Origin of the sequence: Mariniflexile sp. TRM1-10 (assembly GCF_003425985.1) — a bacterium.
Taxonomy (GTDB): Bacteria; Bacteroidota; Bacteroidia; order Flavobacteriales; family Flavobacteriaceae; genus Mariniflexile.
This window is the reverse complement of record NZ_CP022985.1, coordinates 2,517,371-2,632,713: the sequence shown is the minus strand read 5'-3', so window position 1 is coordinate 2,632,713 and position 115,343 is coordinate 2,517,371. Positions and strand designations below refer to the sequence as shown.

At 34.0% G+C, this 115,343-nt stretch carries 94 protein-coding genes, 1 tRNA gene and 1 pseudogene (1 of these 96 cut by a window edge); 42 read left to right on the top strand and 54 right to left on the bottom strand.

The annotated features are described in order from the left end of the window. Nucleotides 1–467: 467 nt before the first annotated feature. The 6 genes and pseudogenes from CJ739_RS11140 to CJ739_RS20625 all read right to left on the bottom strand — a co-directional run. Nucleotides 468–2,288, bottom strand: a complete 1,821-nt coding sequence (locus tag CJ739_RS11140) for a T9SS type A sorting domain-containing protein (RefSeq protein WP_162880193.1) — start codon at nucleotides 2,286–2,288, stop codon at nucleotides 468–470. A 412-nt stretch (nucleotides 2,289–2,700) separates the two neighbouring features. Then, the gene (locus CJ739_RS11135) at nucleotides 2,701–6,783 is read right to left on the bottom strand and encodes a pectinesterase family protein (RefSeq protein WP_117175299.1); all 4,083 of its coding nucleotides are present in this window, start codon (nucleotides 6,781–6,783) and stop codon (nucleotides 2,701–2,703) included. A gap of 423 nt (nucleotides 6,784–7,206) precedes the next feature. Next, entirely contained in the window at nucleotides 7,207–9,144 is a 1,938-nt protein-coding gene (locus CJ739_RS20345; RefSeq protein ID WP_162880192.1) for a GDSL-type esterase/lipase family protein, read from the bottom strand. A gap of 91 nt (nucleotides 9,145–9,235) precedes the next feature. After that, nucleotides 9,236–11,959 (bottom strand): pectinesterase family protein, encoded by a 2,724-nt coding sequence (locus tag CJ739_RS11125; RefSeq protein ID WP_117175297.1) that lies wholly within the window; start codon nucleotides 11,957–11,959, stop codon nucleotides 9,236–9,238. A gap of 387 nt (nucleotides 11,960–12,346) precedes the next feature. Then, nucleotides 12,347–12,772, bottom strand: coding sequence for a hypothetical protein (locus tag CJ739_RS11120; protein ID WP_117175295.1), 426 nt, complete (start codon nucleotides 12,770–12,772; stop codon nucleotides 12,347–12,349). Nucleotides 12,773–12,838: 66 nt separating this feature from the next. Next, nucleotides 12,839–12,936: pseudogene (locus tag CJ739_RS20625) on the bottom strand (IS1595 family transposase); the annotation flags it as partial. A gap of 352 nt (nucleotides 12,937–13,288) precedes the next feature. Here CJ739_RS20625 and CJ739_RS11110 point away from each other — a divergent pair. Continuing rightward, nucleotides 13,289–17,665 (top strand): hybrid sensor histidine kinase/response regulator transcription factor, encoded by a 4,377-nt coding sequence (locus tag CJ739_RS11110; RefSeq protein ID WP_117175293.1) that lies wholly within the window; start codon nucleotides 13,289–13,291, stop codon nucleotides 17,663–17,665. A 122-nt stretch (nucleotides 17,666–17,787) separates the two neighbouring features. Here CJ739_RS11110 and lipB read toward each other — a convergent pair whose 3' ends face one another. Genes lipB through CJ739_RS11095 form a run of 3 tightly spaced genes read right to left on the bottom strand, consistent with a single transcriptional unit; the run spans nucleotide 17,788 to nucleotide 19,436 of the window. Then, nucleotides 17,788–18,486, bottom strand: a complete 699-nt coding sequence (lipB, locus tag CJ739_RS11105; RefSeq protein ID WP_117175291.1) for a lipoyl(octanoyl) transferase LipB — start codon at nucleotides 18,484–18,486, stop codon at nucleotides 17,788–17,790. A 3-nt stretch (nucleotides 18,487–18,489) separates the two neighbouring features. After that, nucleotides 18,490–19,239, bottom strand: a complete 750-nt coding sequence (locus tag CJ739_RS11100) for a hypothetical protein (RefSeq protein WP_117175289.1) — start codon at nucleotides 19,237–19,239, stop codon at nucleotides 18,490–18,492. Between the two features lie 38 nt (nucleotides 19,240–19,277). Next, nucleotides 19,278–19,436: a YqaE/Pmp3 family membrane protein gene (locus CJ739_RS11095; RefSeq protein WP_117175287.1), complete on the bottom strand. Its 159-nt coding sequence runs from the start codon at nucleotides 19,434–19,436 to the stop codon at nucleotides 19,278–19,280. A 165-nt stretch (nucleotides 19,437–19,601) separates the two neighbouring features. Between CJ739_RS11095 and lysS the strand changes: the two genes are divergently transcribed. From lysS to CJ739_RS11075, 4 genes are all read left to right on the top strand, one after another. Beyond that, nucleotides 19,602–21,296 (top strand): lysine--tRNA ligase, encoded by a 1,695-nt coding sequence (lysS, locus tag CJ739_RS11090; protein WP_117175285.1) that lies wholly within the window; start codon nucleotides 19,602–19,604, stop codon nucleotides 21,294–21,296. 245 nt (nucleotides 21,297–21,541) lie between these two features. Beyond that, nucleotides 21,542–23,596 carry an ATP-binding protein gene (locus tag CJ739_RS11085; protein ID WP_117175283.1) on the top strand — a complete coding sequence of 685 codons (2,055 nt, stop codon included), beginning with the start codon at nucleotides 21,542–21,544 and terminating at the stop codon, nucleotides 23,594–23,596. Nucleotides 23,597–23,952: 356 nt separating this feature from the next. Next, nucleotides 23,953–25,158 (top strand): hypothetical protein, encoded by a 1,206-nt coding sequence (locus CJ739_RS11080; RefSeq protein ID WP_162880191.1) that lies wholly within the window; start codon nucleotides 23,953–23,955, stop codon nucleotides 25,156–25,158. A 205-nt stretch (nucleotides 25,159–25,363) separates the two neighbouring features. Next, complete coding sequence (locus CJ739_RS11075; RefSeq protein ID WP_117175279.1) at nucleotides 25,364–25,843, top strand: DUF4890 domain-containing protein; 480 nt, start codon at nucleotides 25,364–25,366, stop codon at nucleotides 25,841–25,843. 83 nt (nucleotides 25,844–25,926) lie between these two features. Here CJ739_RS11075 and hemL read toward each other — a convergent pair whose 3' ends face one another. Genes hemL through CJ739_RS11055 form a run of 4 tightly spaced genes read right to left on the bottom strand, consistent with a single transcriptional unit; the run spans nucleotide 25,927 to nucleotide 29,475 of the window. Then, nucleotides 25,927–27,213, bottom strand: a complete 1,287-nt coding sequence (gene hemL, locus CJ739_RS11070) for a glutamate-1-semialdehyde 2,1-aminomutase (RefSeq protein WP_117175277.1) — start codon at nucleotides 27,211–27,213, stop codon at nucleotides 25,927–25,929. Nucleotides 27,214–27,220: 7 nt separating this feature from the next. Continuing rightward, nucleotides 27,221–28,231 carry a glycoside hydrolase family 73 protein gene (locus CJ739_RS11065; protein WP_335645404.1) on the bottom strand — a complete coding sequence of 337 codons (1,011 nt, stop codon included), beginning with the start codon at nucleotides 28,229–28,231 and terminating at the stop codon, nucleotides 27,221–27,223. A gap of 4 nt (nucleotides 28,232–28,235) precedes the next feature. Beyond that, entirely contained in the window at nucleotides 28,236–29,147 is a 912-nt protein-coding gene (locus CJ739_RS11060; protein ID WP_117175275.1) for a 1-aminocyclopropane-1-carboxylate deaminase/D-cysteine desulfhydrase, read from the bottom strand. After that, the gene (locus CJ739_RS11055) at nucleotides 29,125–29,475 is read right to left on the bottom strand and encodes a hypothetical protein (RefSeq protein ID WP_117175273.1); all 351 of its coding nucleotides are present in this window, start codon (nucleotides 29,473–29,475) and stop codon (nucleotides 29,125–29,127) included. The genes CJ739_RS11060 and CJ739_RS11055 overlap by 23 nt, the downstream gene beginning before the upstream one ends. A gap of 163 nt (nucleotides 29,476–29,638) precedes the next feature. Between CJ739_RS11055 and CJ739_RS20340 the strand changes: the two genes are divergently transcribed. From CJ739_RS20340 to CJ739_RS11045, 3 genes are all read left to right on the top strand, one after another. Further along, nucleotides 29,639–29,809 (top strand): C1orf53 family protein, encoded by a 171-nt coding sequence (locus CJ739_RS20340; protein WP_162880190.1) that lies wholly within the window; start codon nucleotides 29,639–29,641, stop codon nucleotides 29,807–29,809. A 91-nt stretch (nucleotides 29,810–29,900) separates the two neighbouring features. Next, nucleotides 29,901–30,470, top strand: coding sequence for a DUF4136 domain-containing protein (locus CJ739_RS11050; protein WP_117175271.1), 570 nt, complete (start codon nucleotides 29,901–29,903; stop codon nucleotides 30,468–30,470). A gap of 112 nt (nucleotides 30,471–30,582) precedes the next feature. After that, nucleotides 30,583–32,343: an aromatic amino acid hydroxylase gene (locus CJ739_RS11045; protein ID WP_117175269.1), complete on the top strand. Its 1,761-nt coding sequence runs from the start codon at nucleotides 30,583–30,585 to the stop codon at nucleotides 32,341–32,343. A gap of 21 nt (nucleotides 32,344–32,364) precedes the next feature. Here the strand turns inward: CJ739_RS11045 and CJ739_RS11040 are convergent, their stop codons facing one another. The 10 genes from CJ739_RS11040 to CJ739_RS10995 all read right to left on the bottom strand — a co-directional run bounded on the left by CJ739_RS11040 (nucleotide 32,365) and on the right by CJ739_RS10995 (nucleotide 47,206). Beyond that, a complete protein-coding gene (locus CJ739_RS11040) occupies nucleotides 32,365–33,117 on the bottom strand; it encodes an enoyl-CoA hydratase/isomerase family protein (protein ID WP_117175267.1) in 753 nt (250 codons plus the stop codon). 177 nt (nucleotides 33,118–33,294) lie between these two features. Beyond that, complete coding sequence (locus CJ739_RS11035; protein ID WP_117175265.1) at nucleotides 33,295–33,945, bottom strand: response regulator; 651 nt, start codon at nucleotides 33,943–33,945, stop codon at nucleotides 33,295–33,297. 16 nt (nucleotides 33,946–33,961) lie between these two features. After that, nucleotides 33,962–35,911, bottom strand: coding sequence for a tetratricopeptide repeat-containing sensor histidine kinase (locus CJ739_RS11030; RefSeq protein WP_117175263.1), 1,950 nt, complete (start codon nucleotides 35,909–35,911; stop codon nucleotides 33,962–33,964). A gap of 4 nt (nucleotides 35,912–35,915) precedes the next feature. Then, nucleotides 35,916–36,203 carry a hypothetical protein gene (locus tag CJ739_RS11025; protein ID WP_117175261.1) on the bottom strand — a complete coding sequence of 96 codons (288 nt, stop codon included), beginning with the start codon at nucleotides 36,201–36,203 and terminating at the stop codon, nucleotides 35,916–35,918. 243 nt (nucleotides 36,204–36,446) lie between these two features. Further along, entirely contained in the window at nucleotides 36,447–38,357 is a 1,911-nt protein-coding gene (locus CJ739_RS11020) for an outer membrane protein assembly factor BamB family protein (protein ID WP_117175259.1), read from the bottom strand. 33 nt (nucleotides 38,358–38,390) lie between these two features. Then, a complete protein-coding gene (locus CJ739_RS11015) occupies nucleotides 38,391–38,903 on the bottom strand; it encodes a DUF6252 domain-containing protein (RefSeq protein ID WP_117175257.1) in 513 nt (170 codons plus the stop codon). Between the two features lie 774 nt (nucleotides 38,904–39,677). Then, nucleotides 39,678–41,708 (bottom strand): hypothetical protein, encoded by a 2,031-nt coding sequence (locus CJ739_RS11010; RefSeq protein ID WP_117175255.1) that lies wholly within the window; start codon nucleotides 41,706–41,708, stop codon nucleotides 39,678–39,680. A 38-nt stretch (nucleotides 41,709–41,746) separates the two neighbouring features. Then, nucleotides 41,747–45,952, bottom strand: coding sequence for a beta strand repeat-containing protein (locus CJ739_RS11005; protein WP_117175253.1), 4,206 nt, complete (start codon nucleotides 45,950–45,952; stop codon nucleotides 41,747–41,749). 70 nt (nucleotides 45,953–46,022) lie between these two features. Then, nucleotides 46,023–46,670, bottom strand: coding sequence for a hypothetical protein (locus CJ739_RS11000; protein WP_117175251.1), 648 nt, complete (start codon nucleotides 46,668–46,670; stop codon nucleotides 46,023–46,025). Between the two features lie 32 nt (nucleotides 46,671–46,702). Next, nucleotides 46,703–47,206: a T9SS type A sorting domain-containing protein gene (locus tag CJ739_RS10995; RefSeq protein WP_117175249.1), complete on the bottom strand. Its 504-nt coding sequence runs from the start codon at nucleotides 47,204–47,206 to the stop codon at nucleotides 46,703–46,705. A 500-nt stretch (nucleotides 47,207–47,706) separates the two neighbouring features. Here CJ739_RS10995 and CJ739_RS10990 point away from each other — a divergent pair, with 500 nt between their 5' ends. After that, nucleotides 47,707–48,825: a helix-turn-helix domain-containing protein gene (locus CJ739_RS10990; protein ID WP_236951489.1), complete on the top strand. Its 1,119-nt coding sequence runs from the start codon at nucleotides 47,707–47,709 to the stop codon at nucleotides 48,823–48,825. A 227-nt stretch (nucleotides 48,826–49,052) separates the two neighbouring features. Here CJ739_RS10990 and CJ739_RS10985 read toward each other — a convergent pair whose 3' ends face one another. From CJ739_RS10985 to alaS, 3 genes are all read right to left on the bottom strand, one after another. After that, nucleotides 49,053–50,003, bottom strand: coding sequence for a GSCFA domain-containing protein (locus CJ739_RS10985; protein WP_117175245.1), 951 nt, complete (start codon nucleotides 50,001–50,003; stop codon nucleotides 49,053–49,055). 161 nt (nucleotides 50,004–50,164) lie between these two features. Then, nucleotides 50,165–50,683 (bottom strand): hypothetical protein, encoded by a 519-nt coding sequence (locus tag CJ739_RS10980; RefSeq protein ID WP_117175243.1) that lies wholly within the window; start codon nucleotides 50,681–50,683, stop codon nucleotides 50,165–50,167. A 16-nt stretch (nucleotides 50,684–50,699) separates the two neighbouring features. Further along, a complete protein-coding gene (gene alaS / locus CJ739_RS10975; RefSeq protein WP_117175241.1) occupies nucleotides 50,700–53,339 on the bottom strand; it encodes an alanine--tRNA ligase in 2,640 nt (879 codons plus the stop codon). A gap of 306 nt (nucleotides 53,340–53,645) precedes the next feature. On the opposite strand from alaS, the gene CJ739_RS10970 reads away from it, so the two are divergent. From CJ739_RS10970 to CJ739_RS10945, 6 genes are all read left to right on the top strand, one after another. Further along, nucleotides 53,646–54,617, top strand: a complete 972-nt coding sequence (locus CJ739_RS10970; RefSeq protein WP_117175239.1) for a M23 family metallopeptidase — start codon at nucleotides 53,646–53,648, stop codon at nucleotides 54,615–54,617. Next, a complete protein-coding gene (locus tag CJ739_RS10965) occupies nucleotides 54,617–54,946 on the top strand; it encodes a MerR family transcriptional regulator (protein WP_117175237.1) in 330 nt (109 codons plus the stop codon). Before CJ739_RS10970 ends, CJ739_RS10965 begins: the two co-directional genes overlap by 1 nt. Before the next feature lie 73 nt (nucleotides 54,947–55,019). Then, nucleotides 55,020–55,619 (top strand): LemA family protein, encoded by a 600-nt coding sequence (locus CJ739_RS10960; RefSeq protein WP_117175235.1) that lies wholly within the window; start codon nucleotides 55,020–55,022, stop codon nucleotides 55,617–55,619. A gap of 21 nt (nucleotides 55,620–55,640) precedes the next feature. Further along, nucleotides 55,641–56,081, top strand: a complete 441-nt coding sequence (locus CJ739_RS10955; RefSeq protein ID WP_117175233.1) for a TPM domain-containing protein — start codon at nucleotides 55,641–55,643, stop codon at nucleotides 56,079–56,081. Further along, nucleotides 56,081–56,887: a TPM domain-containing protein gene (locus CJ739_RS10950; protein WP_117175231.1), complete on the top strand. Its 807-nt coding sequence runs from the start codon at nucleotides 56,081–56,083 to the stop codon at nucleotides 56,885–56,887. The genes CJ739_RS10955 and CJ739_RS10950 overlap by 1 nt, the downstream gene beginning before the upstream one ends. A gap of 51 nt (nucleotides 56,888–56,938) precedes the next feature. Then, nucleotides 56,939–58,078 (top strand): T9SS type A sorting domain-containing protein, encoded by a 1,140-nt coding sequence (locus CJ739_RS10945; RefSeq protein WP_117175229.1) that lies wholly within the window; start codon nucleotides 56,939–56,941, stop codon nucleotides 58,076–58,078. Between the two features lie 56 nt (nucleotides 58,079–58,134). Here the strand turns inward: CJ739_RS10945 and der are convergent, their stop codons facing one another. Beyond that, nucleotides 58,135–59,439, bottom strand: coding sequence for a ribosome biogenesis GTPase Der (gene der, locus CJ739_RS10940; RefSeq protein ID WP_117175227.1), 1,305 nt, complete (start codon nucleotides 59,437–59,439; stop codon nucleotides 58,135–58,137). Nucleotides 59,440–59,616: 177 nt separating this feature from the next. Between der and CJ739_RS10935 the strand changes: the two genes are divergently transcribed. Next, nucleotides 59,617–60,123, top strand: coding sequence for a GTP-binding protein (locus CJ739_RS10935; protein ID WP_117175225.1), 507 nt, complete (start codon nucleotides 59,617–59,619; stop codon nucleotides 60,121–60,123). 121 nt (nucleotides 60,124–60,244) lie between these two features. Here CJ739_RS10935 and era read toward each other — a convergent pair whose 3' ends face one another. From era to CJ739_RS10890, 9 genes are all read right to left on the bottom strand, one after another. Then, a complete protein-coding gene (gene era / locus CJ739_RS10930; RefSeq protein ID WP_117175223.1) occupies nucleotides 60,245–61,126 on the bottom strand; it encodes a GTPase Era in 882 nt (293 codons plus the stop codon). Between the two features lie 133 nt (nucleotides 61,127–61,259). Next, the gene (gene bamJ / locus CJ739_RS10925; RefSeq protein WP_117175221.1) at nucleotides 61,260–61,961 is read right to left on the bottom strand and encodes a BamJ family beta-barrel-assembly machinery protein; all 702 of its coding nucleotides are present in this window, start codon (nucleotides 61,959–61,961) and stop codon (nucleotides 61,260–61,262) included. A 178-nt stretch (nucleotides 61,962–62,139) separates the two neighbouring features. Then, nucleotides 62,140–64,272: a protein-disulfide reductase DsbD family protein gene (locus tag CJ739_RS10920; protein WP_117175219.1), complete on the bottom strand. Its 2,133-nt coding sequence runs from the start codon at nucleotides 64,270–64,272 to the stop codon at nucleotides 62,140–62,142. A 181-nt stretch (nucleotides 64,273–64,453) separates the two neighbouring features. After that, the gene (locus tag CJ739_RS10915) at nucleotides 64,454–66,880 is read right to left on the bottom strand and encodes a DUF4982 domain-containing protein (RefSeq protein ID WP_117175217.1); all 2,427 of its coding nucleotides are present in this window, start codon (nucleotides 66,878–66,880) and stop codon (nucleotides 64,454–64,456) included. 217 nt (nucleotides 66,881–67,097) lie between these two features. After that, nucleotides 67,098–68,186: a formylglycine-generating enzyme family protein gene (locus CJ739_RS10910; protein ID WP_117175215.1), complete on the bottom strand. Its 1,089-nt coding sequence runs from the start codon at nucleotides 68,184–68,186 to the stop codon at nucleotides 67,098–67,100. A gap of 205 nt (nucleotides 68,187–68,391) precedes the next feature. After that, a tRNA-Met gene (locus CJ739_RS10905) sits at nucleotides 68,392–68,464 on the bottom strand. Nucleotides 68,465–68,585: 121 nt separating this feature from the next. Then, nucleotides 68,586–68,768 (bottom strand): CPXCG motif-containing cysteine-rich protein, encoded by a 183-nt coding sequence (locus CJ739_RS10900; protein WP_117175213.1) that lies wholly within the window; start codon nucleotides 68,766–68,768, stop codon nucleotides 68,586–68,588. A gap of 72 nt (nucleotides 68,769–68,840) precedes the next feature. After that, nucleotides 68,841–69,665 (bottom strand): leucine-rich repeat domain-containing protein, encoded by an 825-nt coding sequence (locus CJ739_RS10895; RefSeq protein ID WP_117175211.1) that lies wholly within the window; start codon nucleotides 69,663–69,665, stop codon nucleotides 68,841–68,843. 97 nt (nucleotides 69,666–69,762) lie between these two features. Next, nucleotides 69,763–71,673, bottom strand: coding sequence for an ABC-F family ATP-binding cassette domain-containing protein (locus tag CJ739_RS10890; protein WP_117175209.1), 1,911 nt, complete (start codon nucleotides 71,671–71,673; stop codon nucleotides 69,763–69,765). An 85-nt stretch (nucleotides 71,674–71,758) separates the two neighbouring features. On the opposite strand from CJ739_RS10890, the gene CJ739_RS10885 reads away from it, so the two are divergent. Then, entirely contained in the window at nucleotides 71,759–72,145 is a 387-nt protein-coding gene (locus CJ739_RS10885) for a DUF983 domain-containing protein (protein ID WP_117175207.1), read from the top strand. 113 nt (nucleotides 72,146–72,258) lie between these two features. Here CJ739_RS10885 and CJ739_RS10880 read toward each other — a convergent pair whose 3' ends face one another. The 8 genes from CJ739_RS10880 to CJ739_RS10845 all read right to left on the bottom strand — a co-directional run bounded on the left by CJ739_RS10880 (nucleotide 72,259) and on the right by CJ739_RS10845 (nucleotide 83,525). Further along, nucleotides 72,259–73,296: an NAD(P)/FAD-dependent oxidoreductase gene (locus CJ739_RS10880; protein ID WP_117175205.1), complete on the bottom strand. Its 1,038-nt coding sequence runs from the start codon at nucleotides 73,294–73,296 to the stop codon at nucleotides 72,259–72,261. Nucleotides 73,297–73,729: 433 nt separating this feature from the next. Next, a complete protein-coding gene (gene porN, locus CJ739_RS10875; protein WP_117175203.1) occupies nucleotides 73,730–74,620 on the bottom strand; it encodes a type IX secretion system ring subunit PorN/GldN in 891 nt (296 codons plus the stop codon). Between the two features lie 147 nt (nucleotides 74,621–74,767). After that, nucleotides 74,768–76,327: a type IX secretion system motor protein PorM/GldM gene (gene porM, locus CJ739_RS10870; RefSeq protein ID WP_117175201.1), complete on the bottom strand. Its 1,560-nt coding sequence runs from the start codon at nucleotides 76,325–76,327 to the stop codon at nucleotides 74,768–74,770. A gap of 49 nt (nucleotides 76,328–76,376) precedes the next feature. Beyond that, on the bottom strand, nucleotides 76,377–77,015 hold the full coding sequence (gene porL / locus CJ739_RS10865; protein WP_117175199.1) for a type IX secretion system motor protein PorL/GldL: 639 nt from the start codon (nucleotides 77,013–77,015) through the stop codon (nucleotides 76,377–76,379). 88 nt (nucleotides 77,016–77,103) lie between these two features. Continuing rightward, nucleotides 77,104–78,465 carry a T9SS ring complex lipoprotein PorK/GldK gene (porK, locus tag CJ739_RS10860; protein ID WP_162880292.1) on the bottom strand — a complete coding sequence of 454 codons (1,362 nt, stop codon included), beginning with the start codon at nucleotides 78,463–78,465 and terminating at the stop codon, nucleotides 77,104–77,106. Between the two features lie 161 nt (nucleotides 78,466–78,626). Beyond that, nucleotides 78,627–79,793: a formimidoylglutamase gene (locus CJ739_RS10855; RefSeq protein WP_117175195.1), complete on the bottom strand. Its 1,167-nt coding sequence runs from the start codon at nucleotides 79,791–79,793 to the stop codon at nucleotides 78,627–78,629. Nucleotides 79,794–80,121: 328 nt separating this feature from the next. Beyond that, nucleotides 80,122–82,611 (bottom strand): type I DNA topoisomerase, encoded by a 2,490-nt coding sequence (gene topA / locus CJ739_RS10850; protein WP_117175193.1) that lies wholly within the window; start codon nucleotides 82,609–82,611, stop codon nucleotides 80,122–80,124. 137 nt (nucleotides 82,612–82,748) lie between these two features. Then, nucleotides 82,749–83,525 (bottom strand): hypothetical protein, encoded by a 777-nt coding sequence (locus tag CJ739_RS10845; protein WP_117175191.1) that lies wholly within the window; start codon nucleotides 83,523–83,525, stop codon nucleotides 82,749–82,751. A gap of 150 nt (nucleotides 83,526–83,675) precedes the next feature. Between CJ739_RS10845 and miaB the strand changes: the two genes are divergently transcribed. The 7 genes from miaB (at nucleotide 83,676) to groL (ending at nucleotide 90,883) form a co-directional block, all read left to right on the top strand. Further along, nucleotides 83,676–85,124: a tRNA (N6-isopentenyl adenosine(37)-C2)-methylthiotransferase MiaB gene (gene miaB / locus CJ739_RS10840; RefSeq protein ID WP_117175189.1), complete on the top strand. Its 1,449-nt coding sequence runs from the start codon at nucleotides 83,676–83,678 to the stop codon at nucleotides 85,122–85,124. Nucleotides 85,125–85,206: 82 nt separating this feature from the next. Next, complete coding sequence (locus CJ739_RS10835) at nucleotides 85,207–86,472, top strand: sigma-54 interaction domain-containing protein (protein ID WP_117175187.1); 1,266 nt, start codon at nucleotides 85,207–85,209, stop codon at nucleotides 86,470–86,472. A 122-nt stretch (nucleotides 86,473–86,594) separates the two neighbouring features. After that, entirely contained in the window at nucleotides 86,595–87,104 is a 510-nt protein-coding gene (locus CJ739_RS10830; RefSeq protein ID WP_117175185.1) for an LptE family protein, read from the top strand. A gap of 250 nt (nucleotides 87,105–87,354) precedes the next feature. Beyond that, a complete protein-coding gene (locus CJ739_RS10825) occupies nucleotides 87,355–88,302 on the top strand; it encodes a DUF8458 domain-containing protein (RefSeq protein ID WP_117175183.1) in 948 nt (315 codons plus the stop codon). Beyond that, the gene (gene secG, locus CJ739_RS10820) at nucleotides 88,302–88,640 is read left to right on the top strand and encodes a preprotein translocase subunit SecG (RefSeq protein WP_117175181.1); all 339 of its coding nucleotides are present in this window, start codon (nucleotides 88,302–88,304) and stop codon (nucleotides 88,638–88,640) included. Before CJ739_RS10825 ends, secG begins: the two co-directional genes overlap by 1 nt. A 148-nt stretch (nucleotides 88,641–88,788) precedes the next feature. Beyond that, complete coding sequence (locus tag CJ739_RS10815; RefSeq protein WP_117175179.1) at nucleotides 88,789–89,064, top strand: co-chaperone GroES; 276 nt, start codon at nucleotides 88,789–88,791, stop codon at nucleotides 89,062–89,064. A gap of 187 nt (nucleotides 89,065–89,251) precedes the next feature. Next, nucleotides 89,252–90,883 carry a chaperonin GroEL gene (gene groL / locus CJ739_RS10810; protein ID WP_117175177.1) on the top strand — a complete coding sequence of 544 codons (1,632 nt, stop codon included), beginning with the start codon at nucleotides 89,252–89,254 and terminating at the stop codon, nucleotides 90,881–90,883. 109 nt (nucleotides 90,884–90,992) lie between these two features. Here the strand turns inward: groL and CJ739_RS10805 are convergent, their stop codons facing one another. The 6 genes from CJ739_RS10805 to CJ739_RS10780 all read right to left on the bottom strand — a co-directional run bounded on the left by CJ739_RS10805 (nucleotide 90,993) and on the right by CJ739_RS10780 (nucleotide 96,648). Further along, nucleotides 90,993–91,748: a hypothetical protein gene (locus tag CJ739_RS10805; RefSeq protein ID WP_117175175.1), complete on the bottom strand. Its 756-nt coding sequence runs from the start codon at nucleotides 91,746–91,748 to the stop codon at nucleotides 90,993–90,995. Next, a complete protein-coding gene (locus CJ739_RS10800; RefSeq protein ID WP_117175173.1) occupies nucleotides 91,735–92,436 on the bottom strand; it encodes a hypothetical protein in 702 nt (233 codons plus the stop codon). The genes CJ739_RS10805 and CJ739_RS10800 overlap by 14 nt, the downstream gene beginning before the upstream one ends. Before the next feature lie 169 nt (nucleotides 92,437–92,605). Continuing rightward, nucleotides 92,606–94,831: a S9 family peptidase gene (locus CJ739_RS10795; protein ID WP_117175171.1), complete on the bottom strand. Its 2,226-nt coding sequence runs from the start codon at nucleotides 94,829–94,831 to the stop codon at nucleotides 92,606–92,608. 129 nt (nucleotides 94,832–94,960) lie between these two features. Beyond that, entirely contained in the window at nucleotides 94,961–95,389 is a 429-nt protein-coding gene (locus CJ739_RS10790) for an exosortase F system-associated membrane protein (RefSeq protein WP_117175169.1), read from the bottom strand. Beyond that, nucleotides 95,382–95,933 carry an exosortase family protein XrtF gene (gene xrtF / locus CJ739_RS10785; protein WP_117175167.1) on the bottom strand — a complete coding sequence of 184 codons (552 nt, stop codon included), beginning with the start codon at nucleotides 95,931–95,933 and terminating at the stop codon, nucleotides 95,382–95,384. Before xrtF ends, CJ739_RS10790 begins: the two co-directional genes overlap by 8 nt. 130 nt (nucleotides 95,934–96,063) lie before the next feature. Continuing rightward, entirely contained in the window at nucleotides 96,064–96,648 is a 585-nt protein-coding gene (locus CJ739_RS10780) for a helix-turn-helix domain-containing protein (RefSeq protein ID WP_117175165.1), read from the bottom strand. A 186-nt stretch (nucleotides 96,649–96,834) separates the two neighbouring features. Here CJ739_RS10780 and CJ739_RS10775 point away from each other — a divergent pair, with 186 nt between their 5' ends. The 8 genes from CJ739_RS10775 (at nucleotide 96,835) to def (ending at nucleotide 105,351) form a co-directional block, all read left to right on the top strand. After that, the gene (locus tag CJ739_RS10775) at nucleotides 96,835–97,293 is read left to right on the top strand and encodes an XrtF-associated fRMsr-like GAF protein (protein WP_117175163.1); all 459 of its coding nucleotides are present in this window, start codon (nucleotides 96,835–96,837) and stop codon (nucleotides 97,291–97,293) included. A 130-nt stretch (nucleotides 97,294–97,423) separates the two neighbouring features. Then, a complete protein-coding gene (gene purH / locus CJ739_RS10770; protein ID WP_117175161.1) occupies nucleotides 97,424–98,956 on the top strand; it encodes a bifunctional phosphoribosylaminoimidazolecarboxamide formyltransferase/IMP cyclohydrolase in 1,533 nt (510 codons plus the stop codon). A gap of 75 nt (nucleotides 98,957–99,031) precedes the next feature. Continuing rightward, nucleotides 99,032–100,060: a rod shape-determining protein gene (locus tag CJ739_RS10765; protein WP_117175159.1), complete on the top strand. Its 1,029-nt coding sequence runs from the start codon at nucleotides 99,032–99,034 to the stop codon at nucleotides 100,058–100,060. 11 nt (nucleotides 100,061–100,071) lie between these two features. Beyond that, the gene (gene mreC / locus CJ739_RS10760; RefSeq protein WP_117175157.1) at nucleotides 100,072–100,896 is read left to right on the top strand and encodes a rod shape-determining protein MreC; all 825 of its coding nucleotides are present in this window, start codon (nucleotides 100,072–100,074) and stop codon (nucleotides 100,894–100,896) included. Then, nucleotides 100,889–101,395, top strand: coding sequence for a rod shape-determining protein MreD (locus CJ739_RS10755; RefSeq protein ID WP_117175155.1), 507 nt, complete (start codon nucleotides 100,889–100,891; stop codon nucleotides 101,393–101,395). Before mreC ends, CJ739_RS10755 begins: the two co-directional genes overlap by 8 nt. Then, nucleotides 101,392–103,368: a peptidoglycan D,D-transpeptidase FtsI family protein gene (locus CJ739_RS10750; RefSeq protein ID WP_117175153.1), complete on the top strand. Its 1,977-nt coding sequence runs from the start codon at nucleotides 101,392–101,394 to the stop codon at nucleotides 103,366–103,368. The genes CJ739_RS10755 and CJ739_RS10750 overlap by 4 nt, the downstream gene beginning before the upstream one ends. A 37-nt stretch (nucleotides 103,369–103,405) precedes the next feature. Next, complete coding sequence (gene rodA, locus CJ739_RS10745; RefSeq protein ID WP_117175151.1) at nucleotides 103,406–104,683, top strand: rod shape-determining protein RodA; 1,278 nt, start codon at nucleotides 103,406–103,408, stop codon at nucleotides 104,681–104,683. A 101-nt stretch (nucleotides 104,684–104,784) separates the two neighbouring features. Then, nucleotides 104,785–105,351, top strand: a complete 567-nt coding sequence (gene def / locus CJ739_RS10740) for a peptide deformylase (RefSeq protein WP_236951488.1) — start codon at nucleotides 104,785–104,787, stop codon at nucleotides 105,349–105,351. 24 nt (nucleotides 105,352–105,375) lie between these two features. Here the strand turns inward: def and gldC are convergent, their stop codons facing one another. After that, a complete protein-coding gene (gene gldC / locus CJ739_RS10735; protein ID WP_117175147.1) occupies nucleotides 105,376–105,708 on the bottom strand; it encodes a gliding motility protein GldC in 333 nt (110 codons plus the stop codon). After that, nucleotides 105,708–106,670 (bottom strand): gliding motility lipoprotein GldB, encoded by a 963-nt coding sequence (gldB, locus tag CJ739_RS10730; RefSeq protein ID WP_117175146.1) that lies wholly within the window; start codon nucleotides 106,668–106,670, stop codon nucleotides 105,708–105,710. The genes gldC and gldB overlap by 1 nt, the downstream gene beginning before the upstream one ends. Nucleotides 106,671–106,762: 92 nt before the next feature. Here gldB and nadE point away from each other — a divergent pair, with 92 nt between their 5' ends. Further along, nucleotides 106,763–107,551 (top strand): NAD(+) synthase, encoded by a 789-nt coding sequence (gene nadE / locus CJ739_RS10725; protein ID WP_117175144.1) that lies wholly within the window; start codon nucleotides 106,763–106,765, stop codon nucleotides 107,549–107,551. A gap of 104 nt (nucleotides 107,552–107,655) precedes the next feature. After that, nucleotides 107,656–108,291, top strand: a complete 636-nt coding sequence (locus CJ739_RS10720) for a response regulator transcription factor (RefSeq protein WP_117175142.1) — start codon at nucleotides 107,656–107,658, stop codon at nucleotides 108,289–108,291. Here the strand turns inward: CJ739_RS10720 and dnaG are convergent. Further along, nucleotides 108,286–110,244, bottom strand: coding sequence for a DNA primase (dnaG, locus tag CJ739_RS10715; protein ID WP_117175140.1), 1,959 nt, complete (start codon nucleotides 110,242–110,244; stop codon nucleotides 108,286–108,288). The genes CJ739_RS10720 and dnaG overlap by 6 nt on opposite strands. A 176-nt stretch (nucleotides 110,245–110,420) precedes the next feature. Between dnaG and CJ739_RS10710 the strand changes: the two genes are divergently transcribed. From CJ739_RS10710 to CJ739_RS10680, 6 genes are all read left to right on the top strand, one after another. Next, a complete protein-coding gene (locus tag CJ739_RS10710; RefSeq protein WP_117175139.1) occupies nucleotides 110,421–110,975 on the top strand; it encodes an NADPH-dependent FMN reductase in 555 nt (184 codons plus the stop codon). A 224-nt stretch (nucleotides 110,976–111,199) separates the two neighbouring features. Next, nucleotides 111,200–111,907, top strand: a complete 708-nt coding sequence (locus CJ739_RS10705; protein WP_117175138.1) for a hypothetical protein — start codon at nucleotides 111,200–111,202, stop codon at nucleotides 111,905–111,907. A gap of 184 nt (nucleotides 111,908–112,091) precedes the next feature. Continuing rightward, nucleotides 112,092–112,364, top strand: a complete 273-nt coding sequence (locus CJ739_RS10700; RefSeq protein ID WP_162880189.1) for a hypothetical protein — start codon at nucleotides 112,092–112,094, stop codon at nucleotides 112,362–112,364. Beyond that, nucleotides 112,342–113,103 (top strand): hypothetical protein, encoded by a 762-nt coding sequence (locus CJ739_RS10695; RefSeq protein ID WP_117175136.1) that lies wholly within the window; start codon nucleotides 112,342–112,344, stop codon nucleotides 113,101–113,103. Before CJ739_RS10700 ends, CJ739_RS10695 begins: the two co-directional genes overlap by 23 nt. Before the next feature lie 156 nt (nucleotides 113,104–113,259). Next, nucleotides 113,260–114,069, top strand: a complete 810-nt coding sequence (locus tag CJ739_RS10685; protein ID WP_162880188.1) for a hypothetical protein — start codon at nucleotides 113,260–113,262, stop codon at nucleotides 114,067–114,069. A 19-nt stretch (nucleotides 114,070–114,088) separates the two neighbouring features. Then, entirely contained in the window at nucleotides 114,089–114,508 is a 420-nt protein-coding gene (locus CJ739_RS10680; RefSeq protein ID WP_117175133.1) for a hypothetical protein, read from the top strand. A 194-nt stretch (nucleotides 114,509–114,702) separates the two neighbouring features. On the opposite strand, the gene CJ739_RS10675 is transcribed toward CJ739_RS10680, so the two are convergent. Then, a complete protein-coding gene (locus CJ739_RS10675) occupies nucleotides 114,703–114,918 on the bottom strand; it encodes a helix-turn-helix domain-containing protein (protein WP_117175132.1) in 216 nt (71 codons plus the stop codon). Nucleotides 114,919–115,016: 98 nt separating this feature from the next. On the opposite strand from CJ739_RS10675, the gene CJ739_RS10670 reads away from it, so the two are divergent. Both CJ739_RS10670 and CJ739_RS10665 read left to right on the top strand, forming a co-directional pair. Next, on the top strand, nucleotides 115,017–115,211 hold the full coding sequence (locus CJ739_RS10670) for a SymE family type I addiction module toxin (protein ID WP_117175130.1): 195 nt from the start codon (nucleotides 115,017–115,019) through the stop codon (nucleotides 115,209–115,211). A gap of 81 nt (nucleotides 115,212–115,292) precedes the next feature. Further along, on the top strand, nucleotides 115,293–115,343 hold the start of the coding sequence (locus tag CJ739_RS10665) for a superoxide dismutase (protein ID WP_117175128.1). The gene runs 675 nt beyond the window's last position; the window shows 51 of its 726 coding nt (coding positions 1–51); it begins with the start codon at nucleotides 115,293–115,295; the stop codon falls past the right edge of the window.

The following is a 115,343-nucleotide window of genomic DNA, read 5'->3' as shown; positions in this document are numbered from 1 at the left end:
AAGTCTTAACAATTCGCTAAAGATGTGCGAAGGGATAATGAATTCGTTTAATTAATATCAACAGATAAATAAAACAATACTATTGACAAAGATACTTTTTTAAAACCCATTATTAGGAATAATACCAAAGTAATGTCTTTTAACAAATAAACTTAAACAAAAAATCTGGAGAAATCCATTTATCGCAAACAATTGTTAATCAGCTTATGACAAAATTCACTTAAACTATTAACACACAAATACTCAAAATAAAAAAGATAGATATTAATTATAACAACCTAGGAAAACCATTGTTATGAAAGCGTCCCAACAGTATGGTTTATAAAATATAAAACAATTATAACCTGTAGCCATATTTTAGGAAGATACTATTTTCAAATAACCTTTAGAAACGTCAATAAAAAAACCCTATCAGAGAGTTTTTAATTTCTGATAGGGTTTAATTTATAAAACAATGATACTATTCCTTATTCTTTAACAATGGTCTTATTTATAACACCATTTTCTGTAATTATCTTAATTACAAACACACCGGTACCATCGTTAATAGTCACTTTTGTGGTTTTATTTGTGATTTCGTTGGCATTTATTAAACGGATTTGTTGTCCAAGCATATTGAATACCGAAATTTGCTTAACCTTTCCTGCCTTATCTAAATCTATATAAAAATCATTTTTAAATGGTATAGGGTATATTTTTATTACTGAACTATCAATGTTATTATTTTGTACTGATAAAGAATTTTCATTTTGACTACTTATTATTGAAGCCACAAGACTATTCAAATACACTTCCACATTCGTATAACCACCATCTAAAGAGGTCGATACTCCATCGGAAGCATTATTTTTATCAAGTCCATTTGTATCCTCCCATGCATCTGGCATACCATCACCATCAGTATCAGTAGGCGCTGTAGTTGAGTTGTATGCAGGCCATCCGCCAACATCACTTTGTGTATCAATAATACCATTGGTACTACCATTGGATCCAGTGTATGTAAAAGAACGGTTTTCTGTTTCAGAAACTATGCGTGAGTCAATTACATCACGTACAAATGAAGCGCCTCCATAAGCAAGTACTTTGTTATAAGCCTCTATTGCTGAATGTGTTGTTACATTATTTTGTACATCGAGAGGGGTATTTAACTTCATAGCTATTTTATCGGACTCTGAAACTGGAATTGTATATTCACATGGTATTGTATTCCCATTACTATCTTTACAAGTAACACCTGAGTAAGAAGAATATGAACTATGGAATTGATTATAAACACCATAGTTCCAATTATCATTTGTAGAGTTGGTATTGCCATCTACATAATTGCCATCAATATAAAACTTACCCCAAATATCATAGACTTCAGTACCTTTCACTTTATTTTTGTCTATTGATAAAATCCGTCCTTCTTTTGTAGTTCCATTATTAGCTAATGTTGCAGGACCTAGTTTATAATAATTATTAACCATGTTTACATTCATGGCTTCACCTCCATAGGTACTATTATTTCCCCAATTATAAATAACATTGTTTCTAATGTCCACTAAGTCGGTACGAGCAAAATCTGATCCAGCTTCTTCTCCTAATCTTGCATTACGACTATCGTGATGTGCTAATAAATTGTGATGAAAAGAAGCATTTTTACCTCCCCATATACCACCATAACCATGAGCTCCTTTTCCATGAACAGAATTACGAAGACTTTCTGAAATAATACACCATTGTACGGTTGAGTTTTGATTATTATAAAAAGACACACATTCATCTGTAGACCAACTCATAGAGCAATGGTCTATAATAATATTATTGTGAAATCTACCACCTAGTGCATCTCCTTCATGTTCTGCTTCATCTCCCATTCTAAATCTCATAAAACGGATAATAACATTATCTGCGTCAATAGTTACTGAATAATCCTTTAAGCATATACCATCACCAGGAGCAGACTGACCTGCTATGGTAATATTTCCATTTGTGATTTTTAAATCTTTGGTAAGCGTAATAATTCCAGAGACTTTAAACACAACTATTCTTGCGCCACTGGCTTCAACCGCCGCTCGCAAGCTTCCTGTACCAGAATCATTTAAATTGGTTACATACATAACTTGGCCTCCTCTACCTCCAGTAGCTAATTTTCCAAAGCCTTCAGCGCCAGGAAAAGCAGGTATATCTTCCAAAAAATAATAATTTTTTGATTGATTTTTGTCGACCGCTAAATCATTTGCTTTTTCTTTGTTTAAAAAAGCACAAAAAAACAGAGGAATGGTTAATAATAAAAGTTTTTTCATAAGTAGATAATTATTTGTTTTTTTAGGTTATTTGGAATTATTTATCTTCATTGGGGTTTACTTCACTAAACTTTATTTTCTTAAGTGTTCAGTTATTTAAAAATTATAAGTAAACTTCTTGTCCATAGCGATTTTCATAGCTGTAATTAAGCTTAAAATAATAATTAAAAGACACTACTATTTAGTGTTAGTACTTATACATAATATGCATAAGTCTATCGTATTTAAATTATTTTAGGAATAGTATATAAAGTTAAAAATTCTTTTTGAACATTCATATTTTTTGTCTATCAAATTTTGAGGCTTCTCTTTTACAGCTTCAAGTGGCTGGCTGTAATATAATTTTTAGAAATATCCTATTAAAAAACCCTCTCAGAAACTAGGTTTCTGAGAGGGCTTCATATAAAAAGACTTATTCTTTAACTATGGTTTTATTTATAACACCATTTTCTGTAATTATTTTAATTGCAAACATACCTGCACCAGTGTTAACAGTCACTTTTGCGATTTGATTTCTAATCTCGTTTCCGTTTATTAAATGGATTTGTTGTCCAAGCATATTGAATACCGAAATTTGCTTAACCTTCCCTGCCTTAGCTAAATCTATATAAAATTCATTTTTAAATGGCACTGGATATATTTTCACTTCAGCCTTAACATCATTAACAGTTAAGCCAAGGGTATTTTTAGATGAAGCTGCTTTACTAGCATTGGCTGGGTCGCTCACTAAAAGCCACTGTGCATTTACATGAGTAGTATTTGCATATTGTCCGACATTTGATCCGTTAGCAGTCCTTCCCATGCCATCTAAAAACAATCCTGTAGCACGGTTTTGAATTCTGTAATAATCCCCGCTATATTGTTGCACAGACCAATGTGAATTATTACTAGTTGTATTAGCCCACTGTCCACAATCAGATCCATTAGCAGTCCTTCCCATGCCATCAAGAATCATCCCTGTGCCACGATTTACAAACTGTACATAACCACTACCAACATCTACCATTTCCCAATATGAATTATCATGTGTCGTAGAATTGGCGTATTGACTACAGGCATCACCATTACCTGTTCTACCATAACCGTCCATCACTAAACCTGTTCCTCGATTTTGTATTTGATAATAGGTAGTAGCACTGGTAGCATTTACTGTAATTTTGCCAGAAAGAGAAGCATTCGTAGAACCTCCTACCGTGGTTACTGTAAAATTGAATGTGCCTGCTACTGTAGGAGTCCCACTTATGGAAATAGTCTGAGCTGTTTGATCCACTATTGCATTCACTCCTGTAGGTAAACCTGATGCCGTAGCAGAAGTGGCATTTGTCCAAGTATAATAGAAATCAGCGATGGCAGTATTCACATCCACTGTTTGGATGGACGACCCTGCACCACGTTTCCCAAGGGTAGCCGCACCACCATCAGGATCTGTATAGTTGGGAGCTCCATTTTGGTTCTGATTGCTGGTAATGGCAACTACTAAACTATTCAAATAGATTTCTACATTAGTATAAATCGAATTCAGGGTGTATGCTACACCATCAGCTGCATCGTTCATATTCAAACCATGGTCCAACTCCCACTGATTGGGCATGCCATCACCATCTGAATCGGATGGCGCTACGGTTGAGCTATATGTTGGCCATCCTCCTACATCACCCTGACTATCAATGATGCCGTTTGTACTTCCGTTTGATCCTGTATGGGTGTAAGTACCGTTTTGAGTTTCTGTTACAATTCGCGTATCGATTGCATCACGACTTAAACTTGCACCTGCATGTGCTAAAACCTGAGTGAATGCATCCGTTGCTGAATGTGTCGTAATATCCCCAAAAGTATAGACCGAGGTTGATTTCAATTCCTCTTTGTCTTTGGTTGAAGGATTTGGAAAAACCCCAGACCAGTTATCATTGGTTACAGTGGCACTTCCATTCATGTAGTTTCCATTAATGTAAAACATTCCCCATGTGCCTTCAGGCAATGCTGCTCCGGCAGCTTGTGGGTTTGGCGAAAAAATTCTTGTACTTACCCCTGATTTGGTAGCCGGCCCTGGTTTGTAATAATTATTGACAAGATTGAAACTGCCTCCTTCACCTCCATACGTGCTATTTGACCCCCAATTGTAAACCACATTATTCCTGTAATCAAGCAATACCGCTTCTGGTTCATTGGTAAACTTGGCTCCTAATAATCTAGGGTTTCTACTATCATGATGGGCAAGAAGGTTGTGGTGGAAACTAGCTTTTTGTCCTCCCCAAACGCCGCCATAGCCGTGGGCGCCTTTATCATGCACGGAGTTTTTTAAGCTCTCTGACACGATACACCACTGCATGGTAAAATTAGAATTGTCATAAAATGATCCGGTTTCATCAATAGACCAGCTCAAAGAGCAATGATCAAGAATAATATTGGATTGATTCCTTCCCCACATGGCATCGTTCTGGTTACCAGCCTCATCACCCATGCGCGAACGGATATACCTGATGATAACATTGCTTGCGCTTACATATAACGAATAATTCTTTAAACAAATTCCATCCCCTGGTGCTGTTTGACCAGCAATAGTAATGTCGCCGTTGGTAATCTTTAAATCGGATTGAAGTGCAATGACACCTGATACTTTGAACATCACAATTCTTGGGCCACTAGCGCTGACGGCCGCTCTCAAGCTTCCTGCACCAGAATCGTTCAAGTTGGTAACGTAAATAACCTGACCGCCTCTACCTCCTGTAGTGTAACGACCAAACCCTTCAGCTCCAGGGAATGCCGGAGCTGTGGCTGTGGCTGCATTTACTGTAAAAGTTCCTGATTTGGTAGCATTGGGTGATCCTCCAACGGTGGTAATACTATAATTAAAAGTACCGCTAACGGTAGGAGCACCACTAAAAGAGACAGCCTTGTTTGTATTATCGATGTTAACATTGATTCCAGAAGGAACTCCTGTCACATTTACCGTTGTGGCATTTGTCCAATTATAATAAAAATCAACAATATTTTCATTTATTCCTACTGTCTGGCTTGAAGAGCCAGCACCATGCTTGATGAGTGACGCAGCTGCGGCAGCTTCCGTGAAGCTAAAATAGTTCAGATTGAACAAATAACCGCTACCTCCTTCAAAAACAAGATATACGTCATGTATGCCTGATACACTACTTACACTGCTAGTGAAATTGGCATACGTTTGCCAGCCCCCAGTGTTCGTTATGGAGCAAGTTCCCACTTGAGTGCCAGATACACCGTCCAACATTATTTTGATGGTACCGGAAGCCGTCGTAGCCGCCCTAGCAGAAAAGCTTGCCGCTCCAATACTGCCAAAATCTACATTAGAAAAAGCTATCCAATCACCATTCTGAATAAAGCCTACATTTTCACCACCTTCTCCTGAAGGTTCTGTGGCTATGCCAGACTGGCTGGTATAGCTTTCTGCTTCTATGGTAGCGTATGCATTAATAGTAGTAGATACAGCTGTAGGATTCCAGTTATCAGATCCTGCCAATACTATTTCCGGCTCATATAAATCAGCTTCGGCTTGATTTGCCATGGCTCTTAAGCCAGCCCAATCAGCTCTACCGCTCATGTCTGCTCCTGGACCGGTATTCATCCACTCATACAAATGAAGTCTTGTATCTGTATCGGAATAAGCCATATTCCATTTATCTCCCCAACCTAAAGGATCAATTTCTGCTGGCATGGTACAGTATAACCAAGATACTTTAGGGTATTCGTGCCATGGACGTCCGAATTTTATCAACGCGCCATCATCTCCGCTTCTAGGGCTATTTGGTTGGTATGTTAAATCACACTTATAAAACACAAAGCCATAGTCTTGGGATTCTGTAGTTGCAGGCGCTGTTATCCATGCGCCACCATAACTTCTAATTTCGCATTCGTTAAAAAAGCCTACACCTCGTCCATAAATATAATCTGTACGGCCCAAAATCATACAGGAGTCAAAATAAGCTCGAGATGTTTCTGCCATCCAAAAGTATACGGTATCCTGATATCCTTTGATATCGCAATTAACAAACACATTGCGATCCGCCTGAAGCGTAATGGCCTGGGCTTGACCAACCGGGCCTGCAGTATTCTGAATTGTTATGTTTTCGGCCCTAAAATCATTCGCCTTAATTGTTAGTGTCGCAGCAGTCCTTACCAAATCGCTATTGCTGTCCCAAAGTGCCACTTTGTTATCTGGGCACATACCATCACCTCCATCGTTACAATTATAGATATCGTAAGAAATAATGGTTCCTGTCCTACTTTCCCCGATTAACGTAATATTCGTTTTATCAGCAGGGATAATTAACTTCTCTTGGTCATAAAGACCTTGTTTTACATAAATAGTCGTTGGAGTACCAGCTGGTACCGCATCAAAAGCTGCTTGAATAGACGTGTAGTTCCCGGATCCATCCTGAGCAACTACGATGTCGTAGGTTTGCGCTTTCAGTTGCATCGAAAAGAAAGCTAAAAAAGTTAATAGTAAAAATTTTTGTCTCATAGTTTGTGGTTTAGTTGTAATTAATAATTGTTTTTCTCATTTAACAAATAAACATTGTTAAATGAATAATATCATCAAATATATAAATTGCAATCGATTACGCAAAGTAAATTACTACTTTTATTGTTAAAATTTTAGTACAGTCTAATTATTTGCTTTTGAAAAGTCGTAATATTTATTAATGAAGTCAAAATATTACAGTTAATGACTTATAAGAACAACGTTAATAACTGGTACGTCTCCTGTTACATTAGCATAAGTAGCATTGCAAGTAACCACCAAAGGCTGGCAGTACTTTTTTCAAAACATGATCATCTTTTAAGAAATAAGATGACGTTAGAATTGAGTCATATTTACTAAAAAGCATCATTCTAAATAAATAATAAAAAAACCGGCATAAAATAGCCGGTTCATTATGATTTTTTAGGGCACAAAAAACTTTGTTGTTTGTACACCTTCTTGAGATTCTACTTTACCAATATAAATCCCTTTGGTAGTTGGTGATTTAATGATTAATAATTCTTCATCTCTATTATTCGATGATTTGTATATTAATCTTCCAGTTAAGTCATAGATCGCCACTATACTATTTACAGGTGCATTTTTTATTTTAATAATATCATTCTGCACTATCCATTTTAATCGATTCTCTAATGGCTTTTCTGTGGAAAGTGTAGGAGTAGCTACGCCATGTATTTTTACATCTGCAAGGCAAATGGTTTTTCCTGAAGCTTCTCCATTATACCAAGGATACACACGTAATTTTAAAGTCTCACCGTATGCAAGCTTAATGACAGGTTGTTTTGAAACAGCATACATGGTATTTGATACCATACTCGAAAATTCTTCTACTACAGAAGTGGTAGCAAAATCGTCTTTAGAATAAGAAATACGGCAACGCATACCACTGCCTCCTGAACCACCAACATATAGACTTATATCATCAATATTTAGTTCGGTCCCTTCGCTTGCTGAAATACCAAACTGAATATAGCGTGTAGATACCTCATCAATTTCTCCAGCAGGCCAAGTATCACCATCTATTAGGTTTCTTTGTGTTTTTCTGTCAACATATCCACTTTCAGCAGGCCATGTTGTAGTGCTGCTAGGTTGTGCATATCTGTTTACATACATATTACTATGAGATTCATCAAGAGGAATGGCAGGGCCTTCTAACACATAACTATCATCTGCTGATAGCTCCCAAAGAAGGTTCACTTCAGTCCCACCAGTTAATTCAATATAATTGGCTGTTAAAGGGATTTCTTTGGTAACTGTTCCATTGGTTACGGTAAGCGTTCCTGCTTTATTTCCTCCAACCGACTGAGATACTGAAATATAAAATTTCGAGAATTCAAGACTGCTATTTACATAATCCATAGTGATAGAAGAAGCAAAAGTATCTGCTTTATTTGCTGCAATTAAAAAACCATCACTTACAGAAAGGGTAAATGTTCCTGAGGCTGGCTCAAGGTCAAAACCTGTAATTGTAAGTTCTTTTGCAAGTGTTTGCCCTGCATATGCCTCACCAAAATCACAGTTACTCGGATTAATTAAAACATCTGTTGATGTGTTAATATAAGACGCTAAAATATTCTGATTGGTCATTTCCTGGGCACATAACCTAGCAACTAATGTGGCTCCCAAAGCATTAGGATGTGTGGAATCAGAAGAAACGAAAAGTTGGGCTGTACTTTCAGCATCGCCATAAGATTCTAACAACCCCTTTGTTAACGTAGTCAAGTCAATAAGTTGTACACTCTTTTCAGTAGCAACGTCTTGCATAGCATAGCTATAATCATAAGTATGGTTAGATTCAGGAACACCAAAGTTTTCCCCTAAATCATGACGTCCTTTGCGTGTAATTGTACCACCACTAAAATATTTTCTGCACATAGCAGTTGCTAAAATAGGTGTAGCACCTAACGCACGCGTCTCGTCAATATACTTTCTAAGATATTCCTTATAAGTTCCGTCAGCTGTCGTACCACGGTAATCTGTCCCATTTATTGGGTTATTGGGATCGGTTCCCCCATCTAAACCGTCATTTTTCTCATCGTTATGTGCAAATTGAATGATTACATAATCACCTGTTTCTATTTGTTGTTTTACTGTGGTCCAATAAGGTGCTTCCAAATAAAAACTTTTACTACTAGCCCCACCTTTAGCGCGGTTATTTACAACGACTTCAGAAGTGAAAAATTGCTGAAACATCATACCCCAACCTCTTTTATCTGTAGTATTTTCGTCGTAATCAGCCATGGTGGAATCACCAATAGTATGCAAGGTAATTTGTGCATTTGCAGAGATAATATTGCAAAAAGCAAAAACACCAATAAATAATTTTAATAATGACTTCATTTTTTTTTAGCTTTTAACATAGTGAATTAAGCATATGTTTCCATATGCTTAATTCACTTTATACATTCAAGGAAAAGTTAGATTTATAAACTTATTTTTTATAAACTTTAATGGATCCTTGCTTACCATCTACTTTATAAAGAATAATATAGATATCCGACTTTAACCATTTTAAATCTATTTCTTGAGCAGAATTAGTTTGGTGCATACGTTGCCCCATAAGGTTATAAATCTCAAGGTTTTCAAGTGTACCATTTACTCTTAACATACCATATTCTAAAAAGACTTTATCATCTACACTTAAACTAGAATTTACAGTAATTGAACCCGTTCCAGAAAGCAGACCAGGATGTGTTGAAGCATTATATGTACCATCTCCAAGTGTAGTTCCATTTAAAGTAAATTGTTGCACCGTAACAGCAACGTTTAATACCGCAGTAGCTGAACCTGTTATATTCATATTTAAAACATCACCGGCACATTTTGCATGATTAAAAACGGCTTTGTTATCGGCAGCCAAATTAATTACCCCGTTTCCAAAAGCATTTTCAACCAAACCATTAATAGCCGATATACCACCAGCTTTTGAAGCTGGAACAGTTAAATCCCATGTACCAGTAAACCCACTATTATCTCCACCTAAATTTGCTGTTGCGGTGTTAACCACATCAGTTCTTGTATTACGCACAATCACTTTATCACTCCCCGTAAAAGTTCCTGGTAACTCCATAACGCTACCAGCAACTTTGTCGCAATTCATAAATAATGAAATATCACCTTCTAATATAACATCAGCAACAAAGTGAAATCCAGTACCGCCTGTTGCATACGAAATATTAGTTCCTTGATACATGGTAACAGGTCCCAAGCATTTTGAATTAATAGTGTTGTTTCTTAGACGGATATTACCTCCATTTTGCACAAACATATTTCCAGAAAACAAATTACCTTGTGCTTCAATAGTTACCCCATCAACAATGACGTTTTCTCCTGCTTCAGGTAATAATGCGGGAGAATAATTATTAGCATTATCCCAAGCACCTCCAAGAAAAGCAAACTCACTTGGTCTTCCGATAATTATTTTACCAACACCACTGATGGTTGAAGCATGTGTAGTGGCATCATATTCTCCAATAGGTTGTATAACACCGTCAATATACCATTCACTAATGGTTATGTCTTGATTAAGCACCAATGATGCTGAACCTTCCGTATAAAGTGCCGTATTCACATCAATGGCATTACTAACATCAACAGTTAACTTGCCACTAGTTTTTACTGTTATTTTTCCAGAAACACCTAAAGCACTCCCTACTTTAGCTTGTAAATCTCCAGCATCAACAACCACATCTCCAGTAAAACCAGCATTAGTGTTGCTGAGTTGGCATATACCAGTACCTGTTTTAGTTATTTGATGCACACCACTAATGGTAGCTGAAACATCAAGATTACCGGAAGTATTAATAGTCACTACGCCTTTAGTTTTAATAGTCCCTGATAATGATACGCTAGCAGAAGATGAGATAGTTGATTGATTAAGTGTCAGCAAAGTCACAGAACTATTAGCTGAAACATCAATAGTGGCGCCATTTACTAAATTTAAATCGGCAGCAAAACTTCCACCATTAGCATCTAAAGTCACACTACCATCAACATTTGCAGCTTCCGAAACTGCTGGTACACCATTGGGATTCCAGTTATTAGCTTCCAACCATCCGTTTGTTCCTGCTCCACCATCCCAATCGTATACTGTTACTGTTGGTGCTATTGCTGTAGGATCCCAATTATCTGAACCTGCCAATACAATTTCCGGCTCATATAAATCGGCTTCAGCTTGATCTACCATGGCTCTTAGGCCTGCCCAATCAGCTCTACCACTCATGTCTGCTCCTGGACCCGTATTCATCCACTCATACAAATGAAGTCTTGTATCCGTATCGGAATAAGCCATATTCCATTTATCTCCCCAACCTAAAGGATCAATTTCTGCTGGCATGGTACAGTATAACCAAGATACTTTAGGGTATTCGTGCCATGGACGTCCGAATTTTATCAACGCGCCATCATCTCCGCTTCTAGGGCTATTAGGTTGGTATGTTAAATCACACTTATAAAACACAAAGCCATAGTCTTGGGCTTCTGTAGTTGAAGGCGCTGTTATCCATGCGCCACCATAACTTCTAATTTCGCATTCATTAAAAAATCCTACACCTCGTCCATAAATATAATCTGTACGGCCCAAAATCATACAGGAGTCAAAATAAGCTCGAGATGTTTCTGCCATCCAAAAGTATATGGTATCCTGATATCCTTTGATATCGCAATTAACAAACACATTGCGATCCGCCTGAAGTGTAATGGCCTGGGCTTGACCTACCGGACCAGCAGTATTTTCAATGGTTATATTTTCGGCTCTAAAATCATTCGCCATGATTGTTAGGGTAGCAGCGGTTCTTACCAAATCGCTGTTGCTGTCCCAAAGTGCTACTTTGTTATCTGGGCACATACCATCACCTCCATCGTTACAATTATATATATCGTAAGAAATAATCGTTTCTGTCCTACTTTCCCCGATTAACGTAATATTCGTTTTATTAGCAGGAATAATTAGCTTTTCCTGATCATAGAGACCTCGTTTTACATAAATTAGTGTGGGTGTGCCGGCAGGAGCCGCATCAAAAGCTGCTTGCAAAGAGGTAAAATCCCCTGTTCCATTAATATCTACTACAATGTCTGGACTAAAACTTTGAGCAAACGTTGCATGTGACAATAAAAGGCCAACAAAGAAGAGGCCAACTTTTTTTAGTAATTTCATAATAATAAGTAGTTTTGTTTAATATAATTTAGTTTTAGTTTAATAATAAATATTGTTTTTAATTTTCATCCTTCCATGAGAAGCACACTAATTAAAGGTACATACAAAAAAATAGTTTGCAATCGATTACAAAGTTAAAGTATTACTTGCGTATTAGTATGGTCAAAATACAATAAGAAAGGGGACAAATAACAAATGGATTGTTTTTCAGGTACAAATATCTTATTAAAAATATTCCGTCAGAACTCCCTGTATAATGCATCACGACTCGTGTAAATTCCTCTTTAGCTTTTTTTGTATCGTAACTTCTTCCTGTTTGCCTTCTTCTCTATGGTAAACTCTTCAACAGAAATTAATTCTTAGAAAGACTATTTTATCTTATTACTTTCAAGCATAAATATCCTTAAATTCCTTTAAGTTTCTCATCCATTCAATGGACTGATCTAATGTACGGCATCTTTTTGTACTAGAATGGGACAGGTGTTTTTCAATTGTGGCAATATCGAAATTTAAATCATCATAAAAAACAATGGCTGTCGCCACAATAAAATCATAATAGGCATTAAACTTGACCCATTGTCTAAGATCAATGGAAAATGAGGTTACTCTGTTTGAAATAAAACCAATTTTCAAGTTCTCACCATAATGGTCTACCAAAGCTATAGTTATGTCTTCGCATTCTTCTATACCAATATGTACACCTTCATTAAATTCGGCAATACAAAAAAAATCCAGTAAATAAAGGTCTCCTATAGCCAAGGTTACTTTTTTTGAGTCTGTTGTACTATAATAGCTTGAGTTTTCAAATTTCATAAGGCAAGTATGTTATTTGATTAAAAATATTTTGAGTTATGCGTTTAGCAGCTGTTTAATTTGCTCTTAATATATTGGTTTGCTATCCACCATTCTATGTATCACTTGTGAAAGCTACCGGTTTTAAATTGTGAACGAATAATTCTAAAACAAAATACATCAAAGTGTAAGTATATATTCTCAAGTAAAGATTGAATAAAAAGAATATATATATATTTGTTAATACACCATTAAAGTGCAATCGATTACAAAAATAAAGTATTCCTTGATTGATAGTATGGTCAAAACACAATATGAAAGGTGGTAAATAACAAATGGATTATTTTTAAGCGTGATACTAGATTTTAGTAAAAAAATACACGCAAACAATAAACTACCTAATGCTTAGACTTAATTTAAACAAAAAAAAATCGTAGCTTAGTCAATGGGAGTGAAATTTAAACTTATAACAAAACATTTAGACAATTATAATTGCCTAAATGTTTTGTTAGCACTTCCTTAAAAGAAACAATTTCTATGAAAATTCTTGGGAAAATTTGTTTGTTTATTCTAATGTTTTTTTTACTCCCCTATAACATCATAGGGCAACAAAATTTTTCACTTGAACATTTTTTAGTGGAAGATGGACTTCCACATAACACAATAACCCAAATTATTCAAGATAAGAAAGGATTTATTTGGTTAGCTACTTATAATGGTCTTAGCAAATATGACGGTTATACGTTTCAAAACTATAAAACACAACCATCTGATAAGGTTGTAATGAAGGATAACCGCATCGATAAAATTACGGAAGATACATATGGACGTATTTGGATAAGATCTAATGCATATGAAACATACACCTACTGTTTCGATCCTAAAACTGAAACCTTTTGGGGCACTGAACTAATTCCCAATATACCAAAAGAAGGATTCTCGTTAAGTAACGTAAAAGTAACTAAATCTGGATTCGTATGGCTACTTTCTGAAAGTGATGGATGCATACTGGTTTCTGACTCTTTATTTACAACCAAAATATACAATAAAAAACTCAAAACCCTCAATTCGTCTGCTGTTTATTCAGTTTATGAAGATGAACACAACAATTCATGGCTTTTAACAAATAATGGATTAACACTTGTTAAAGCAGGCAAACTAAATGAACCTATTAATTACTTTTCAAACCAAACAGGAAAAACTAATGCTTTCTTTACCACCGTTGAGCTTGATAATGAGATTTGGTTTGGAGGATCTAACGGCATAATAGCCAAATATTCTAAAAGCCAACAATCTTTTAGTACACAAAAATTAGAATTGGATGCTAACATTATTTGGATGAGCAAATTAAATGAACAGACAATTATTGCTTTAACAGACCAAAAAGGTTTCTGTACTATTAATATTTACACTGGAAACATTCAAGTTTATAATTCCAAAACCCAACCTGGACTTGTAACCAACAATATAATGCCTATTGCATTGACACAGAACAGTCAATTATGGTTTATAAGCAATCGGGAAACGGGCATCTATCAATTTGATTTTTCTACACAAAAATTTTATGATTACCCCTCTATTTCACAGGGATTAGCAAGACCGATCAGACCTACAAGACCTTATGTCATTACCGATTATAAAGGTGATATTTGGGTACAACCTTATGGTGGTGGCTTTTCAAAATTCAATCCAAGTAATCATGAACTCATTCCATTTCAATATAATGGCTATTTTCCTAAGGGTAATTATACAAATAATTTTTCCGCCGCATTTTTTGACAAGCAAGGAAACTTATGGTATAGCAGCGAATCAGCAGGTTTAGTGAAAGTGGTGTTTAGTGAAAACAATTTCAAAACATCTAGTGTAACCAATAAATTAATTCAGTCTTCCACTAGTGATGTAAGATCTATTTTTCAGGATAAAACCGGAAATATTTGGGTTGGTAACAGACAAAGTCAAATTGTTATTTTAGACAAAAATTTAAATAAAATTGGATGTCTTTCACCTTCAGGGCAATTAAAAGAAAACTCCAAATGGAATAAGGCCGCTTATTGTATCACGCAAGATAACCAATCTAACATTTGGATTGGAACTCGCGGAGACGGACTCTATAAATTAATCCCACAAGATAATCCGTTTACTTACAAAGTCATTAGTTTTAAAATGGATGAATCAGACCCTTATAGCATAACTAGCAATGATATTTATACCGTTTTTCAAGATAAAAGTAATCGCATTTGGATAGGAACTTTTTATGGCGGTGTCAATCTTATAGATACCAATGAACATGGCGAAACACGTTTTATCAACTACAACAATATATGGAAATCTTACCCTATAGATGATTTTAATAAAGTACGTTGCATAAAACAGACCTCTGAGGGACTTCTATGTGTTGGAACTACCAAAGGATTGCTTATGTTTAACCCCAATAATGTATTAAGTAATCCTTCTGCCATAAAAAAATATGAAGTCGGATTTGATGACACTCATTTGGGGTTAAATGGTAATGACATTATAGATATTTGTATAACCAAGAAAAAGGAAATTTTTATAGCTACTACCTCTGGAGGCATCAGCAAAGTAGTAAAAAAAGATTCTTTTGGTTTTCCAGTAGCATTTAAAAGTTTTACTAAAAAGGACGGTTTACCATCGGACAATATTCTTTCGCTATTAGAAGATGTTGATGGCAAAATATGGATCGCTACTGATTACACCTTATCTCGTTTTAATCCTGATCAAGAATTTTTTGAGGTTTTCCATGAAGTAAAGACCATTATATCCAATTACAATTTTTCTGAGGCTACCAGATTACAATTAAATTCCGGCGAATTGCTATTTGGATATTCAGAAGGTATTTTACATTTCTTTTCAGACCAAATAAAGACTAATAATTTCGCTCCGTATTTAGCATTATCCAATTTTCAACTTTTTAACCAAAAAGTTTCAATTAACGAAGACTCTCCATTAAACCTATCCATTGACAATTGTAAAGAATTGGTTTTATCACACGATCAAAACTTCTTTACTATTGAATTTGCGGCACTGGATTATAAAAACCCTGCAAATATTAATTACACGTACAAATTAGAAGGATTTGATAAAAATTGGAATTATAGCCAAACGCACGGTACAGCAACCTATACCAATGTACCCAAAGGGACCTATATTTTTAAAGTAAAATCAACCAATAGCCAAGGTATTTGGACAGATAACGAACGTCAACTACCAATAAGCATCAAACCTTCCATATGGAATACCAACTTAGCTTATTTTATATATGTGTTTGCTCTAATTGTCATCTTTCTACTTATTAACTATACTATAATTACCATATACCGTTTAAAAACCAATGTGAAATTAGAAAAAGAGATGTCTAACATGAAGCAAAAGTTTTTTATAGACATCTCTCATGAATTACGCACACCTATAACCCTAATTTCCTCTCCTATAGAACACTTAATAAAGGATGATAAAACTCCCGAAGCAATAAAAAAACAACTTTTATATATAGCCCATAGCTCGAATAGACTGCAAAGACTTGTTAATCAAATTTTGGATTTCCGTAAAATACAGCATACAGGAATTAAAGTTTCCGTAATAAATGTACCCAAGTTTGTAAAGGATATTTTTAACGATTTTGTAGAAGTTGCAAAAGAACAACATATCAACTTCACTTTTCATAACAATGCAAAAGATGCTAAAATTTGGGCAGATAGGGATGCCCTTGAAAAAATTGTTTTGAATCTTTTATCCAACGCCTTTAAATACACCCCAAAAGGAAAATCCATTAATGTCCAAATCACGAAAAACAAAAAACAAGTAGGTATTCATTTCATTGATGAGGGTATTGGAATTTCAAAAGACAAACAAAGTAAGTTATTTACTCGCTTCGTTTCTTTTAACGACAAGAGTAATAATCCTAGTACCGGAATTGGTTTGTCTATGGTAAAAGAACTTGCTGAAAAGCATCACGCCAAACTATATTTTGAGAGTGAACCAAATAAAGGTAGTTCATTTTCTATATATTTTAAGTTAGGTAAAGAACATTTTTCAAATGATGTGGAGTTTATTAAAGAGGAAAAAGAATCGGAATCTAATTTGGCTATACCTCCAAAATTCCCTGCAAGAGATCATCAAGAAAAAATTCGAATTTTGGTTGTTGAAGATGACCCTGAAATACGATCATTTATTAAAAGCATCCTTGAAGACACATATCATGTGATAGAGGCTGAAGATGGCGAGATCGGTTATAAATTAACTATTAAAGAAAATCCAGACTTTATTGTCAGTGATATTATGATGCCAAAACTAAATGGCGTTGATCTTCTAAAAAAAATCAGGAACAATATTGAAACCAGCCATATTCCTGTCATTCTTCTTACTGCAAAAGCTAATATAGAAAGTAAACTTGAAGGACTATCTTATGGTGCTGACGATTATATTACCAAACCATTTAGTGTCTCTTACTTTATAGCTCGAATAGAAAACCTGCTTAGTCAACGGAAACGATTGCAAACTATCTTTGGTTCTTTAGATAAAAGTGAATTTAAAGATTTTACCCCTAAGCCTTGTCTCATTACAGACCAAGATGAAGAAATAATGAAAAAGGTTATGCTTGCTATAGAAAAAAACATAGATAACAACAATTTTTCAGTAGAAGAATTAGGATCAAGTGTTGGCCTTAACCGAACCACATTTGGCAATAAAATTAAAAGTCTGACGGGATATACCCCTGTTGAATTCATAAGAGACGTCAGAATAAAGAGAGCCGCACAACTCATTGTGAGCAGCCAACTTTTAATAAAGGAAATTGCTTTCATGACAGGGTTTTCAGATATGAAATATTTCATCAAATCCTTCAAAAAAAAGTATGGTGTTACTCCTACAGAATATCGGAAACAAAATAAATAGGTATTCGCAATAAAATAAAATTATTAAGCCCCAACAAGTGACAGTCTAAACAAAATTCAGTAAGAAAGCATCTCTGCTAATAAATTATGAAATTGGTACTCAAAGTATTGGCAGTAAAAACATCAAACAAGCTCCGCTTCAAAAAGTACACTAAAATGTTTTAACAGTTTTTCTTTAACATCTGTTTCATCAACTTTATCAACACCAAGTTCTACATTTAAGGAAGTTACAGCTTTACCACGAATGCCACAGGGTATAATGTTATCAAAATATCCCAAATTGGCATTCACATTCAATGCAAAGCCATGCATAGTTACCCAACGGCTGGCACGCACACCCATAGCGCAAATTTTGCGTGCAAACGGGGTGCCTACATCTAGCCAAACACCTGTTTCACCATCGCTTCTTTCGGCTTTTAATCCATATTCGGCAAGCGTTAAAATAATCATTTCTTCTAAAAAACGCAGGTATTTATGAATATCAGTAAAAAAATTCTCTAAATCTAAAATAGGATAACCAACAATTTGCCCAGGACCGTGATAGGTAATATCACCACCACGGTTTATTTTATAAAAGGAAGCCCCTTTTTGCGTAAGTTGCTGTTCGTTTAAAAGCAGGTTAGACAAATCGCCACTTTTACCCAAAGTATACACGTGCGGATGCTCTACAAACAAAAAGTGATTTTTGGTTTCGATAGCCGTATTGTCACGCCTATTTTTAATTTTAGCGTCTACAATGCTTTTAAACAGTTGCTCTTGGTAGTCCCAAGTTTGTTTATAATCTTTAAGTCCTAAATCTTGTATTTCAATGGTTTTATTCAAAGCTTAATCCTCTAATACAACTTCTAAATTTAAGGCTTCGGGATTCGTTATATAGTCCATAAAATCAAACTCAACCGTAAAACTTTTTCTATCGTCGCTAAACATAGCTGTTTCATTAGAAACCGATTTTATAGGCTTAGGAAAATGGTAATTTAATTTATATGTTGAAGAACCAAACATCATAGCCATTTGCCCCAAACTATCGGTGACTTGTTTATAGGCTTCTTTATCAATTATTCTGGCGGTACGCTTAAATATTTTCCCATCATAATTATAATCCAGCTCGGTAGTGCCATCACCTCCAAAAGAAGAAAACGGATTGTTTTCTCCGCTCGCTTTCTCCTTCCCTTTTAAATCCCCAAAGCTTTTCATAGCCTTAAACATATCTTGAAGCTCACTTACTTTTTTAAAATCGGTAAACATATCAAAAGTCATTTTAGAGGTTTTTGGATCCATAACCATGTGCATATTAAATGGTTCCAAACTCTTTATTTTTTGCTGTTCTTCTTCCGATAGTTTAGAAATACTATCACGCATGGTATCAAATAATTCTTTAAAACTAAAGGTTGAATCAATGGCTTTTTCTTGGTTTTCACCTATTTTATCGCCTGCCATTTGCATAAGCTGGCTGCCATCAAACGAAAATTCCATTTTACCGGAACCGTCAGCGTTTATATAAATATTCTCAGAAAACTGGCAACTAACAAAAGTTGTTAAAATTACCAAGCAAAAAAGGGCAAAAAAAGGTCTCATAAATTATTATGTTTAAAATTCTACAAGCAAATATAAGTTTAATTTTTTGGATTATTAAGAATAACCAAGGCTGCAATAACACCAGGAACCCATCCACAAATCCATAATAGGAACACAATAAATATGGAACCGCAGCCTTTATCGATAACTGCTAAGGGCGGACAAATAATAGACAGTATAACTCTCCAGAAACTCATGTTTTGATTTTTTATGATTGATGATTACTTCTTTGACGTAAAAATAGATTATTTGTTACATTACCACGAAGCGCTTAAACCCTAAAATTCGTAAATCAAAAAATCGTAAATCGTAAATCAAATGTTTATCTTTGTGCCTTTAAAAAATACTCAGAAATTTAGAATATGTCGCATTTATCAGAGCAAGAGCTTGTACGAAGAGAAAAATTAGCAAAATTACGCGAATTAGGCATTAACCCCTATCCTGCCGATTTATACCCAGTATCCCATACTTCAAAACAAATTAAAGATCATTTTGAAGATGGTAAAAAGGTAGTTATTGCTGGCCGTTTGATGATGATTAAGGTACAAGGAAAAGCAAGTTTTGCCGATTTACAAGATGCCGACGGAAAGATACAAGTGTATTTTAACCGTGATGAAATTTGCCCTGGCGATGATAAAGAAAAATACAACGAAGTTTTTAAAAAACTTTTGGATTTTGGTGATTTCGTTGGTATTGAAGGTGAATTGTTCACAACTAAAGTTGGTGAAAAAAGTGTACGTGTAAAAGACTTTACCCTATTAAGTAAAGCCTTAAAACCGTTACCACTACCTAAAGAAAAAGACGGTGTAGTTTATGATGCTTTTACCGATCCCGAGCAACGTTACAGACAACGTTATGCCGATTTGGTGGTTAACCCACAGGTGAAAAACGTATTTGTAAAACGCACCAAATTATTCAATGCTATGCGTCAATTTTTTAATGATGCCGGGTATTTTGAAGTAGAAACTCCTGTTTTACAACCTATTCCAGGTGGTGCCGCAGCACGTCCGTTTGTAACACACCATAATGCTTTAGATATTCCGTTATATATGCGAATTGCTAACGAATTATACTTAAAACGCTTGATTGTTGGTGGTTTTGATGGTGTTTACGAGTTTTCTAAAAACTTTAGAAACGAAGGGATGGACCGAACCCACAACCCCGAGTTTACCGCTATGGAAATTTATGTAGCTTATAAAGATTACAACTGGATGATGGATTTTTGCGAACGCCTACTTGAGCATTGCGCTATCGCAGTAAATGGCACAACAAAAGCTACTTTTGGCAAACATGAAATAGATTTTAAAGCGCCTTATGCCCGAGTAACCATGGCAGATTCCATAAAACAGTTTACAGGCTTTGATATTACCGGAAAAACTGAAGACGATATCAGAACTGCCGCAAAAAGCATGGGTGTTGAAGTGGACGACACCATGGGTAAAGGCAAATTAATTGATGAAATTTTTGGGGAAAAATGCGAGGGCAACTACATACAGCCTACTTACATTATAGACTACCCAAAAGAGATGAGTCCGTTATGTAAAGAACATAGAGAAAATCCGGAATTAACTGAGCGTTTCGAACTAATGGTTTGTGGCAAAGAAATTGCCAATGCGTATTCCGAACTTAACGACCCCCTAGACCAACGCGAACGTTTCGAGCATCAATTAGAGCTTTCTAAAAAAGGTGACGACGAAGCTACAGGAACTATAGATTACGACTTTTTACGTGCTTTAGAATACGGTATGCCTCCAACATCGGGTATGGGCATTGGTATGGATAGACTCATTATGTTTTTAACAAACAACCAATCGATACAAGAGGTATTGTTCTTTCCGCAAATGCGTCCAGAAAAAAAGGCTGTGGAGCTAAGCGATGCTGAAAAAACCATATTTGGAATTTTAAAAAGCAAAAAAAGCATAGCGTTGATCGAATTAAAATCACAATCCGGTTTAAGCAACAAAGCATGGGACAAAGCCATTAAAGCTTTAACTAAACACCAATTAGCTAACGTTATTAAAACAGATGAAACATTAGTTGTTGAATATATTTCTTAATACAGAGTTCACTTAAATCATTGGTGGCCATTATTTTTATTGCTAATCTCATATCCATTGTCACATAGATAGCCTATCGAAATATATATTTTAAAATCTTCGACAAGACTCTGACTAACATTTATTCCTGATTGGCTTGAAATTTTAATCTAAAAATCATTCTTGATTAATTTTTGTCTAATTACACCCAATGGATTATATTTATAAAAACTTAACTACAGAATAAAAAATGGTAATAATTAATTATGGTTAAAAAACAATTAGATATTATAATTGCTATTACCACTTTTTTTATACTCGTATCTCTCATCTTATCCATTTACTCTGCTTCTATAAGTAAACATTACGCTGATATAGAAGAAGACTTGTATCATATTGGAAATTTAATTTCAAAGGAATTTAATAATATTGTACAAGCAGATGTTACTAAGCTAGAAGACATTAAAAGTAGATTAGAATTTACCAATGGTAATTACTTTGAAAACTGGGAACATGATGCTAATTTAATACTAAATCAAGATGACTCTTTTAGGTTTGTTGAATGGATAGACAGCTTGATGGTTATTAGAAAAATAAATCCTTTAAAAGGGAATGAACGTGCATTAAACCTAGATATTTCTAAACTTGATTACAGACAGAACGAATGGATTATCCATTCCAAAAGCGGCAAAACCAACATTACTTCCTGGATAAAATTAACACAATCCGGACATGCCTTTCTTGTAGATGTCCCTGTATATTTCAAAAACACGTTTCAAGGCACCATAAGTGCTGGCTTGGATTTTAACAATGATTTTGACAGGCTAGTTAATTACTTAGAAAACCAATATGCTATAGAACTTTATGACGACAAAAACACCCTTTTTTATCAAAAAAACAGTGATTTAAAACTTAAAACAAACCGCAACATCGTTTATACAAACACCTTACAAGTTGACGGGCAAGAAACACAAACATGGCGTTTGAACGTCTATCCTTCAGAAAAATTAATCCTTGCTGATGGTAAAATTATAATCAACATGGCCTTAATAATTGGCCTGTTTTTAGCCCTTATCGTTGCAATGCTTGTTTATTTTTATTTAAGGGCTAGAAAAGGTACTAAACAAGCCCTAGAATCTAATTTATCCTTAATAAAACTAAATGAACAATTAAACAAAGAAAAGAATAGAGCCAATAAAGCATCGCAGGCAAAAACCGATTTTCTGTCTAATATGAGCCATGAAATCAGAACCCCATTACACGCTATTATTGGCTTCATTGAAATTTTAAAAAGTGAAAAACTAAACAATACTCACAAGGAGTATGTGGATTTAATGGACAAATCTTCAAACAATCTTTTAAATCTGGTTAATGATATTTTAGAAATAGATAAAATAGAATCTGGAAAAACAGAATTAGATAAAGTTGAATTTAATCCAGTTAAGAAAATTAAAGAACTCGTTGAAGTTAATCAGTTTTTATTTTTAAAAAAGGATCTTTATTTAAAGACCAATTTTGAAAACGTTTTTGATCTAACAGTTATTGGCGACTTAAACAAGTTTACTCAAGTTGTATATAATTTATTAAAAAACGCCTTAAAATTTACTAAAGAAGGAGGTGTTACCATTACCTGTTCTGAAACTGTTATTGAAAACAAATTAAAATTAATTATTAGTATCGAAGATACGGGCATAGGTATTCCAAAAGACAAGCTGCACACTATTTTTAATAGGTTTACCCAAATTGATAACAGTGTCAAAAAACAACACGAAGGCAGTGGTCTTGGATTAGCGATTTGTGTAAATCTGGTAGCCATGATGGGTGGGGAAATTTCTGTTGAAAGTGAGTATCACGTAGGCTCTAAATTTACAGTATCATTCTTATTTGATATCACAGAAGAAGTCGTAAAGCATTCTGAAAACAAAAAAACAATTAAAACGACCGATATAAATGTGTTAATCGTTGATGATAACAATCTTAATATTATTGTTTTAAAAAAATTCCTTGAAGATATAGGCATAAAATCGGACACAGCAATAAACGGCAAAATGGCTTTAGACAAAGTCAAAGAGAAAAAATACCAACTTATTTTTATGGATATTCACATGCCAGAAATAGATGGTTGGGAAGCTACACGTATTATTAGACAAACAGACAAAGATGTTATTATTTTTGGACTTTCGGCAAATGTAACAACCGAAGCCATAAACAAAGCTATCGAAAACGGCATGAACAACTACCTCACCAAACCTTTTAAAAAAGAACATCTATACAAACTTTTAGAATTCCATTTTTATAATAGCGAAGAACAAACGCTTTAATACCGCTATTATTTAAACAAATAAAAAGCCCAGTGATTTTAAAATCACTGGGCTTTTACAAACTAACCAACTAAACTTAATTTATTACTAAACTAAATAACAACTATATGAGTATTATCTGTTTCCAATAAATAACTATACAAATTGACGCATTTTATTCCATCTATTAAAACTATTTAGAAATGTTTAACATAAGAAATTGAAAATTTAAAACTTCCTTAAGACAAATGGTATTGAATGTTAATTTTTTAAGAAAAAACAGCCGTTAGATAACATACAAAACAAACAATTTCAACCAAAAAACTCAACTTCATAAATTTTAAAAATTTCTATATTTTTACTAAATGCTAAAAAATATGATACTCATACTTACTTGTGGATTCTGCTCCATTTTGGTGGCGCAAAAACAAGATAGCATCTCATTTAAAAATGGTATTGAAAAACCTAATATCTTAAGCACCCATCATTTCGGAATTTTTAGCTCTAGAATTAATACCAATTTCAAAATAGCTTCACAAAAAAACACGACGATTACCTTTAGTTCCGCCAGTGGAAACAACTTTCACCCTTTTGTAGAAACCTATCTGCCAAAAGACCCCGAAGTAAGAAAAGAACAGAGCAAATTAATTTGGTATCATAGAAATTTTTATTTTAAAGATCAGGAAACGACACCGGCAGATTATATGAACATCGTTATTGATGCCGTAATTAAAGAGTTTAGACTGGGCATTAATATCCCTTTAAATAAAAAAAACGAACTAGACGTTACACTTCGCTCTTATTTAATTACCAAAGGGACACACCCTTTTTCGTTTTTTACGAGCGATGAGAACCTAGAGTGGTTCCACAGTAATGTCGCTGGAGGAGAAGACCCTTTTGGGAGGCGCTATTATGGATTGAATCAAGTAAATTTTAAATACACCGACAGAAACGGAAATACGCTCGAACTAAACAACAACGATTTCTTTTTAAGTGGCATAGAACTTAATTATTTTTACTATCCTACATTCACAAAAAGCAATTCTAAAAATATTTACATTAATTTCGGAAGCCATTTAGGTATTAACACCTCAAAATATAACCATTCTTTAGATTTCGGCTTATCTGCAAATGCCATTAAAAAAATTGAATTAAAAAACAACTACGAATTTAACGCAGGTGTTGCCATAAATGTATTGCGAAAAAACCTAATTAACTTTAAAGATGTTATCGATTTAGGTAACAACCCCTATTTAGCAACTATTGAAAGCCATCTTGAAATAGCAAAATTCACAAAACAAAAAAACTATAATGCCTTAAGCGTTAACTACCAAATTCAATCTAGATATAACCAACGAAAAGAAGCCGATTATTACCGATTAATTGGTAAGTGGCAAGAAATAAACGGCGGTTGGCAACACGGTTTTTCTACGTTATATACCGCCTTATCCTACTGGACCTTTATTTACACTTATGGCAGACCAAACCTAACACTGTCACTATATTTTAAAGAAGATTTTCGTGTAAATAATGCTGCCGATTTCCAAACAGGGATTAGTCTTAAAGTACCCGTTTTCAAATAATACTTTTTATTGGGCGTTATCATACCCTTCGGCTCCGTTCAGGAGAAGCGGTCGTACTTGATATTTATCTTGATTTCATAAAATAATAAGCATGAGTAAGCCCTAACGCAAATCCATAGCGTTAACTTTCTGTTAAAATCAACATACCGTTTAAACCTTTTTAAACTCTTAAAGTCCTAATAGCAAACAACATAAAATTTTAATAATGAAAAGACTTATAATAATTGCATTGGCTTTAGTATCTATTCAAGGCTTTGCTCAAGAAGAAAGAAAAGAACGCCCAAACCGCGAAGAAAGAGCTCAAAGAATGAGTAATTTAACGCCAGAAGAAACAGCAAACCTTCGAACAAAGAAAATGACCTTACATTTAGATTTAAATGAAGCGCAGCAAAAAGAAGTTTATGCCATAAATCTTGAAAACGCCACCAAGCGTAAAGAAATGATGGATACTTTTAAAGCAAAAAAAGAAAGTGGCAACATGGAAAAACCTTCGGAAGAACAACGTCTTGCTATGAAAAATGCTAAGCTTGACCATCAAATTGCTATGAAAGCCAAAATGAAAAAAATTTTAAACGAAGAGCAATTTGATAAATGGGAAAAATATCAAGCAAAAATGACACAAAAAGCTACTGGCATGAAAAAGCGTGATGGTAATAAAAGGGGCGATGGCCCAAAAAAACAATAAAAACCTGGTTTGGTTAGTTTAGTTTGTTAATGTAAAGCGTATTTCTTTTATTTAGAAATGCGCTTTCTTTTTTTATTGAACGGTCATAGTGTTTTTGCTACTTTCTTTACAGCTTCTATAGTAAAATCTAAATCGCTATAAGACAAAGCATCGGTGATAAACCAAGTTTCAAAAGCACTTGGCGCAATGTAAACACCTTCCTGAAGCAAACCATGAAAGAATTTTTTAAAGATGTCGTTATTTCCTTTAGCAGCTGTTTCAAAATCCACTACAGGTGTTGCCTCAAAATGCACAGAAATCATAGAACCGACTCTGTTTATCGTGTGAACAACCTTATTTTCATTTAAAACTTGTGCAATTCCTTTATGCAAATATTCTGTTTTTTCAGCTAAACGATTAAAAACATCTACATCGTTGTTCAATTCGGTTAACATAGCCAAACCTGCCGCCATGGCTAACGGATTTCCACTTAAAGTCCCCGCTTGATATACGGGTCCTACTGGAGCCAACTCATTCATAATTTTATTTCTAGCTGCAAAAGCACCGACTGGCAAACCGCCACCTATGACTTTCCCAAAGCAAACAATATCTGCGTTGATATCAAACAGTTCTTGCGCTCCACCTTTTGCCAAACGAAACCCCGTCATCACCTCATCAAAAATCAGTAATATATTATTGGCATCACACAAAGTTCTTAATGCTTTTAAAAAACCTTCTTTTGGTGGCACACAACCCATATTACCTGCTACAGGTTCTATAATGATACAGGCAATCTCATTTTTGTTAGCTTCTACTAACTGCTTCACATTTTCAATATCGTTATAACGTGCCAACAACGTATCTTTTGCAGTACCCTGTGTTACACCTGGACTGTTGGGGGTTCCAAAAGTACTCGCACCACTACCCGCTTGAATTAAAAACGAATCGCTATGCCCATGATAACATCCCGCAAACTTTATAATTTTATCTTTTTTAGAAAACCCTCTTGCCAAACGGACCGCACTCATACAAGCCTCGGTACCTGAATTTACAAAACGGATTTTATCAATATTTGGCACCATAGAAACTGCTAATTCAGCAATTTGCGTTTCAATTTCAGTAGGCATTCCAAACGATGTACCCTTTTTAGCTTTTTCAACAACCGCATCAACAACAGGTTGGTAGGCATGACCTAGAATCATAGGTCCCCACGAATTTATATAGTCAATTAACCGGTTTCCATCTTCGTCATATAAATAGGCACCTTTGGCTTCTTTTACAAAAACAGGTGTTCCTCCAACACCTTTAAAGGCTCTAACAGGTGAGTTTACACCTCCAGGAATCACCTTTTCGGCTTGTGCAAATAAAGCACTACTTCTTGTATAATTCATGTGTATTTTAATTTGCTGGTTTAACTTGAAGTTCTTGCCCAATATTTAAGGCGGTATTGTTTAAACCATTCATTTGTTGAAGTTCTGAAACAGTCATATTATATCGTTTTGAAATGGAATATAAGGTCTCCCCTTTTTCAACAATATGGGAACGATATGCTACCACTTCTTTCACTGCTGTTTTTTGATTTGAACCAACTGCTACAATATTATTTGAATTTTTATTTATTCTTAATTTCTGACCAATACTAAGTGTTGTAGTTGATAAATCATTCAACGCTTTAAGTTCATTTATAGAAATATGGAACTTTTTGGAAATGGAATACATCGAGTCTCCCTTTTCTACATAATATATTGAAAAATCGCCTATTTCCTCTTCATATTTGACATAAACATCACCCAAGACTTCTTCATCATATTTATACAAACTGTATCGGTTTATCAAGCTTATTATTTTATCTGGGTATTTTTTATCGGTCGCATATCCTGCTTTTTTCAATTCTCTTGCCCAACCTTTATAATCTTCTTTTTTAAGTTTGAACAACGCAGCATAGCGGGAACGCTGTTTTAGAAACAACGAGTGGTCCCTATATGAATATTTGGAATCGTTATATTTTCTGAAACATTCTTGTGAAGCATCATCATCATGATAAATCCTATCTCCGGTCCAGTCGTGGCATTTAATCCCAAAATGGTTATTAGCTTCAACAGCAAGTCGACCTTTCCCTGAATTCGACTCTAAAATACCCTGTGCCAAAGTAATACTTGCAGGTATGCCATATAATCGCATTTCTTCTTGAGCAATGGGTTTAAAAAGGGCTATATATTCATCTGTTGATGTTATTTTAACTTCTACACCATTAACGACTTCCTCTTTAACACCTTTTTGAGGTGTCGTTTTTATTACAACTTGTTCCGTTTTTGGTTTACTTGAAGTTTTCCTTTTAACCGCTACTTTTTTAGCACCACAACTTAAAACCAAACTTGCTAACAAGCAAAAAACTATTATCTTCTTCATTAAATTATACTATTAATGGTAAATTCTTCTTTTTCAAAACAGTATTCATTCCAGTAATACCTTGTAAACCACCTGTATGAATTGCCAATATTTTTGATTCTTTTGGAAAATACCCTCTTTCAATCAAATCGAAAATACCAAACATCATTTTTCCAGTATAAACGGGATCTAAAGGAATGCTATACTCTTTTTTAAACTGATTGATAAACGTTATTAACTTGTCGTTTATTTTCGCATAACCTCCAAAATGATAATCGGTTTTCAATTCCCAATTGGTTTTCAATGCAAATTTACTAATATCTTGTGTTAAAAAGTCGCCTTTTAACGCTGGAAATCCTAAAACTTGTTGACTAGGTTTTGAACAATTCATAAGTCCAGATATAGTGCCGCCAGTTCCAACGGCGCAACATATATAATCGAAACCCTTATCGTCTTCATTTAAAATTTCCTCACAACCTTTAATAGCCAAGGCATTGGTACCGCCTTCTGGAATTAAATAAAAATCACCAAAATTTGCTTTCAATTTTTTGATAAATAGGTCTGATGTTTTTTTCCTATAGGCTTCTCTAGAAACAAACTCAAATTGCATCCCACTTTGTTGTGCAAAATGTAAGGTTGTATTATCATTTATAGCACCTTTTAGCTCATCACCTCTAATAACCCCAATGGTTTTAAATCCCATGAGCTGTCCTGCTAAAGCTACCGCTGCAATATGATTTGAAAAAGCGCCACCAAAAGTTAGCAGTGTTTTATAGCCTAATTTTTCAGCTTCAAGAAGGTTATATTTAAGCTTTCGGTACTTGTTGCCAGACACAAAAGGATGAATGGCATCTTCTCTTTTAATATACAGCGTAACACCGCTATTATTAGGTATATTTATTTGCTGGTTGACACTATGTTCTAAATTGAAATTCATTGCTGCGAAGATACTTTAAAAAACTCCAAAATTTCCGCTGTTTTAAATAATCTAAATGTGTTTCGTTAGCATAAGCTTCACGTTCAAAAGAAATATTTCTATAAGCTATATGCCAATTTTTATATTGAATGAACCGTATTAAAAACTCAATAATATAAAGCAAATAGAAAAAAATCAATAGCATTTCAATCTGTTGCCTTAAATGAATGTTTTCATGATTAAGCAATACAAAATCAGATTTTAATTCCTTCGATTTTAAAAACACAAAAGGATAACAAACAAATCCTAAATACCCTTTAGGAACTAAATATTTCGAAATAATAATCATGTTTTTTATATATGAACTACCAATGATGTTTTTAAATTAGGACTTCGACAAGCCTGACAAACTAAACAGCATTTTATATTGTTTTTTTAGAATAAATAATGATACCTCATCTTAACTTTTTCTATTTCAAAAATCAGTCCAAAAAACATTATCTTTGTTATACATGAAAAAAATAATCCCCATTGAAGAAGGTGACTACTACCTAACCCCAGAAGGGTATCGCTGTTTTACCGAGCAATACTTATTAAAAAGAGGGTATTGTTGCGAAAGTGGCTGCAGGCATTGCCCCTATGGATTTGATAATAAAACAAATAGAATAAAACACTCAAGATAAGGACACCTTATTTTACACGCCCTTGGTATGATTATTGATGCTATTTAATAAAAAATATATTTATTTTTAAACTAATAAATTTTAAACAGCTATGAAAAAATTACTTAAAACATTACCATTTTTAGCTTTGCTAATTCTGGTAACATCATGCAGCTCGGTTAGGGTTGCAACCGATTATGATAAGAATGCTAATTTTTCAACATACAAAACCTTTGCCTTTTTTAAAACAGGCATAGACAAAGCTGAAATTAGCGATTTAGATAAACGTAGAATTCTTCGAGCCATTGAAGCTGAACTATTAGCTAAAGGTTTTACAAAATCTGAAAATCCCGATTTACTTATTAGCCTTTTCACCAAATCGAACCAACGTGTAGATGTCTATAACAACTACTGGGGCTACGGTGCTTGGGGCTGGGGAGGCTGGGGGCCATGGGGCGGAGGCTTCGGACCAGGTTGGGGCTGGGGTTGGAACCAACCTAGCGTTTCTACCAGAACAGAAGGCGTTTTGTTTATAGACTTAATTGATGCCAACAAGAAAGAATTGGTTTGGCAAGGAATGGGCACAGGCTACTTAACCCAAAACATGGAGAAAAAGGAAGAACGTATTAAAGAATTTGTTGCCGAAATTATGGCAAAATACCCTCCAGGATCACAACCATAAAACAGAATAAAAAAGCAGCTTTAACGGTTGCTTTTTTTTATTTAACAATACTTTTAAAAGCATTTTATATAGAATTTGTATTTTTACTAAAACACATTTAACACAACGTTTTATGCAAAGTTCCATAGAATCAAACCCTATATTAAATCGCCTACCTAAACATTTATTACAGTTTATTAAGCCACAAAACTATGCCAACTATTCGGCAATAGACCAAGCGGTTTGGCGCTATGTGATGCGTAAAAATGTCGATTTTCTTAAAAAAGTGGCACACAAATCATATATAGAAGGCTTAAAATTAACCGGAATTTCTATTGATAGCATTCCCAACATGTATGGCATGAACCGTATTTTAAAAGATATAGGTTGGGCGGCTGTGGCGGTTGATGGATTTATACCACCTAATGCATTTATGGAATTTCAAGCGTATAATGTACTAGTAATTGCGAGCGATATTAGACAATTAGAACATATTGAATACACGCCTGCTCCCGATATTATTCACGAAGGTGCAGGACATGCGCCTATTATTGCCAATCCCGAATATGCTGAATATTTACGCCGCTTTGGGGAAATAGGCTGTAAAGCTATTTCGTCAGCCAAAGATTACGAGCTATATGAAGCTGTTAGACATTTATCCATCATCAAAGAAGCACCAAACTCCAACGAAGCAGATATCGCTTCCGCAGAAAAAAAAGTAGAAGACCTACAGAATAATATGGGCGAACCTAGTGAAATGGCACTTATAAGAAATCTACATTGGTGGACGGTTGAGTATGGCTTAATTGGGACTTTAGAAAACCCGAAAATTTATGGTGCCGGTTTATTGTCGTCTATTGGCGAAAGCGCTTGGTGTATGACCGATGCCGTTAAAAAACTACCCTATACTATTGAAGCCACTTATAAAGATTTCGACATAACAAAACCACAACCCCAGCTTTTTGTTACACCAAATTTTGCCCATTTAAGTTTGGTATTGGAAGCGTTTGCCAATACCATGGCATTGCGGAAAGGAGGACTTTCTGGCGTCACCAAATTAATTCAATCGGAAGCTTTGGGAACCATTGAGTTGAGTACCGGCCTTCAAATTTCGGGGGTTTTCTCTCATGTTATTGAAGATAATGGCAACCCTATTTATATTCAAAGTACTGGCGAAACCGCTTTATCATATAGAGAAAAAGAACTGGTAGGTCATGGTATAAACACCCATAAAAAAGGATTTGGATCGCCTATTGGAAAATTAAAAGGCATTAATTTAGCGATTGAAGATATGAGTCCGCGCGATTTAAGTGCTTATAATATTTTCGAAGAAAACACGGTAACTTTAGAGTTTGAAGGTGGCATTACGGTTTCTGGAGATATTATAACAGGTAAAAGAAATCTACAAGGAAAAATAATTCTTATCAGTTTTAATAATTGTACGGTAAAACATGGTGACACTGTTTTATTTAAACCTGAATGGGGCATTTACGACATGGCGGTTGGTAAAAACATTGTTTCGGCTTTCTCTGGCCCTGCCGATTTGAACAGTTTCAATTTAATTACCCATATGCCTTCCTCTAAAACCATCCATGTTGAAAAATCCAACAAACAAATTAAATTAGAAGCGCTTTACCAACAAGTTAGAGACTATCGTGAAGGCAAAAACAAAACCATTTCCAGAACTAAAGTCTTAGAAGCACTTATTGAAAACCATCCTACCGATTGGTTATTACCTGTAGAATTGTACGAACTGGCTTTTGCAGGTAATGAAGCTAAACTATGTGAAGCTATCTTAAACCATTTAGAAACCATAAAACAAAACAAACCTGAAGTTGGACGATTGATTGATGATGGCCTGGGGATTGTGAAAAAGGAAGCAATAAGGCAGTAAAGTAGTTGGCAAATTTAACAGCTATCTAAACCGCTTCAGTGTGTTTTTAGTAAACTTACTTAACACCAAAGCACCGCTAATTTCGGCACGTTCGGTTAAAAGGGTCTCCCAATGCTGTGTGTCTTCCCAAAAAACCGACTTCATTTGTTTTAAAGCTTCAGGATTGTAAGTGCTTAATTTTTCGGCTAGCTCTTTAACAGCACCATCTAAAGTCTCGGTAGTTTCAAAAATATCGGCATATAAGCCTTTTTCTTTTGCCCATTCCGCAGAAAAAAACGTTTCAGCGTCTATCGTCATTTGCGACATGGCCGCTAATCCAATTTTTCTTGTTACGGCTGGCTCTATAACAAAAGGCCCAATACCTATACTTAATTCACTTAATCTTATTGAGGCATATTTGGTTGCTAAACAATAATCGGTTGCGGCGGCTAAACCTACACCTCCTCCAACGGTTTTTCCTTGTACACGCCCAATAATAAGCTTTGGACAAGTTCGCATAGCATTAATAACATTGGCAAAACCAGAGAAAAAAACCTTGCCATCTTCTGCTGTTTTAACCGCCATAACTTCATTAAAACTAGCACCGGCACAAAACGTTCTGTCACCACCACTTTGCAATACAATAACATTAATAATTTCGTTATTTCCCGCTTCTTCAATGGTTTCTTTTAACTTAATTAAAACATCACTGGGCATAGAATTTCTATTCGGGTGAAAAAACTCTATATAGCCAACGTTGTTTTTTATGTTTAATGTTACGTACGGTTCAGTCATTATTCAGCAATTTTACTAGTCTTTTTAAAGGTTGAATATACATAAAACTAAGACAAAAAAAAAACATTAGTTTGCTTCGACAGAGAAGCCCTAACTAATGTAAATTTAACTAATTCTAACGGGTACGAAATTAACGCAGAAATTTTTAATTGGTATTAACAAAAAGTTACCAATATGTTATATTAAATTATTCTTTTTAGCCTTTTCTACCGCTTCCAACTTATTGTGCACTTGTAGTTTTTTGTATATATTTTCGATATGTTTCCTTATGGTTCCTGATGACAAAATAAGGTTATCGGCAATAATATTATAACTAAGCCCTTTGCTTAATTGTTCTAACACTTGTATTTCCCTTTCCGATAGCTTGATATCATTTTCATTATTTTTGCAACTAAAATCTATTGGATTTCGAAGCAGTTTTAATGTTTTTAAAGCGATAGAAGGATTCATTGCGGCGCCACCATTTAAGGTTTCCACAATGCCATTGTGTAAATCCTTTGCATTGATTTCTTTAAGCAAATACCCATCGGCACCTGCTTTTATCGCATTAAAAATATTTTCATCATTGTCAAAAACCGTGAGCATTATAATTTTGATATGCGGGTATTTTCTCTTGATAATTTCGGTAGTTTCTATGCCGTTTAAAACAGGCATCTCAATGTCCATTAATATTAAATCGAGATTGTGGTTATCTTCGATTTTGCATAACAAATCGAAACCATTTGCAGCCGAAAACTTCACGCTTAAATCTTCAAAAAAAGACAACTTTTCTTTTACGGCGTTAATTAAAAATGTGTTATCATCTACAATGGCTATTTTAATTTGCATGGCATTGGTGTTTTTATTAAACCGTAAGTACTATTGCTGTTCCTTTATTTACTTCGCTAGAAATCTTTAAAGTTGCAGCTATTTCACTTGCTCGCTTTTTCATATTATTAAGTCCGTTACCATCTTCAACTTGCAGTATATCAAAACCCTTTCCATCATCAACAATAGAAACCATAAGGTGTTCATTTTCTTTAATGAATTGCACGTCAATGGTATTGGCATTAGCGTATTTAAGCGCATTATTGATGGCTTCCTGAATGATTCTATAAATATTCATGCCTTCAAAAGAAGTGAAGGTGAGGTTGTTTGGCAAACTACTATCGATAGTGAAATTGAATTGTGTTTGTTCAGTCGAAATATTGGCTTTTTCTATGAAGTTGGAAATACGTGCTTGTAAATCTTCCAAAGAAATTTCGCTTTTATTCATTGCCCAAATGGTATCACGCAATTCATAAATGGTTTCTTTGGTAAAGATACTTATACTAGAAAGCTTACTGGTGAGTTTTTCATTGGTAATTTTAAAACCATATTTCAAATTATCAATTGATGAAATAATAAAGGTTAGTTGTGCGCCAATGTTATCGTGTAAATCTCTTGAAATGGCAAGCCGTTGTTCTTGTAAATTATTCTGATTTTCAATTTTAATTAAAGCTTCTTTTAATTCGCTTTCTTTTTGAAGTTGGTGGTTTTTTAATTTTTGCTGATTATAAAACAAATACCCCAAAATGGCTACAACTATTGCTAAAATGCCTAAGCCTATTATTTGAGTGTTCTTTTGATTGATGTGAAGTTCCTTTTCGGCAATGTTGGCACGTTGTGATAGTATTTCTTTTTCTTTTTTTTCGGTTTCGTATTTAGTTTCCAATTCAGAAGTAATATTTTGCATAGTTTCTTGCGCATTTACTTCTTGGGTTTTAACATATAACTCGGTATAGTACGAAACACTATCTGGTTTAGATTCATATGCGTAAACAGGTATAAGTTGCAAGTAAGCCAATAAAAGCTTATCTGTAACGCTTTCTCTTTTAAATACTTTTATGTTCTCTAATAAAATAGGTTTGGATTTTTTAAATTCACCTAACTGATTATAAATACCTGCCAGGGTAAGTTTAGAACTTTCTAATTCGGTTTTCAAATTTCCTTTTTCTCTAATTTCAATAGATTTCAGTATGTATTTTTTTGCTTGTTGGTAGTCTTTTTTATCGTTAAAAATTGTTCCAAGATTATTATATGCCGTCCCAAGTGTTGGATATGAATTAACTTTTTCTGAGATTTCTATGCCTTTTTTTAAATCAGAAATTGCCTGTAAAGTATCCTTTTTATAGAGATAAATACTCGCTCTATTTACCAAAACATTCCCAAGCAACTCATATTCGTTGTTTTTTTCGAAAAAATCAATATTTTCATTAAAATAATCTAAGGCTTTGTCATAATTTTTCAACGCCATGTGAATAGTTCCTATATTGCTTTTTAGGGAGTTTACAATAACATCTGCTTTCTTTTTTTCATAAAAATTAAGTGCTTTTAAATAATAAACCATTGAGCTGTCTGACTGAGCTTTTTTGCCATAAATATTTCCAATCTTAAAATGTAATGAAGCAATTCCTGCCGAGTCTTTTTGTAAGGTTCTAATTTTCAAAGATTCTCTAAAAAGCTTTTCAGAAGTGGAATAATCACCCTTTAAATAATAAATAACGGCATTGTCACTAATAGTTTGTGCAAAAAAAACAGAATCCTTTATTTTTTTGGCAAGTGCCATTGCTTTTTTACCATAAAATAAGGCAGAATCTGTTGAAATTGAGCCATAGTACCAAGTTAAATCGCCATAAATTTTAGCTTTCAACTCATCTTTTGGTGATTTTGAAAGTTCAATTTTTAAACTATCGATAATTTTCTGTGGACTTTGGGCAAAACTGTAATAAAAACCGCAAATCGAGAAGATGACTGCAAAAAAGATTCTTTTCATAAAACTATTTGGTGTATGTTTCAAATATAAACTGTTGCATCAAAAGAATATCTTCTGTAATTTTAAAAAAACGCTTGAAAAGTGTATGGTGCAAATCTTCAACCAACAGCAATTTTTGTTTGGTTTTTTCTAGTTTGTTGCTCTCTTGAAATAAATTTTCCTGTAAGATTAGCTCGCTTTTAATTGCTGTTTTTTTTAAATACTTATTTTGAAATACAGCTTTAATAACAAACAACACCAAAACAAAAACCAATGCATATATTACCCAAATGAATAAATAATTAAATCCCATAATTAAGAGAATAAATAATTTCGCAAAAAGACCTTAAATAGGCTTACAAAAAAAAAACACCAATTATCAATCGCTTTGGTGATTGAACTAATTGATGTTTTTTATTTGAACTGATTAATAGCATATTAAATTTAACTTAATAACTTGAACCTCAATTAATTTTTCGATAAAATGTTATTAAAAAAGATTAAGCGCAATAATATAATTTATCACGCCTAATCGAACAAATCTCAACAACAAGATTTATTTTTGAAGATTATAAGCGTAAATTGTCTTGTCATTGGCTTTGTAATATAAAATTCCTGCAACCTCATCTACTTGGTATTCTGGCTTTTTATCTTTAAGCACAATTTCTTTATCTACTTTGCCTGTATCTTTATTAACTTTTACCAATCCAACACCCGCATCAAGTTTTGTTAAAATAAATTGGGCATTCTCGGTCGCTGCTGTTGCTTTAAAACGTTTTGACATCACATCAAACGCAGCATCTCCTATAGATGCAAACATATCGGAAGCCCTTTTGTTTTCTTTTCCGTAGTCGTTATAGTTGCCTAAATCATTAGAACTTCCATAACTATTGGTTCTATTCATACCTGCTTTAGCAGCATGAGCCATTGCTAATCCTGTTGAGGCTACGGCCAACGCTCCAGATAATACTTTTACAAAACCACTTTGAGAAGGCGATTTATAATATTCGTGATATACTTGGTTTCCATCACTATCTAGTAAGGCTACATTTTGAGAAGCGCTTAAAAAAATGTTACCATTTCTCATTTGCATAGTATTGGCAACTTCTTTTTCATCAAACTTCACTTTTGCAAATTCAGTGACATCTCCAGAGTTGGCATCAATGGCATAAACATCGCCATCGGCAGCAATTAGATATCTATTTTTTGCACTGTCGAAAGTTGAAGCTACTGCAGCCGAATTTTTATATTTCAATGGCTTGTTCCATACTTGGTCGCCTGTTTTTAAATCTACAATATTGGCATCTTCACCCGTAATATAAATTAACCCCTGTGGAGACTCTGCCATAACCATAATGTTTGCTCCCGTTTTTAAAGGCTTTTTGAATAATGTTTTTCCATCAAACGAAATTTTATTAATCCCTCCTTGTTGAATACCAAATAAAATACCATCATCCTGTACATAAAAATGCTGTACATAACCTTTTGTTTTTGGAGATTTTTGCCATAAATCTTCACCCGTAGAAGCACTTAAAAAAGCAATTTCAGATTCGTCACTTGTAGCAAACACACTAGAGCTGCCTCCAGAACTTTTATCGCTAACCACAGCTATTCCTTGTGGTAAAATTTGAAAATTAGATACATTTCCTTGTACTTTTCTGTCATCTTTCCATAGTTCGGCACCATTGCTTCCTATTTTATGAATTCGTGTGTTTTTTCCATTAACAGTAGTTTCAAAACCATAAATTTCTTTTTCGGTTTTGTCGGCAACCATCCAGTTAACACCTTTAATTTTACATTCCCATAAATCATCGCCATTGTGCTTTTTTGCAATTAATCCTTGAGCTGTTGGTATTATTAAAATTTCTTTTAACAATAAAGGCACACCTGTTACGCTAAAATCTTTGGCAAGACCTACTCTTCCCGGTTTATCTAAAAAGAAGCTATAGTCTAGTTTTTGTGTACTTAAATCGTACACGGCTACTTTGGGAGTCATTTTTTCAAACTTATCGCCTTCCTTTTGAATACCACTAATTATTAATTTGTTTTGTGGCAATACGATGTTACAGGTATAAATTTGATTCCAATTATCGGTTTCAGAATTAAAAATAGTCTTTCCTGTTATATAATTTATAACAGCTCGTTTTGTTTTTGTTAAGCCTGCAAACTTTGAATCAGCACCTTGAGAAACCACAATATATGGTGATGCAGGTATAAAATCTGTTTCCTCCGGTTTTAATTTTCCGAAATTATTAAAAGTAAATACAGGGGTGTTTTGTTTGGGGTCAATCCCCACCAACCCTTCGTTGGTTGCAGCAACCAATATGCCTCCAACGGTTAGTGTCATTTCATTAATACTTGATCCTAAATCGTAAGTTTGTTCTGGAGTTTCTGCTTTTTGGGCTGGTGCTACGTTTACCATTAGAATCCCTACTAATAGTAATACAAATTGATTTAATTTTCTCATTGTTGATTTTGTTTGGTTAATTAAGTTAAATGTTTACTTTTCAAGATTGAATGATCCATCCGTGATATTCTTTGTTGTTCCGTCATTTGAATTTTTACAGGTAAAACTGAACGTGCCTATAATGTTTGTATCTGTTTCTTCAGATATTTTAATCTCTCCAACAATCCCTGAATCTTGATATGGAGCAGACCAAATTTTAGAATCTAAAGGATTATTAATATTGGGCTCTGTATAAGAAGCAATAATAAACACGTTATTATCTGAAAGTTGATAAGTTCCAACACCATCATATCCATTAATAATCATGTTTATGGCTTGCGAAGATGTATTGCCCTGTAGTGTAATTGTTGTTTGTTCCCCTACGGTTACAACACTTGCTTGTGAGGTTATCTTTAAAGAAGTGAATTCTTTGCCATCAACTTTGGCTGTAATAGTTCCTGATGCTGCTGTACCATTTTTACCTCCATCATCGCTAGTTGAGCATGATAAAAATGTAATTAATGATACTGTTGTTAGTAATAATACTAATTGTTTTAGTTTTTTCATTTTAAATTATTTTATGATTAATAGCATCACAAAATTGCAGTTTTATTAAAATGAAATCAATACGACGAATTGCGTATTTTTTAAAAACTAGTATGTTAGAAAACAGAAAAGGCCGTCCTTAATTAAGACAGCCTTATCTACACGTATTAGAATCACTTCCTTAAAAAATTATTGCCCCCAATAATTGATTCTAATACAAAATATATAAACAAAAAATCCCTATAAATAGAGTAAGCTTTACTAATAGCTTTTACAATAATAGCAATGTAAATCTATACATAAAAACACATATAATTTGGCTAACCAATTGCATAAGGATGGGATTTAAATCAATCAATAAGAATTTAAGCAAATCAGTAAATGTAAAATTGAATTAATAAAATCATTTCAACTGGAAAAACCCTTGCTTTTCATACAAATGAAATAGCTTTCAAGAAAACCCATGTAAAAGAAAACGAAAAGGCTGCCCTTATTAGAACAACCTTTTCAACAACTTAAACTTAGAATTTCTTCTTTAAAAATCAAACCCTCAACTATTTAAATTCTATCATAATTTACAAAAACAAATTGAATTAGAACAAGAATAGTTTTTTTAAAAGGAAAGATGTCATTTTATTGAAAAAACATTTTTTATAAATCAATTTTCTATCTTATCCAAGTAGAAAACCATGCATCCCTTAGTTTTCTTGGTAATGATCCTTGCTATATATCCGATTCATATTTATTACTGCTGTACTGATAATTAATGAAGTGGTTTAAACTTTTTTCAATCTGTTATTCCCCCAAAAGTTTACCGTTTTTATTCACCCCATTTCCAGAACCTATCTCCCCTTTTTCATTTACTGCTTCGGAATATTCAATGGAAATCCCTCCATTTTTATTAATTATTGCATACAATACATTTGTTGACGTAGATGATGTTGCTTCAGATGCCGAACAATTATTGGAATTGGTATAATTGACTGTAATAGTTTTACTCCCATTTGTCAACCATTTTAAGACAACGGAATGATCTGTAATTGTACCTCCGGAAGTGATTGAATAATCGGTATTTAAAACGCCTGGAATTGTCCAAACATAATTTGATTGACCGGCTTCCGTTGTATAAGTCACATTCGAATTAATCGCTGTCGTTATTTCTGCTTGTGTGGTAAAAGTTGGTGCAGGGAGCGGATTTACGGTTACCAATTGTGAAGTACAAGCCGTATTGGCATACGGCCCTTTTCTTTTAACATAATAAGAGGTATCTGCGTTAGGAGTTACGGTAATTGTTGATCCTGTTCCCACAATGGGACTGGATCCTAATTCGATAAAATCAATATCTAAAGTTGCGCCACTAGCGGTTGCATAGTCAAATCGCCAACCTGTTATATTACTGTCCATCCAATTGGCATGTGCCGACATATCAAGGGTCGCAATATGCCAAGTATTATCGGATATCAACGTTGTGTTTAAATAATATCCACCATTAGGAGTGGTTATTGCTGAATTTAAAAAGAAAATCTGAGCTTCCCCAGCAGTTCCTGAGACCACCTTATACCTAATGTTTATATAACTATATACTGAAGGGTCGAAACTCCCTAGATTAAACATATTGATCATTGGATCTGTTGAAGTCGTAGTCACATTTAATATACCGTTGACTACGGAATTAACTGTAGTAGCCACTGTGTCATAAGACTGTGTGTCCCAACCTTGTGAAAAAGCTTCCCCGCCACATGTATCAGCATACCATACATCGACTACATTTATATCCGTACTACCTCCAGAAGATGTTAATATTGTACTGCTTCCATTGCAAATATCAGTAGCTCCTGAGATTGTAGTAGGCGCAGATACTGTTGGATAAATTGTATTATTAAATTCTATTGCAGGACTACCAGTCCAATTGGCACCATTACTTGCAAAAATATTATTAGATATAGTCGTTTTACTCTGTTCATTTGTGGTTCCCGTATTAATAACCGTACCTATATTTCCTGTAAAAGTATTACCATCAAATAAATGATGATTCGTGCCCAAAGTAGCTAAACCCCAACCTGATGAAATATTTGATGAAAATGAAAACAAAGTAGATCCTGTATTATTAGAAAATGTCGAATTTAATACTTGATATCTATTTAATCCTCTAAATTGTCCTATTTGACTTGTATTATTATTAAAAATACAATCGTCAATTTTAACAAATCTTTCTGTTCTAAAAATAGTTCCCGTATTAAAAGAAAATGTACATCCTGTAACAACTATTCTATTAGTATAATCCGTTTCTATATCAGACGTTGTACTTGGTGTGGAACCATGATCACTTCCAAATAATATTCCACTATTATTAGTAAATGTAGAATTTGTAATTGTTATGGTAGAAGGATTATTAGTATAAAACGCATAACTATTTGAATTTCCCGTTACATTTATTGAATCGGCAATTACCGAAGAATTAGTATTATCAGCTCTAAAAATTGAACCATTATTGCTTTTATTATTACTAAAAGTAATACCTGAAATAGTTAATTGAGCACCTCCAGAAACTTGAAACATATTATATAATCCCACACCTGAGATCGTCAAATTACTAACTCCATTACCAATTATTGTTAAATTTTGAGTAATGTTTGGCAAATCTGCTGTTAACGTAAGTGTTCCTCCATCAACACTTGAATCGAAAACAATTGTACCACCTACGGCAGTATTCAGAATAGCATGCCGAAGGGTTCCTGGGCTTCCATCATCACTCAAACTAGTAACAATAGTTTGTGAAAAACTACTTAGCGTTATAAAGAAAGTTATAATAATATATTTATTCATTGTAGAAAATTTTGTTCATCGTGGAAAATTCTATTGTTTTAATAATAATAGTCAAATTGAATTCTATCATTTAAAGACAGATTATATCCACCATTATTTGCCGGTATGTAAGTCAAAGTAGTTCCGCTTGTGCTATAAGCTGTATTGCTTATTCTTATACCATTAACATACATTTTAACCTTACTATTAACTGAAGGGGTTTGTGTTAAAGTAAAACCACTTTGAGATGCTGTCGCCGTAAATTCATCGGCTACTTCCCTAACTGGTGAAGCACCTGTAGAAACCGAACCGTCTGCCATTAAATATTCTGAAGAAGTACCTCCTACTTTAACTATGGAGGTTCCTGTAATACCACCTCCTGATGTTATAGCTCCACTAGTATTAACTAAAGTTACATTCGTATTTCCTAATTGAATAGTATTATTTGCAGCAGCAACAGCCTGAAAACCAATTGCCGTAGAATTTGTTTGATTATTTGTAGCAACATTAGCCTCTGTCCCTATAATAGTATTATTTGAACCTGTGGTTATAGTGCTTCCAGAACTTTTTCCAACACCAACATTATTGTTACCTGATGTATTAATTAAAGATTGATTTCCTATCGATGTATTTGAGGTACCAATTGACAAACCCATCATGGACTCTGCACCCACAGACGTGTTTCCACTCCCTGTGGTTAGGCCTGGCAAATTACTATACCCTACACTTGTATTGTTATCAAAACCAGTTCCAGAATAGCTTCTTAAGGCACCATTACCAAATGCAGAATTTCTTGAACCTGTACCGGTGCCTAACGCCCCATTACCAACGGCCGTATTCTCTCCATTATTACCATCACCTCGTCCAATTTTAACACCATTTACAGTGATATCACTACTAAAGGTTTTAATTCCTGCGATGGTTTGATTTGTGGTTAAGTCTACAAATTTCCCTGTTGTGGCAGTAGTTACAAATTCCGTTGTGGCTATCTGTGTAGTACTGGTTCCCGCTGTGGCAGTAGGTGCCAATGGCGTTCCCGTTAACGTTGGTGACGCTAAAGGCGCTTTTAAATCTAAGGACGTTTGGGTGTCAGTTGAAACTGGTTTATCGGCATCACTAGTATTGTCCACGTTTCCTAACCCCACCATCGTGGCACTTATCCCTGATACCGTACCCGTAAAGGTTGGGGAAGCTAATGGCGCATATGAAGTTGCATCAACCGACCCATCAGCTTTCAAGAATTGAGAAGCTGTTCCTCCAGACTTAATGAAGCCCGTAGTTGTTATTACACCCGAATAATTACTTGTTACAACATTTGAATCAATTGACAACGTTGTACCGGTCAAAGTAAGTCCTGTTCCCGCACTATAAGTTGTATCTGTATCTTCTCCCGGAATACCCAATCCTTCGATATCCGCTTTTGATATATTCAATTTAGAAAAAGCTATGGCTGCTGAAGAATTAATATCTGTATTTACAATGGTTCCATCTGCTATTTTTGCAGAAGTTACAGCATCATTAGCGATTGATGGCAAGGCGGCCGTTCCTGACAAATCGCCCGCTAATTGAATCTTCCCTTTTACCGTTGTACTTGCGTCCGGTGTGCTTGCAGTAGTGATAGCATCTGTTACAAATGCTGTTGTCGCTATCTGTGTAGTACTGGTTCCCGCTGTGGCAGTAGGTGCCAATGGCGTTCCGGTTAACGTTGGTGATGCTAAAGACGCTTTTAAATCCAATGCCGTTTGGGCCGCTGTTGAGACCGGCTTATTGGCATCGCTGGTATTGTCCACATTGCCCAAACCTACCATCGTTTTATCGATTCCCGAAACAGTACCCGTAAATGTTGGGGAAGCGATATCTGCCTTTAAAGCTAAATTTGTGTTTGTAGCATAGCTGCTCAAATCCTGGTCGCCTGTATTGGTTCCCGATTGATTGGAAAGTTTGGTGATTTCAGCGGCATTAATAAGACGTTCTCCACTAACTTTATCTACCTTTAAATCCAATGCCGTTTGGGTCGCCGTAGAAACCGGCTTATTGGCATCGCTGGTATTGTCCACATTGCCCAAACCTACCATCGTTTTATCGATTCCCGAAACAGTACCCGTAAATGTTGGGGAAGCGATATCTGCCTTTAAAGCCAAATTCGTGTTTGTAGCATAGCTGCTCAAATCCTGGTCGCCTGTATTGGTTCCCGATTGATTGGAAAGTTTGGTGATTTCAGCGGCATTAATAAGACGTTCTCCACTAACTTTATCTACCTTTAAATCCAATGCCGTTTGGGTCGCCGTAGAAACCGGTTTATTGGCATCGCTGGTATTGTCCACATTGCCCAAACCTACCATCGTTTTATCGATTCCCGAAACAGTACCCGTAAATGTTGGGGAGGCGATGTCAGCCTTTAAAGCCAAATTCGAGTTTGTAGCATAGCTGCTCAAATCCTGGTCGCCTGTATTGGTTCCCGATTGATTGGAAAGTTTGGTGATTTCAGCGGCATTAATAAGACGTTCTCCACTAACTTTATCTACCTTTAAATCCAATGCCGTTTGGGCCGCTGTTGAGACCGGTTTATTGGCATCACTTGTATTGTCCACATTGCCCAAGCCTACCATCGTTTTATCGATTCCCGAAACAGTACCCGTAAATGTTGGGGAGGCGATGTCAGCCTTTAAAGCCAAATTCGAGTTTGTAGCATAGCTGCTCAAATCCTGGTCGCCTGTATTGGTTCCCGATTGATTGGAAAGTTTGGTGATTTCAGCGGCATTAATAAGACGTTCTCCACTAACTTTATCCACCTTTAAATCCAATGCCGTTTGGGTCGCCGTAGAAACCGGTTTATTGGCATCGCTGGTATTGTCCACATTGCCCAAGCCTACCATCGTTTTATCGATTCCCGAAACAGTACCTGTAAATGTTGGGGAGGCGATGTCAGCCTTTAAAGCCAAATTCGAGTTTGTAGCATAGCTGCTCAAATCCTGGTCGCCTGTATTGGTTCCCGATTGATTGGAAAGTTTAATGATTTCAGCGGCATTAATAAGACGTTCTCCACTAACTTTATCTACCTTTAAATCCAATGCCGTTTGGGCCGCTGTTGAGACCGGTTTATTGGCATCACTTGTATTGTCCACATTGCCCAAACCTACCATCGTTTTATCGATTCCCGAAACAGTACCCGTAAATGTTGGGGAGGCGATATTCGCCTTTAAAGCCAAAGCATTATTAGTAGCAGTTTCATTAGCATCAACATCGGCCTGAACCGCATTGATATTCATTTGCAAAACCGTATCTGCTGCCAAGCTTGTGGCTTCATTGGCATCAACGTCAGTTTGAACTGCTGCAATGGCTGTGCTTGCAGCTGTTTCATTGGCATCCACATCGGTCTGAACCGCATTGATATTCGTTTGCAAAGTTGCGTCTGCGGCACTTGAAGCGGCCTCGTTTGCATTTACGTCAGCCTGAACCATATCGATATTTGTTTGTAAAAGTGTATCTGCGGCTAGACTTGCGGCTTCATTCGCATCTACGTCTAATTGAACTGCGGCAATGGCTGTGTTAACAGCTATTTTATTAGCATCTACATCGGACTGAACTACATCGATGTTGGTTTGTAAAGCGGCATTAGCAACTGTAAGATTACCAACTTCCGTAACCAACTTACTGTCTATAGCTGTTTCTGCATTAGTGGCTCTTATTACTTCTGAAGCTAAGGCATTAGAGTTTATAATAATGGCTGTTTCGGCACTTGTTTTGTTTTCATCTATTGATGCCTGTAAAAAAGACTCCGCTAAAATGGCTCTATTCTGTTCGGCTATGATATCTGCTGCATTGTTCAAGATTGCCTCTGTATCTTCTACAAGAGCTGGTTGTGGCATAAAGGTTAATTCCTGCTCACTTAATAGTGTGTAGGCATTACCTTTTCCCGAAAAATCAATGTCTACTTTCAACTTTTTTGAAAAACCGTTCCAAATAATATCATCAAAATTATTAGAACCTTTTTTTATACCATGTCCTATAAGTAGGTTTACCATGCCATAGATATCTGTGGTTGTTTGATGATATTCTTGATATTCTTGATTGTTAAAATCATCAATAATAGTAAACTGTACAAAAATTTTACTGTTGGCTAAAATATTGGTTTGAGCATTTGCTCCTGGAAGCTCTTTTGTATTTGGATTTAAAATCACAGCTTGGTAACTAATTCCAGCTGTTTGAGAAAAACCTTGAAACCCAACTAGGATCAACAAGAGTAATAGTAGTGTTTTTTTCATAAGATATAAGTTAATTTTTTTATGACTTGCAATCTAATTGAGTTGTATTATTATTGATTCATAATAAATTTCAAGATGTCGTATTCGTTCTGAATAGTTTAACTAACACTCCAAAACCCACACTATGACTTCTAATTTTTAAAGATTCATCATCTCCTCTATTCGTTTGGTCCAAACTCTTTCCGTAAAAATATTGCATATAGAAAGACATGTTGTTTGAAACGGGATATAAAATACCCATACCAGCCTTAAAGCTTACCATGATCTTATTAAAATCATCTGTTTTTTTAAGATTGATAGTTTTGTTGTTTAAATTTTGATATCCTTCAATTAAAAACCCATTGGCTATACCTCCTTTGGCATAGAATTCTGCTTTATTAATATGGAATAATTTATAATCTAGACCAAAGCTAAATTCCAGATAATTAGCATGCCATGCCATGATGCCCTCAACGGCATCATCACTTCCGATGGCACCATACCCAGTATATGCAACACCTAAAGCCGCATTTATTTTTTCATTAAAGACCTTAGTTCTATAACCCATCGCCATAAAGCCATTAGTTGTAGCGTGTAAGTTGTCTAACCTTGCACCTGAAGAATCTTTATAATCGAATGAGGAAGACATTTTTCCTGTTTCTAAATAGAGCTCTTGCGCCGATGCTATTGTTGTTACAATGAAAAGCAGTAATAGTTGAGTAGTTTTTTTAACATTCATTTTGATTAGGTTCGTTTGGTTATTGTTGGGTGTTATCTTTTTATAATTTTTTCTATAAATTGTTTTTTATTAGCAACAGCCTTGAGAATATATTCTCCCGAAGACAACATATTCAATCTTATATCAATTTGCTCTTTAGGTTTGTAGCTACTAACAAATACTTGTGCCCCAAGTATATTATAAACCGTTACCGTTATTTCACCTTTAATCACTTCTTTAAAAACCAATGAAATCTGCTCATTAAAAGGATTTGGATAAACATTTAATTGAAGATTTAAAGGTGTATGCTCATCTACAATTTTAGATAAAACATTGGGTTGGATAAATCCTTGTCGAATACTGTAACCCGCACTATTTGTATAAGTTCCAATAACACTTGGTTGACCAACACTTTGCTGAACAATATAAGCATCATTACCTTGTACAATAATATTGGAAGCTCCTGAAACGCCAGTTGTAGCCCTTATTAAATTTGATTGTGATAAAAGTTGTAGTTGACAAACACAACATAGACATATTAATAGAAATCGTTTCATAATAAAGGTTAAGTATTTGGGTAAAATATTAGCTTAAATTGAAAATGATATTCTTAATTATTGTTAAAAACAACCCTATGATTATCATTAACAACAATGTAAACATAATCATAAAAATGTATTTTATCTGAAAAATAAGTCTTTTTATCGATTTTTTTATTAAAATAATAACGATTTAAGCAAATCAGTAAGAAAAAAAATTTACAAAATCGCAAGATAACAGAGAAAACAATAATCAATTTTCCCAAAAAAGCCTAACAAACTATTTTATTTCATCCTTATTTATGAACTCATTTAAACTTTTTGGATTGCAGCGAAAATTATTCATTTTGTGTCCATTTGAAGTTTTTTTTGAGTTGCAATCCAAAAAGTTTAAATGAGTTCAACAATAAAAACACCTAGTAATTTGCTATCATTGCAAATAAATCTCCTCATATTAAGTGATAGAATCGTTTTTATTTTTATTCACTGGCATTATTGGCATAGTAACCATAGCCATAATGATAACTTCTTATAGGTCCAATCCGTTTTACAATGCATTTTTATTATTAGTCATTACTATAATTTCCATTCGTTTTTTAATTCATGGAAGTTATAGATTAGGCTTGCAAGACTATTTTACTCCCGATGAAGGTATCCATTCCATATACTATCTCATTGTTGTACCAAGTTTTTATTTGTATTACAAAAATTTAGTGTTACCAAACAAAACATATGATCTTAGAAGCTTAAAACACCTAATTTTTATTGGGTTTCTATATTTTATAAATACCAACCCCTACATTACTGAAAGTTCTATATTTCAATTTCTTCCAGTAATCAATTTTACTCTCGTAGGAATCTTTATACTTTTCTATTTAACACTAATCGTTAGGCTTTTAAGTAAAAACATTTGGTTTAAAAAAGACCTTCTTATAAATAATACACAGTTTAGGTTGGTAAAAAACTGGACCATTTATCTCTTTACCCACAACTTATTAGCTGCCATAACGTTATTGGCCTCCATTTATGCTGAAGTATGCTCAAAATCCAGTCTTTCTGGAAAATCTATGGCAGTATTACTACTCTTATATTGGTTATTTATCTATTTTAAAATTTTAACCGCTCCAGAAATTTTATATGGACTCCCTATTCTTAATAAAAAAATATTAAAGTTCAGTTCGCCCATTGAAGACAGCAAACATACGCCATTATTAAAAAGCGACCATTGGGTTTTAGAAATAGGCAACCAAAAAAACGAACAAGATTTAAAACTACAAGAAAAAATGATGTCTAACATTGTTAGCTACACGCAAGAAGTTGACAGGCTAAGTATTGAGGAACATATTTTTAGAAATCCAAAAGCATCCCCTACAGATGTTGCCAATAAGTTAGGTGTGCCCACAAGCCATATTGTTTATTTGTTTAAATACCACTCCAGCATCTCTTTTTCTGAATACCGCATGCATTCTAGAATAAAAGACAGTATCCATTTGATAGAGCAGGGTTATTTAAAAACCAACACTTTGGAGTCTTTAGCCTACAAAACAGGTTTTGCTTCATACAATCCCTTTTTTAGTGCTTTTAAAAAAGTAACGTCGTATTCACCACAAGATTATATAAAGTCTATAAAACCTTAATTTAGCTTACAAATGCGAGTTTGATATGACACAATCTGATATCCAGATGTTTAAACAGTTAAATCAAAAAAACATCTTTACAAAACCTTAGTTCAGGTTGTTAAACATACCCTGTGACTTTTAACTGTTGAATCGTTGAATTGTATATCACAAACTTCATCGGTACATCAAACTCTGAACTTTTTAACTTTGAACTTCTAATATTGTACTTTTAACATCTAACTTCGTTAAAATTTAATATGTGGGTATTCTTTTTTAAGTTGAAGTTGTTTTTCCTTAATTCCTAAAAGAAATTTTTGATGCGCTTCAGAATCTGGGTTGAAAGGTTTATGCTGAAGTCCTTTTTGAACCTCATCTACTAATTTCATGGTTTTTATTGCCTCTGAAGAAACCCAAACTTCTTGGAACTTTTCCCAAATGTAATTGATGGCTGTTTGATTGGGGTGCAACATATCTTCGACATAAAAACGATAATCGCGAAGCTCGTCCATCATAATTTCGTAGCTTGGAAAATAGTTGTTGGTTGTTGGTTGTTGGTTGTTGGAATGTATGCCTGTAATTAAATGTGCTTTACTTTGGGTGTTTTCAATAAAACCGTCTTTGATATGTCGTACAGGCGATACCGTAAAAATAATAGATGCTTTGCTATTAACACTCCTGATTAAATTTACAATTGTTTCTAATGATTTCGTAATCGCTTCGACCGATAACAATTCTTTAGCAAACTGTTTTTGTGGCACTTTATGGCAATTTGCTACAAGTTGATTGGATTCTAAAAGCCGATAAACCCAAGCAGTTCCTAATGTGATTATAATATGTGTTGATTTGTGGATTTGTTTATTTGTTGCCTTGATGGCTTCATTCAAATTATGTAACAACGTTTCTTTTGAAGGGTTACTCAGCTTTGAATGCGCGTCAAAACAGTGCCATTGTTCATTATAAAAAAATATGTCTTTTTCTGAATAGGACGTTTTATTTATAGCTTTTGTAATGAAGGTTTCAATAGCTTTTGGATGAAACAAGATACCAAATGGATTGATACTATTTTGAAACTTGAAATATGATAATTTTTCACCTATATTTTCCACAAAACAGGATCCTAATAGTAATATATTAGAATGATAGTCTATTAGATTTTCAGACTGTTTTTGTAATGGTACTTGGGTTAGAAATTTCATGTTTTAAATGAGTTGCAAAGCTTCAAAGTTACAAAGTCGCTAAGACGCTAAGGCGCTAAGGCGTAAAGTTGAAACGGTTAAATATTATAAACCATTTACTATTCTTGTTATTCCAGTTTTTATTAAAGGACTATTGAAATTTATTATGATTTATAAAAACATCATTCTTTCATTTTCTTTTTTTCTTCTTTCTCTAGTTTTTTCAACTCTTTTTCTTTCTTTTTTTCTTCTAATTTTATTTTAGTTTTATCAATATTACCTTTAAGATCTTCAATTATTTTATTTGAAACTTGTAGCTTTTCAGTATTTTTTTCAATAGCTTTATTTGTTTTATCTACCTTTTTATTCAAATTATCTTCCTGTTTTTGAAGCTCTTTATTAGGTTGGGTGTTTGTGTTTTTTGTTTTTGACAATTCATCATTTAATTTTAATAAAACATCATTTAAGCTCTTAATCTTTTCTTCAATCTTATTTTTTTTATTTTCCTCTCTAATTAATTTTTGTTCATCCGTTTGAATATTATTTTGCAACATTCGCATCATTTGCTGTTGTTGTTGCATCACTTGTTGTTGTTGCATCATTTGATTATTTATTTGACGCATAGGAGGACTTGGAAATTGTTGAGCTAAAAAAATAGTTGGAAAAAACAACATTAAAAAAATTATAATCTTTGCTTTCATAATTATCAATATTTAATTAAATAAATTGTTTCACTTTTTCTAATGCGTCCTTAACTCCAACAATATTTTTTCCTTTTCCTGATGCAAAGAACGGTTGTCCGCCTCCATTTCCATCTATATATTTTCCTAATTCCCTAATGATGTTTCCTGCATTTAATCCTTTTTCAGCAACTAATTCTTTTGAAATATAGCAATGAATATTTGGCGTATTATCTTCAACCGATGCTAAAAACACAAATGAATTTGGTTTTGAACTTCCTATAGCCTGCGCCAAATCTTTGGTTGAACTCATTGATAAATCAACTTGCTTTGCTAAAAAGTTAATGCCGTTTATTTCTTGAAATTCTGAAACCAAGTTGTTTTTTAAACCATCCACTTTCTCTTTTAATAATTGCTCAAGTTGTTTTTTCAACTTAGCATTATCGTCTTGCAAACTAGTAACCGATTTTAAAATATCTTGCGGATTTTTCAACGTTTCTTTAATTTCGGCCAACGTACTTTCCTGATTTTGGTAAAAACTCTTAACAGCATCGCCAGTAATTGCTTCTATACGACGAATTCCTGCTGCAACGGCTCCTTCAGAAATGATTTTAAAATGCCAAATATCTGCTGTGTTTTTTACATGAATACCTCCACAAAGTTCTTTGCTTTCTCCAAATTCAATCATACGAACATGGTCTCCATATTTTTCACCAAACAACGCCATGGCACCTTGCTCCATCGCTTGCTGAATGGGAATACTTCTGTGTTCTACCAACTGTAATTGTGCTTCAATTTGAGCATTCACACTTGCTTCTACTTGACGTAACTCTTCATCAGAAACTTTAGAAAAATGCGAAAAGTCAAAACGCAAATAATTTGGACTTACCAACGACCCTTTCTGTTCCACATGTGTTCCTAAAATGGTTCTCAAAGCTAAATGCATCAAATGCGTAGCCGAGTGGTTTTTAGAAGTTGATGTTCTTAAATCGGTGTTTACTTTTGCCACAAAATTCGCAGTAACATTCTCTGGTAATTGTTTAGCAAAATGTAGAATTAAATTATTTTCTTTTTTGGTGTCGATGATTTCAATGGTTTCGTTAGCAGAAACCAAAGTTCCTTTATCGCCGACTTGTCCACCGCCTTCTGGGTAAAAAGGGGTCTTATCTAAAACGATTTGATATAAAATGCCATCTTTTTTAGAATCAACTTTACGAATTCTAGTGATTTTTACATTATTTTCAGTTTGGTCATAACCTACAAACGTTTCTGCATTGCCTGGAATTAAAACCGACCAATCCTCCGTTGTAACTTCTGAAGCCGCACGCGAACGTGCTTTTTGTTTTTGCAATTCAACTTCAAAATCTTCTTCATTGTAAGCATAGCCTTTTTCTTTTAAAATCAAAGCTGTCAAATCCTTTGGAAACCCAAACGTATCGTACAATTCAAAAACTTTTGCTCCTGAAACTTCTTTTCCTGAGGTTTCTACGACAACCTTATCCAATAATTGTAATCCTTGTTCCAAGGTTCTTAAAAAAGACGCTTCTTCTTCACGAATCACATTAGTCACCAATTGTTGTTGCGATTTCATTTCTGGAAAAGCAGTTCCCATTTTTGCGCTTAACACATCAACCAATCTGTAAATAAAGGGCTCTTTTTTGTCTAGAAATGTAAATCCATAACGAATCGCACGACGCAAAATTCTCCGAATGACATAACCAGCTCCTGTATTACTTGGCAATTGTCCATCGGCTATTGAAAAAGCTACGGCACGCACGTGGTCACAAATAACACGAATGGCAATATTAGTTTTTTCTTGATTTTTATCAAGTACGGGCAGGTCGCGACCTGTCCGTACATATAAAAATCCTGTAATTTGCTCAATTTTTTCAATAAGTGGTGTAAACACATCGGTATCGTAATTGGATTGCACCCCTTGCAACACCATGCACAAACGCTCGAAGCCCATACCAGTATCGATATGTTTATCGGGCAAACTTTCCAAACTACCATTCGCTTTTCGGTTGTATTGCATGAATACCAAATTCCAAATCTCTACCACTTGCGGATGGTCTTGATTCACTAAATCTTTACCAGAAACTTTGGCTTTTTCTTCCGCAGAACGGATATCTACATGTATTTCACTACAGGGCCCACACGGACCTTGGTCGCCCATTTCCCAAAAGTTATCTTTTTTGTTTCCTTTTAAAATACGGTCCTCTGAAATGAATTGTTTCCATAAATCGTAAGCCTCTATATCCATGGGCAGTTTATCTTCTTCACTCCCTTCAAAAACCGTTACGTATAAAATATCTTTATCGATACCATAAACTTCAGTTAACAATTCCCAAGCCCAGGCAATGGCTTCTTTCTTAAAATAATCGCCAAAACTCCAGTTTCCCAACATTTCAAAAAGCGTATGGTGGTAGGTATCATAACCAACTTCTTCCAAATCGTTATGCTTCCCAGAAACGCGCAAGCATTTTTGAGTATCTGTAATACGGCTATTTTTTGGCACTGCATTCCCTAAAAAGTATTCTTTAAAAGGCGCCATTCCCGAATTTACAAACATTAAGGTAGGATCGTCTTTAAGAACCATAGGTGCAGATGGTACGATACTATGCTTTTTATCTTCAAAAAAACTTAAAAATTTAGAACGAATATCTTGTGATTTCATGTATAATATTTACTGTTTTTAAACGGTCGCATGCAGTTTGCTATGAATCATTTGGTATAGCGATAAACTTTTATACATGCGTGTTTCATTTATATAAAATGGTTACTATGTTGTTAAAATGGCATTAATTGCGAAACAATTTTTTATATTTACTCTTTTCAAAATATTTTAAACTTAATAAAAAACGATTTTAATCTTAATTATCAAACAACTAAGTGATACTATTTAGCAAATTTGGTCGTTAGTTATTAAAATTCAATAGATATATGGCATTTAATAAAGTGCAAAAATAGCATAAATTAGGAAATGAGTAAGGTAAAATATTATTACGATGCAGAATCGCTGTCTTACAAGAAAATACAGCGCAAAAAAAGAAACACTATTAAGTACGCCTCGGTGTTTATTTTAGGGTCTGCTTTATTTGGTTTTCTATTTGTTTTTATAGCGAGTCAATTTGTAGAATCGCCTAAAGAACGTGCTCTTAAACGCGAGCTGCAAAATGCGCAATTACAGTTTGAATTGTTGAACAAAAAAATGAAGGAAGCCGAAACTGTTTTAGCTGATGTAGCAGATCGGGACAACAACATTTACCGTGTTTATTTTGAAGCAAACCCCATACCCGACGAACAACGCAAAGCTGGTTTTGGAGGCGTTAACCGTTATAAAAACCTGGAAGGCTTTGATAATTCTAAATTAATTATTGAAAGCAACAAACGTTTAGACATACTTCAAAAACAAATAGTGGTGCAATCTAAATCGCTAGATGAAATCGCTAAACTCGCCGAAGAAAAAGAGAAATTACTAGCCGCAATACCTGCCATTCAACCCGTTAGAAATGAAGATCTTAAAAGGATGGCTTCAGGTTACGGAATGCGTTCGGATCCCTTTACCAAAGTTAGAAAAATGCATTATGGCATGGATTTTTCTGCACCCAGAGGTACACCTATTTACGCAACTGGTGATGGTGTTGTAGAACGTGCAGACAATAAGGCAACAGGTTATGGAAACCATATAAAAATAAACCATGGCTACGGATACGAAAGTTTATATGCCCATTTATATAAATACAATGTTAGAAAAAACCAAAAGGTCGTACGAGGCGACCTAATTGGATTTGTTGGTAGCACGGGGCGTTCTGAAGCACCACATTGCCATTATGAAGTTATTAAAGATGGTGAGCGCATCAACCCTATAAACTTTTACTACGGAAGTTTAACTGCCGAAGAATTTGATAAATTGTTAGAGCATGCTTCATTAGAAAACCAATCGCTAGATTAATGCATATAGAACTACCCGAAAAACGTTATTACAACATAGGCGAAGTAGCCAAAGCATTTGGCGTAAACACTTCTTTAATTCGCTTTTGGGAAAAAGAATTTGATGCCCTTAAGCCAAAAAAGAATGCTAAAGGCAACAGAAAATTCACTCCTGAAGATATCAAAAACCTCAAGTTTATTTACCATTTGGTTAAAGAACGTGGTTTCACGCTTGAAGGTGCCAAAATCCATTTAAAAGAAGAAAAAAAAGAAACCCTTTCTAATTTTGAAATAATCAGTAAATTAGAGGATGTAAAAAATCAGCTTATAAAAATTAAAAATCAGATGTAACATTTAATTGAAACTGCATACTAATACCCTGATTGTATTTTATAAATAACTTAACATTTAACGACTATTCAAAATGAAAAAATGGCTTATTCCTGTAATTATTATTGCTGTAATTGTATTCGGATTTTACTCTTGGGCAAAAGGGTTTAATAATACCGCTGTAAACTTAAAAGAAACTGCCACTAAAACTTGGGGCGACGTAGAAAGTAGTTACCAACGCAGAAACGACCTTATTGGAAATTTAGTAAAAACAGTACAAGGAGCAGCCGATTTTGAAAAAAGCACTTTAGAAGCCGTTATAAAGGCAAGAAGTGAAGCTACCAAAACAACCATTGATGCCAACAACTTAACACCAGAAAACATGGCACAGTTTCAACAAGCCCAACAAGGCTTAACCGGTGCTTTATCAAGATTATTGTTGGTTGTTGAAAGGTATCCAGAGCTTAAAGCAAATCAAAACTTTTTGGAATTACAATCGCAACTAGAGGGTACTGAAAACCGAATTAACGTAGCTAGAGATCGTTTTAACGAAGCCGTAGAACCATACAATAAGCATATTAAGATATTTCCGAATTCATTATTAGCAGGCATTTTTAACTTCGACCAAATGAATTATTATAAAGCAGACGCTGGAAGTGAAAAAGCGCCTGATGTAGATTTTAATTTTAAATAAAAACTACCGAAACACATCATTATGCCTAACCATGTTGAAGATTTTTTAACGCCCAGTGAAGAACAAGAGGTTATTGAAGCTATAAGAATAGCTGAACTAAACACATCTGGAGAAATACGAGTTCACATTGAAAAAACTTCCCAAGGTGACGCCACAAATCGTGCTTTAGAGCTTTTCCATGCACTAAAAATGGATAACACCAAACTACAAAATGCCGTATTAATTTATGTGGCTGTTGATGACAAAACCTTTGTCATTTATGGCGATAAGGGCATTAACGATGTCGTTTCAAGTAATTTTTGGGACAGCACTAAAGACATCATGCAATCGTATTTTAAAACTGGTAATTTTAAACAAGGGTTGGTTGAGGGCATTATAAAATCTGGGGAACAACTTAAAAAACATTTTCCTTATACAGATTTAGACACTAACGAACTCACTAACGAAATTTCTAAAGGCTAATGCTTAAATTTAAACACGTTTTTTTATTTACTTTTTTAAGTATCTGCTTTACCCAAATAGCGCTTGCTCAATTTAAAATTCCCGAAAAACCAGAATTCCAAACAAGTGTTTACGATTATATCAGTCTGTTATCGCCTACTGAAAAAAGTGCCTTAGAAGAAAAACTGATTAAATATTCCGATACCACTTCAACCCAAATTGTTATTGCCACCATAAATTCCACCGAAGGTGAAAATATTGATTATTTAGGCACAAAATGGGCACACGAATGGGGTATTGGACAAGCAAAAGAAGATAACGGCGTTTTTATTTTATTAGCAAAAGGTGATAGAAAAATAGCTATAAAAACAGGCTATGGTGTTGAACATTTGCTTACAGATGCCATGTCGAAGCGTATTATTGAGCTTGATATTATCCCCTATTTCAAACAAGATGACTATTACGGCGGTTTAAACAGAGGTGCCGATGCCATTTTTGAAGTTTTAACTGGTGAATATCAAGGTACCCGCAAAGCCTCAAATGAAAATAAATTTCCTGTAGAATTCATTATCATTCTTATTTTCATATTCATCATCATCCTGATCTCAATTTCAAAAAACAGGCGTGGTGGTAATGGTGGTAACCGAGGCAACAAATCGGGTGGTTTTAGTCTTTTAGATGCTATTATTTTAAGCAGTATGGGACGTTCTTCCGGAGGTGGCGGATTTGGTAGCGGAAGCTCTGGTGGTGGATTTGGAGGCGGTGGCTTTGGAGGCGGTTTCGGCGGCGGTGGATTTGGAGGCGGCGGTGCTTCTGGTGGTTGGTAGATTTATAAATGTTTTTTTCATATCTTACTATGATTAAAAGTGCTACCAATTATGAAATATAATTATCCATTATTTATATGTTTTTTCACGGTTTTTCTTTCAAAAGCACAAACAGTTGTTACTTCAGACAAATTTAATTTACCGGAAACTGTCGAAGAGACCTCTGGACTTATTTATTATGATAACAAATTAATTACTCATAATGATAGCGGAAATGCTGCCGAATTATATGAAATAGATACCTCTAACGGTTCTATAGTGAGAACTGTTTCTATTACAAATGCAACGAATGTAGACTGGGAAGATATAGCCCAAGATAACACATATATCTATATTGGTGACATTGGAAACAATTATGGCAACAGAACCAATTTAAAATTTTATAGGATTTTAAAAACCGATTTCGATTCTAGCACGAACGTTACCGCAGATGTTATTAATTACTCGTATGCCGATCAAACTGATTTTACTTCCAATCTTAACAATAACAACTGGGATTCAGAAGCTTTTGTGGTTTACGATAATTATTTGTTAATCTTTTCCAAAAATTGGGCAAATAATGAAGTTGATGTATATACCATTCCCAATACAGTGGGTACGCATAGTGCTGTTAAAGTAAGTACATATAATTCACAGGGTCTAATTACTGGAGCCGATGTCGTTGGTTCAAATAAAATATATCTTTCTGGTTATTCAGTATCATCTAACATCACGCCTTTTTTAATAGAAATATATAATTTAGATATAAGTGCACCCTTAAATCTTGATGTGTTTACAAACAGTAAAAGTGTTAAGTTAAACAACTTTCTACCTTTCGGAAATCAAGTAGAAGGTATTTGCTTTATAGAAACAAATGGTTTTAGCGATACACTTTATATTTCGAACGAAAAATTGGTTGCAAGCATTTTTACCTTCCCATCCAAATTAAGAGCATTAACCATTGATAATTCAACTTTAAGGGCATTCAATTTCATAAAAAATGATGGCTTTATTATCCATCCAAACCCCTTTGAAAACGAAATAAAATTCAGTGATAATGCTGAAGAAATTAAAATTTACAATAGTTTGGGCAGTTGCGTATTAAGTCAAAATGCAACCAATTCTATTAATACGTCAGAGCTTAGCCCTGGTTTTTATACTATTTCAGTAACATACAAAAAAATGCTTGTCACTAAAAAAATGATAAAATAATAAGGCTTTAGTCAAAACAAAATACCCCTAATACTATCAACTAATAGATTCCAATACTATTTCTTACGCATATATACACTTACAGGAACACCTGTAAAATCGAAATGTTCACGTAATTTGTTTTCTAAAAAACGTTTGTAGGGTTCTTTTACGTACTGCGGTAGATTGCAGAAAAAAGCAAACTGTGGTTGTGGTGTTGGCAATTGCATTATGTATTTAATTTTTACATACTTTGCTTTATTTGCCGGTGGTGGATAGCTTTCAATAATAGGCAACATCACATCATTAAGCACACTTGTTTTAATCTTTTTGGTTCGATTATTATAAACCTCAACAGCAGTTTCAATAGCTTTATAAATACGTTGTTTAGATAATGTAGAAATAAATATAATAGGCACATCGGTAAAAGGTTCCATTTCCTTTCTTATGGCTTTTTCATATTCAAGGGTTGTTTTATGATCCTTTTCTACCAAATCCCATTTGTTTACTAAAATTACAACGCCTTTTCTATTTCGTTCTGCCAACCAAAATATGTTTTGGTCTTGCCCATCAAACCCACGGGTTGCGTCTAAAACCAATAAACAGACATCACTATGCTCAATAGCTCGAACACTACGCATTACAGAATAAAATTCCAAATCTTCTTTTACTTTAGATTTTCTTCGAATTCCCGCCGTATCAACTAAATTAAATTCAAAACCAAAACGATTGTATTTGGTATCGATAGAATCTCTAGTAGTACCCGCAATATCAGTTACAATATATCGATCTTCACCAATCAATGCATTAATGAATGATGATTTTCCTGCATTTGGGCGACCCACTACAGCAAAACGTGGCAATTCTTCATTAACAACCGTTTCTTTTTCTGGTAAGGCTTCCACCAAAGCATCCAATAAATCGCCTGTACCGCTTCCATTAATACTGGCAACGGTATAGTATTCGCCTAAACCCAACGAGTAAAACTCTACCGCATCTTCAGCACGTTTGGCATTGTCTACTTTATTCACTACAAGAAACACGGGTTTGTTCACTTTGCGTAATAGTTTTGCAACATCTTCGTCCATGCCAGTTACACCGCTTTCTACATCAACCATAAAAATAATAGCATCGGCTTCATCAATAGCCAATTCTACTTGTTTATCAATTTCAGCTTCAAAAATATCGTCACTTCCCAACACATACCCTCCGGTATCTATAAGCGAAAATTCCTTTCCATTCCAATCACTTTTACCATAATGGCGATCTCTTGTAACGCCGCTTACAGCATCAACAATAGCTTCCCTACGTTGAATTAAGCGATTAAAAAATGTTGATTTCCCTACGTTTGGGCGACCTACTATAGCAACTATATTACTCATAATCTTTAAATTGTATGCAACAGCCTCAGGCTGATTTATTTATTTAACAATATTTGCTAAATTTTTTTGCAAAAATAGGAAATATACTCTACGCATAGCTGTTTTTTGGCAACTATTAAATTGTTTACTTTTTAGAATAAAAAATAGTATTTTACTATCCTTAAAAACACAAACTAAATGCCAACTACTAACGACATTGTTTTACGGCCTCGTTTTAAAATTGAAATAAACAAAAATAACGAAACGGTGTTGCAAATGTTTCAGGATGCTAAAAAAACACCTTCTGAATTTATTGTTAACAGGATTGACGACCACGTGTTTATAAAATTCCCAAAGTATAAACAACATTTTTGGTCTCCACAATTACATTTAGAAATTAATGCTGTTGATAGCGATTCCTGCTTACTTCATGGTTTATTCGGCCCCAACCCCACAGTTTGGACACTGTTTGTGTTTTTACACTTTATGGTTGCGGGCTTGTTTATTGCTTTTGGCATTTGGACATATAGCAATTGGTCTTTAAAAATGCCCTATACGTTTCAATTTAGCCTCATGCTACTTATGATAATTATTTGGGTTGCCTTATATTTTGCTGGAAGCATTGGAAAAACATCTAGTAAAAATGAGATGGCAGAGCTTCATGATTTTATGAATGCTGTTCTAGAAAAAGAAAGTCTTAGCTGAGGGCACAACTAAGACTTTAAAACTAAACTAACTCAAACTAAACTTAGCAGAATGATTATACAAATATCAAAATTCAATTTTAATTAATTGTTAGATAATCAACATGTTATCATTAGTATTATTAGCTATTGTATCCAAACCTTCTTAATTGGTTTTGATTGCTTCGCCAATTTTTATTTACTTTCACATAGGTCTCCAAGTGGATTTGTTTACCAAAAAAAGCTTCTAAATCTTTTCTGGCTTCAACACCAACACGCTTTAAAGCACTTCCTTTATGCCCAATGATAATCCCTTTTTGAGTTTCGCGTTCTACCATAATTACGGCGCGTATTCTGATAATGTCTTCTTCTTCAAAAAATTCTTCGGTTTCAATTTCAACGGCATACGGGATTTCCTTTTTGTAATGAAGCAGAATTTTTTCGCGTATGGTTTCGTTTATAAAAAAGCGTTCTGGCTTATCTGTTAATTGGTCTTTTGGATAAAATGCAGGTGACTCTGGAAGCAAATCAATAATTCTGTTAAATACTTCTTTTACGTTAAAACCTTCTAATGCTGATATTGGAAAAATTTCGGCATTTGGCACTTTTTCTGCCCAAAGTTGTACTTGGTTTTCTAATTGCTCTTGGTTTGACTTATCAATCTTATTTAAAAGCAACAACACAGGGATTTTTGAATTGGTTATTTTATTAAAAAAGGCTTCGTCTTTTAATTCTTGCTCACCAATTTCAACCATATACAATAGAATATCGGCATCTTCAAAAGCAGACTTTACAAAACCCATCATGCTTTCCTGCAACTCGTATGCTGGTTTTATAATACCTGGGGTATCAGACAAAACCATTTGAAAATCGTCACCATTCACAATACCTAAAATACGGTGTCGTGTGGTTTGTGCTTTTGATGTGATGATGGATAGTTTTTCACCAACAAAGGCATTCATTAGCGTTGACTTACCCACATTGGGGTTACCAATAATATTTACAAAACCTGCTTTGTGGCTCATGACTTTTGTTTTTAAGATGCTACAAATTTACAACCTTGTTTGGTTTATTAGGCTATTTTAAGTTTTTAAACAAAAAAAACAGAAAGTTGCCTTTCTGTTTTTTTTGTTTATATGTACTAAGTATGTTTATTACTTATTCAACTATTTCCAATAATTCAACTTCGAAAATTAAAGTAGAATATGGTTTGATTTTTTCTCCTGCTTGTCTTGCTCCGTAACCTAAATCTTGAGGAATGAAGAATTTGTATTTAGACCCTACAGACATCAGTTGTAAACCTTCTGTCCATCCTCTAATAACTTGACCAACACCAAATTCGGTTGGTTCGCCTCTATCTACAGAGCTATCAAACACAGTTCCATCAATTAATGTACCGTGGTAATGTACTTTTACTTTAGATTCTGCAGTTGGTTTTGCACCAGTTCCTTCTTTTAAAACAATATATTGTAAACCACTTTCGGTTACTTTCACACCTGCTTTAGATTTATTTTCTTCCAAGAATTTTTCGCCTACAACTTTTTCTTTTTCAGCTTCTTCTTGCTGTTTTTTCATCTTTTCAGCTTGTTTTTTCTGAAAATAAGCAGTTAAAACTTGTTGTGCATTTTCTTCTTTAATTAAAATATTGGTAGAATCCAAAACATTCATATAGCCTTGAATAAATAGTTCGCTATCTATTTCAGAAACACTTGTTTTCACATTTCTAGCTACATCCATACCAATAGCGTAACTTACTGAGTCTAGCTCAGTTTTTAATGCTCTTTTTGAAACTCCTTGACCACCACATGATGATAAAATTGAAGCTGCTAAAACAACTCCTAAAAATTTAATTATTTTCATTTTCTTATTTTTATTTAATTTGATGCCAAAAATAACAAATTAAAATTCAGAATACAGTAGTCTTTCTATGATTTTTAACGTTATATGACAGATAAATAGTTTAAATTTTTGAAATATGCGTTTTAAATAAGTATTTATAATATCAAGCCAAATGCTGAAGCTTAAATAAATTTAAAAGCTATTTCTTTTTACTTTCTTTAAAAACTTCCAAACCACACTTTAAAAATTCAGCATAATCGTCTTCATCTGGAGTATAACCAACGGGTTGGTTTAAAATTTGTGTGCCATCAGAATTTAATAACACATAATAAGGCTGTGAATTGGTTTGAAAAAATTGCGTTTGAAAATTAGCCCATTTATGCCCATAATTTTCAAGTTTCCTTGTACCTCCATTTATACGATTCACTAAAACTTGTTCATCGGCAGGTAAGATTTTCTTATCATCAACATATAGGGAAATTAACACATAATCATTTCGCAAGTAGTTGTCAATTTCTTTAACAGACCATACGTGCTCTTCCATTTTTCTACAATTCACACAAGCGTATCCCGTAAAGTCCAACATGATAGGCTTATTCACTTTCTTTGCATAAGCAATACCTGTTTTTAAATCTTTAAAACATACTAGATTATTAGGACAATCGTTTGGATATAAAAAACTGTACCCTACTGGTGGTGCCAAACCACTTAAAAGTGTCAGCGGTGTAAATGTATTGGTTTCTTTATTCACTCTAAACCCAGATGCCAAATATATAGTAAATGCAGCGACCAATACGCCTCCTGCTATTCTTGAAAATGACAGTTTCTTTATTGGTGAATCATGCGGAAATTTAATCACTCCAAATATATACAATGCTAAACCAGCAAAAATAAGAATCCAAATAATTAAAAATGGTTCTATTTTTAAAATGCCCCAATGTTGAACTAAATCGGCATTCGATAAAAACTTAAATGCCAGAGCCAATTCCAAAAATCCCAAAACAACTTTTGTTGTATTTAACCAACCACCAGATTTAGGTAAGGCATTCATCATATTAGGAAACATGGCAAACAATGCAAATGGTAACCCTAACGACACACCAAAACCAGCCATACCTGCTGTAAGTTGCCATGCACCACCATCGGCCGTTAACGAACCTGCCAATAGGGAGCCTAAAATAGGGCCTGTACAAGAAAACGACACAATGGCCAAGGTAAGTGCCATAAAAAAGATTCCTATGATACCACCCACATTCTCGCCTTGTGTGGTTTTGTTGGTCCAACTTGAAGGCAATGTTAATTCGTAATAACCAAAGAAAGAAAATGCAAAAAACAGGAATATCGCAAAAAAGGCAACATTCAACCAAACATTAGTGGAAATCTCATTTAAAATATCCGGATTTACCGAGTCTAGCAAATGAAAAGGCACACTCAATAAAATGTATACAGCAAAAATAAAAAATCCGTACAATAATGCTTTTGAAATACCCGAACCTTTATCATGCCCCCCTTTTTTTGTAAAAAAACTAACGGTTAAAGGTATCATAGGGAATACACACGGCGTTAATAAAGCTAATAGCCCACCCAAAAAACCTAGTCCGAAAATACTCCACAAAGAGCCACTTTCTTGATTTGATTCTGATTGGTTTTGACTCAATTCATCACCACATGTTTTATCTGGTTTTTTAATATCGTCAGCGGATATGCCGTACAGTTGTTGGTTTACCGCATTATTGTTAATCTCATTTGCATTTAAGTTGCTTGCTTCTTCATTAGAAGTAGAACTGTCATTGGAAGTAGAACTGTCATTGGAAGTAGAACTGTCACTGGCAGTAGAACTGTCATTAGAAACAGAACTACTATTACTGAAAGCAAATACCAAATCAACTTCTGTTGGGGGTAGGCATCTGGTATCATCACAAACCATAAACTCAACTTGCCCTTCAATCGTTTTATAATCGTCTTTAAAACTCACCATTTGTTTAAATACGGCTTTGTTCTCAAAAAACTTAATCCGCATTCCAAAAATAGGATCATCAATAGTATGTCCCTCACCTTCAATTGTCTTTCCTTTTAACGAAAAGTCTTCCCTGTCGCTATAGGTAAAAGTTGTGGGTATGGGTCCATCTTCAGGAACATGTTGCGAATACAAATGCCAACCTTTATCAATTGTTGCGGTTGTTATCAATTCATAATCGGTATTTGAAACTTTTTTAACAGATGTCTCCCATTTTACAGGCTCTAACACTTGAGATTGTGAATATCCAACCATTAAAAGTGTAAAGAATAAAAAAAGTGCTTTTATTCTTCTTTTTATTTGATTATTTTTCATAATCACTGCTTTGAATTATACATTCTACAATAAATCATACTATTTTCTTTGAAATATTAATAATTCCTCAAATATAAGGATATGTCTTTATTTAATGTGAAGCCTAACAAAAGTTAACATACTTTTATCGTTTTAGTCATAGCTTTTGGAGAAACTTATCTTGACTTTTTCTATTACCTAATTATTTATTGGAATTCAAATTCAATTTACCACTTTTTAAGCCAGTGCCTGTAACTGATAATTCAATAGTTCCTGATTGGTTTGTAGATTGTACCAATACTACCAGCTTACCACTAAAAAGCTTCATGGTTGGCAAATGAAATAGTTCTAATGAAGTCGCATCACCATTGCATGCTGCTCTATAAGTTCCTTCACCCTTTACCTTGAATTTTAACTGATTGGTTGCGTTTGGACAAGGAATGCCGTTTTTATCAACCACAGAAACCTCAACAAAAGATAAATCCTTAGCATCTGCTTTAATTGTTTCCCTGTCTGGTTTTAATATAATTTTATAAGGTTTTCCAGCTGTATGTATTTCCTTTTCAGCAACGGGATTACCTTCATCATCAAAAGCAATAACTTTTAAAGTACCGGGTTCATATTTTACATCCATCCACATTAAACGATATCTATTTTGAGCTGTTGACACATTCTTTTTTTGAATGCCCATACTTTTTCCATTCACAAAAAGTTCGGCGCTATTGTAATTGGTGTACACAAAAACAGGGGTTGTTTCGCCTTCACGTCCTTCCCAATTCCAATGAGGTAAAATATGTAAGGTTTCGTCCGTTGTATTCCAACGGCTTCTATATAAGTAAAAGCGGTCTTTAGGAAGTCCCGCTAAATCTGAAATTCCAAAATAAGAACTACGTGATGGCCAACTTCCATCATAAGGCGTAGGCTCTCCCAAGTAATCAAAACCAGTCCATACAAACTCACCAATAACCCATGGTTTATCATCTTGCAATACAAAATCCTCATCGGGCACATTAGACCAGCTACAGGCTTCCAAATCATATGAGGAACACTGAAGGTCATCATATTGTTTATTTTTTTCTTGAACAACAGGAAACTTATAAATGCCTCTAGAGCTAACCGTTGAAGCCGTTTCTGAACCTAATATAAATCCCTGAGGGAATTTTTTAAAGGCCTCTTCATATAAATGTAAGCGGTAATTCAACCCTGGAACATCCAATAATGCTCCAAATCCAGATTCCATGGTTGCTTTTACTTGATCCATACCAACGGTTACGAGTCTTGTGGGATCTTCTCTATGGAAAATATCCTGTAGCCACTTTGCACGTTTCACACCTGCTTCTCCCCACTGATCTGGCACTTCATTTCCAGAACTCCACATCACAATTGAGGGATGGTTTCTGGTGGCTTGAACCAAATTCACGATATCTTTCTCGGCATAGGCTTCAAAAAACCTATTGTAACCATTCTTCACCTTTGGTTTTGCCCATTCATCAAAACTTTCAGCTAAAAACATAAAACCCATTTCGTCACATAACTCCAACTGTTCGAATGATGGCATATTGTGAGAACTACGAATGGCATCGCAACCCATATCTTTTAAAATGGTTAGTTGACGACGCAATGCCGCTTTATTTATTGCGGTTCCTAATGGTCCCAAATCGTGGTGCAAACAAACGCCTTTAAACTTTCTGACTTCGCCATTTAAGCTAAATCCTTTGTTAGCTTCATACTTTACATCCCTAATTCCAAAACGTGTTGACACCTCGTCTTTCAATTCATTTCCAACAAACAACTGAGACACTGCTTTATACAAATACGGCGTTTCAGGACTCCATAATTTAGGATTTTGAACTTTGATATTTTGATCGAATTCATTCCCAAACTGCGTTGTTGATGCTTCCGAACTAATTTTTTTTCCATCTGCATCATAAATTGTTGTTCTTAAATGGACATTATCCCCTGAGGTTTTTGTTTTTATATTTACTTTGGCTGCATCTTTATTAATAAATGGTGTTGAAATAAACGTTCCCCATTGATCTATGCTTTCCTTGTTTTTTACGATGACACTAACTTTGCGATATAAGCCTGCGCCGGGATACCACCGTGAAGCAAATTCTTTATTTGTTAGTTTCACTGCCAACGTATTTTCGCCTTCTTTAATAAATTCTGAAACATCAAAATAAAAATAACTGTAACCATAAGCCCATGCTCCTACTTTCTTGCCGTTTAAATAAATTTGAGGTTCGCTCATAGCGCCTTCAAAAAGTAAAATCACTTTTTTATTCTTTTCGTAATGGGGTAAGCTAAATTTATTTCGATACCAAGCGGATCCAATATGTGGCAAAGCCCCTGTTCTCCCGGTTTTTTCTGAAGCTACTTTTTCTCCATTCTGAATAATGGCAACATCTTGTTTATCTATCTCTTTATCAAAAGGACCGTAAATAGCCCAATCGTGAGGAACAGTTACATTTTCCCAATTAGAATCATTAAAATCCACTTTAAAAGCATTTTCAAAATCTCCTTTTTGGAATTTCCAATTGGTGTCTAATTCTTTTACTGATCTTACTTGTGAAAACGATAGGTGTGTAAGGATTAAGAATATAAGGAGAATAAATTTTTGTTGTTGCATATAAAACTTTCTATTATGTTACGAAAATACTGAATCATTAATAATAAAACTACTTTCCCAAAATTACAGGTTATTAAAATGAATTTACACTTAGAAACTGTTTAAATTTTGTCTGTCAAATATTTTCCCCTGAATCTACGGATAATATGTATATAAATTGAACTTTAAAACATTGATAGAATTATTCAACAACCAAATCACAGAGCAAGCCGTAACTTTACTCCAACATATCTAGAGCTACAATGGTTCTAAACCCAATATGGTCTGAGCCCGAATCTGTACTCATCCCCATTTTAGCTGAAATTCTAAAACTGGCGCAATAAGATGCGTTGCATAAAAAAGAACCGCCTTTTATTACATGTTCTACTTGATAGGGATTGTTTGGACTAAAAGATGTGCTGGCACCTTTAGGGTTTAAGATTGGTTGCGAACTGTCTAATTCTTTATAGTAATTTACATTAAACAAATCTGCGGTTATTTCCCAAACATTTCCAAGCATATCATATAGTCCAATAGAATTTGGTGGATATGATTTTACAGGTGCTATCAATTCAAAACCATCTTTCGATTCGTTTTTTACAGGAAAAACACCCTGCCAAGTATTGGCATGCGCATTCAATATTTCAGGGTTATTGCCCCATGTGTAAATATCATCGATGTCTTTACCTTGAGCAGCAGATTCCCATTGTGCCTCTGTAGGTAATTTTCTGTTAGCCCATTTGCAATAAGCTAAGGCGTCTTCTAATGCGATGTGCACCACCGGATAGTTATCTTTACCCTCAATAGAACTTTCTGGTCCTTCGGGATGTTTCCAGCTAGCTCCTATTTTCCAAGTCCACCATTGTGTATAATTATCCATAGAAGCGACCTTGTTTACATCTTTATTGAAAATTAAACTTCCAGGTTGTAAAATTGAATCATGTGGTTTTGGAGTGCTTTTGGGTAATTCCTTTTTCATTGCCTCCCAATCTACTGGCCGTTCTGCAACCGTAATATATTTGGTGGCATCAACAAAAGCTTTAAACTGTTTGTTGGTGACTTCGGTGACATCAATAAAAAAACCATCAACAGTTACTTTATGCGCAGGCATTTCTCCGTGCATAGCATATTTATCGCCTTTCTTGGCTCCTTGTATAAATGTCTTTTTTGAAACCCAAATCATCCCTTCTGGAGTATTAATGGGATTTACAGTTTCTTTATCTCCTTTATCAGTACTCCCCCTGTTATTCTTTGAATCGTTTTTACATGCCACAAAAAGAATAATTAAAAGGCATGTAAAAAAATTAAGTATACGCTTTATTTTCATCTCTTTATTTTATTGTTATTTTAAATTGTCAGAACACCTTGAAAAATCATCCGCATGGGTGTGCTATTTTCATAGGTGTTTTCATTTTAAATAATTATATGACCCACAAGATAAAACAAAAGACAGAACTAAAAAAAATAGCATTATCTGTACCCATAGAAATAAAAAAAGGGTTTCAATCTCTTGAAACCCTTGTCTTTGCTAGTAGCGGGAACTGGACTCGAACCAGTGACCTTCGGGTTATGAGCCCGACGAGCTACCTACTGCTCTATCCCGCGATATTAATTCCTAAAACAACTTACTTAGCTTTTAACTTTCGGTTCATAATGCCGACCAAATTGTTTCGGAATGCAAATATACAATCCTTTTTACTTTCTACAAGTATAAAATCATAAAAAATTATTGTTCCAAGCTATCTGCTTGAAAATCCATTAATTCAGAATTATTAAACTGCACCGAAATCTGTATTGGATTACAACAGACTTCGCAATCTTCTATATATACTTGCTTAGAAACCGAATTATCTAATAGCATAGAGATTGTTTCCCAACAATATGGACAGGTAAAATAGTGTTCCAACATAATACCATAAAGTTAAAACAAAAACAGCCAACAATTATGTTGGCTGTTTTGTTTTTCAACTAATAAGTATATTTAATCTTTTTCAATATCTAATATAGCAGTAGCGTTTTCCGTTTGCATGTGTAAAAGACTTGGTAAATTTTTACCCGAATAGCTTGTATATTCCTGATTTAAATTATTATCACTAACCATTATAGTGTTTAATTTCTTTAAGCCCATAAACTCTAATGGTAAATTACCAGTAAGTTGATTGGTAGATAATATCAACTCTTCCAATTGGGTTAATTGTGCTATTTCTACAGGTATTTCTCCTTCTAATTTATTGTCCATCAAACTTAACTTTTCAAGTTTAGATAGGGCATAAATATTAGTCGGAATGGTTCCTGTTAAAAAATTACTCCCTAATAAAAGCTCTCTTAAGTTTGTTAATCTCATTAAAGCTTGTGGAATATGACCTTCAAATTTGTTACTGTACAATTTTAAGGTCTCTAATTTTGTTAATTCACCTAACTCAGAAGGAATGTTACCTTCAAATTGATTCATAAATAATTCTAAAGACTTTAATTCCTTTAAATTTTTTATTGAAGACGGCAGGGTTCCTTCTAATTTATTAAAACCTAAATTCATTTTCTTTAAATAAACAAGATTGCCTATTTCTTCAGGCAAATTACCTTGAAGGTTATTAAATTGAAGGTTGATTTCTACTACTTTATCGTTTTCAACTTTAACACCATACCACGTGTTAACAGATGTATTCATATCCCATGTAGAATTCCATTGACTACCATTAGTGGCATTATAAAGCGCTATTAAAGCTTCTTTTTCGCTTTGAGAAACACTGGCAAATGAATATGCCGTTATAAAAAATGATAGAACTATAAGTTTTAAAATCTTCATGGTTGAATAAATTTGGGATTAATTCTAGTACGAAAGTAACCCAAAACCAGATGAAAAACTATTTTATTCGACGAAGTGCATTATTTTTTAACAAATACTAATCGACGAACTGCTCTATATCAAGTTGAATAGCTTCCCATTTATCCATGGAATCTTGTAAATCGGACTTTAGTTTTTGATATTTATCAAAAAAATCGGGTTTAGATGTAACCGCTTCATAATTACTTTCAAGTTCCAAATCAATCTTTTTTATGTCACGTTCTAATCTATTTATTTCAGCTTCAATATTACTCAACCTATTATTTAAGGATTTAAGTTTCTTTTGGTCATCGTAAGATTGTTGCTTTTTTTCTTTGGGTGTTTCTTTAACCACCGTTCGCTTCTCAACGTCGCGTAAACTTTCAACATTACGTTGTTCTAAATAATAATCAATATCACCCAGATATTCTTTCAACTTATGATCTTTAAACTCGTAAACTTTATTGGTTAACCCTTGAAGAAAATCACGGTCGTGAGACACTAAAACCAGTGTGCCTCCAAACTTTTTTAAAGCCTCTTTTAAAACGTTTTTAGACTTGATATCTAAATGATTTGTGGGCTCATCCATAATCAACACATTAAATGGTTGCAGCATTAATTTAGCCAATGCCAAGCGATTGCGCTCTCCTCCAGAAAGTACCCGTACGTATTTTTCAGCTTCATCGCCTCTAAATAAAAACGACCCTAAAATATCCCTTACTTTACTTCTATTGGTTTCGTTGGCGGCATCAATCATGGTATCTAAAACCGTTTTATTGCCATCTAAATATTCTGCTTGATTTTGGGCAAAATAACCTATTTGTACGTTATGCCCTAATTTTAAATGGCCATCATATTGTATATCGCCCACCATAATTTTGGCTAAGGTAGATTTACCTTGTCCGTTCTGCCCAACAAAAGCCGTTTTACTATCGCGTTCAATTAATAAACTAACGTTTTTTAAAACTTGGTTATGTCCGTAGCTTTTAGAGATTTTCTCCATTTCAACTACGACTTTACCAGGTATGATTGATACTGGAAAATTAAGCGTCATTACACTGTTATCATCTTCATCAACCTCAATCCTATCAATCTTATCCAGCTTTTTAATTAACGATTGTGCCATGGTTGCCTTGGATGCTTTTGCACGGAACTTCTCGATAAGTTTCTCAGTTTGTTCTATTTGCTTTTGTTGATTTTTTTGGGATGCTAATTGTTGTGTTCGTAATTCTTCACGCAACACTAAATACTTTGAATAGGGCTTTGGATAATCATAAATCCTTCCTAACGAAATTTCAATGGTTCTGTTCGTTACATTATCCAAAAACATTTTATCATGTGATACAATGGCCACAGCACCCGTATAATTCTTCAAAAACCCTTCTAACCAAATAATGGATTCAATATCTAAATGGTTTGTGGGCTCATCCAGTAATAAGATATCATTATTTTGCAGCAATAGTTTAGCCAGCTCAATACGCATACGCCAACCACCTGAAAAAGTATCGGTTAACTTATTAAAGTCCTCACGTTTAAACCCTAAACCTTGAAGAATCTTCTCGGTATCTCCTTGGTAATTATAACCACCTAAAATTTCATATTGATGTTGAAGTTCGTTAATATCTACCATTAATTGATGGTAACCTTCACTTTCATAATCGGTGCGTTCTGCCATTTGGGTATTAACGGCATCCATTTTAGCTTCCAACTGTTTTATCTCTGTAAACGCTTCGTAAGCTTCTTCAAGTACCGTTCTTCCTAAAATAAAATCAATATCTTGCTTTAAAAAGCCAATTTTAAGTTCTTTATCGGCAGCAATTTGTCCCGTATCCGGCTCCATTTCTTTCGATAAAATTTTAAGCATGGTTGATTTTCCTGCGCCATTTTTACCAATAAGCCCAACCCTATCGCCATTAACCAGTTTAAACGTAATATCCTCAAACAAGTATTCGCCTTGAAATGAAATCGATAAATTATGAATGTTCATCATAGAAATGTAACTTTGCTACAGGATTTAAATTATTAAAACTGTATTTTTGTCCTGTAATTGCAGATGCAAAAGTACATTAAATTATATGTTTAAAAAAGGGTCAAAATTATATAGCATTTTAACGGGAACTTGCCCTAAATGCCATGAGGAATCTATGTTTAAAAACAAGAATCCATACATCTTATCAGAAGTATTAAGCATGCACGAAACCTGCAGTAATTGTGGCACAAAATATAAAATAGAGCCATCGTTTTTCTATGGCGCTATGTACGTTAGCTATGCTGTTGGTATTGCATTTGCCGTAGCAGCTTTTGTAATTTCGTTTGTATTTTTAAAAGCCAACATCAATACTGTTTTTATTTCAATTGTAGTGACTTTAATCGTTTTTTTACCGATAATCATTAGACTATCAAGAAACATCTGGATTAATATTTTTATGCATTACGATAAATCATTGGCTAAAAAGAACTAACATGTATTGGGCGTTACCCTTAGGGTTGGACTTTACACTGCAAATGCGAGGCTCTCACGATTTCATTCTTAATGAGTAAACTCCAACTCACTAATAAATTCAAAAAATATTTTTTAAAATCGAGCAATATCAATCTCTTTTTCAAGAGGCATCCCCTTTTCAATAAAATCATAAAGTTGCTGTGCTACATAAGGACCAATCATAACACCACGTGTGCCCAAACCATTTAGCACAAACATATTCTTATATTTTTCGTGTTGACCAACCAACGGGCGTCTATCTTTTACTGTAGGACGTATTCCTGATACTTGGTTAACAACTTCAAATTCACAATTAATTAGTTTTTCCAGCTTGGTTAAAAGTTCCTCTTTTGCTAAATCTGTGACTTTACTACTTAAATCTTTCCATTCGTAAGTGGCCCCAACAATATATAAATCGTCACCCAACGGAATTAAAAACACACCTGCTTTTAAAACATAGTCTATCTTTAAATCGGGCGCATATATAGTAAGTAATTCCCCTTTTGCTGGTACTAATGGTAAGTCTTTAAAAAACGGATTTTGTTTTACACCAAAACCTTCTGCAAATACTATGTGTTTTGCTATAATGTTTTTGTACGGGATAGTATCGGCTTCTATTTTTAAATCATCATACTCAAAAACAGATTCAACAAATAAGCCATGGCTCAATAGATATGATTTATAAGCTTCTATTAATGTTTTTACATCAATACGTCCGGTTTCTAATACTTCGCCATAACCATAAGGTGCATCAATAGACTTATTGTCATTTTTAATGATCTTTGGTGAAAGATATTCTGAAAGTATCTGCTTATCGGAAGCTGTAAACCAATCATTTTGTTCTTCTAGCGATGCAAATTTTCGATATACCGGAATTTTATAATCTAACTTCACCCCTAATTCTGCTTCTAAATTCGCATACATTGGCAATGCTAAATCGAGTTGTTCTTTACATTTCCAAACAGGTGTAAAACGTTTTAAAACTACAGGATTGTATAAGCCACCTGCAACTGTTGATGACTGTTGCGACGCGTTATCAAAAACCACAAACGTTTTGTTATGAGCCTTTAATTGCTCACAAAAGCTAATGCCCGCTAACCCAATCCCTACTATAATATAATCTACTTGCATGGTACTGCGAAGATAAAATAGATTATGTTATCTCGTCTGGTTTTTGCAAAGAAGTGGTTTAAACTTTTTCGATTGAAGCAGGACGGAGCGTGAAAAAATAACCCAGTGGGTTATTTTAGCGAACGGGCCAGCCAGCGCAATGGCAATTTTACTCAATCGAAGTCTTTTTTGAGTTAGGGCCGAGCGTAAAGAAAAGGTTTAGTAAACCTTTTTAGAGAAGGAGCCAGCTTGCCGCGTTGGAAAAGCTACGGAAAGAAAAAAGACAGGACAGAACGTTAAGAAACAGTCCTGTGGACTGTTTTAGTGAATGGGCCGGGAGGCGCATAGAGAAAAAAAGGGCGATTTTTAGCCAATTAGAAAAAGTTTAAAGCACTTCAAAATAAAAAAGCCCACTTAAAAGTGAGCTTTTATACTTTTTAATAAGATATTTAAATTAATATGTCCACATATCTAATTCAAAATCTCTAATTTTCTCTTTAATTCTTTCAGACTCTAACAATTGCATTAAAGCATTATCCGATATATATTCTGTAACTGCTCTATCACCTTGAACATTCTCTTCTTTATAAATATAAGCCTGAAAGCGTCTTGCATTCAACACATGATCGAATGAAAATGGCATCGAACTGTTTTTGTTATTAAACGATTTAGCTTCGTGCAATACCTCTCTAGCATCTGGGAAAAACACCCAAAACAATTCTACTAAATCTTGGTTTTCAGAATCTATAAAGTTAACGTCTGGAGCAACTGGAGCAATTCCTAACAATCTGTATTTCATTTCAGCTTGACGTTTATCGAAATACCAAAGACCTTTAATATGATATTCAGTAATATCAGCAGCTGTAATATCTCTTCTGTTAATATATTCTGCCGACAATTCTTCACCTGCATTTAGTTGTTCAATACCTAATTCGGTGGTATCAATCTTTACTAATGCCGCTTCAATATCTTTTAAAGTACGTTTTGTTTTAAAATAAGAATCATCATAAATGTTTTCAATCCTACCACTTTTAATGCTCTTCATAAGCACATCATACAAACAACGTCTGTCGCTACCAATATTATTAGTATCTATTGGATAGTATAGCGGAAAGTTAGCACGTTCGTCTAAAATAATTTTTTCCCAAACCATCTTAGAAAAAAGGATATCTCTGTCATCTACATAACCATATTCTAATGGTTTATCATTATCTATAGCTTTTTGAGCATCTGTTCTAACCCCAATTTCCTCAGGACTTTTAGCGTTTAGTATATTAGCTTGAGCAAATATGCTTGACACTGTAAAAACAGCTGTTACGGTTAATAAAAAACTTTTTAAATTCATGTGCTTATTTTTATTGTTATTTCAATGGTAACATGTAACACTCTTATTGGACTTTAAACTAATTTTCAGTCTGTTTCAATAAGGATGTTTCATCTTATTATACATTTTTAATCACTAGAGAATTAACAAAATGCTTATTCCAACATATTAGTTTGTAAGCTCTATAATGATTGGAGATACTTTTTTAAGTATCACGCTTACACCACCTGCTTTAGCTTCAATATCAAATATCTGAACATCTGTCCCTCTTTTGGCTTTTAGTAATGCTGATTTAGCTCTACTATCAAGCTTATTTCCATTTACGTCAATGGTTGGTTGACCAGGTACTTTAAATTTAAATCCAGTAACGTGTAATGGCAATTCGAAATCGAAATCATCAAACTTAGCGCCTACGGTTGAAATTTCAAGAGCGTTACGTTGCATTTTTATAGCACCGTCTTCACCTCTTATAGTTCCTGTTGGTTTTGGTAAATCTTTAATTCTGAATGTTGCTCTATCACTAACGGTTTGTCCTTCAATTTTACCAGTCACATTAATTGTAACTTCTCTACCTTGAATTCTTGTAGCATCCATTATATACTTGCTACCACTTACTCTACTTAAACCTTGTGCAGATGCGTTTACATTATTATCGGCAATACCAGCAAAAGAGATCGTCATTGGGTTTTTAACACCACGATATACTACATTCATTTTATCCGCTGAAATAGTTGCTGCATTTGGTCTTGCAACAGTAGCAAATGATGAACTCACAGGTACTTCAATATCTTCACCGTCTTGAGCAAAGATTAATTTACCTTCAATTTTATGTTCACCAGGATTTCCTGTTCCAACTTTCAATTTAACTTTTCCATCTTCAATAGAATATTCATTTTCAGAAAGTTTTCTTCCGTCTAAAGTTAATTCTACTCTATTTGGTTTAGTTGTAGCATCTTTACGACCTAACACAATTTGTCCATCAAATTGCTCACCATTAAAATAAGCCGATTTTGATGTTTCCATTAATGTTGTATAGTTTGTCATAGACACCTCGGTAGCAAGTGTACCTTGTAACATCGTTGATAACACCTCAGACTGCGTTGTTTTAATATCGGCTTGAAGTTGCGTCATTTTTGTTAATGATGCTACTAAAGGGAATCCTTTGTAGTGATAATCTAACCAACGTTGTTTGATACCATCTCTGTTGGTAACATCGTCTGTGTTAAATTTTTCTTTTACATCTTTAACGACACTTTGCATCCCTTTTTCGTTTGCTAAAATTTTAGCTACGCCATCTCTATATGCTGCCATTTGAGCTAAAAATTCTTCGCCTGCTGGTTTTAATTTTGCGCCTTTAAAGAAATTTTCGTCAAGGTAATCGCCCTTATCCATTATTTCGTAATCTGTAGGATCATCTAATCCTTCAACCATGCTATCTTTCAAATCCTCTAGATATTTATTAAATTTTGATGCTAAATCGTCTATCTGATCTGCTTTAGATTTTAATGATACATATTTTTCTGGTTGATCAACAGCTTTTTGATCTAAGCTTGCCATGAAAGCAGTATTTCTTTCACCTGTGGCTTGATTAGACTCGGTAAGCTTTTCGTTCATTAATCCGAAGGCTGAAAGCACTTCTTTAGACATATTTAATGCTAGCATTGCTATAAATATTAAATACATCAGATTAATCATTTTCTGTCTGGGTGATAAATTTCCTCCTGCCATGTCTAATTAGGTTTTTGGTTAATTATTAAAATTTGGGATTAACTCCTAATTAGTTTTTGTTCATAGCAGACAGCATACCACCGTATACGCCATTTAATGATGATAAGTTAGATGCTAGAGATTGCATTTGTTCTTTTAATTTAGATGCATTTTCAACAGACTCCTCATTAATAGTTGCTTGTCTGCTAATGCTTTCTAACTGCACTTTATATAGACTGTTTAAAGATTCCATTTGGGCTGCTGCCAATGATAATTCTTCACTATATTTTTTAGAAGCTTCTATAGAATTTGCACTAGATGACATATTTTTAGCAGCTCCTTCAAAGTTTTTAATGCTTTCTCCTAAACTTGCCATTAACTCGCCATCAATTTTAGCATCTTTTAATAACTCATCTAATTTTTTAGATAATAATCCTTGTGGGCTTTCATTTTTATCTTTTTTGCTTGTTTCTCCTCCTGCTAGTTCTGGATACACTAAAGACCAATCTAATTCGCTGTCCACTGGTTCGAATGCTGATAATGCAAAAATAACTGCTTCGGTAACAAGACCTAATGTTAACATAGCGTTACCTGTAATGGGTCCAAACTCCATATGAGTAATTTTGAAAAGCGCTCCAATAATTACAATTGCCGCTCCTAATCCGTAAGCCATATTCATGAACTTTTTACTTGCTTTTGACTGTGCCATAATTCTCGATTTTTAATTTAAGTAAATACTTAAGTAGGTTAATTAATAGGTTAAATTTATTATTGATTTGATTAAATTTTAATTGATTTTATTTATTTTTCCCGGTTACTTGTGTCCCCATGTAATCCTGAACTGTTCTAAAACCAATATAACTTCTTGCAGAATCTGCATATTCGTAATCTCTTGAGCTTACTTGTAAAAAGTATGCCACATCTTTCCAAGAACCACCTCTAACAATTTTACGTTGGTTATTGTTATCGTTAACACTTGGGTTAATTGTTGATGTAAATTCGTAAGACGACTGGTCGTATGAAGCATTTACCCACTCTGCTACGTTACCTGCCATGTTATATAAATTATAATCATTTGGTTCGTAAGACTTAGCTTCTACTGTATATAATGCTTGGTCTGCTGCATAATCACCTCTTACAGGTTTAAAGTTTGCCATAAAACATCCTCTATCACTTTTTGTATAAGGACCACCCCATGGATAAGTCGCAGCTTGCAGACCGCCACGAGCAGCATATTCCCACTCTGCTTCTGATGGTAATCTAAAAGTATTAACCATTGCAGCTCCTTTTCTAGATTTTTGATACGAATTTTTCTTGATAGTTCTCCACTCACAGAACGCTTTAGCTTGTTTCCAAGTAACGCCTACTACTGGATAATCGCTATACGCGTCATGCCAAAAATAATCATTATGCATGGGTTCGTTATATGAATATGCGAAATCCCTAATCCAAACAGCTGTATCTGGATACACTTTTATTTCTTCTCTAACAATGGCGTCTCTACGTTTTATACCTCTGTTTCTTGCCGCTTCTTGGATATCCATGTAACTATACTGGAACTTAAACTTTTCAACATCCCAAGTACGTTGCCCATTATAAGAATCTTCTAAAGGCAAATACATGGTATCCATAACCTCGGTATAATACTCATCGGGATATTCTGAGGTATCGAAAATTAAGTCGACATCACGATTTATTTTTCTGCCTTCATATCCTGTAGGCCCTAATCCTGTGTAGTTCTCGAACATGTATTTTTCGTAAACCGACATATTTGCGGTATCTGCATCTTTAAATGCAAATTCACCAATACCACCATCATCTGGAACTTTCCCTACCTCATCTGCTAAAATCGCAAGCTTCATTCTAATAATTGAGTCTCTCACCCAATTAACAAATTCACGGTATTCGCTATTTGTTATTTCAGTAGCATCCATATAAAAGGCTCTTACGGTTGCGGTTTTAGCTGGTGCATCTTGAACACCCGCCAAATCATCATCGCCTTTACCCATTATAAATGCACCACCTGGAATAAGTTCCATTCCATAAGGTTTTTCAGGGTGCCATTTTTTTCCTTTAACACCCACTAGTTCGCCCTTATCGTTAGAGCCACAACTAGTAAGCATTGCTATTACTGCGGTTAATAATACAAACTTCTTCATATCCATAGAAAACTCGAGGTTAATTATTTAAGCTTTAATTTTGAGAGCGTAAACATATTTATATATTTTTTAAAAAACAACTTTTTTAAAGAAAAATTTACGTTTCATCGTAAAAAAATAACGTTTTACCGATAAAATGTACCCTTTAACAGTTATGAATGTTAAATACAGTTCTTTTGAAACGCTTTATACCAACGATCTGGCACCTTATTATTACAGGCATCTAGATAATCTTGGTGCATGCAAGGTAATAACGTATGTCTCTTTAATTTATTATTAATTTCTGTTAAAAAAGGAATTTCAATCCACCATCTGCCGGTTTTATTACTTTTATAAAACACTAATTCCTGGTCTTCTACCAAAGTAATGAATTTTTGATAGCTGCTATCTCCTAAAAAATCATCATCTTTCACCCTGAAATTAACACCTTCAATAAAATACCACAGCATTTGGGAAATAAGCATACAAGTAATGTCATCATCTTTTGATGGTTTATATTCGTAAATACCAAAAGAGCTTACTTTATTGCTAATACCAGCATACCTTGCTATGGCACAAATCTCTTTACCATCTAACCCATTTGGGGAAAACTTTTGATTTAAACTTACCTCGGAACCTTTAACAGCATTTAAATCGATACTTACAATATTAGCATCACGCATTACAGGTTCTACAAGGGTAATATCTTTTGAAACCGAACCCAGTCTATAAGATTCAAAATAAAGACTATCCATGAGGTCTTTTTCTTCTTGCGAATTAAAATACGTTTGATAGCCAATAGTAGCATAATTAAAAAGATTATATGGCTGATCTAAAATTATTTTACCTACAAAACTGTCGTTTTTAATAGGTTTGGCAGAGTCGCCCAAATCGAACTTGCTATCTACATTCACAATATTTACCATAGGCATTATGGTATCATAAGCTCTGTAATTTGGGTACGTAAGATCCTGGGTACCACCGATAATAATAGGAATGATGTTCTTTTTAATTAAAATAGCAATAGTGGTTTTTAAAGCAAAATAAGTATCTTCTACACTTTCTCCCTTATTGATATCTCCTAAATCGGCTATTGTGGTATGCCAACTACCGGGAAAAAGCCCATAAAAGGTTTTTCTAATTTCATTTAACTGAAATTCTTCACCTATATAATTAATATCATTTCTATTTTCAAGAACTCCTAAAATGGCAATATTGACACCTTCTAAATCTGGAATTCCTTTTTGGGCGGAATGAATTCTGATTTTTCTACCTAATGCTTGTAAAGAAAGTAACTCGTTATGAGCCAAAACCACATCTGAAACAGGTGAAAGAAAATTAAAATTCATTTAAATACTGTTTTATATAAAAAGGTGACTTTTTCTATTTTTTAAAAAATGGCTAAAATTTATCCATACTTCGTTACTTTTTTTGCTTAACAACGCTATGCCTTACAAAAAGCACCTTATCTGTACACATTTCATCTCATCTTCGGTTAAAAACAAAAAATCAAGATGAATTCTTAGCATGATTACAAATATGGTAAGAAATAGTGAGTTATTACATGTGGTTAACATAAAAATAATCTACAAAAAACTAAAATATAAGAATTTCAGATACTGTTTTCTGCCTATGAACTCATCTTGACTTTTTCTATTATTTAAAGTTATCGTTCAATTACTTTTTCTTTGTAGCAGTTTTTTTCTTAACCGCCTTTTTCTTAGGTGCTTTAGCTTCTATTAAAGCTTTGGCTTCTTCTAAAGTCATTTTTGATACATCAACAGATTTATCTAACTCCACTTTTATTTTTCCTTTTAGCACATTATGCCTTCCCCAACGGGCTTTTTCAACGCGAATGCCTTCATCTTCCCAATTATGGATAACTTTATCTATGTCTTTTTGAATTTTAGTTTCAATAAGCTCAACAATATCATTGTCCGATAAATTATCCCAATCGTACTTGCTACTCACGTTGATGAACATATTGTTCCATTTAATAAAGGGTCCAAAACGTCCTTTCCCTTTTTGTACAGGTAACTTTTTATACATGTAGATGGGTGCATCTGCTGCTTGCTTTTCTTTAATTAAAGCAATAGCGTCTTCCAACTCAACACTTAAAGCATCAACGCCTTTAGGTAAAGAAACAAAAGCATCACCAAACTTAACATAAGGTCCGAAACGCCCGTTATTAACCTCAACTTCCTCCCCTTTATAAGTACCAAGATTTTTAGGCAACTGAAACAAGTCCATCGCCTCTTCGTAGGTAATGGTGTTTAATTGCTGATCTGGACTTAAACTTGCGAATTGTGGTTTTTCCTCATCATCAGGAGTTCCAATTTGCACCATAGGTCCAAATTTACCTAAACGCACACTTACTTGTTTACCTGTTTTTGGATCGGTTCCTAAAACACGTTCACCAGATTCCCTATCGGCGTTTTCCTGAACATTTTCTACTTGTGGATGAAAGTCTTGATAAAACGTTTTCATCATTTTAGTCCAATTTTCCTTTCCTTCGGCAATGTTATCAAAATCCTCTTCAACTTTTGCCGTAAAATTGTAATCTAAAATATGTTCAAAATGATTCACTAAAAAGTCGGTTACAATCATTCCAATATCTGTTGGAACCAATTTTCCTTTATCCGAACCTACTTTTTCAGTTAATACTTTATCTTTTACAGTACCTTTCTTTAATGTGAGTTGGGTATAACTACGTTCTACACCTTCAACCGTACCTTTTTCAACATAATTTCTATTTTGAATGGTAGAAATTGTTGGTGCATAAGTAGACGGACGACCAATACCCAATTCTTCCAATTGTTTAACCAAGGATGCCTCTGTATATCTATATGGTGGGCGCGTATAACGCTCGGTTGCTGTAATATAATTATTGATTAGTGCTTCATTGGTTTTCATTGCAGGAAGCATGCCTTCTTGCTCAACATCTTCATCATCGGTGCTTTCCAAATAAACCTTTAAGAAACCGTCAAAAGTAATAACCTCTCCATTTGCAGTAAAATGTTCGCTATGCGTGGATGCTGCAATTTTAACATTGGTACGCTCCAACTCTGCTTCACTCATCTGCGATGCTATGGCACGTTTCCAAATTAAATCATACAAACGTGCTTGGTCTCTATCAATATCAACCGAATGAATTGCGAAATCGGTAGGACGTATCGCCTCATGCGCTTCTTGGGCTCCTTTCGATTTTCCTTTATAATTCCTTGACTTACTGTACTTTGATCCGAAGGCACTTTCTATTTCTGCTTTTGCACCATTACGTGCTTCGTCAGATAGATTCACACTATCCGTTCTCATATAAGTAATTAAACCCGCTTCATATAGGCGTTGTGCCATTGTCATGGTTTTACTTACCGAAAAATAAAGTTTACGTGATGCTTCTTGTTGTAAAGTTGATGTCGTAAACGGTGCTGCCGGCGATTTTTTAGCGGGCTTTTTCTCTAAATCTGAAACTTTAAATGTAGCCGTTGCATTTTTTTCTAAAAATTTCTGTGCCTCTTCCTTCGTTGAAAAGGTTTTAGGCAATTTCGCTTTAAATGTTTGTCCTTCTTCATTAGAAAATTCGGCATCAATCCTATAGGATGCTTCCGCAGTAAAGTTTTGAATATCGCGTTCACGCTCTACAATCAATCGCACAGAAACAGATTGCACACGACCCGCCGATAAACCACCCTTAACTTTACGCCAAAGAACGGGAGACAACTCATACCCTACAATTCTATCCAATACACGACGTGCTTGTTGCGCATCAACCAAATCGTAATCTATCCCTCTTGGGTTTTCAATAGCTTTTTGTATCGCCGATTTAGTAATTTCATGAAAAACAATACGTTTTGTTTTGCTTTTATCCAACTTTAAAGTCTCTGCCAAATGCCATGCAATAGCCTCTCCTTCTCGATCCTCATCACTTGCTAACCAAACCATATCGGCATTTTTAGCTAGATCTTTCAATTTTTTTACTATCTCTTTTTTATCTTTCGAAACTTCATATTTTGGTTTAAAATCACCTTCAACATCAACCCCCAACTCTTTGGAAGGCAAATCGGCTATATGCCCAAAACTGGACTCTACCTTAAAATCTTTTCCTAAAAATTTTTCGATAGTTTTTGCCTTTGCAGGTGACTCCACAATTACTAAATTCTTCGCCATACTTGATTTTTTTGTAGCTACAAATGTATATGAAAAAAAGTTTATCTGCCTAATTTTAGGGATTATCTGTTTTCTGTTTAAATAAAAAAGCCTGTTTTTCGCAGTCAAAAAACAGGCTTTTTAAAGAAATTCATCATTTATTCGTAAGACATTCCATAACCTTGGTTGTCTTCTTTTTTATCAAAGCCTACAGATTCTTTATAGATAAAGTAAACTGGTAAATTAATAAATGACTTAGTTATATATATTCCTATACAGCACATTAAAAAACCTATTACAGTAGACAATAACCAAGCAACAAATAATAATCCAAAAGTTATTAGCCATTTTTTATTACCTAACTTAAATCCAGCTTTTATAACTTCGGAAGTTGATAATTCAGGATTAAAAGCAAATACGACATTTATTAAAGTAACGGGAACTAACACATAAAAAATTGGTAAAACACATAAAGCAAATGCTAATAAGACAATACCAAAAGTAACTAGAGACAACTTAATAACTTTACCTAAATACGGTTTCTTTAAATAGTAGAAATAATCATCTGCTCCCATTTCTTCTAAATCCTTCAACTTACATATTCTATAAAAAGAGGCTTTCATACCAAAACTAATAACCATGGCAAAAAATGAAAACAACAATGCAAATATGAAAATTGGAACCATTAATAATGGTGTAAAATCCTGCATATTTTCCATGTTTTGGAATGATTGTGGGTCAATTAACCCCATTCCAAGCATTGGTAAATACATAATCAAGTAAAAAGGCACCATTAAAAGCATGGTTAATAAGAGCATAACAAGACCTTGCACCCACACTTTTTTAAATAATTCGATGGATTGGTTAAAAATGGTTCCAAAATCTAAAGCTTTTGCTTTTTCAATTTTATCTAATAAACTATTAATTGTGTTCATGTGTATCAAATATTGGTTAGTTCGAACCAAAGTAAACACTTTCCTGCATATTTTCAAAATTTAATAAATTTTTAAATCTGACACTTTGTCACAAAACATAAATAAATTGTATCTTTGCATGCTTATTGAAAATACGTGTTTCAACAACCTATGGAAAAGACAATAGACGAAAACAAACAAGGGGAATCTCTAGTTCTTGAACAAAAGGAAGGCAACAAACGCAAACTTTTTATTGAAAGTTACGGATGTGCCATGAATTTTAGCGACAGCGAAATTGTAGCTTCAATTTTAGCCAATCAAGGATTTAATACCACCCAAAATTTAGAAGATGCCGATTTGGTTCTGGTAAACACGTGTTCTATACGCGATAAAGCTGAACAAACCGTACGTAAACGCTTAGAAAAATACAACGCGGTAAAACGTTCGCACAACCCAAAAATGAAAGTGGGTGTTTTAGGTTGTATGGCCGAACGCCTAAAAACTAAATTTCTTGAAGAAGAAAAAATTGTTGATTTAGTTGTTGGCCCTGATGCTTACAAAGATTTACCAAACCTATTAGCTGAAGTTGATGAAGGTCACGATGCCATTAACGTTATTCTTTCAAAAGAAGAAACCTATGGCGATATTTCTCCCGTGCGCTTAAATAGCAATGGTGTTACCGCTTTTGTGTCTATAACGCGTGGTTGCGACAACATGTGCACCTTTTGCGTGGTGCCTTTTACACGTGGGCGCGAGCGTAGTAGAGACCCACAAAGTATTATCGAAGAAATTAACGATTTATCGAGCAAAGGCTTTAAAGAAATAACACTTTTGGGTCAGAATGTAGATAGTTACCTTTGGTATGGTGGCGGCCTGAAAAAAGATTTTGACAAAGCTTCCGATTTACAAAGAGCTACTGCGGTTAATTTTTCTAATTTATTAGAGTTGTGTGCCAATGCGCAACCTAAAATGCGGATTCGTTTTTCAACTTCCAATCCACAAGATTTAACTATGGATGTGGTTGAAACCATGGCGAAATACCGTAATATTTGTAATCACATCCATTTGCCAGTACAAAGTGGCAGCAACCGTATTTTAAAAGAAATGAACCGTTTGCATACCCGCGAAGAATACATGGAATTAATAGATAATATTAAACGTGTTATTCCCGATTGTGCCATCAGTCAAGATATGATTGTTGGTTTCCCAACCGAAACTGAAGCCGATTTTCAAGATACCCTATCATTAATGAACTATGTGAAGTATGATTTTGGTTATATGTTCACTTATTCAGAGCGCCCAGGAACTTTAGCTGAGCGTAAGATGGAAGACGACGTTCCTGAAGAAACCAAAAAACGAAGACTTTCCGAAATGGTAGAACTTCAGCAAGAACATAGTGGCTATAGAACCAGACAAAATCTAAACACAGTTGTTGAAGTTCTTATTGAAAAAGAATCTAAAAAATCGGACGCACATTGGTCTGGTAGAACCCCACAAAGTTTGGTTACTGTTTTCCCTAAAGGCGACTATAAAATTGGTGATTTTGTAAACGTAAAAGTTAACGATTGTACCAGTGCTACCTTAATTGGGGAAGCTATTGGGTATTCAATTAACAATTAATAATGAGTAATGAGTAATTAATGATTAATAATAGTATGAGTAATACTTTCAACCTTTTACTTTTCAACTTTTAACTTAACGAATGGAATCAATTCAAGCTATAAAACAACGTTTTGGTATTATTGGCAATTCGCCTGCACTAAATCGTGCCATAGAAAAAGCAATTCAAGTAGCTCCAACCGATATTTCGGTGTTGGTTACTGGCGAAAGTGGTGTAGGTAAAGAAAGTATTCCAAAAATAATACATCAATTATCTCATAGAAAGCATAACAAATACATTGCCGTAAACTGTGGTGCCATTCCCGAAGGAACTATTGACAGTGAACTTTTCGGACATGAAAAAGGCTCGTTTACAGGCGCTTCCCAAACTCGTGAGGGTTATTTTGAAGTCGCCGATGGTGGTACTATTTTTTTAGACGAAGTAGGTGAATTGCCATTAACTACTCAAGTCCGTTTATTGCGAGTTTTAGAAAATGGCGAGTTTTTAAAAGTAGGCTCCAGTAAAGTGCAAAAAACCAATGTACGTATTGTAGCGGCGACAAACGTAAACATGTTTGAAGCCATTGAAAAAGAAAAGTTTCGCGAAGATTTATATTATCGTTTAAGCACGGTAGATATCCATTTACCTCCGTTACGAGACAGGCAAGAAGACATTCATTTGTTGTTTAGAAAGTTCGCCAGCGATTTTGCATTAAAATACAAAATGCCAACCATCAAATTAACCGATGCTGCCATACAAACCCTTTTAAAACACCGTTGGGCCGGCAATATTCGTCAGTTACGAAACATTGCAGAGCAACTATCTGTTTTAGAGCAAAATAGAACCATCTCTGCAGAAATCCTAAAAAGTTATTTACCAACAGCGGGCAGCAATTTACCTGCCGTAATAAAAACATCCAAAGCCGAAAGCGATTTTAGTAGCGAACGCGAAATTCTATACAAAGTATTGTTCGACATGAAAAGCGACTTAAACGATTTAAAGAAGCTTACCTTAGAACTCATGAAACACGGTAACACTAAAGATGTTGAAAAAAATAACGAAAGCTTAATTCAAAAAATTTATGGTGATGATGAAGATGATGCCGAATATGAAGAAGACCCTGTAGATGACAGCAAAGTGCTTTCAATACCAGAACACAGCGTAAACCCTACATCACCTGAAACTTTAGACAAATACCATTTTGCTGAAGAAATTGAAGAAGAAGAAACTTTATCATTACAAGATAAAGAATTGGAATTAATAAAGAAATCGCTTGAACGTCACAGCGGAAAGCGTAAATTAGCAGCAGCCGAATTAGGCATTAGCGAGCGTACTTTGTACAGGAAAATTAAACAATACGATTTGTAAATAGTTAGCAATATTCAATTCCAGTAAACAGTTAAAAATACAACAATGCTAACTACAAATCGTTTTACAATTATTAACTAAATGTGTTACACTGAGCGCAGTCGAAGTGTTTTTAGATATTTATGAAAAACTATTTTTTTTACTTCTTAATTACAACTTTTAGTTTATCACTTTTTGGCTGTGGTTTTTATTCATTCACAGGCGCATCGGTTCCAGCAAATGTAAAAACCTATCAAGTAAATCGTTTTGAAAACAATGCGCTTTTAGTAGAACCGGGTTTAGAACGCGATTTTAAAATTGCTTTAGAAGATTTAATTCAAAACCAAACCAATTTAACACTTGTGCAATCAAATGGTGATTTGGTTTACGAAGGTGAAATAACCGATTACCGCATTTCACCAACCACAGCAACATCTCAAAATACAGCAGCCCAAAACAGATTAACAATAAGCGTTAAAGTAAGATTTTTTAACAGAAAAAAGGAAGATGACGATTTGGAACAAACCTTTTCATTCTTTTACGATTATGCCGGAAGCTCCCAACTAATTGGAGCCACAAAAACAACAGCACACGAAGAAATTTTTGAACGTCTTACTCAAGATATTTTTAATGCTACATTAGCTAAATGGTAGTTGGTTGATGGTTGATGGTTGATGGTTGATGGTTGATGGCAAAATTATTTTTTTTACGTTAGCTTTGATGCTAAACAAATGAAAACACAAAACTTAGTGACTTTAAATATTTATAAATCAGCAACTTTGAATCTTTGAATCTTTGAATCTTTGAATCTCTGCAACTTTGTAACTTTGTAACTTAGAAGCTTTGAAACTCTGAAACTCTGAAACTTTGAAACTCTGAAGCTTTGAAACTTTCTTTAAAAAAATGAACAACACCGATTTTACATACATACTTCAGCATCCGCAAAGCATCACGCATCCGCAAACCGAAGCTGTAAAATCCATTATTAATGAATTTCCTTATTTTCAATCGGCACGTGCTCTGTACCTTAAAGGTTTAAAAAACGAAAGCAGTTTTAAATACAATCAAGAACTTAAAACCACGGCTGCTTATACGGCAGATCGCAGTATTTTATTCGATTTTATAACGTCTGATGTATTCGTTCAAAATGAAATTTCAGAATTCATCCAGCAAAACACAGCACATTTAAAAGATATTGACATTGACATTGAAGACATTTCAGTAAAAAAAAGTATAAAAATTGACGATGCCCTAAAGCAACAAATAACAGCAACTATTGGCGTTTTAGACCCTACCCTATTTAAACCTAAAAAGGACCAAATACAAAAACCAACTGCTTTTACCTTAGATGAATCTGAAAGTATTGAAATTGCTGCCAAAGAAACAGTAACGCCAGAAACTGCTGCCAGTAATATATTAAAACTAGGCAAACCTCTTGAATTTGATAAAAGAGAAACTCATTCTTTTAATGAATGGTTAAATTTAACACGCCTGAAGCCTATTGAAAGACATGAAGATGTTATTAAAGAAGAACCGAAAGAACCTGAAACCCCTTCTAAGATAGATAAACTTAAAAAGTTTAAGCTTATTGAAGAGTTTATCAGCAAAAACCCAAAAATAAACCATACCACTTTTTCGCCTTCAAAAGTAAATCTTGCCGAAGCACAAATGATACAACCCGAAGCCTTAATGACCGAGACTTTGGCACGAATTTATGTTGAACAAAAAAACTATCAAAAGGCAATTCAATCTTATAAAATTTTAAGTTTGAAATATCCAGAAAAAAGTAGTTTCTTTGCAAACCAAATTAAGGCAGTAGAACAATTACAAGAACAAAATAACAAGAAATAATGAGTACGTTTACAATATTTTTAGCATTAATAGTTGTGGTAGCATTTTTACTAATCGTAGTAATCATGGTTCAAAACCCTAAAGGCGGTGGGTTATCATCATCTTTTGGCGGTGGTGGCACACAACAATTAGGTGGAGTAAAAAAGACAACCGACTTTTTAGATAAAAGTACCTGGACATTAGCAACTTTATTATTGATATTAATTTTATTATCTAACGTTGCTATTAACAGAGGTGGTGAAAGCGCAGATTCCAAAGCTTTGGATCCAGATGCTACAACATCACAACCTTTACCAACGCCAGCAAAACCTGCAAACAACACTGCTCCGGTAGAATAATTTGCACTACTATAAAACAAAAAATGCCAACTTTAAACAAGTTGGCATTTTTTGTTGCTGTAAGTTTGTCAGTTCGCAACCATTGGCACACTTTTAGAATAGTACATACCCGTTAACATTAATTTTTAAACTTAAAAATATATCACAAATGGCATTAAACATTAAACCATTAGCAGACCGCGTTCTTATTGAACCTGCACCCGCTGAAACTAAAACAGCATCGGGAATCATTATTCCAGATAACGCTAAAGAAAAACCACAAAAAGGAACCGTTATTGCTGCTGGAAAAGGCACCAAAGATGAGCCTATTACCGTTAAAATTGGCGATACTGTTTTATATGGTAAATATGCTGGCACCGAACTTAAATTAGAAGGTAAAGATTATTTAATAATGCGTGAAAGCGACATTCTTGCGATCATCTAAAAGCAAGTTTCAACACGTCATCACAAGGACGAGGAGTTTGCACGAAGTAACCTTTTGAATAGGGCTTCTAGTTTAAAGGTTTCCTCGGGTTAAAAACCCTCGCAATGACGAAAAAAAAATTAAAATTTCAACTAAAATTAAAAATAGATTCCCTCCTTCGAGGGAATGAAAAATAAAACTTTTCATTATGGCAAAAGATATAAAATTTGATATTGAAGCACGCGACGGTTTAAAACGTGGTGTTGATGCATTAGCAAATGCAGTAAAAGTAACTTTAGGCCCTAAAGGTCGTAACGTTATTATTAGCAAATCATTCGGAGCACCTCAGGTAACTAAAGATGGTGTGACTGTAGCTAAAGAAATTGAATTAAAAGACGCTCTTGAAAACATGGGCGCACAAATGGTAAAAGAAGTTGCTTCTAAAACCAACGATTTAGCCGGCGATGGTACTACGACTGCGACCGTTTTAGCACAAGCTATCGTAAAAGAAGGCTTAAAAAATGTGGCTGCTGGTGCTAACCCAATGGATTTAAAACGTGGGATAGACAAAGCTGTTGAAGCTATTGTTAAGGATTTAGAAAAACAATCAAAGAAAGTAGGTAACTCTTCTGAAATGATTAAACAAGTGGCTTCTATTTCTGCTAATAACGACGATACTATTGGCGATTTAATTGCTAAAGCATTTGACAAAGTTGGTAAAGAAGGTGTTATTACTGTTGAAGAAGCTAAAGGAATGGAAACGTATGTTGACGTTGTTGAAGGTATGCAGTTTGACAGAGGTTATCTATCGCCTTACTTCGTAACAGATACCGACAAAATGATTGTAGATTTAGACAATCCTTATATCTTATTATTCGACAAAAAGATTTCTAACTTACAGGAAATCCTTCCCATACTAGAACCAGTAGCACAATCTGGTCGTCCGTTATTAATTGTTGCCGAAGATGTTGATGGTCAAGCATTGGCTACTTTGGTGGTTAACAAATTACGTGGCGGATTAAAAATTGCAGCTGTAAAAGCACCAGGATTCGGAGACAGACGTAAAGCCATGTTAGAAGACATCGCGATCTTAACGGGTGGTACTGTTATTTCTGAGGAACGCGGTTTCACTTTAGAGAATGCCGATTTAAGCATGCTAGGTACCGCTGAAACTGTTACTATTGATAAAGATAACACGACTATTGTAAATGGTTCTGGTGATGCCGATGCTATTAAAGGACGTGTAAACCAAATAAAAGCACAAATTGAAATCACTACAAGCGATTACGATAAAGAAAAATTACAAGAGCGTTTAGCTAAATTAGCTGGTGGTGTTGCAGTGCTTTATGTTGGTGCTGCTTCTGAAGTAGAAATGAAAGAGAAAAAAGACCGTGTTGATGACGCATTACACGCTACAAGAGCTGCTGTTGAAGAAGGTATTGTTGCCGGTGGCGGTGTTGCCTTAGTAAGAGCAAAATCGGTTTTAGAAAAAATTACAACGGAAAACCTTGATGAAACAACAGGCATTCAAATTGTAGCACGTGCTATTGAAGCACCTTTACGCACCATTGTTGAAAATGCAGGTGGCGAAGGTAGTGTCGTAGTTTCTAAAGTTATGGAAGGCAAAGGATCGTTTGGTTACGATGCAAAGTCTGAAACTTATGTAGATATGCTAAAAGCAGGTATTATCGATCCTAAAAAAGTAACACGTATTGCCTTAGAAAATGCGGCATCGGTTGCTGGAATGATTTTAACTACCGAGTGCGCTTTAATTGACATCAAAGAAGATGCTCCAGCTATGCCAGGCGGTATGGGTGGCGGTATGCCAGGAATGATGTAAATCGAGAGCCTCGACACACAGATATTAAAGAACGCCTCCATTTTGAGGCGTTTTTTTGTGGGTTTAATGTTCGATGTATAAAAGTTACACAGATTAAGAACTAAGATGGTTATTCAACTTTTTTATTCGAATCGATTAACTCAATTAATTTCACAAGAGATGATTTGATTTTATCAGACTCACTCTTTTTAAGCATCAATTCAGCTTTCTTTTTCATTCCGCTATAATTTGCCTCGGGATAAAGTTCAATCAGTTGAGCAAAGTACTTATCAATCCCTTCTGCAAGTTTGATTTTCCCTTGTTCCGTAAATGCGTCCTCGTCATTAATCTTATCCAAATAAATAGTATAATTACTTATAAGAGTTTCAATATTTGAATTAATATTATTTTTAACTCTTGAAGAGTTCGGGTCATCTGCACTTTCTTTTATTTGGTCATTTCCTAACTTAAAATAGTCAAGTTGTAAACTCAAACCATAATGCCAAACAGCCAACATTTCTATATCATAAATATATTTATCTTTACGGTCAGTTGCTTGATAAATTTGACTCATATCTTTCCAATGGTCAAAGAATTCCGTAGCAACATCATTCCGATGTTTTAAGCCCAATTCTTTGTCTTTTAGTACTATTTTGAAATTTTGTTCATCTGTTAATTTTTGAACAATTATTCTTTGCTCAGGATTATCAAAAGTTGGTTTTTTTTCATCATCCATGTAACCAAATCTTAATTCAAGAATCGCTTTGTCATAATCGTTAATATCCCAATACCTTTTGTCTAAAGGGAATTCGTGCTCTTCTGTTTTGTTACAATTGGTTAATGTTAAGAAAGCAAACGTTAAAAGAAAGTATTTAATTTTTATCATTAATTGTTATTTTTGGTTTTTTATATTTGTTTAACAAAGTTAATAAACTGTCTACTTCTTTCTCGTATCTTTTTTGTTCACTTAAAACATAGCTGTGAAAAGTATTGTAGTCATATTCTTTTTGAAAAGTCCTTTCCTTTGTTTTCACTTCTCTTATTATTTCCTCGATTTTGTCTTTATCAAAAGTATTTAAATCAGATATCTTTTCCTTTGCTTTTCTAGCAAACAATTCTGTAATTTTGATGTGATATTTCTCGTGATTTAAAAGTTCTTTGCTATTTGTGTTTTTTTTATAAACGAAAGAGCGCGATGGATGAAATAATGATTGGACGGTAACGGAATTATCATCAATATCACTATCTATTGAGGTTACAACATATGCAAATCTTTCATTACCATAAAGTGACTTTTTGAAAAATTCTAGACCTCGAAAATTCTGAAATGTGATTTGGTCGTACTTATCAAAAGTTAGAGGTTTTTCGTAATTCAAAAAATTTGTATGACTCAAAATCCCAAAAACAATTGAAGTAAAAATTAGAATTAAAAAACTGTATTTTGAGAATTGCAATAACTTTTTTAGCAACTCCCTATTTTCATCTTTACGTTCTTTTAATAACAAAAACAATTGATAAATTGCTGGTGAAAAGTAAAGCAGTGAAACCAGTAGAATTATTAATTTGTCATTCATTCGTAAAGATTAGCTTTAATTACCTGCAACTATAATTATGCAAAATCGTTCTAGTATTTAACGCTAAACGAATTTAATAAATTTTCTCACAAAATCAATTCATAAAAGCATAAAAAACTCCAAAGCCATAACCTTGGAGTTTTTTATATAAGTGGTTTAAAAAAATCATTTACCTGCCTCCCGGTGGGCAATACGTTTTTAAATAATTAGTGAACAATGTTTTTAAATGCGCTGTCGTGCCTTCGCCTTCCCGAATACCATGTGTACGGTTTGGATACGGCATAAACTGAAACTGTTTGTTGTGTTTTACCAATTCGTTTACTAAAATTTCGGCATTTTGGTAATGTACATTATCATCGCCGGTACCATGAATATACAATAAGTTGCCTTGTAAATTTTCAGCATACGTTACAGGCGACCCCTTTACAAAATCTTCCATATTTTCTTGTGGCAAGCCCATATAACGTTCTTGATAGATGTTATCGTAAGTTAACTGGTTTGAAATAGCCGCTAATGAAATGCCCGTTTTATAAATTTCAGGATATTGAAACAACAAATTTAAAGTTGCTGAACCGCCTCCACTATGCCCCCAAACTGCAATACGTTCTGGATCTACAAAATGCCACTTTAGTATTTCTTCGGCTGCCATGGCTTGGTCTTTAATATTAATTCTTCCTATGTTTCTATAAATACTTTTACGCCATGCGCGCCCTTTTGGTGCTGGTGTCCCTCGGTTATCCAATGATATGTAAATATAGCCATCATCTGCCATACTACCATTATAATTCCAGTTTCTACCTGCGCCATAAGAATCGTTTACCGTTGTAGATGCAGGTTCAGAATACACATAAAACACTACGGGGTATTTTTTTGAAGCATCAAAATTGGTTGGTTTTACCATCCATCCATCCATTTCAACGCCTTCGGCAGTAGTCACTTTAAAAAATTCAACTTTAGACGTCTCTTGCAATCTAGACAGATTGGCTTCTATACTGGCTTCCGTACTAATTGGTTTATGGTTTTCAAACGAAATAAGCTCAGAAGCTGGTTTTGTAAAATGGTTTGAAAACGAATGCACGGCAAAAGCACCTGTTGGCGATACGTTATAACTATGTGTGCCTTCTAATGCTTTTGGGCTTACCAACTCTAAAGTTCCTTTACCATTTAGCTTCGTTTTGTAAAGATAGCTTTGTGTGGCATTGTTGGGCGATGCCATAAAATACACATAGCCATTTTTGGTATCAATGTATGACAGGTCTATAAAATCGTAGGCGCCTTTGGTTATTAATTGCTCTTTCTTTCCTTCTAAAGACACGTTATATAAATGCCTCCAACCATCTTTTTCTGAAGTCCATAAAATATTTTTTCCGTTGTTGTACCAAATAAAATTGTTGGTAAAATCGATGCTATAGTGGTTTCCTGCTTGATAGATATCTACCCAAGCTGCATCGGTTTCTTCTTGTATAACTTTAGAAATACCCGTTCTTGGTTCAGCAATAAAAAGTTTGCTTTGGTTTTGTTTTCTGTTTAATTGCTGAATTAATAAGTTTTCGGTTGCTGGTATAAACTCCATACGCACCAAATAATTTTGACGTGGATTTCCTGGAATATCCATCCATGTGGTTTTTACATCATCAATAGTTACAACACCGACTTTACAAGACGACGGTGTTTCGCCAACTTTGGGGTATTCCAAAGGCACTATTTGCGAATAAATAGAGTCGGTGTTATTAATCATATAAAACGTCTTGGTATCGCTCGCATCAATTTGCCAATAGGCTATCGATTTACTATCTAAACTCCAACGAAAACCATCGCGACAGGCAAATTCTTCTTCATAAACCCAATCAAACGTTCCGTTGATTAATGTTGCAGTCCCATCGGTCGTTAGTGCTTTTATTTTTGAGTTGCTTAAGTCTTCAACATATATATTATTGTCACTTACATAGGCAGCCAATTTACCATCGGGAGATATTTTAGCAAACATAAGCGATGCTTCCGGCAAAGTTTTACCTAGTTGTTGTAAAGCGCCTGTTACCATATCTAAAACCCAATAATCCCCTTTGGTATTTAATCGCCATACACGTTTGGTATTAGTAAACAGCAACACTTTTTGCTCATCTTTTGAAAACGTAAAATAACTTACTGTCAAAGGTGTGTTACTACCGCTAGGTATTAATTGCTCTTTTGATATTAATACTTTAGCATCATTAGAAGGTAAGGTATGCTGAACAATGCCCTCGCTTTGAATTGTATAATACGATTTACCATCGTTAGACCATTTTAATCCTGAGTCTTGCGAAAACCCTTGGATTGACAACAAACTAATAAATAAAAAAACTAAGGATACTTTAAGTTTGCTTTTGAAATTAAAAACCAATTTAAAAATGTGCATAAAAGTTGTGCTTTAAATGAATAATAAATTTCCGAAGTTAATATTTAATTTGAAACTGCCAATATTCAGACTCTTAGTTTAACAGCTTCTTGTGATGCGTTTATTAAATGATTAACACTTAGAGACTGTTTAAGTTTTAAGTTTATTGTAATAAAATGCAGGAAGCAACAGCATTAAAATGATGGGTTGAATGATAAACCTGCGTACATTAAAAAATAAATAGTAGTCTTCTTGTCTTGGGTTAATAACAAAATACAAATAAATGGCCATTAAAGTTACAAAAGCCAACGTGTATATAAACACTGAGAACTTTATAATGCTTTTGTTTTTAAAAACCACATAGAGTATGCCTAATGAAATGACTGTATTTAAAATATATCGAAATGTAGTAAACATGGCGACTTTAAAAATTTCGCGTCTGGGACTATCAATATACAAGTAATCGTTTTGAAAAAATGTTAAATAAGGATCGTAAAACAAGTCGTCTTCAAAAACTCGAACTAAAATCAACAATCCGAATAACACAATTAATAAGATGTATTTTGTTGGATTATTCATTGCCTCTCTTCAATTTTGAAAAACGATTCACCCAAAAAACCCACAATAAAAATACCATCCCATAAATAATAGCAGGAAAAACAACCTTATGAAAAATATCTTTTTGATATGGATAATGATACAAACCTATAGTTAACAGAACAATGCGCAATAAATTAACTGTATAAATCAAAACACTTCCCGAAAGGATGTAGAAAAATGTTGTTTTAAACTTAGAAGCAAAAGCCACGATAAATGACACAAATAATATAATAACACTAATAGAATTACAGCCTTCAACAACACGTGCTAAATATTGGTTGTTAACAATTAGCTTCACTGATGGTTCATTTGGATGTGGCAACACTTGTGCATGATATCCAAAAGTATTTAATAACGATTCACTTTGTTTAGCCACTAAGTGCGTCATGTAATCTGGGTAAAATTTAGCCCCGTCAGAAAACTGCAAATAAAACTTATAGAGTATTGACAGAATAATATACGTCAATAAAAACGCAAGTATAAACTTTATAACCAACTTATATTTTACTAAAAGTGCTTTCAAAAAAACAAATGATTTAAATTAAGGAACATTGAGATTAAAAACCATAATTTCACAAGGCTTATATATTTTTTATGCTTAGGAACCATTTTAATTAAATTTCTTCACCTCTTAAAGCATGTTATCTTATATCTTATTTGAATATCCTTAGAGAAGGAATATAATTGTATTTTTTGCCATTTGAAACTCTAACCGTATTTATAATAATTATTGTAAAATTATAAATATATAAAATGATTATTGGAACATATGCCTTAAAGACACTAAAAGGAGTTATGTGTTTAAATATAGGACTAATGACTCCAAGAAACAATAAAATGGAGTATGAAAAAAGCACAATAGACCAAGTTATCTCAAAATTTAACATGGATTTACCAAGCTCATTCACATTTTTCAGTTTATCCTTTTTAAGTATCCAAAAAACTAAAGGAAGAATAATTCCTAATATAGGAAAGAATAAAAATCCAAGAGCAGATAAGCTCATTAATATTAAATACCCTTTATCCTCTTGAATTTTCCAATCAATAATTTCATCGGGCGTTGTATTTAGCGCAATTGCTAATCTTTTTAAAGAATCCCCTCTGGGTACTGTTTCGGCATTTTCAATTCTTTGAATTGTTCTTAAGCTCAAACCAGAATCTTCAGCCAATAACTCTTGAGTCATTCCTCTCTGATTTCTTAAACCTTTTACTCTTTGTGATAAATTCAAATCGTTCATTTTATATACTTTTAATTTGAAGTAAAAGTATTCGGAGTTTCATTATTTATGTTGCGCCTTTAATATGTCATTTTTACGTCATTTGTGTCTAAACACAATCTACAACTTTTTATAAGGTTAAAATTATGCAAACCAAATATATAATACATCCCTTTTTAAATACTTTTACAAAAACTTTACAATTTTATGATTTTCGAACAACTAAAACCCCAAGTAGAAGCTATTGTTTCAAACACCAGCAAAACGGTAAACGAACGCCTGTTAAATATTTGCGAACTCCTTGAAAAACACGTTAGCTATTACAACTGGGTTGGGTTTTATTTTAGAAATGGCAAAAAAGAGGAACTTATTTTGGGCCCGTATGTTGGCGCACCAACCGATCATACTGTAATTCCTTTTGGAAAAGGTATTTGCGGACAAGTAGCGGTTAGCAACCAAAACTTTGTGGTTCCCGATGTGACAGCCCAAGATAATTATATAGCTTGCAGCATTACGGTTAAAGCTGAAATTGTTATCCCCATTTTTGTAAATGGCGAAAATATTGGGCAAATTGATATCGACTCTAACACGCCAGACCCTTTTACTGAAGCAGACGAACGTTTTTTAGAGTTTGTTTGCGCACAAGTTGCCTCCATACTGGAGTAAATTTTAGAATTTCGAATTCCCTGTTAACAAATCAAAGATTTAGTTAAAAAGTCGTCTCGTTTTTTGTTTTATAAACAGTTGTATTTTAGTTGAAATAACTACTTTTGCAACTTATAATTAGATTAAAAAAATGAGCAACGAAAAAACAGTAAAATCAGCATTAATTTCTGTATTTAGTAAAGAAGGTTTAGAACCTATTGTTAGAAAACTAAACGAACAAGGTGTAACCATTTATTCTACTGGTGGTACCCAAACATTTATTAACGACTTAGGCATTGATGTAGTTCCTGTAGAAGAAGTAACATCATACCCATCTATTCTTGGTGGTCGTGTAAAAACATTACACCCAAAAGTGTTTGGAGGTATTTTAAACAGACAAAACCATGCAGGAGATGCCTCTGAATTAGAAACTTTTGAAATCCCTCAAATTGATGTCGTTATTGTTGATTTATATCCGTTTGAAAAAACTGTTGCTTCGGGCGCAAGTGAACAAGATATTATTGAAAAAATTGATATAGGTGGTATTTCGTTAATTCGTGCTGCTGCAAAAAATTACGCCGATGTTGTTTGTGTAGCATCTGTTGATGATTATGCAGCGTTTTTAGAACTTATTTCGGCTAATAACGGAAGTATTTCTTTAGAAAACAGAAAACGTTTTGCTACAAAAGCATTTAAAGTATCGTCGCACTACGACACTGCCATTTTTAATTACTTCAACAAAAACAACGAAGAAACTGTTTTAAAAATTAGCGAAACTAACGGAAACGTGTTGCGTTATGGCGAAAACCCGCACCAAAAAGGGTTTTTCTTTGGCGATTTTGATGCGATGTTTACTAAACTTAACGGAAAAGAATTAAGCTATAACAACTTATTGGATGTTGATGCCGCAGTGAATCTAATAAACGAATTCAAAAATGAAGCGCCCACATTTGCTATTCTAAAGCACAACAACGCTTGTGGTTTTGCTCAAAGCAACACCATTCACCAAGCGTATAAAGATGCTTTAGCTGGCGACCCTGTTTCTGCTTTTGGTGGTGTTTTAATTAGCAATACTGAAATAGATAAAGCAACTGCTGAAGAAATAAGTAGTTTATTCTGTGAAGTCATTATTGCTCCCTCATACAATACTGAAGCTTTAGAAATCCTTAAAGGAAAGAAAAACAGAATCATATTAGTTCTTCATGATGTAGAGTTGCCTCAAACCAATGTAAGAAGCTGTTTAAATGGCATTTTGGTTCAAGATAGAAACATGATTACAGACACTATTGAAGGATTAACTTATGTGACCAACAATAAACCATCAAAAAACGAGTTAGAAGATTTAATATTTGCTTCAAAAATTTGCAAGCACACAAAATCCAACACCATCGTTTTAGTTAAAAACAAACAATTATTTGCTAGCGGAACCGGACAAACCAGTCGTGTAGATGCTTTAGAGCAAGCTATCCATAAAGCGAAAACTTTTAATTTCGATTTAAACGGTGCTGTTATGGCTAGCGACGCATTTTTCCCGTTTCCAGATTGTGTGGAAATTGCAAAGAAAGCTGGTATTACCGCTGTAATTCAACCAGGTGGTTCTATTAAAGATCAGTTAAGTATTGATTATTGTAATGAAAATAACGTTGCTATGGTGTTTACTGGAACGCGTCATTTTAAACACTAAATAAACAGCAATATTTATTAACTTTTACTACATTTACGAAATAAGTTTTTAAACCTCTAAAATCACTAATAGCACATGGGCTTTTTTGACTTCTTAACCGAAGAAATTGCAATAGATTTAGGTACTGCAAATACTCTTATTATTCATAACGACAAGGTTGTGGTTGACGCACCTTCCATTGTAGCTCGCGATAGAATTACCGGAAAAATTATTGCCGTCGGTCAAGAAGCCAGTTTAATGCAAGGGAAAACACATGAAAACATCAAAACCATTCGCCCCTTAAAAGACGGTGTTATTGCCGATTTTGATGCTTCAGAACAAATGATAAGTATGTTTATTAAAAACATACCCGCATTAAAAAAGAAATTCTTCACTCCGGCGCTTCGTATGGTAGTCTGTATTCCTTCGGGCATCACAGAAGTTGAAATGCGCGCAGTAAAAGAAAGTGCAGAACGTGTAAATGGTAAAGAAGTATATTTGATACACGAACCTATGGCGGCGGCTATTGGAATTGGGGTTGATATCATGCAACCTAAGGGTAATATGGTAGTTGATATAGGTGGTGGTACTACCGAAATTGCTGTTATTGCATTGGGCGGTATTGTTTGCGATAAATCGGTGAAAATTGCAGGTGACGTATTTACAAACGACATTGTTTACTACATGCGTACGCAACACAATTTATATGTGGGCGAGCGTACTGCGGAAAAAATAAAAATTCAAATTGGTGCTGCCACCGAAGACTTAGATTTACCTCCAGAAGACATGAGTGTTCAAGGACGTGATTTGCTTACCGGTAAGCCCAAACAAGTATCTATATCGTATAGAGAGATTGCAAAAGCATTGGACAAATCTATTTTACGTATTGAAGATGCCGTTATGGAAACCTTATCGCAAACACCTCCGGAATTAGCTGCCGATATTTATAATACGGGTATTTATTTAGCAGGTGGTGGTTCTATGCTAAGAGGATTAGACAAACGTTTATCTCAAAAAACAGACCTACCGGTTTACATAGCCGAAGACCCTTTACGTGCTGTTGTAAGAGGTACTGGTATTACGCTTAAAAATTTAGCTAAATACAAAAGCGTTTTGATTAAATAGGCTTATAAAACATGCAACAGATTATTAATTTCATAATAAGAAACAAAAACTTTTTGTTGTCCTTGTTGCTGTTTTCTATTTCTTTTGTTTTTACAATTCAAACACATTCTTACCATAAAAGTAAGTTTATAAACTCTGCCAATTTTTTAACTGGAGGTATTTACAATTCCATTAATAATTTTACGGGTTATTTAAATTTGAAGTCTCAAAACCAAATATTGGCAGAAGAAAACAATCGTTTAAAAATGCTGCTGTTTAATTCTGAAAACAAAAAAGACTCTACCTATATAGATACGGCCTCTTACAAAGGTTCCTATAAATTTACGTTGGCAAACGTTATAAGAAACACCTATTCTGGCGCTAATAACTTCCTACTTTTAAATAGAGGAAAAAACGATGGTTTAAAACAAGATTTAGGGGTTATAAGCTCAAAAGGTGTTGTTGGTATTGTTCATGGTACCAGCAAACATTATGCAACGGTTATCTCTGTATTGAATACCACAAATAAAATTAGTGCTCAGCTAAAAAAAACAAATCATTTTGGCACACTTTACTGGAATGCCAAATCTCCTTATTACATTCAACTTATTGACATTCCTAAAATAGCTCCTATTGTAAAAGGCGATACTATTATTACATCGGGGCGTTCGTCCATTTTCCCTAAAGGAATTCCAATAGGTATTATACATGATTTTAAACTTGATGCCGCCGAAAATTATTATGAAATAAACATCAAATTGTTTAATGATATGACCAATCTTGAACATGTTTATACTATTGAAAATATTGATACTGACGAGATTAATAATTTATTAAACAAAACCGTCAATGAATAACACTGTGTTTGTCCATATTACGCGTTTTATTTCATTGGTTTTTTTACAGGTCGTGTTGTTCAGTAATATTAACTTTTCAGGTTACATTAACCCATTTGTTTATATTATGTTTATAGCGTTGTTTCCTGTAAAAAACAATCGTTTTATTATTATTTTTTTAAGCTTTTTCTTAGGGCTAACTATCGATTTATTCTCAGATACTGGGGGTATTCACGCCGCAGCCTGTGTTTTTATAGCCTATATAAGACCCGTTATATTAAAATTCTCTTTTGGAGTAATTTACGAGCATCAAACTATAAAATTTAATACCGTTGAATTCGGTGAAAAACTAACCTATCTTACCATTCTCACTTTTCTACATCACTTTGTATTGTTTTTTTTAGAAATGTTTAGTGTTTCAAAAATAATATTAGTGCTTCAAAAAACGTTATTCTCAAGTATTTTTACTATTTTATTAATTCTAATTATAACCATTATTTTTAGTAAAAAAACTAAATGAGACGATTCTTACTTGTTATAGCAATAGCCGTTGTCGGACTTATATTTCTATCTAGGCTTTTTTATTTACAGATATATAGTGGGGGAATTCAAAATTTATATGAAGACAACGCTATTAGAAAAGTTTATGACTATCCAAAACGAGGTTTTGTTTTTGATAGGAATGGCGAGTTATTGGTTTCCAACCAACCGTCATACGACGTTATGTTTATTCCTCGTGAGGTAAAACCTTTAGATACTTTAGAGTTTTGCAGTTTATTGAAAATTGAAAAAACCAGGTTTAAAGAAATCTTTGAAAAAGCATATCATTACTCCCCATGGTTACCTTCCGTTTTTATTCCGCATTTATCAAAAGAAGATTATGCCAGCTTACAAGAAAAAATGCGAAAGTTTGAAGGTTTTTATATCCAAAAACGTTCCTTAAGACATTATGAAACCACTATAGGCGCCAACGTTTTAGGTGATATTGGCGAAGTTAACGACGCTATTATTGCCCGAGATCCTTATTATAAAATGGGCGACCTCATAGGGAAACAAGGTATTGAACTCTCTTACGAAAAAACATTACGCGGTGTGAAGGGCATTAAGTTTATTCAAAAAGATAGATTTAATAGAGATTTAGGACCATACAAAGACGGTATTTTCGATACATTACCAAAACCAGGTAGCGATGTCACCATTACCATCGATGCCAAATTGCAGGCTTATGGCGAATTGCTCATGCAAAATAAACACGGTGGTATTATTGCCATTGAACCTAGTAGCGGCGAAATTTTAGCCATGGTCTCAACACCAACCTATAACCCTAATTTATTAGTCGGACGCCAACGCTCAGTTAATTTCACAAAATTATATAACGATAGTATTAACAAGCCTTTATATGACAGAGGCCTTCAAGCCATGTATCCGCCTGGGTCTCCATTTAAAATTTTAAATGCACTTATTGGTTTGCAAGAAGAAGTTGTAACTACCGAAGACCGGTTTTATTGCAACCATGGATATAGTTACGGTGGTAGGAAAATGGGATGTCATAGCCATCCAAGTCCTTTGGCAATGAATGGTGGTATTTACAATTCCTGCAATGCCTATTTTGCGAATGTTTACAGAAGAATTATAGACAAAACCAAAAGTCCTGCAACAGGCATGGATATTTGGAGCAACCATGTAAAAAGTTTTGGCTTAGGCGATTATTTGAATAACGATTTATCGGTAGGGCAACCTGGTAAAATTCCTAATAGTAAAACCTACGACCAAATTTATGGCAAAAACAGATGGGGAAGTACTTTCAACTTATCAAACGCTATTGGGCAAGGTGAAGTATTAACAACACCTATTCAATTAGCAAATATGACCGCAGCCATTGCCAACCGAGGATACTATTATACCCCTCACATCATAAAAAATATTGAAGGTCATACCATTGATGTTAAATATACCACCCCTAACCATACCACCATAAACAAAGAACATTTTGAACCTATTATACAAGGTATGTTTGATGTTTATAACCATGGAACCGCTGCAAGTGTTCAAGTAAAAGGTATTGAAATTTGCGGAAAAACTGGAACTGCCGAAAACTTTGTAAAAGTTAAAGGGCAACGCATGCAGCTTACAGATCATTCTATATTTATCGCATTTGCACCAAAAGACAATCCTAAAATAGCCCTTGCTGTATTTGTAGAAAACGGGTATTGGGGAGCACGATTTGCTGGAAAAATAGCCAGTTTAATGATTGAAAAATATATTAATGATACTATCTCCAGAACCGACATGGAAGATTGGCTTTTAAAACATACTTTAGAACATGAGTACGCAAAACCATATTCTGGACAACCCTTTGGAATTAATAAGAATACAACTTTAGAAGTTGTAGATGATTCAGAATTTAAAGAGCTTAAAGAATTATTGAATGAACTAAATAGCAAATCAAGAAACCCTGATGAACTGAAGAAAACCCAAGGTGTAAATTTATAGATTAAATTAAATAACTTAATATAGACAATAAACATTAATGATAACGGAAGCTAGCAGATATTACAAATTTGATTGGATTACCATTATTTTATTTCTCCTGCTTGTTGGTTTTGGATGGTTAAACATTGTATCGGCTTCCCATTCTGGAGACACCATAAACTACTTGGATTTTTCGCAACCTTACGGAAAACAGCTCATGTTTATCTTTTTAACCGTAGGACTTATTATCCTTATTTTAGCGATAGAATCTAAATTCTACGAACGTTTTTCTAGTGTTATATACATTATTTCCATGCTGTCGTTGGTGGGTCTTTTTATATTTGGAAAAAGCGTTAACGGTGCGACCTCTTGGTATGCCATTGGCGGCATGACGATACAACCCAGCGAATTTGCAAAAGCCGCTACAGCGCTTGCTGTTGCAAAATACGTAAGCGACTTAAACACCGATATTAAAAAAGTTAAAGACCAAATTACTGTATTTGCTATTATTGCACTTCCTGCGGTATTAGTATTACTTCAAAAAGATGCTGGCAGTACGTTGGTTTATGGTTCTTTTATTTTTGTGTTATATAGAGAGGGCTTATCACCAATCTATTTAATCCTTCTTTTAATGCTTATTGTTATTTGCCTATGTTCCTTAAAATTTGGAGTTGTCATAACATCTCTAATCATAACAGTATTTGTATTAGGTCATCATTTTACCAGACGAAGAAAACCGTTGTTCATTCAACCTATTTCTATCATTCTACTCAGTATTTTAATTTCATTTGGTGTTCGATATTTCTACGACAACCTATTGCCTTTTCATCAAAAAGACAGAATAACTATTTGGCTAAGTCTTGAAAAAGATCCTATTAAGCTAGATCTTATGAAAAAGACCATCGCTTATAATTTAAATGAATCTGAAAAAGCCATTAGTTCTGGTGGCTTAACAGGAAGAGGTTATTTAGAAGGCACTAGAACCACCGGAAAATTTGTACCCGAACAGCATACCGATTACATTTTTAGTACCGTAGGCGAAGAATGGGGCTTTGTCGGTAGCGCAGCAGTAATTATTGTTTTTATATTACTTTTTCTTCGTATTTTGCATTTGGCCGAATTGCAACGCTCTCAATTTAGTCGCATGTATGGTTATGGGGTTGCATCCATATTTTTTATGCACTTTTTTATAAATATTGGTATGGTAATGGGCATTATCCCTACCATTGGTATTCCGTTGCCTATGTTTAGTTATGGTGGTTCAGGACTTTGGGGTTTTACCATTTTATTATTTATTTTTATTAAGTTAGATTCAGATAGAATCAACCAATGGTAAGTCAACAACAAACACCTTTATTTTAACCTCTTATGGTGAGAAATTGTTTCTTTTTAATGGGTATTGCCATCATACTTTCGTCTTGTTACGGATCAAAAAGCATGTTGAAGAATTCTTTTTCGGTTGAACAATCCAAAATGATAATGAGTTCAGATTCTCTAACTCCCATGCGGGTTTTCAAAATAACCAACAAAAGAGATTCGTTATTGCTTAGAACCAAAAGTCAGGACGTTAAAGTAAACCCAAACGATGTTGTTTTACAACGTTTTGTAAAAAGATTATATGCCACCGTTAGAGACAGTATATCTTTAGGCGTTGGTATTGCGGCGCCACAAGTGGGTATTTTAAAAAACATTATTTGGGTGCAACGATTTGATAAAGAAAATTTTCCTTTTGAAGTGTATTTAAATCCAGTAATTAAAACCTATTCAGATAAAAAGCAAACCTTTAGAGAAGGCTGTTTATCCATACCCGACAGAACTGATACCTTAAACACCCGAGCTTTTTCAATTGTAATTGAATACGACACGATGAAAGCTGAACATAAAACCGAAACCGTTGAAGGTTTTACATCGGTAATTTTTCAACATGAAATAGACCATTTAAATGGCATTTTGTATTTGGACCATTTGAAAAAAGAAGTGGCTGATGCTAAATCGAGAAACTAATCATTGAACTCATCTTAACTTTTTCTATTTCTTAATCTCCAACTTTTCAGCAAAGTAATCACAGAAATCTTTCATAGTAGCAGTCATTTTTTCATCTTGGGTCGCTCGATGAAACGTATCGCTCATTGCCACTAGGGTTTGATGGAAAAACACTTTCATTTCATCAACAGGCATATCTTTAGTCCATAAGTCAATACGCAAGGTTTCTTGGGCTTTAGAATCCCAAACCGCCAACATCATCGCTTTTGCTTCCTCGTTGGTTATACCGCCATCTTCAGCGGTCCAAGAGAGTTTCTCTGGGACTCTGTTAGCATCAAGTTCTACGTTTAATTCTATTTTGGATGTAATCTTCGACATTATTTTCTTGGTTTAAACTTTGAATTATTAAAAATTTCTTCAGGACTTTTTATTAGCATGTCTTTTAAAGACACTTCATTTTGCTGCATATAAGCCCTCACTATTTGCCAACCTATATATTGCCCTAAACGCCCTGGCGATTCGGTATCTATACCTTCTAAATAAAATTTAGAAAAGGGTGCAGGTGTAATAAATCTGCCAGCTAATTTAGCATCGGTGCTAAACAACAATTCACGCTCTACAAAATACCTCCAAATATAACTTTCATTAGCTATGGCCCAATCAAGTTGTTCTTTGTTGTACCCAATACGCGCTGCCTCCATTTTAAACGGAATAACCACATCTTTAAAATACAGTTGTTTACCGAAGTAAATAAGTTCGTCCAAAAAAGTCTTTCTTGGCTGTTGATAGATGTATTTTTCAGCATATTCTGTTGCTAAATCGACTACTATTTGTTCTTTTTTTAGATCCTCCCTTAAATATTTAGGTATGTTTTCATAAAATTTGTGGTTGCTACCTAAATAAGTATCTAATGCAATAACCACAATCGTATCGGTTACAATAATGCGGTTTCTATAATCGACATCGCTTGTCGTTGTAATAATTCTAGGCGTATGAAACTCTGGAAAATAATATTTTAAATGATTGAATAGAGATTCAATCTCCAATTCGGTTTCATCCATATTCAAAAACGCTTTTTCAACCTCTTTAAATAGTTGTTTTTGCAAGGTATCTTGTGCCTTTTCAATCCAGAAAGAATCTTGATATTTTTCTGAAAACATAAAAGGATATGCCTGCTTTAATTTAGGAAGATTTTCACTATTAATTTCAGCAAACAGCAAATCAAATCTTTCAATATGAGCATCTAAATTAATCTTGGCTATGTTATTTTCTAACTGACTTTCATTTTTGCAAGAAAATACCGTTACTATGATGCTTAAAAAAATTAATATATACTTCATATAAAACTTAAACGCCATAAATTTTTATTAATTAAGTGTTTCGTCTATTTTTGTTTGCAAAGGTACTATTCTTAGTTTTAAATTCATTTAATATGCAAACAGAAAAAGTTGTAAATTATATAGTTAATTGGTTAAAAGATTACGCAACCAAAGCTGGTGTAAATGGTTTTGTTATTGGTGTGTCTGGCGGTATCGATTCTGCGGTGACTTCTACACTTTGTGCCAAAACAGGATTTTCTTTACTCTGTTTGGAAATGCCCATCCATCAATCACCTTCGCAAGTTAATAGAGCGTTGCGTCATATAGAATGGTTACAAGAAAAATTTCCAAAGGTGATTATGACGCAAGTGAATCTAACCCCTGTATTTGATAGTTTAGTTGCTTCTTTGCCTCCTGTAAAAAATGAAGAAGAGCGTTTTATGTCTTTAGCAAATACGCGAGCCCGGTTACGAATGACTTCTTTATATTATTTTGCAGCTTTACATAAATATTTAGTTGCAGGCACTGGCAATAAAGTTGAGGATTTTGGTGTTGGATTTTATACAAAATATGGCGATGGTGGTGTTGATTTAAGTCCAATTGCCGATTTGTTGAAAACAGAAGTCTATACCATTGCAAAGCATTTAGGTATTAATCAAGATATTATTGAAGCTGCACCAACTGATGGCCTTTGGGGGGATGATAGAACTGATGAAGATCAAATAGGCGCAACGTATCCAGAGCTTGAATGGGCCATGAAAATGGATGAAATAGGTAAACATGCAGAAGACTTTACGGGCAGGGAACAAGCCGTCTTTAATATATACAAACGCTTTAACACTACCAATAAACATAAGATGATTCCTATACCTATTTGCGAAATTCCTAATAATTTGATGTAAATGTTGCACATTATCCAAATATTCACTACATTTACGGCAAGCTTATTCTCTCAATTATAATATTCTCTCTAACCAAATTATAATAAAAAAAAGCTTTTACAATTATGATAAAATTATTGATAGCAGACAACCACCCTATTACCAGGAAAGGGCTTGAGGTTCTTTTTTCGGCATCTTCTAACATTAAAATTGTTGCAAGTGTTGATAATGGCGACGCCATTTTAGAATACATCAAAAAAAATCCTGTGGACATTATTTTAACTGAAGCTGATCTTCCAAAGCTTAACGGTTTAACCGTTTTACGTTATTTAAAAAATGATTATCCAGACATTAAAACTATTATTTTAAGCGCACAACCTGAAGAAGTGTATGCCGTAAACGCTATTAAAGCGGGTGCTCATGGCTACATACACAAATCAGAGAACGTTATTACCATTAACGAAGCTATTTTAAAAGTTAACGATGGCGGTATTTATTTAAGTAACGATTTAACGCAACAATTAGCCTTTGGAAACAGGGTTAATAAAGGCGGATCTTTCTATAAAAAACTGTCAACCAGAGAAGCAGAAGTGTTAAAACTTTTAACTATTGGTAGAAAAAATAAAGAAATTTCTAAAGAACTCGATATTAATGAAAAAACGGTTAGTACTTATAAGGCACGTTTAATGCGTAAATTAAAAGTTACTAATTTAGTTGATTTAGTTAATCAAGCTAAACTTAACGAGTCGTTATCATCATAACACCCGATTAAGTTTTCTAGACAACAACATTTTTAGACCCGAATAGTCTTTTACTTCTTCAAGTATATTTCTATTCGTGTCTATTTTGTTTTGTAAGGTTTCTTGCTGAAATTCTTTTACTTTTTGGTCTATTAAAAAACATCGAAGACTTAAAATAGTTTCACTTACCAATTGTGCAACAGTATGTGTTTTTTCCTTTGGAAAAATATTCATGCGTTGCCAGTTATCTAAGGTATAGCGCTCATCTTCCATTAAAATATGGGTGATTTCGTTACCCATACTAGCATCTACCTGATTAATAAAATTTTTAAGTTCAAACGCTGGGTTTTGGTTTAGGGTATCTATAATCGTGTAATACAAGGATTTAAATTGCGGATTGGTAAATTCCATTTCATCATCCTGAAGATCTAAAAACACTTTTTCAAATACTTTGGCTTGGTGGATAACAGGTTCTAAAACCAACTCCCCTTTTGCATTTTCCTTTAAAACTAAGTCCTCAAAATCTTCGGTTCTGTTACCGTAAAGCAACAATACTTCAATTATTTTTCGCTCGAGAATATACTGAATATCAACTTTTTCTATAGGCTGTTGATGCTTTATAACCTCAAAAGCTTTTTGTTCGGATTTAAACTGCTTGTTTTCTTCCTGAAACTCTTTTTTGTTGATTTGAGCCAGTGTACTAAATAACACTTCCTCACTTATATCCATAATTCTGGCGCATTCCTGAATATAGATTTCCTTTTGAATACGGTCTGGAATTTTAGAAATACTATTTACAATATCCCGTACCGTATCGGCTTTTTTTATAGGGTCGTTTTTAGACTCTTCAAATAAAATAGATGCTTTAAACTGAATAAAATCCTTAGCGTTTTCGGCTAAATAAACAGACAATTCTTCCAACGTATTTTGTTTGGCAAAACTATCGGGGTCTTCACCTTGGGGGAACGAACAAACCTTAACGTTCATGCCTTGTTCTAAAATTAAGTCAATGCCACGAAGCGATGCCCGCATACCCGCAGCATCCCCATCAAAAAGAACGGTAATGTTTTTGGTTAGACGATTTATGAGCCTGATTTGTTCGGATGTCAATGCGGTTCCCGATGAAGCTACCACGTTTTTTACGCCTGTTTGATGAAACTGAATCACATCGGTATAGCCTTCAACCAAAAAGCAATTATCTTCTTTAGCGATGCTTTGTTTAGCATGAAAAATCCCGTAAAGCACATTACTTTTATGGTAAATATCACTCTCGGGTGAGTTTACGTATTTAGCAGCTTTTTTATCATTAATTAAAATACGGCCACCAAAACCCAATACGCGCCCACTCATACTTTTTATTGGAAACATAACACGCCCTTTAAACCTATCGAAGCGCTTCTCTTCTTTGACAATGGTAAGTCCTGTTTTTTCTAAAAATTCCAGTTTATAACCTTGTCTTAAAGCTTCGTCCGTAAAGGCTTGCCATTCATCTAACGAGTAGCCTAAATCGAATTTCTTAATAGTTTCTTCTGTAAAGCCGCGTTCTTTAAAATAGCTTAAACCAATCGCTTTTCCTTGGTCGGTTTTATGTAGTATTTTTTGAAAATAGGTGTTTGCAAACTCACTTACCAAATACAAACTTTCGCGTTCACTAGCCTTTTCCTTTTGTTCATTACTTTGCTCGGTTTCTTCAATTTCTATATTATACTTTTTAGCCAGGTATTTTATAGCTTCGGGATAGGTAAAGTGCTCATGTTCCATTAAAAATGATACCGCAGTACCGCCTTTACCCGTTGAAAAATCTTTCCATATTTGTTTTACGGGCGACACCATAAAACTAGGAGAACGCTCGTCGCTAAACGGACTCAAGCCTTTAAAGTTACTGCCCGATTTTTTGAGTTGCACAAAATCGCCAATAACCTCCTCTACGCGAGCGGTTTCAAACACTAAATCTATGGAAGCTGGTGATATCAATTATGGAAAATTACTTTTTAGAATGTAAATGTAATTATAAACTATTGATTTTTGAAATTTAGAATTATTGGAAGTTTGAATTTGTACGAAAAAATTTATATGTTTGCTTGGCTTAAAGTATAAAACATTAAATCAATTTTATATTTATATAGTTACCTGAAAATTAAAAAAACTAAATGGCTAAAAAGAAAAAAATACTTGGAATTTGTGGAAGCGCCAGTCGAAATTCAGCGAATCTTGCCATCCTGAAAATTATAGCTGAATTTGGGAAGTCTGATTTTGAATTAAATATATTGGATGACTTGACCGAATTACCACATTTCAAAACAGAACTGACCTATAAAAATGTACCAGAAAAAATTGTTGAATTTAGGAATAGAATTGCAACTGCCAACGGAATTATTATCTGTACGCCAGAATATGTTTTCAGTATCCCAAGCGGACTTAAAAACGCCATTGAGTGGTGTGTATCGACAACTGTTTTTTCCGATAAACCCATTGGACTCATAACAGCTTCCGCAAGTGGTATAAAAGGCCATGAAGCGCTGAAACTGATTATGGAAACCGTACAAACAAATTTTACAAAAGAAACAACACTTCTCATTCAAGGCATAAAAGGCAAAGTAGATAAGGAAGGAAAGATTCTTGATAAAGAAACCGAAAATGAACTGAAAAAATTTGTTCGATCGTTTAAAGACCTGACGAATAAACCAACAGGTATAAATATATAAAAAATGGCTGTTTTGGGTTTAATCTAAGGCAAAAAACATAAGCAAAACAAATAAAAAGCTTCTAAAAAGCAAGTATTCATAAGAAACTACATTTTATAATGAGGTGTCTTTTTTTATTTTTATATACCTTATTAAAAAGTAGTATATTGCATACATACACAATATAACTATAATTGTACTACTGCTTATTATGGTTATACGAGTGTTAGGCACAATAACAAAAAATGACAGATAAATCAAATAATATAAAAATAAACAGAGCTGATATAATTACTTCTGTTTCTAAATCTGTCCTTGGTGCTGTACCTTTTGCAGGGAGCTTACTTTGTGAAATAGTAGAAAATACAATTCCAAATCAACGATTAGAAAGATTAACGGCTTATGTTAAAGAACTTGATGAAAAAATATTGAAAATTTCCAATGAGAATCTAAAAGACTTATTAGAAAATCCAATTTTCATAGATTTAATCGAAGAAAGCTTTTTTCAAGCATCAAGAGCTTTAACAAAAGAAAGAAGAAACTATATTACCAATATTGTAATTAATGGAATAACAAATGACAAACTTCAAATAGAAAATTCAAAATTTCTTTTAAAAATCATACAAGAACTAAATGATATTGAAATTATTTGGTTAAGATTTTTCCTTGAACCAACTATAAACGGAGATAAAGAATTTAGAGAGAAACAAAAAAATATCTTGCAACCGATTTACTTATATAGAGGCGCGGATAAAGAAGAAATAATTAAATCTACAATTCAAAAAAATTATAAACTACATTTAGAAAGATTAGGTCTCGTTGTAAACCACCCCAAAACTGACAGTAAAACTGGTCTTCCTGTATTTGAAAAAAGTTCTGGACAACAACAAATTAAATATACCAGAATAACAACATTGGGAGAAATACTTCTCGAAAATATAGGCTTAAAATAAAAACACTGTGCCTAATAACACAGAGTATAAAATCATTGCGTCTGACCTTTTGCTTCCGCAAAGGTCATCGCGGCTGAACATAGTTCAGCCAAATTTGTTATCTTGGTGCGCACAACGCTTTATACCCGCAACGTTGTGCGTTATTTGAGAAAAATAAATATAATAAAACCATTCAAATACATTAATGGCTAAAAAGCAGAAAATATCTTTTCAATTTCTCATTAAACAAATGGGCACATCTGCTGGTACAGCCATATCTATTTTGACATTATTAGGAATGGGATTTACGGCAGGAATTTATTATAACAATTATGTGAAAAATGTTGAGATATTGGACATAAAAAAAAATAATTTTATGGAAGTTCGAACATTAAAGTTCGAAATAGAATCTTTAAAATTAGACAACAAAGAATTAATAATAAAAATCACTGATTATGAGCAAGGAAGCAAAAAATGAATCAATCAGTGATTCTCTAAATCTAATTGTAAAGAAAATAGAAACTTTACAAAAAGATGAAACTCTGAAAGACAACAAATCACTAAATGAAATACTAGAAACTACAATTGAAATAAAAACTTTCTTTAAAGGAGTTAAAAAGATATTTCACATTTTATTTAGTTTAGTCGTTTTACTTATGATACTACTTATTATATCAACTTCTTATAATATTAAACTTGAAAATGTAAATTCTGAATTGGAAAATTTAAAAATTGATTCTACAATTCAAAAAATACTAGATATTAAAAGAATAAATCAAAATGATTCAATCACAACCTCATACAGTTATCAAGTTCGTGATGACAAAATTGTAACTTATAATGATTTAGTAAACATAAATGATAGCTTGTTAAGTCTAATGGGAGAGTCAGTAAAATTAAGGCATGAAGTCGTAAATAACAATGATAGCATACTAAACTTATTAAAATCATCATACGAATCAAACCTTAATTTATACAAGTCAAATATCAATTTAAAATCAAAAAACTATGAACTTGAAAAAAAATTAAATTTGATAAATGAAAATTATGGTATCGACTTCTCTAAATCTTATAAAATAAAGAATGATGATACAACCACTGTTTTTAGTTTAAAAGGAAAAAAAGTAGATTCGGCTTTTATTTTATTAAACCATTATCGCAAAAATCTTTCATACGATAAAGTAAATAATGAATGGCATATCATAGAAAACAAATAAAAACGAACGCACAACAAAGTGTATAAAAAATTGCTCGTTTTACCTAAACCAATGTTAGTTACTCGTTTACTAGCTTCTGATTTTCCTTCAGAAAATCCTTGCGCACAAAACCGCACTATTATTATACAAACACGTTAGTTGGAAACTGAAAAAAAAATGAAAGAACAAGGAATTAAAATTTTATATGGAATTTTAGTAATTGGAATTTTAATTTCAATCTTTCACATTATTAACGACAAAAATGGTTCTAGATTAGGAAATATAATTGACACTTTTACAATTACTTCATTAATCTTATTTCTATCGACAATCGTATTTATTTTATTATCGTTCAAGAATAATATCAAAAAAATAAGTGTTTGGTTTCTACTAATTTTAAGTTGCCCTCTTGCAGTTTTGTCAATGACTCATTTGACCAAAGAATTTTCTCTGAAAATAACTGAAACAACAACGCCAACCGAATTTGCTTATAATGTAAAAGTTGACCCAAATATTTATGAACGTGATAAAATCAAAATTCAAAAATTGGTTGACAGTTTAATAAAAGTTAAAACCGTTGAAAAACCATCAGAATTAGCTTTAAGATATTTTGATGGTAAAACATATAATGACACAATCGAAAGAGATTGGGCAATTGATTTATCAACAAAATTTGAATATAAAGAATCGATTATTGACACACTATTTTACTCTGAAAATGGAAATGACATTGTCGCTGGATTATTAATAAACAAAGTTTTTAATGAGCTAAAAGACTATCCAAATGGCGGAATTGAATATTTTGGAAAAGGTTTTGAATTTGACAAAGACAACTTAAAACCAATAAAAATGTTAAAATATTCTGTGGCAGGTTATGACAATTATAAATCGTGTTCAGACAGATTAAGATATTATTATTTAAAAAAAATCGGAACTTATGAAAACGGACAAAATATGAACGACATAAGATTTTTAAACAGAAAATAAAGAGCCCGTTACCAACACCATGCATAAAAAATTGCTTCAAATAATAATACTTACCTTAATCACATCTTGTGGTTCAACAAAAAATACGACTGACTTAATTGCGGATGAAAAATTTGAATTATGCTCTGAAATCAAATACAACCGACTTGTTACTGAAGTTGGACCAATTGAAGGAAAACTGATTTATAAACAGAATATCCATAGTTTACTAGAAAACTCACTGATTCAAGAAAAATATCTGACTGAAATAAGCATAAACGGCTATTCGGAATTATTACAAAAAGCAAATAGGAAAGAAATAAAGCCTGAATTTTTCGAGAAATTTAAAACTGATAGCAACTATTTAATTGATGCGCTGAGTAAAATTCCAGAAGATAAATTTCAATTAATAATGTATCGGAAATTATTCTTGGATTTAATATATACGCAACTGAATTAAAAACTCTATAGATAAGCCATATATAAAAATCGTTAGTTTTAGATAAACTCAAGCTAGTTGCTAATCTGCTAGCTTTCAATATTCCTAAGAAAAGTTCTCATATACAAACACGCAACTTTAGTTATAACAAGCTAGCAATAACTCTCATCTTTACTTGAAATTCAAACTCAAATGAAATTATTAAACAGGCAACATTAGAAGTTGATAAGATTTCTCAAAGAAACCTCCAAAGCATTTGCAACTTCAAGCAAAGTATAAAGCGTAGGATTCACCTTCCCATTCTCTAACTTCTCTATTGCTTGCCTATCTTTATTACAAGCACGAGCTAAATCAGACTGGCTCCAGCCCTTTTGACTTCTTAATTCAACAATACGTTGACCGACTTTCTTTTTAAGTTGCTCTTTGTTCACAAAACAAATGTCAATTAATTCTACGACAATTTTGTCATATTAAAGTTTGACAAATGAATTTTGTTTTGTAGGTTTGTCATATAATAATAATATGACGATTGAATAAACTAAGAAAACTAAAGATTTATAAAAAATTCCAACCTCGTGAATGGAAATATACGCCTGTTCCTGAAATCCGACTAGAGGGACGATGGCTGAAAGAACTCGGATTTGAAATCGGAAAAGAAATTGAAGTTAGACAGCAAAAGAATAAACTGACTATCACGCTGACCGACAAAAAGAAAGAAAAATAACTACGCCCAACTGGCGGTTTCTTATCTTTATGGTTCTATAAACTCTAGAAAGGCGGCATAGCAAATATAAAACAGATAATTATGGACAGAAAAGATTTTTTAAAAACAGGACTGATACTTGGAGGAGCGACA

Bases quoted from the DNA above. Each gene is read 5' to 3' on its own strand.
- CJ739_RS10980 (WP_117175243.1), bottom strand. From the start codon at position 50,683: ATGAAAGCAAAGATTATAATTTTTTTAATGTTGTTTTTTCCAACTATT.
- CJ739_RS10920 (WP_117175219.1), bottom strand. From the start codon at position 64,272: ATGAAAAATAATCAAATAAAAAGAAGAATAAAAGCACTTTTTTTATTC.
- CJ739_RS11095 (WP_117175287.1), bottom strand. From the start codon at position 19,436: ATGAGTTTCTGGAGAGTTATACTGTCTATTATTTGTCCGCCCTTAGCA.
- CJ739_RS10845 (WP_117175191.1), bottom strand. From the start codon at position 83,525: ATGAACACAATTAATAGTTTATTAGATAAAATTGAAAAAGCAAAAGCT.
- CJ739_RS11040 (WP_117175267.1), bottom strand. From the start codon at position 33,117: ATGACTGAACCGTACGTAACATTAAACATAAAAAACAACGTTGGCTAT.
- gldC (WP_117175147.1), bottom strand. From the start codon at position 105,708: ATGTCGAAGATTACATCCAAAATAGAATTAAACGTAGAACTTGATGCT.
- CJ739_RS10910 (WP_117175215.1), bottom strand. From the start codon at position 68,186: ATGAAAATAAAGCGTATACTTAATTTTTTTACATGCCTTTTAATTATT.
- CJ739_RS20340 (WP_162880190.1), top strand. From the start codon at position 29,639: ATGAAAAAAATAATCCCCATTGAAGAAGGTGACTACTACCTAACCCCA.
- CJ739_RS10945 (WP_117175229.1), top strand. From the start codon at position 56,939: ATGAAATATAATTATCCATTATTTATATGTTTTTTCACGGTTTTTCTT.
- CJ739_RS10835 (WP_117175187.1), top strand. From the start codon at position 85,207: ATGGAATCAATTCAAGCTATAAAACAACGTTTTGGTATTATTGGCAAT.
- CJ739_RS11080 (WP_162880191.1), top strand. From the start codon at position 23,953: ATGATACTCATACTTACTTGTGGATTCTGCTCCATTTTGGTGGCGCAA.
- CJ739_RS11055 (WP_117175273.1), bottom strand. From the start codon at position 29,475: ATGATTATTATTTCGAAATATTTAGTTCCTAAAGGGTATTTAGGATTT.
- gldB (WP_117175146.1), bottom strand. From the start codon at position 106,670: ATGAAGTATATATTAATTTTTTTAAGCATCATAGTAACGGTATTTTCT.
- CJ739_RS10885 (WP_117175207.1), top strand. From the start codon at position 71,759: ATGTTTAAAAAAGGGTCAAAATTATATAGCATTTTAACGGGAACTTGC.
- hemL (WP_117175277.1), bottom strand. From the start codon at position 27,213: ATGAATTATACAAGAAGTAGTGCTTTATTTGCACAAGCCGAAAAGGTG.
- CJ739_RS11100 (WP_117175289.1), bottom strand. From the start codon at position 19,239: ATGAGACCTTTTTTTGCCCTTTTTTGCTTGGTAATTTTAACAACTTTT.
- CJ739_RS11035 (WP_117175265.1), bottom strand. From the start codon at position 33,945: ATGCAAATTAAAATAGCCATTGTAGATGATAACACATTTTTAATTAAC.
- CJ739_RS11030 (WP_117175263.1), bottom strand. From the start codon at position 35,911: ATGAAAAGAATCTTTTTTGCAGTCATCTTCTCGATTTGCGGTTTTTAT.
- rodA (WP_117175151.1), top strand. From the start codon at position 103,406: ATGATAACGGAAGCTAGCAGATATTACAAATTTGATTGGATTACCATT.
- nadE (WP_117175144.1), top strand. From the start codon at position 106,763: ATGCAAACAGAAAAAGTTGTAAATTATATAGTTAATTGGTTAAAAGAT.
- CJ739_RS10880 (WP_117175205.1), bottom strand. From the start codon at position 73,296: ATGCAAGTAGATTATATTATAGTAGGGATTGGGTTAGCGGGCATTAGC.
- topA (WP_117175193.1), bottom strand. From the start codon at position 82,611: ATGGCGAAGAATTTAGTAATTGTGGAGTCACCTGCAAAGGCAAAAACT.
- CJ739_RS10895 (WP_117175211.1), bottom strand. From the start codon at position 69,665: ATGAAGATTTTAAAACTTATAGTTCTATCATTTTTTATAACGGCATAT.
- CJ739_RS10855 (WP_117175195.1), bottom strand. From the start codon at position 79,793: ATGAATTTTAATTTTCTTTCACCTGTTTCAGATGTGGTTTTGGCTCAT.
- CJ739_RS10710 (WP_117175139.1), top strand. From the start codon at position 110,421: ATGGCTAAAAAGAAAAAAATACTTGGAATTTGTGGAAGCGCCAGTCGA.
- CJ739_RS10695 (WP_117175136.1), top strand. From the start codon at position 112,342: ATGAGCAAGGAAGCAAAAAATGAATCAATCAGTGATTCTCTAAATCTA.
- CJ739_RS10935 (WP_117175225.1), top strand. From the start codon at position 59,617: ATGCCAACTACTAACGACATTGTTTTACGGCCTCGTTTTAAAATTGAA.
- CJ739_RS10685 (WP_162880188.1), top strand. From the start codon at position 113,260: ATGAAAGAACAAGGAATTAAAATTTTATATGGAATTTTAGTAATTGGA.
- miaB (WP_117175189.1), top strand. From the start codon at position 83,676: ATGGAAAAGACAATAGACGAAAACAAACAAGGGGAATCTCTAGTTCTT.
- secG (WP_117175181.1), top strand. From the start codon at position 88,302: ATGAGTACGTTTACAATATTTTTAGCATTAATAGTTGTGGTAGCATTT.
- CJ739_RS10700 (WP_162880189.1), top strand. From the start codon at position 112,092: ATGGCTAAAAAGCAGAAAATATCTTTTCAATTTCTCATTAAACAAATG.
- CJ739_RS10960 (WP_117175235.1), top strand. From the start codon at position 55,020: ATGAAAAAATGGCTTATTCCTGTAATTATTATTGCTGTAATTGTATTC.
- CJ739_RS11050 (WP_117175271.1), top strand. From the start codon at position 29,901: ATGAAAAAATTACTTAAAACATTACCATTTTTAGCTTTGCTAATTCTG.
- CJ739_RS11015 (WP_117175257.1), bottom strand. From the start codon at position 38,903: ATGAAAAAACTAAAACAATTAGTATTATTACTAACAACAGTATCATTA.
- CJ739_RS11020 (WP_117175259.1), bottom strand. From the start codon at position 38,357: ATGAGAAAATTAAATCAATTTGTATTACTATTAGTAGGGATTCTAATG.
- CJ739_RS10755 (WP_117175155.1), top strand. From the start codon at position 100,889: ATGAATAACACTGTGTTTGTCCATATTACGCGTTTTATTTCATTGGTT.
- CJ739_RS10830 (WP_117175185.1), top strand. From the start codon at position 86,595: ATGAAAAACTATTTTTTTTACTTCTTAATTACAACTTTTAGTTTATCA.
- CJ739_RS10800 (WP_117175173.1), bottom strand. From the start codon at position 92,436: ATGAATGACAAATTAATAATTCTACTGGTTTCACTGCTTTACTTTTCA.
- CJ739_RS11110 (WP_117175293.1), top strand. From the start codon at position 13,289: ATGAAAATTCTTGGGAAAATTTGTTTGTTTATTCTAATGTTTTTTTTA.
- bamJ (WP_117175221.1), bottom strand. From the start codon at position 61,961: ATGAAAATAATTAAATTTTTAGGAGTTGTTTTAGCAGCTTCAATTTTA.
- CJ739_RS11005 (WP_117175253.1), bottom strand. From the start codon at position 45,952: ATGAAAAAAACACTACTATTACTCTTGTTGATCCTAGTTGGGTTTCAA.
- der (WP_117175227.1), bottom strand. From the start codon at position 59,439: ATGAGTAATATAGTTGCTATAGTAGGTCGCCCAAACGTAGGGAAATCA.
- CJ739_RS10915 (WP_117175217.1), bottom strand. From the start codon at position 66,880: ATGCAACAACAAAAATTTATTCTCCTTATATTCTTAATCCTTACACAC.
- porK (WP_162880292.1), bottom strand. From the start codon at position 78,465: ATGAAGAAGTTTGTATTATTAACCGCAGTAATAGCAATGCTTACTAGT.
- CJ739_RS10990 (WP_236951489.1), top strand. From the start codon at position 47,707: ATGATAACTTCTTATAGGTCCAATCCGTTTTACAATGCATTTTTATTA.
- CJ739_RS10750 (WP_117175153.1), top strand. From the start codon at position 101,392: ATGAGACGATTCTTACTTGTTATAGCAATAGCCGTTGTCGGACTTATA.
- CJ739_RS10825 (WP_117175183.1), top strand. From the start codon at position 87,355: ATGAACAACACCGATTTTACATACATACTTCAGCATCCGCAAAGCATC.
- CJ739_RS10705 (WP_117175138.1), top strand. From the start codon at position 111,200: ATGACAGATAAATCAAATAATATAAAAATAAACAGAGCTGATATAATT.
- CJ739_RS20345 (WP_162880192.1), bottom strand. From the start codon at position 9,144: ATGAAGTCATTATTAAAATTATTTATTGGTGTTTTTGCTTTTTGCAAT.
- purH (WP_117175161.1), top strand. From the start codon at position 97,424: ATGAGCAACGAAAAAACAGTAAAATCAGCATTAATTTCTGTATTTAGT.
- era (WP_117175223.1), bottom strand. From the start codon at position 61,126: ATGAGCCACAAAGCAGGTTTTGTAAATATTATTGGTAACCCCAATGTG.
- CJ739_RS11135 (WP_117175299.1), bottom strand. From the start codon at position 6,783: ATGAGACAAAAATTTTTACTATTAACTTTTTTAGCTTTCTTTTCGATG.
- CJ739_RS10970 (WP_117175239.1), top strand. From the start codon at position 53,646: ATGAGTAAGGTAAAATATTATTACGATGCAGAATCGCTGTCTTACAAG.
- CJ739_RS10955 (WP_117175233.1), top strand. From the start codon at position 55,641: ATGCCTAACCATGTTGAAGATTTTTTAACGCCCAGTGAAGAACAAGAG.
- CJ739_RS10775 (WP_117175163.1), top strand. From the start codon at position 96,835: ATGATTTTCGAACAACTAAAACCCCAAGTAGAAGCTATTGTTTCAAAC.
- CJ739_RS10765 (WP_117175159.1), top strand. From the start codon at position 99,032: ATGGGCTTTTTTGACTTCTTAACCGAAGAAATTGCAATAGATTTAGGT.
- CJ739_RS11000 (WP_117175251.1), bottom strand. From the start codon at position 46,670: ATGAATGTTAAAAAAACTACTCAACTATTACTGCTTTTCATTGTAACA.
- mreC (WP_117175157.1), top strand. From the start codon at position 100,072: ATGCAACAGATTATTAATTTCATAATAAGAAACAAAAACTTTTTGTTG.
- CJ739_RS11065 (WP_335645404.1), bottom strand. From the start codon at position 28,231: ATGAAGAAGATAATAGTTTTTTGCTTGTTAGCAAGTTTGGTTTTAAGT.
- CJ739_RS11045 (WP_117175269.1), top strand. From the start codon at position 30,583: ATGCAAAGTTCCATAGAATCAAACCCTATATTAAATCGCCTACCTAAA.
- CJ739_RS11140 (WP_162880193.1), bottom strand. From the start codon at position 2,288: ATGAAAAAACTTTTATTATTAACCATTCCTCTGTTTTTTTGTGCTTTT.
- CJ739_RS10680 (WP_117175133.1), top strand. From the start codon at position 114,089: ATGCATAAAAAATTGCTTCAAATAATAATACTTACCTTAATCACATCT.
- porN (WP_117175203.1), bottom strand. From the start codon at position 74,620: ATGAATTTAAAAAGTTTTTTATTAACCGTAACAGCTGTTTTTACAGTG.
- CJ739_RS11075 (WP_117175279.1), top strand. From the start codon at position 25,364: ATGAAAAGACTTATAATAATTGCATTGGCTTTAGTATCTATTCAAGGC.
- CJ739_RS10995 (WP_117175249.1), bottom strand. From the start codon at position 47,206: ATGAAACGATTTCTATTAATATGTCTATGTTGTGTTTGTCAACTACAA.
- CJ739_RS11025 (WP_117175261.1), bottom strand. From the start codon at position 36,203: ATGGGATTTAATTATTTATTCATTTGGGTAATATATGCATTGGTTTTT.
- porM (WP_117175201.1), bottom strand. From the start codon at position 76,327: ATGGCAGGAGGAAATTTATCACCCAGACAGAAAATGATTAATCTGATG.
- CJ739_RS10985 (WP_117175245.1), bottom strand. From the start codon at position 50,003: ATGAAATTTCTAACCCAAGTACCATTACAAAAACAGTCTGAAAATCTA.
- CJ739_RS10780 (WP_117175165.1), bottom strand. From the start codon at position 96,648: ATGAACGATTTGAATTTATCACAAAGAGTAAAAGGTTTAAGAAATCAG.
- CJ739_RS10965 (WP_117175237.1), top strand. From the start codon at position 54,617: ATGCATATAGAACTACCCGAAAAACGTTATTACAACATAGGCGAAGTA.
- CJ739_RS11120 (WP_117175295.1), bottom strand. From the start codon at position 12,772: ATGAAATTTGAAAACTCAAGCTATTATAGTACAACAGACTCAAAAAAA.
- porL (WP_117175199.1), bottom strand. From the start codon at position 77,015: ATGGCACAGTCAAAAGCAAGTAAAAAGTTCATGAATATGGCTTACGGA.
- CJ739_RS10790 (WP_117175169.1), bottom strand. From the start codon at position 95,389: ATGAATAATCCAACAAAATACATCTTATTAATTGTGTTATTCGGATTG.
- CJ739_RS10795 (WP_117175171.1), bottom strand. From the start codon at position 94,831: ATGCACATTTTTAAATTGGTTTTTAATTTCAAAAGCAAACTTAAAGTA.
- CJ739_RS11060 (WP_117175275.1), bottom strand. From the start codon at position 29,147: ATGAATTTCAATTTAGAACATAGTGTCAACCAGCAAATAAATATACCT.
- CJ739_RS11085 (WP_117175283.1), top strand. From the start codon at position 21,542: ATGGTTAAAAAACAATTAGATATTATAATTGCTATTACCACTTTTTTT.
- CJ739_RS11010 (WP_117175255.1), bottom strand. From the start codon at position 41,708: ATGAATAAATATATTATTATAACTTTCTTTATAACGCTAAGTAGTTTT.
- CJ739_RS10805 (WP_117175175.1), bottom strand. From the start codon at position 91,748: ATGATAAAAATTAAATACTTTCTTTTAACGTTTGCTTTCTTAACATTA.
- alaS (WP_117175241.1), bottom strand. From the start codon at position 53,339: ATGAAATCACAAGATATTCGTTCTAAATTTTTAAGTTTTTTTGAAGAT.
- groL (WP_117175177.1), top strand. From the start codon at position 89,252: ATGGCAAAAGATATAAAATTTGATATTGAAGCACGCGACGGTTTAAAA.
- CJ739_RS10950 (WP_117175231.1), top strand. From the start codon at position 56,081: ATGCTTAAATTTAAACACGTTTTTTTATTTACTTTTTTAAGTATCTGC.
- CJ739_RS10815 (WP_117175179.1), top strand. From the start codon at position 88,789: ATGGCATTAAACATTAAACCATTAGCAGACCGCGTTCTTATTGAACCT.
- CJ739_RS10890 (WP_117175209.1), bottom strand. From the start codon at position 71,673: ATGATGAACATTCATAATTTATCGATTTCATTTCAAGGCGAATACTTG.
- CJ739_RS11125 (WP_117175297.1), bottom strand. From the start codon at position 11,959: ATGAAATTACTAAAAAAAGTTGGCCTCTTCTTTGTTGGCCTTTTATTG.
- CJ739_RS10900 (WP_117175213.1), bottom strand. From the start codon at position 68,768: ATGTTGGAACACTATTTTACCTGTCCATATTGTTGGGAAACAATCTCT.
- CJ739_RS10720 (WP_117175142.1), top strand. From the start codon at position 107,656: ATGATAAAATTATTGATAGCAGACAACCACCCTATTACCAGGAAAGGG.
- lysS (WP_117175285.1), top strand. From the start codon at position 19,602: ATGTCGCATTTATCAGAGCAAGAGCTTGTACGAAGAGAAAAATTAGCA.
- def (WP_236951488.1), top strand. From the start codon at position 104,785: ATGTTGAAGAATTCTTTTTCGGTTGAACAATCCAAAATGATAATGAGT.